Origin of the sequence: Corynebacterium sp. J010B-136, assembly GCF_002967075.1 — a bacterium.
Classification (GTDB): Bacteria; Actinomycetota; Actinomycetes; order Mycobacteriales; family Mycobacteriaceae; genus Corynebacterium.
The window spans coordinates 229,102-344,444 of the sequence record NZ_PUGE01000002.1; the positions used below are offsets into that span (position 1 = coordinate 229,102).

93 protein-coding genes and 1 tRNA gene (1 of these 94 running past the window's edge) are annotated in these 115,343 nt (G+C 54.9%); 56 read left to right on the forward strand and 38 right to left on the reverse strand.

Annotation, left to right across the window (positions count from 1 at the left end; genetic code table 11):
* Positions 1-422, forward strand: the 3' portion of a protein-coding gene (locus tag C5Y44_RS04465; RefSeq protein WP_105323847.1) for a GtrA family protein. 133 nt of this gene lie to the left of the window's left edge; only the last 422 of its 555 coding nucleotides appear in the window; its start codon lies off the left edge, out of view; its stop codon occupies positions 420-422.
* Here C5Y44_RS04465 and C5Y44_RS04470 read toward each other — a convergent pair.
* The 3 genes from C5Y44_RS04470 to C5Y44_RS04480 all read right to left on the reverse strand — a co-directional run bounded on the left by C5Y44_RS04470 (position 415) and on the right by C5Y44_RS04480 (position 4,358).
* Positions 415-1,365, reverse strand: a complete 951-nt coding sequence (locus C5Y44_RS04470; protein ID WP_105323848.1) for an endonuclease domain-containing protein — start codon at positions 1,363-1,365, stop codon at positions 415-417. The genes C5Y44_RS04465 and C5Y44_RS04470 overlap by 8 nt on opposite strands.
* A gap of 635 nt (positions 1,366-2,000) precedes the next feature.
* Positions 2,001-2,972 carry a 2,3,4,5-tetrahydropyridine-2,6-dicarboxylate N-succinyltransferase gene (dapD, locus tag C5Y44_RS04475; RefSeq protein WP_105323849.1) on the reverse strand — a complete coding sequence of 324 codons (972 nt, stop codon included), beginning with the start codon at positions 2,970-2,972 and terminating at the stop codon, positions 2,001-2,003.
* A 57-nt stretch (positions 2,973-3,029) separates the two neighbouring features.
* Entirely contained in the window at positions 3,030-4,358 is a 1,329-nt protein-coding gene (locus tag C5Y44_RS04480; protein WP_105323850.1) for an amino acid permease, read from the reverse strand.
* 96 nt (positions 4,359-4,454) lie between these two features.
* On the opposite strand from C5Y44_RS04480, the gene dapE reads away from it, so the two are divergent.
* The 7 genes from dapE to C5Y44_RS04515 all read left to right on the forward strand — a co-directional run bounded on the left by dapE (position 4,455) and on the right by C5Y44_RS04515 (position 9,657).
* Positions 4,455-5,588 carry a succinyl-diaminopimelate desuccinylase gene (dapE, locus tag C5Y44_RS04485; protein ID WP_105323851.1) on the forward strand — a complete coding sequence of 378 codons (1,134 nt, stop codon included), beginning with the start codon at positions 4,455-4,457 and terminating at the stop codon, positions 5,586-5,588.
* Between the two features lie 115 nt (positions 5,589-5,703).
* Positions 5,704-6,441 (forward strand): TIGR00730 family Rossman fold protein, encoded by a 738-nt coding sequence (locus C5Y44_RS04490; RefSeq protein ID WP_369831072.1) that lies wholly within the window; start codon positions 5,704-5,706, stop codon positions 6,439-6,441.
* On the forward strand, positions 6,407-7,270 hold the full coding sequence (folP, locus tag C5Y44_RS04495) for a dihydropteroate synthase (protein ID WP_233189829.1): 864 nt from the start codon (positions 6,407-6,409) through the stop codon (positions 7,268-7,270). The genes C5Y44_RS04490 and folP overlap by 35 nt, the downstream gene beginning before the upstream one ends.
* Positions 7,267-8,043 carry a glucosyl-3-phosphoglycerate synthase gene (locus C5Y44_RS04500; RefSeq protein ID WP_105323852.1) on the forward strand — a complete coding sequence of 259 codons (777 nt, stop codon included), beginning with the start codon at positions 7,267-7,269 and terminating at the stop codon, positions 8,041-8,043. Before folP ends, C5Y44_RS04500 begins: the two co-directional genes overlap by 4 nt.
* The gene (locus C5Y44_RS04505; RefSeq protein WP_105323853.1) at positions 8,040-8,372 is read left to right on the forward strand and encodes a DivIVA domain-containing protein; all 333 of its coding nucleotides are present in this window, start codon (positions 8,040-8,042) and stop codon (positions 8,370-8,372) included. The genes C5Y44_RS04500 and C5Y44_RS04505 overlap by 4 nt, the downstream gene beginning before the upstream one ends.
* Positions 8,373-8,573: 201 nt before the next feature.
* A complete protein-coding gene (locus C5Y44_RS04510) occupies positions 8,574-8,741 on the forward strand; it encodes a DUF3117 domain-containing protein (protein WP_066837332.1) in 168 nt (55 codons plus the stop codon).
* 46 nt (positions 8,742-8,787) lie between these two features.
* Entirely contained in the window at positions 8,788-9,657 is an 870-nt protein-coding gene (locus C5Y44_RS04515) for a methyltransferase domain-containing protein (protein ID WP_105323854.1), read from the forward strand.
* A gap of 503 nt (positions 9,658-10,160) precedes the next feature.
* Here the strand turns inward: C5Y44_RS04515 and C5Y44_RS04525 are convergent.
* Together C5Y44_RS04525 and glgA are read right to left on the reverse strand one after the other, a co-directional pair.
* Entirely contained in the window at positions 10,161-11,561 is a 1,401-nt protein-coding gene (locus C5Y44_RS04525; RefSeq protein ID WP_105324074.1) for a GH32 C-terminal domain-containing protein, read from the reverse strand.
* Positions 11,562-11,603: 42 nt separating this feature from the next.
* Entirely contained in the window at positions 11,604-12,758 is a 1,155-nt protein-coding gene (glgA, locus tag C5Y44_RS04530; RefSeq protein ID WP_105323856.1) for a glycogen synthase, read from the reverse strand.
* Between the two features lie 109 nt (positions 12,759-12,867).
* Here glgA and glgC point away from each other — a divergent pair, with 109 nt between their 5' ends.
* Positions 12,868-14,085 carry a glucose-1-phosphate adenylyltransferase gene (gene glgC / locus C5Y44_RS04535; protein ID WP_105323857.1) on the forward strand — a complete coding sequence of 406 codons (1,218 nt, stop codon included), beginning with the start codon at positions 12,868-12,870 and terminating at the stop codon, positions 14,083-14,085.
* Between the two features lie 1,247 nt (positions 14,086-15,332).
* On the opposite strand, the gene C5Y44_RS04540 is transcribed toward glgC, so the two are convergent.
* On the reverse strand, positions 15,333-15,974 hold the full coding sequence (locus tag C5Y44_RS04540) for an O-methyltransferase (protein ID WP_105323858.1): 642 nt from the start codon (positions 15,972-15,974) through the stop codon (positions 15,333-15,335).
* A gap of 121 nt (positions 15,975-16,095) precedes the next feature.
* Here C5Y44_RS04540 and sigE point away from each other — a divergent pair, with 121 nt between their 5' ends.
* The 3 genes from sigE to C5Y44_RS04555 are packed head-to-tail and all read left to right on the forward strand — an operon-like array spanning position 16,096 to position 17,664.
* A complete protein-coding gene (gene sigE / locus C5Y44_RS04545) occupies positions 16,096-16,683 on the forward strand; it encodes an RNA polymerase sigma factor SigE (protein WP_066794869.1) in 588 nt (195 codons plus the stop codon).
* A 6-nt stretch (positions 16,684-16,689) separates the two neighbouring features.
* A complete protein-coding gene (locus C5Y44_RS04550) occupies positions 16,690-17,127 on the forward strand; it encodes a hypothetical protein (RefSeq protein WP_105323859.1) in 438 nt (145 codons plus the stop codon).
* A gap of 9 nt (positions 17,128-17,136) precedes the next feature.
* Positions 17,137-17,664: a Sec-independent protein translocase TatB gene (locus C5Y44_RS04555; protein WP_105323860.1), complete on the forward strand. Its 528-nt coding sequence runs from the start codon at positions 17,137-17,139 to the stop codon at positions 17,662-17,664.
* 10 nt (positions 17,665-17,674) lie between these two features.
* Here the strand turns inward: C5Y44_RS04555 and C5Y44_RS04560 are convergent, their stop codons facing one another.
* Positions 17,675-18,811 carry an Mrp/NBP35 family ATP-binding protein gene (locus C5Y44_RS04560; RefSeq protein WP_105323861.1) on the reverse strand — a complete coding sequence of 379 codons (1,137 nt, stop codon included), beginning with the start codon at positions 18,809-18,811 and terminating at the stop codon, positions 17,675-17,677.
* Positions 18,812-18,894: 83 nt separating this feature from the next.
* On the opposite strand from C5Y44_RS04560, the gene C5Y44_RS04565 reads away from it, so the two are divergent.
* The 3 genes from C5Y44_RS04565 (at position 18,895) to C5Y44_RS04575 (ending at position 22,194) form a co-directional block, all read left to right on the forward strand.
* Complete coding sequence (locus C5Y44_RS04565; RefSeq protein ID WP_233189830.1) at positions 18,895-19,560, forward strand: hypothetical protein; 666 nt, start codon at positions 18,895-18,897, stop codon at positions 19,558-19,560.
* A gap of 125 nt (positions 19,561-19,685) precedes the next feature.
* A complete protein-coding gene (locus C5Y44_RS04570) occupies positions 19,686-20,423 on the forward strand; it encodes a DUF3558 family protein (RefSeq protein ID WP_105323863.1) in 738 nt (245 codons plus the stop codon).
* A 244-nt stretch (positions 20,424-20,667) separates the two neighbouring features.
* Positions 20,668-22,194 carry a hypothetical protein gene (locus C5Y44_RS04575; protein ID WP_233189831.1) on the forward strand — a complete coding sequence of 509 codons (1,527 nt, stop codon included), beginning with the start codon at positions 20,668-20,670 and terminating at the stop codon, positions 22,192-22,194.
* A 74-nt stretch (positions 22,195-22,268) separates the two neighbouring features.
* Here the strand turns inward: C5Y44_RS04575 and C5Y44_RS04580 are convergent, their stop codons facing one another.
* Together C5Y44_RS04580 and C5Y44_RS04585 are read right to left on the reverse strand one after the other, a co-directional pair.
* Positions 22,269-26,042, reverse strand: coding sequence for a multifunctional oxoglutarate decarboxylase/oxoglutarate dehydrogenase thiamine pyrophosphate-binding subunit/dihydrolipoyllysine-residue succinyltransferase subunit (locus C5Y44_RS04580; RefSeq protein ID WP_105323865.1), 3,774 nt, complete (start codon positions 26,040-26,042; stop codon positions 22,269-22,271).
* 202 nt (positions 26,043-26,244) lie between these two features.
* The gene (locus C5Y44_RS04585) at positions 26,245-27,036 is read right to left on the reverse strand and encodes a hypothetical protein (protein WP_105323866.1); all 792 of its coding nucleotides are present in this window, start codon (positions 27,034-27,036) and stop codon (positions 26,245-26,247) included.
* 194 nt (positions 27,037-27,230) lie between these two features.
* Between C5Y44_RS04585 and C5Y44_RS04590 the strand changes: the two genes are divergently transcribed.
* Both C5Y44_RS04590 and C5Y44_RS04595 read left to right on the forward strand, forming a co-directional pair.
* Positions 27,231-28,991, forward strand: coding sequence for a carboxylesterase/lipase family protein (locus C5Y44_RS04590; protein WP_105323867.1), 1,761 nt, complete (start codon positions 27,231-27,233; stop codon positions 28,989-28,991).
* A 173-nt stretch (positions 28,992-29,164) separates the two neighbouring features.
* Complete coding sequence (locus C5Y44_RS04595) at positions 29,165-30,127, forward strand: DNA primase (RefSeq protein WP_105324075.1); 963 nt, start codon at positions 29,165-29,167, stop codon at positions 30,125-30,127.
* A gap of 104 nt (positions 30,128-30,231) precedes the next feature.
* Here C5Y44_RS04595 and C5Y44_RS04600 read toward each other — a convergent pair whose 3' ends face one another.
* Positions 30,232-30,783 (reverse strand): hypothetical protein, encoded by a 552-nt coding sequence (locus C5Y44_RS04600; RefSeq protein WP_105323868.1) that lies wholly within the window; start codon positions 30,781-30,783, stop codon positions 30,232-30,234.
* Positions 30,784-30,916: 133 nt separating this feature from the next.
* Here C5Y44_RS04600 and C5Y44_RS04605 point away from each other — a divergent pair, with 133 nt between their 5' ends.
* Both C5Y44_RS04605 and C5Y44_RS04610 read left to right on the forward strand, forming a co-directional pair.
* Complete coding sequence (locus C5Y44_RS04605; RefSeq protein WP_105323869.1) at positions 30,917-32,170, forward strand: MFS transporter; 1,254 nt, start codon at positions 30,917-30,919, stop codon at positions 32,168-32,170.
* A gap of 221 nt (positions 32,171-32,391) precedes the next feature.
* On the forward strand, positions 32,392-33,765 hold the full coding sequence (locus C5Y44_RS04610) for a YjiH family protein (protein ID WP_105323870.1): 1,374 nt from the start codon (positions 32,392-32,394) through the stop codon (positions 33,763-33,765).
* A gap of 20 nt (positions 33,766-33,785) precedes the next feature.
* On the opposite strand, the gene hutG is transcribed toward C5Y44_RS04610, so the two are convergent.
* On the reverse strand, positions 33,786-34,745 hold the full coding sequence (gene hutG / locus C5Y44_RS04615) for a formimidoylglutamase (RefSeq protein ID WP_105323871.1): 960 nt from the start codon (positions 34,743-34,745) through the stop codon (positions 33,786-33,788).
* A 52-nt stretch (positions 34,746-34,797) separates the two neighbouring features.
* On the opposite strand from hutG, the gene C5Y44_RS04620 reads away from it, so the two are divergent.
* The 5 genes from C5Y44_RS04620 (at position 34,798) to hutI (ending at position 41,141) form a co-directional block, all read left to right on the forward strand.
* Entirely contained in the window at positions 34,798-35,556 is a 759-nt protein-coding gene (locus tag C5Y44_RS04620; protein ID WP_105324076.1) for an IclR family transcriptional regulator, read from the forward strand.
* Positions 35,557-35,566: 10 nt separating this feature from the next.
* On the forward strand, positions 35,567-36,232 hold the full coding sequence (locus C5Y44_RS04625) for a GntR family transcriptional regulator (protein ID WP_105323872.1): 666 nt from the start codon (positions 35,567-35,569) through the stop codon (positions 36,230-36,232).
* Between the two features lie 145 nt (positions 36,233-36,377).
* Positions 36,378-37,943 carry a histidine ammonia-lyase gene (hutH, locus tag C5Y44_RS04630; protein ID WP_105323873.1) on the forward strand — a complete coding sequence of 522 codons (1,566 nt, stop codon included), beginning with the start codon at positions 36,378-36,380 and terminating at the stop codon, positions 37,941-37,943.
* A gap of 258 nt (positions 37,944-38,201) precedes the next feature.
* Positions 38,202-39,881: a urocanate hydratase gene (locus C5Y44_RS04635; protein WP_105323874.1), complete on the forward strand. Its 1,680-nt coding sequence runs from the start codon at positions 38,202-38,204 to the stop codon at positions 39,879-39,881.
* Positions 39,882-39,929: 48 nt separating this feature from the next.
* Positions 39,930-41,141 carry an imidazolonepropionase gene (hutI, locus tag C5Y44_RS04640; protein ID WP_105323875.1) on the forward strand — a complete coding sequence of 404 codons (1,212 nt, stop codon included), beginning with the start codon at positions 39,930-39,932 and terminating at the stop codon, positions 41,139-41,141.
* On the opposite strand, the gene C5Y44_RS04645 is transcribed toward hutI, so the two are convergent.
* The 3 genes from C5Y44_RS04645 to C5Y44_RS13300 are packed head-to-tail and all read right to left on the reverse strand — an operon-like array spanning position 41,126 to position 43,742.
* A complete protein-coding gene (locus C5Y44_RS04645) occupies positions 41,126-41,812 on the reverse strand; it encodes a response regulator transcription factor (protein ID WP_105323876.1) in 687 nt (228 codons plus the stop codon). The two genes, hutI and C5Y44_RS04645, sit on opposite strands and share 16 nt — an antisense overlap.
* Complete coding sequence (locus tag C5Y44_RS04650; RefSeq protein ID WP_105323877.1) at positions 41,809-43,251, reverse strand: HAMP domain-containing sensor histidine kinase; 1,443 nt, start codon at positions 43,249-43,251, stop codon at positions 41,809-41,811. The genes C5Y44_RS04645 and C5Y44_RS04650 overlap by 4 nt, the downstream gene beginning before the upstream one ends.
* A 35-nt stretch (positions 43,252-43,286) precedes the next feature.
* Positions 43,287-43,742 (reverse strand): hypothetical protein, encoded by a 456-nt coding sequence (locus C5Y44_RS13300; protein WP_158255470.1) that lies wholly within the window; start codon positions 43,740-43,742, stop codon positions 43,287-43,289.
* Positions 43,743-44,068: 326 nt separating this feature from the next.
* On the opposite strand from C5Y44_RS13300, the gene C5Y44_RS04660 reads away from it, so the two are divergent.
* Positions 44,069-46,069 carry a DEAD/DEAH box helicase gene (locus tag C5Y44_RS04660; RefSeq protein ID WP_105323878.1) on the forward strand — a complete coding sequence of 667 codons (2,001 nt, stop codon included), beginning with the start codon at positions 44,069-44,071 and terminating at the stop codon, positions 46,067-46,069.
* A gap of 651 nt (positions 46,070-46,720) precedes the next feature.
* Here the strand turns inward: C5Y44_RS04660 and C5Y44_RS04665 are convergent.
* The 3 genes from C5Y44_RS04665 to putP all read right to left on the reverse strand — a co-directional run bounded on the left by C5Y44_RS04665 (position 46,721) and on the right by putP (position 49,843).
* Positions 46,721-47,167, reverse strand: coding sequence for a DUF2269 domain-containing protein (locus C5Y44_RS04665; RefSeq protein ID WP_075723050.1), 447 nt, complete (start codon positions 47,165-47,167; stop codon positions 46,721-46,723).
* Positions 47,168-47,240: 73 nt separating this feature from the next.
* Positions 47,241-48,047: an HNH endonuclease family protein gene (locus tag C5Y44_RS04670; RefSeq protein ID WP_105323879.1), complete on the reverse strand. Its 807-nt coding sequence runs from the start codon at positions 48,045-48,047 to the stop codon at positions 47,241-47,243.
* Between the two features lie 239 nt (positions 48,048-48,286).
* Positions 48,287-49,843, reverse strand: coding sequence for a sodium/proline symporter PutP (putP, locus tag C5Y44_RS04675; RefSeq protein ID WP_105323880.1), 1,557 nt, complete (start codon positions 49,841-49,843; stop codon positions 48,287-48,289).
* Between the two features lie 399 nt (positions 49,844-50,242).
* On the opposite strand from putP, the gene C5Y44_RS04680 reads away from it, so the two are divergent.
* From C5Y44_RS04680 to C5Y44_RS13350, 8 genes are all read left to right on the forward strand, one after another.
* Positions 50,243-53,353, forward strand: coding sequence for a DEAD/DEAH box helicase (locus C5Y44_RS04680; protein ID WP_105323881.1), 3,111 nt, complete (start codon positions 50,243-50,245; stop codon positions 53,351-53,353).
* Between the two features lie 3 nt (positions 53,354-53,356).
* Positions 53,357-54,517: an SWIM zinc finger family protein gene (locus C5Y44_RS04685; RefSeq protein ID WP_105323882.1), complete on the forward strand. Its 1,161-nt coding sequence runs from the start codon at positions 53,357-53,359 to the stop codon at positions 54,515-54,517.
* A 47-nt stretch (positions 54,518-54,564) separates the two neighbouring features.
* Positions 54,565-55,728 (forward strand): metallophosphoesterase, encoded by a 1,164-nt coding sequence (locus C5Y44_RS04690; RefSeq protein ID WP_105323883.1) that lies wholly within the window; start codon positions 54,565-54,567, stop codon positions 55,726-55,728.
* Between the two features lie 2 nt (positions 55,729-55,730).
* Positions 55,731-58,400, forward strand: coding sequence for an AAA family ATPase (locus C5Y44_RS04695; protein ID WP_105323884.1), 2,670 nt, complete (start codon positions 55,731-55,733; stop codon positions 58,398-58,400).
* 155 nt (positions 58,401-58,555) lie between these two features.
* Positions 58,556-59,032 (forward strand): MarR family winged helix-turn-helix transcriptional regulator, encoded by a 477-nt coding sequence (locus C5Y44_RS04700; RefSeq protein WP_105323885.1) that lies wholly within the window; start codon positions 58,556-58,558, stop codon positions 59,030-59,032.
* A gap of 165 nt (positions 59,033-59,197) precedes the next feature.
* Positions 59,198-59,422: a PspC domain-containing protein gene (locus C5Y44_RS04705; protein WP_105323886.1), complete on the forward strand. Its 225-nt coding sequence runs from the start codon at positions 59,198-59,200 to the stop codon at positions 59,420-59,422.
* Between the two features lie 72 nt (positions 59,423-59,494).
* Positions 59,495-59,809: a molecular chaperone GrpE gene (locus C5Y44_RS04710; RefSeq protein WP_105323887.1), complete on the forward strand. Its 315-nt coding sequence runs from the start codon at positions 59,495-59,497 to the stop codon at positions 59,807-59,809.
* 114 nt (positions 59,810-59,923) lie between these two features.
* The gene (locus tag C5Y44_RS13350; protein ID WP_168970021.1) at positions 59,924-60,091 is read left to right on the forward strand and encodes a hypothetical protein; all 168 of its coding nucleotides are present in this window, start codon (positions 59,924-59,926) and stop codon (positions 60,089-60,091) included.
* Positions 60,092-60,283: 192 nt separating this feature from the next.
* Here the strand turns inward: C5Y44_RS13350 and C5Y44_RS04715 are convergent.
* From C5Y44_RS04715 to C5Y44_RS04740, 6 genes are all read right to left on the reverse strand, one after another.
* Positions 60,284-60,357, reverse strand: a tRNA-Arg gene (locus tag C5Y44_RS04715).
* 81 nt (positions 60,358-60,438) lie between these two features.
* A complete protein-coding gene (locus tag C5Y44_RS04720; protein WP_105324077.1) occupies positions 60,439-61,956 on the reverse strand; it encodes an alpha/beta hydrolase in 1,518 nt (505 codons plus the stop codon).
* A 184-nt stretch (positions 61,957-62,140) separates the two neighbouring features.
* Complete coding sequence (locus tag C5Y44_RS04725; RefSeq protein WP_105323888.1) at positions 62,141-62,770, reverse strand: LUD domain-containing protein; 630 nt, start codon at positions 62,768-62,770, stop codon at positions 62,141-62,143.
* A gap of 2 nt (positions 62,771-62,772) precedes the next feature.
* Positions 62,773-64,305, reverse strand: a complete 1,533-nt coding sequence (locus tag C5Y44_RS04730; RefSeq protein WP_105323889.1) for a lactate utilization protein B — start codon at positions 64,303-64,305, stop codon at positions 62,773-62,775.
* Positions 64,305-65,090 (reverse strand): (Fe-S)-binding protein, encoded by a 786-nt coding sequence (locus C5Y44_RS04735; RefSeq protein ID WP_105323890.1) that lies wholly within the window; start codon positions 65,088-65,090, stop codon positions 64,305-64,307. The genes C5Y44_RS04730 and C5Y44_RS04735 overlap by 1 nt, the downstream gene beginning before the upstream one ends.
* Before the next feature lie 195 nt (positions 65,091-65,285).
* The gene (locus tag C5Y44_RS04740) at positions 65,286-66,956 is read right to left on the reverse strand and encodes an L-lactate permease (RefSeq protein ID WP_105323891.1); all 1,671 of its coding nucleotides are present in this window, start codon (positions 66,954-66,956) and stop codon (positions 65,286-65,288) included.
* 319 nt (positions 66,957-67,275) lie between these two features.
* On the opposite strand from C5Y44_RS04740, the gene argS reads away from it, so the two are divergent.
* From argS to thrB, 4 genes are all read left to right on the forward strand, one after another.
* A complete protein-coding gene (gene argS / locus C5Y44_RS04745) occupies positions 67,276-68,928 on the forward strand; it encodes an arginine--tRNA ligase (RefSeq protein WP_105323892.1) in 1,653 nt (550 codons plus the stop codon).
* 5 nt (positions 68,929-68,933) lie between these two features.
* Entirely contained in the window at positions 68,934-70,271 is a 1,338-nt protein-coding gene (gene lysA / locus C5Y44_RS04750) for a diaminopimelate decarboxylase (protein WP_105323893.1), read from the forward strand.
* Positions 70,272-70,597: 326 nt separating this feature from the next.
* Positions 70,598-71,932, forward strand: coding sequence for a homoserine dehydrogenase (locus C5Y44_RS04755; RefSeq protein WP_105323894.1), 1,335 nt, complete (start codon positions 70,598-70,600; stop codon positions 71,930-71,932).
* Between the two features lie 30 nt (positions 71,933-71,962).
* The gene (thrB, locus tag C5Y44_RS04760; RefSeq protein ID WP_105323895.1) at positions 71,963-72,892 is read left to right on the forward strand and encodes a homoserine kinase; all 930 of its coding nucleotides are present in this window, start codon (positions 71,963-71,965) and stop codon (positions 72,890-72,892) included.
* Between the two features lie 179 nt (positions 72,893-73,071).
* Here thrB and C5Y44_RS04765 read toward each other — a convergent pair whose 3' ends face one another.
* The 3 genes from C5Y44_RS04765 to modA form a co-directional block, all read right to left on the reverse strand.
* Positions 73,072-74,229 carry an HNH endonuclease signature motif containing protein gene (locus C5Y44_RS04765; protein WP_105323896.1) on the reverse strand — a complete coding sequence of 386 codons (1,158 nt, stop codon included), beginning with the start codon at positions 74,227-74,229 and terminating at the stop codon, positions 73,072-73,074.
* Positions 74,230-74,356: 127 nt separating this feature from the next.
* Positions 74,357-76,288: an ATP-binding cassette domain-containing protein gene (locus C5Y44_RS04770; protein ID WP_105323897.1), complete on the reverse strand. Its 1,932-nt coding sequence runs from the start codon at positions 76,286-76,288 to the stop codon at positions 74,357-74,359.
* 6 nt (positions 76,289-76,294) lie between these two features.
* Positions 76,295-77,071: a molybdate ABC transporter substrate-binding protein gene (gene modA / locus C5Y44_RS04775; protein ID WP_105323898.1), complete on the reverse strand. Its 777-nt coding sequence runs from the start codon at positions 77,069-77,071 to the stop codon at positions 76,295-76,297.
* A 206-nt stretch (positions 77,072-77,277) separates the two neighbouring features.
* Between modA and C5Y44_RS04780 the strand changes: the two genes are divergently transcribed.
* Positions 77,278-80,139 carry an FAD-binding and (Fe-S)-binding domain-containing protein gene (locus tag C5Y44_RS04780; protein ID WP_105323899.1) on the forward strand — a complete coding sequence of 954 codons (2,862 nt, stop codon included), beginning with the start codon at positions 77,278-77,280 and terminating at the stop codon, positions 80,137-80,139.
* Between the two features lie 84 nt (positions 80,140-80,223).
* Here C5Y44_RS04780 and C5Y44_RS04785 read toward each other — a convergent pair whose 3' ends face one another.
* From C5Y44_RS04785 to C5Y44_RS04810, 6 genes are all read right to left on the reverse strand, one after another.
* Complete coding sequence (locus tag C5Y44_RS04785; protein ID WP_105323900.1) at positions 80,224-80,484, reverse strand: DUF2249 domain-containing protein; 261 nt, start codon at positions 80,482-80,484, stop codon at positions 80,224-80,226.
* A gap of 109 nt (positions 80,485-80,593) precedes the next feature.
* A complete protein-coding gene (locus tag C5Y44_RS04790) occupies positions 80,594-81,214 on the reverse strand; it encodes a molybdenum cofactor guanylyltransferase (RefSeq protein WP_105323901.1) in 621 nt (206 codons plus the stop codon).
* On the reverse strand, positions 81,211-81,687 hold the full coding sequence (moaC, locus tag C5Y44_RS04795) for a cyclic pyranopterin monophosphate synthase MoaC (protein ID WP_105323902.1): 477 nt from the start codon (positions 81,685-81,687) through the stop codon (positions 81,211-81,213). Before moaC ends, C5Y44_RS04790 begins: the two co-directional genes overlap by 4 nt.
* A gap of 18 nt (positions 81,688-81,705) precedes the next feature.
* Entirely contained in the window at positions 81,706-83,052 is a 1,347-nt protein-coding gene (locus C5Y44_RS04800) for a molybdopterin molybdotransferase MoeA (RefSeq protein ID WP_105323903.1), read from the reverse strand.
* 11 nt (positions 83,053-83,063) lie between these two features.
* Positions 83,064-84,152: a GTP 3',8-cyclase MoaA gene (moaA, locus tag C5Y44_RS04805; protein ID WP_233189854.1), complete on the reverse strand. Its 1,089-nt coding sequence runs from the start codon at positions 84,150-84,152 to the stop codon at positions 83,064-83,066.
* Between the two features lie 149 nt (positions 84,153-84,301).
* The gene (locus C5Y44_RS04810) at positions 84,302-85,078 is read right to left on the reverse strand and encodes a metalloregulator ArsR/SmtB family transcription factor (RefSeq protein ID WP_105323905.1); all 777 of its coding nucleotides are present in this window, start codon (positions 85,076-85,078) and stop codon (positions 84,302-84,304) included.
* A 245-nt stretch (positions 85,079-85,323) separates the two neighbouring features.
* On the opposite strand from C5Y44_RS04810, the gene C5Y44_RS04815 reads away from it, so the two are divergent.
* From C5Y44_RS04815 to C5Y44_RS04825, 3 genes are read left to right on the forward strand one after another with little or no spacing between them, the layout of a single operon-like run.
* A complete protein-coding gene (locus C5Y44_RS04815; protein WP_105323906.1) occupies positions 85,324-86,433 on the forward strand; it encodes a hypothetical protein in 1,110 nt (369 codons plus the stop codon).
* Positions 86,414-87,691 carry a beta-carotene 15,15'-monooxygenase gene (locus tag C5Y44_RS04820; RefSeq protein ID WP_233189833.1) on the forward strand — a complete coding sequence of 426 codons (1,278 nt, stop codon included), beginning with the start codon at positions 86,414-86,416 and terminating at the stop codon, positions 87,689-87,691. The genes C5Y44_RS04815 and C5Y44_RS04820 overlap by 20 nt, the downstream gene beginning before the upstream one ends.
* An 11-nt stretch (positions 87,692-87,702) precedes the next feature.
* On the forward strand, positions 87,703-89,166 hold the full coding sequence (locus C5Y44_RS04825; protein ID WP_105323907.1) for a multicopper oxidase domain-containing protein: 1,464 nt from the start codon (positions 87,703-87,705) through the stop codon (positions 89,164-89,166).
* 30 nt (positions 89,167-89,196) lie between these two features.
* Here C5Y44_RS04825 and narI read toward each other — a convergent pair whose 3' ends face one another.
* Genes narI through C5Y44_RS04850 form a run of 5 tightly spaced genes read right to left on the reverse strand, consistent with a single transcriptional unit; the run spans position 89,197 to position 97,726 of the window.
* Entirely contained in the window at positions 89,197-90,012 is an 816-nt protein-coding gene (gene narI, locus C5Y44_RS04830; RefSeq protein ID WP_105323908.1) for a respiratory nitrate reductase subunit gamma, read from the reverse strand.
* Between the two features lie 13 nt (positions 90,013-90,025).
* Positions 90,026-90,922, reverse strand: coding sequence for a nitrate reductase molybdenum cofactor assembly chaperone (gene narJ / locus C5Y44_RS04835; protein ID WP_105323909.1), 897 nt, complete (start codon positions 90,920-90,922; stop codon positions 90,026-90,028).
* Between the two features lie 5 nt (positions 90,923-90,927).
* Positions 90,928-92,535, reverse strand: coding sequence for a nitrate reductase subunit beta (gene narH / locus C5Y44_RS04840; RefSeq protein WP_105323910.1), 1,608 nt, complete (start codon positions 92,533-92,535; stop codon positions 90,928-90,930).
* Positions 92,535-96,317 carry a nitrate reductase subunit alpha gene (locus C5Y44_RS04845; protein WP_105323911.1) on the reverse strand — a complete coding sequence of 1,261 codons (3,783 nt, stop codon included), beginning with the start codon at positions 96,315-96,317 and terminating at the stop codon, positions 92,535-92,537. The genes narH and C5Y44_RS04845 overlap by 1 nt, the downstream gene beginning before the upstream one ends.
* A gap of 50 nt (positions 96,318-96,367) precedes the next feature.
* Positions 96,368-97,726, reverse strand: a complete 1,359-nt coding sequence (locus tag C5Y44_RS04850; protein ID WP_105323912.1) for an MFS transporter — start codon at positions 97,724-97,726, stop codon at positions 96,368-96,370.
* Positions 97,727-97,967: 241 nt separating this feature from the next.
* Between C5Y44_RS04850 and C5Y44_RS04855 the strand changes: the two genes are divergently transcribed.
* Positions 97,968-98,456, forward strand: coding sequence for a molybdopterin-binding protein (locus C5Y44_RS04855; protein ID WP_105323913.1), 489 nt, complete (start codon positions 97,968-97,970; stop codon positions 98,454-98,456).
* Between the two features lie 34 nt (positions 98,457-98,490).
* Here C5Y44_RS04855 and C5Y44_RS04860 read toward each other — a convergent pair whose 3' ends face one another.
* Entirely contained in the window at positions 98,491-100,281 is a 1,791-nt protein-coding gene (locus tag C5Y44_RS04860) for a long-chain fatty-acid--CoA ligase (protein ID WP_105323914.1), read from the reverse strand.
* A 316-nt stretch (positions 100,282-100,597) separates the two neighbouring features.
* Here C5Y44_RS04860 and rho point away from each other — a divergent pair, with 316 nt between their 5' ends.
* The 14 genes from rho (at position 100,598) to C5Y44_RS04930 (ending at position 115,064) form a co-directional block, all read left to right on the forward strand.
* Positions 100,598-102,787 (forward strand): transcription termination factor Rho, encoded by a 2,190-nt coding sequence (gene rho / locus C5Y44_RS04865; protein ID WP_105323915.1) that lies wholly within the window; start codon positions 100,598-100,600, stop codon positions 102,785-102,787.
* On the forward strand, positions 102,787-103,863 hold the full coding sequence (gene prfA, locus C5Y44_RS04870) for a peptide chain release factor 1 (RefSeq protein WP_075723028.1): 1,077 nt from the start codon (positions 102,787-102,789) through the stop codon (positions 103,861-103,863). Before rho ends, prfA begins: the two co-directional genes overlap by 1 nt.
* Positions 103,864-103,869: 6 nt before the next feature.
* Entirely contained in the window at positions 103,870-104,742 is an 873-nt protein-coding gene (prmC, locus tag C5Y44_RS04875) for a peptide chain release factor N(5)-glutamine methyltransferase (RefSeq protein WP_105323916.1), read from the forward strand.
* Positions 104,743-104,863: 121 nt separating this feature from the next.
* Complete coding sequence (locus tag C5Y44_RS04880; protein WP_066837155.1) at positions 104,864-105,535, forward strand: L-threonylcarbamoyladenylate synthase; 672 nt, start codon at positions 104,864-104,866, stop codon at positions 105,533-105,535.
* A 3-nt stretch (positions 105,536-105,538) separates the two neighbouring features.
* Entirely contained in the window at positions 105,539-106,684 is a 1,146-nt protein-coding gene (locus C5Y44_RS04885) for a glycosyltransferase family 4 protein (protein ID WP_105323917.1), read from the forward strand.
* Between the two features lie 65 nt (positions 106,685-106,749).
* On the forward strand, positions 106,750-107,214 hold the full coding sequence (locus C5Y44_RS04890; RefSeq protein ID WP_199185981.1) for a hypothetical protein: 465 nt from the start codon (positions 106,750-106,752) through the stop codon (positions 107,212-107,214).
* A 690-nt stretch (positions 107,215-107,904) separates the two neighbouring features.
* Complete coding sequence (gene atpB / locus C5Y44_RS04895) at positions 107,905-108,702, forward strand: F0F1 ATP synthase subunit A (RefSeq protein ID WP_066837152.1); 798 nt, start codon at positions 107,905-107,907, stop codon at positions 108,700-108,702.
* A 101-nt stretch (positions 108,703-108,803) separates the two neighbouring features.
* Positions 108,804-109,043, forward strand: a complete 240-nt coding sequence (locus C5Y44_RS04900; protein ID WP_066794699.1) for an ATP synthase F0 subunit C — start codon at positions 108,804-108,806, stop codon at positions 109,041-109,043.
* 47 nt (positions 109,044-109,090) lie between these two features.
* Entirely contained in the window at positions 109,091-109,660 is a 570-nt protein-coding gene (locus C5Y44_RS04905) for a F0F1 ATP synthase subunit B (RefSeq protein ID WP_066837150.1), read from the forward strand.
* Between the two features lie 6 nt (positions 109,661-109,666).
* Positions 109,667-110,482, forward strand: a complete 816-nt coding sequence (locus tag C5Y44_RS04910) for a F0F1 ATP synthase subunit delta (protein WP_066837148.1) — start codon at positions 109,667-109,669, stop codon at positions 110,480-110,482.
* A gap of 64 nt (positions 110,483-110,546) precedes the next feature.
* Positions 110,547-112,187 carry a F0F1 ATP synthase subunit alpha gene (gene atpA, locus C5Y44_RS04915; protein ID WP_066794690.1) on the forward strand — a complete coding sequence of 547 codons (1,641 nt, stop codon included), beginning with the start codon at positions 110,547-110,549 and terminating at the stop codon, positions 112,185-112,187.
* A gap of 62 nt (positions 112,188-112,249) precedes the next feature.
* A complete protein-coding gene (locus tag C5Y44_RS04920) occupies positions 112,250-113,233 on the forward strand; it encodes a F0F1 ATP synthase subunit gamma (protein WP_105323919.1) in 984 nt (327 codons plus the stop codon).
* A 3-nt stretch (positions 113,234-113,236) separates the two neighbouring features.
* Positions 113,237-114,682 carry a F0F1 ATP synthase subunit beta gene (gene atpD, locus C5Y44_RS04925; RefSeq protein ID WP_105323920.1) on the forward strand — a complete coding sequence of 482 codons (1,446 nt, stop codon included), beginning with the start codon at positions 113,237-113,239 and terminating at the stop codon, positions 114,680-114,682.
* A gap of 10 nt (positions 114,683-114,692) precedes the next feature.
* Positions 114,693-115,064, forward strand: a complete 372-nt coding sequence (locus C5Y44_RS04930; RefSeq protein ID WP_105323921.1) for a F0F1 ATP synthase subunit epsilon — start codon at positions 114,693-114,695, stop codon at positions 115,062-115,064.
* Positions 115,065-115,343: the final 279 nt, after the last annotated feature.

Below are 115,343 nucleotides of genomic sequence, written 5' to 3' on the forward strand. Positions count from 1 at the left end.
CCGAGCATGATGGCTTTATCAACCTATTTGGTACCCAATTTAATATCCGCTGGTACCACGTGTTTATGGCGATTGCGTTTTTGCTCGCCAATACCTGGAACTATCAGCTCAACCGCATGTGGACTTTCAAAGAAGCCCAGCGTATCTCATGGTTACGCGGCTTTTTCCCATTCTTACTGGCAGGCCTCGGCGCCTTCTTAGTCAGCCAGGTCATCGCCACGTTATTGATGAATGTGAATTCGCCGATTGCGCTGTCGCCAGAAATCTTCGATGATTCCACCGGCTTCCGCACCAAGTTCTACTGGGCATCAGCAATTTCAATTATCGTAGCTATGCCGATTAACTTCGTGATTAATAAGCTGTGGACCTTCCGCTCCCGGCCGAAAAGCCCTGTCTTCGTACAGGACGCAGCTCCTAGCTAAACGTGCTGCGCACGCATTCGTGCCAGTTGAACACCGGGTTGCCTTGTATACCCACTTCATCGCGCCTTGGTCGACCTTGTCGAATCCACTGCGCGATTTCTTTTACCTTCGCCACCACCTGTTTTAAGTGATAATGCACGCAATCAGCACTAAACCTTAAGACCACGCACCCAAGGCTTGCGCCATCATTCGATTTCCAGCGGTCTTTCACAAAGCTTTTGGCATCGCTGTGCACCTCATAGCCGTCGACTTCGATTAAAATCCCCAGCTTCTGCAGCCACAGATCGTAACGGTAACCCGCAAAAAGTACATTGTGTTGCACCTGAAACCCGACCCGACGCAGCTCCGTCGCGAGCTTCTTCTCCGCAATGCTATCCGCTCCGATGCAACAGCGTTTCAATACGCTGCGTAGTTGCATCGTCAAGCGCTTCATGCGCCCTACGTCGCGCTTCAGCTTGTCGATGCCGCTGCGACCCCTATAACACTGCTCCAACAGCCACTCCTGCTCGTAGGGGCTGCGTCTTGCGGCCCACAGCGGTTCAACCAGTTTGATGCCGTCTTTGACTTGCGTGGTCTGCCTGCGAGTATGCCGTACCGTGAAATTTTCGCCCCGAATGGTGCGCGGGCCTTCCAATTCCAGCGGGAATGTCAACGTATGCCCCAGGTGCAGCTGCGTCGCGGAGTGTCCGGTAAGCGCGACATCGGCAAGCGACTGCGTGAGCGCCCTGGCGACATTGCGCGCGCTAACCCTGCCGCTGATGTAGATGCCGCGATGCACGCGATGCAGCGTGCCGTCTGCGACCATGCACGCTTGTTTGCGCCTGCCGATGCCCCTTTTCCGCAACTCCTGCGTAGTCCATATGCTTCCGATCTGGGTATTCGTGCCCTTGGTGTCCGTAACCTTGGTGTTTATGCTTTTGGTATTCATACTCTTGGTATTCATACACCTGACGCTATTGCTCGCACGCTACCGCAATCTAGGCTGACCTGCGGCTGCTGTGGATAACTTGCCCCTTCCCGCCATATTTATTGACGTGTCACCTAAAATCTGTGGATAATTACCTCTGCCCTCGCGCTTCCGTGCTTTACTCACCACGCGTATTTGCACACCGAACCCTTCGCGCTCACCCAGAGCAAGCGTCTAACCATGCGATGGCTTGCTGTGAGCGCGAAAGGGCATCGACAAGCTTTTGCGCCTGTGCGCCTCGCGCTCACCAGCTGTGGCCAAGTCTCGAGAGCGCCTGCCGCTGTGAGCGGGAAGCGATCATCGCGTGCGCCGACTTCGACTGTGCCCGTCTGAAAGTGCAACGCTGGCTGATGCCTTCGCTTGTCGATGCCGGCGTGTGCTTCGCGCTCACAGCGAAGCTGTTGATGTCGAGGAGCTGTTATATGGTGAGCGCGAAGGGGACAGGGGGCTGAGGACCGGGTACTGATGCGAGGGGGTTGGGGACGGGGAGCTGGTGCGAGGGCTGAGGACGGGGTGCTGATGGGTTGGCGTTGAGATCGCAAAAGCGCCTTGCCGATAGTTGTTTGGCAAGGCGCTAGTCGCGCGCTGGATGGGCGCGTGAAATGAGCGGATTAGTTCTTGTGCAGTTCCTCGTTGAGGGCGACTGCTTCTGCCTTCCACTCGGTAGCTTCGATAGAACCGGTAACAGAGTTGCGGCGCAGCAGCATGCCGGATGCGCCGGAAAGCTTCGCAGCCTTCACGGAGGTGCCTTCGTCAACGCCGGCGACTTCAGCGACGCGGCCGAAGACGGAAACCTTAGAGCCAGAGGTGACGTACAGGCCGGCTTCGACAACACAGTCATCGCCAAGCGAAATGCCCACGCCCGAGTTGGCGCCGAGCAGGCAGCGCTCACCGATGGAAATGGTCTCCTTGCCGCCACCGGACAGGGTACCCATGATGGATGCGCCGCCGCCGATATCGGAGCCGTCGCCAACGACGACACCTGCGGAGATACGGCCTTCAACCATGGAAGCACCCAGGGTACCGGCGTTGAAGTTGACGAAGCCTTCGTGCATAACGGTGGTGCCTTCTGCCAAGTGTGCGCCCAAGCGCACGCGGTCTGCGTCACCGATGCGAACTCCGGAAGGAACGACGTAGTCCACCATGCGTGGGAACTTGTCCACGGAAAACACAGTGACTGGGCCGCGGGATGCCAGGCGGCTGCGCACCATCTGGAAATCAGCGACAGCGCAGGGGCCGTAGTTGGTCCAGACAACGTTTGCGAGGTGGCCAAAGATGCCGTCCATGTTCAAACCGTGTGGCTTAACCGCACGGTGGGAGAGAAGGTGCAGACGCAGGTAAGCGTCATATGCGTCGATTGGCGCAGCGTCGAGGTCCGCAATGGAAGTCTCAACTGCGACGCGAGCTACACCGCGCTCTTCGTCAGGGCCAACGAGGGCTGCAAATTGCTGTGGAGTCTCCTCCAAGCGTTCAGTGCCAGCAGCAGAAACAGGAGTATCCAGCGAAACTGCTGGAAACCAAACATCCAACACTGTTCCGTCGTGGGTGATCGTTGCCAAACCGCGGGCAGATGCAGAAGTCATTGAATATTCAAGCCTTAGAGGAGTCGGGGATAGATACCTTAGAAAGTATAGGTAACCCTATACTTTTGTGCGAGAATTGGGCATCAACAGTGACACAATCGTCAGTCCGCCGGCGATGACGGCAACGGCGATTAGCTGACCGCGCGCCGAAGGGTCGAAGAGCATGAGCAGGACGATGAGCAGCAGTCCGAGTATCACTGCATAAGGAATCCACGGGAAACCTGGCACGCGAATTTCGGTGGATTCGAGGCTCGGCTTGAGCTTGATATAAGAGGTTACGATGAAGAACCAAATGACCAATAGGCAGCCGCCGACGGCGTTGAACAAGAAGGCCAAGAGTCCGGGAGGATTCCAGTACTGAAGGCCGACGGAAGCGAAAGCGAAGATCATCGACAAGATCACGGCATATAGCGGCGAGCCTGTCTTCGAGGTGTACTTAAACGCGCCTGGGGCATTGCCATCGCGGGCCATGTCAAAGACCAAGCGTGAGGTTGCGTAAATCTGCGCGTTGAACGCTGAAAGCAGCGCAACCACGATGACGAGCTCCATGAAGGTCGCGGCATAAGGAATCTCTGCAACGCGCAAGACCTCAGTGAAAGGGGACTGCGCTGCAACGTCTGCATCTTGAATCCTAGAAAATGGCAGCAGCAAGGTAATAACTGCAACTGCGCCCAGGTAGAAGACAATGATGCGGAAAATAATCGCGCGCACTGCTGTGGCGACATTGTGTGCTGGGTCTTCAGATTCAGCCGCAGCAATGGTGACTAGCTCGATACCGCCGAAAGCAAAGGCCACCGCCAGCAACCCGGCTGCCAAACCTGGCACGCCATTGGGCGCGAAGTTCTCAACGAAACTGCTGGTTTGAGTCTCAGCTGGGCCAAAAATGAGCCATGCGCCGAGCACCAAGAAAGCAACGATGACCGCGACTTTGATGATGGCGAACCAAAACTCGAATTCACCGAATCCGCGTACCGCCCCGAAATTGACCACGGCGAAAAATACCACGGCAACTAGTGCAGGGATCCATGGATCTACCCCGAACCAACCGCCAAGAATAGCGGCCGCACCAGTAATTTCGGCGCCCATCACCATAATCAGCATGAACCAGTACAGCCAGCCCATCGTAAAGCGTGCCCAGTTGCCAAACGCTTGACCCGCATACGTGGAAAAGGAACCCAGAGAAGGGCGCGCAGAGGCCATCTCGCCGAGCATGTACATGATTAAAGTTACCAGAACACCGGCAACCAGGTACGCAATCAAAATAGAGGTACCGGCAATTTGGATGCCCACGCCAACGCCGAGGAATAGTCCGGCGCCGATGGCTGAGCCAAGCCCCATCATCGTCAAGTGTCTGGTTTTTAACTTATTTGACTCTGAATTACTCATCGCCCACTTTTCTTTCATCCTGGTATTGGCCGTTAGAAATGTTACACGCCTCATCTGCCCTGATCAGCAGCGGGTTTCACGCTACGATGGCGGATTGTGACTATTTTCCATCTTGATCTGACCCAGGACCCCATTGAGCTGACGAAGGCGCTGGTTGATATCCCTAGCCCTTCGCATCATGAAAAGGCTATTGCCGATGCCATCGAGCAGGCCTTGAAACCGTTGGTTGATTCCGCCGAAGTGGAGCTTGCACGCTTTGGAAACACCGTGTGCGCGCGTACCAATCGCGGCTTGGGTTCCCGCGTTGTTTTAGCTGGACACGTGGATACCGTGCCAATTGCGGACAACGTCCCACACCACATGGAAGATAACATTATGTTTGGCTGTGGCACGGTGGATATGAAGTCCGGGTTGGCGGTCTACCTGCATACCTTTGCCCAGCTGGCAGCGGATAAAGACCTTAGCCACGACTTGACGCTGATTGCCTATGAGGGCGAAGAGGTTGCGACGGAGTTCAACGGTTTGGGGCATTTGCAGCGGGATAATCCTCAGTGGTTGCAGGGGGATTTGGCATTGCTGGGAGAGCCGTCGGGCGCGATGATTGAGGCAGGTTGTCAGGGCACTATCCGCCTGCGGGTAACAGCGCATGGCACCCGCGCGCACTCGGCGCGGGCTTGGCTGGGTTCGAACGCGGCACACACCCTAACGCCGGTGATGACCAAGATTGCAGAGTACTCACCGCGTGATGTCACCATTGATGGGTGTACCTACCGCGAGGGGCTCAACATCGTGCACCTTGAAGCTGGGGTGGCCACCAATACTTTGCCGGATCACGCGTGGATGTTTGTGAATTTCCGTTTCGCGCCGGACCGCAGCTCCGAAGAGGCGATGGAGCACTTGCTCGATGTCTTGGGCTTGGCAAAAGAGCAAGAGATGCCTGCCGATGCCACCTTGGATTCACCTGGTATCAGCTTTGAAGTTGATGATGTCGCAGGTGCAGCGCTTCCGGGATTGGGGCAGCCGTCTGCCGCAGCGCTTATCGATGCAGTCGGTGGCAATGTTCGTGCCAAGTACGGCTGGACGGATGTGGCGCGCTTTTCTGAAATGGGCACGCCAGCGGTCAACTTTGGCCCTGGTGACCCCGGATTTGCGCATAAGCGAGACGAGCAATGTCCGGTGGAACAGATAACGTCAGTGGCACAAGCACTTCACACATACCTCACGGCTTAGAAAACCCTTAGTAGAAAGAAAAACAATGGCTCCTTTGCGTAGTAATAAAGACGGTAAACCGCGTGTTCTGCGCACTACAGAAAGCGCGGAGACTAACCGCATGCTGCGTGGTCCCATGCTGTTACGTACCGACGGCAATCAAACCTCTACCTATGACCAGCGTTTATTGGAATCTGGTGCAGACCACGCGTGGAAGCATGCAGATCCGTGGCGTGTACTGCGTATCCAGGGTGAATTTGTCGCGGGATTTGATGCACTGAGCGATTTGCCAAAGGCCGTGACCGTATACGGTTCGGCACGCACGAAGGAAGATGCGCTGGAGTATGCACAGGGCATCGACTTGGGCGCAAAGCTGGTGGAGCACGATTATGCCGTGGTGACCGGCGGTGGCCCAGGAATTATGGAAGCTGCCAACCGGGGCGCTTATGAAGCTGGTGGGCTTTCCGTGGGCTTGGGCATTGAACTGCCCTTTGAGCAGGGGCTTAATAAGTACGTCGACCTTGGCATTAACTTCCGGTACTTCTTTGCGCGCAAGACCATGTTTTTGAAGTACTCGCAGGCTTTTGTCTGTCTGCCAGGTGGCATGGGTACGATGGATGAGCTTTTTGAAATGCTCTGCATGGTGCAAACCGGCAAGGTAACCAACTACCCAATCGTGCTGATCGGTACCGAATACTGGTCGGGTCTGGTTGAGTGGATGGCAAATACCTTGGTGGCTGAAGGATATATCAACCCCCAGGATATGGACCTTTTCTTGCTTACTGATTCGGTTGATGAAGCCGTGGAGCACATCGTTGCTGCGCACAAGGAGATGACCGATGAGCGAGTCAGCCGACTCAACCACGACGCTTAAACCTTTAGCCCAGGTGATGGCGATTGTAAATCGCACACCTGACTCCTTTTATGACAAAGGAGCAACCTGGGGGATGGACAGTGCTTTGGCACGCTGTGAGGAAGTCGTCGCCCAGGGCGCAAGCATCGTCGATATCGGCGGAGTGAAGGCTGGTCCCGGTGAGGCAGTGGATGCGGCTGCTGAAATTGATCGCGTAGTGCCGCTTATCGCAGAAATTGCTGCGCGATACCCGGAGGTAATTATCAGTGTTGATACCTGGCGTGCATCGGTAGCTGAGCAAGCTATTGCTGCCGGCGCGCGGCTCATCAACGACACGTGGGCAGGTTGGGACCCGCAACTTATAGAAGTCGCAGGTGCCCACGGAGTGGGCTACGTATGCTCGCATACCGGCGGGGTTACACCGCGCACTCGGCCGCACCGCGTGCATTTCGACGACGTTGTCGCTGACGTGATTGCCGAGACCACAGCTTTGGCTGAGCGCGCCGTCGCGCTTGGCTGCCCACCCGAGCTGACCTTTATCGATCCCACACACGACTTTGGCAAAAATACTTTCCATGGCCTGGAACTTCTGCGCCGCATCGATGAGCTAGTAGCTACCGGCTGGCCGGTGCTCATGGCGTTGTCTAATAAAGACTTCGTCGGGGAAACCTTAGGCAGGGAAGTCGGCGACCGGGTGGCGGGAACCTTGGCGGCTACGGCCTGGGCTGCATCGAAAGGCGTGGCGGCATTTCGCGTCCATGAAGTAAAAGAGACTGTCGATGCCATCCGCATGACTGCTGCTATTCAGGGAATTGCTGCGCCTTTGGCTACCACGAGGGGACTCGCATGAGTGTTTCTGTAGTTATTCCGGCGTTGAACGAGGAACCAACTATCGCTCGTGTGGTGCAAGCTTGCCTGGCTGATAATCCTTTAGAAGTCCTTGTCATCGATGCTGATTCTTCCGATGCCACCGCCGCTGTAGCAACCGCAGCTGGCGCGCGGGTGATTAATTGGCGCGAGGTTTTGCCGCATGTGCCAGTGCGCGTGGGCAAAGGCGAATCCCTGTGGCGCGGCGTGGAGGCAGCGCGTGGCGACATCGTGGTCTTTGTCGACGCTGATCTGGAATCAGCAGCACCTGGCCTGGTCACAGCACTTGCTGCGCCTTTTGCCGACCCTTCAATCCACCTGGTGAAGCCTGTCTATAGCCGTACCTTCGGCGATCAGCCCACCGGAGGCGGTCGCGTCACGGAATTGACCGCCAAGCCTTTGCTGAGCATGTTTTTCCCAGACCTTTCTCATATCGCGCAGCCACTCGGCGGTGAGTACGCCATTCGGCGCTCCGTCGCTCGCGAACTGCCATTTGTCGATGGCTATGGCGTCGAAGCCGGGCTAATGATTGATGTGGCACACTTTTTCGGCGCCGATGCAATCGCTCAGGTTAAATTGCCGCCGCGCGTGCACCGCAATCGTCCTCTGTCCCAGCTCGCTCCGATGGCCAAAGTGGTCGCAGAGACCATCCTGGACCGTGCACACTTATACGGGACTTCTGCGCAGGCCACTCGGAGTGTCTTAAGTCAACGTCCTGCACTTGAACATCTGGAATCTCGGGAGACAATCTCATGAATGTAGTGCTAACGATTATCATCGTGGCGGCTTTGATCGCACTCTTTGCCATCGTGGCAACGTGGGTGCTGTCGCACTTTGTTGGCAAAGGCCCCGTTATGGCGGATTTGCCTGCCGACGAAAAACAGGCCACGCTGCAAGGCAACCGCGCCTTCGCTTTGCATGGTGAGTATGACAAAGTCGGATTTAGCACCGTGAAATTTGGCTATTCGCCTGCGCAAGTCGATGATCTTTTAGATGTTCTCACCCACGAATTACAGCGAACCAAAGAAGAATTGGCGGCGCAAAAGCGCAGCTTAAGTACCGACGAAGCTTCGGAATCTGAGTAATTCCTTTCCCGCGATAAACCTGTGGCCTGCGTAAATGCTGCTTGGCGAGCCAACTGCGCAGGTGCTTTGTGCGAAAAAAGATTATAATGGGTGTGAAGCACTGAGTTTTTCCTCACAGCTATGCCAAAGGTGAAGTAATTTCCTTTCGGCGCAGCGTGGAGAAGCAGTGGATTTTTAATTTTTTAAGGGAGCAGAATTCACATGGCAGCAATGAAGCCTCGCACTACTGGTGGACCAATGGAAGCTGTAATCGAATCGCGCAAAATCGTCATGCGTATTCCCTCTGACGGTGGCGGCCGAATCGTTGTGGAGATGACTAAAGAAGAAGCCGCTGAGCTCGGTGAGCTTCTAACTGAAGTCGCACAATAGCCCACCGCAATATCGCTTTCTAGATGAGATGATCTAATCTAGGTTTATGCTTTCGCACATTATTGATGTTCTGGCGGATCCTGCCGATGGAAGCGCGCTTTCAGGCGTGGATGACTTTACCCGGTTGGGATCTGAATCCGGTCACTCTTATGATGTCGCCAAGCAGGGGTATGTCACCCTTGCATCCGGCGCAGGTCTTAAACATAAAGGCGACGACGCCGATATGGTCACTGCCCGCGAAACATATCTTTCTAAAGGCCACTTCGCGCCGTTTGTGGAAGCTGTCACCGGCGCTATCCAAAACGCCTTAGACAATGCGATTAGCCAGGAAGACGTGCCTGAGCCCACGCTTCTCGAGGTCGGCGCCGGCACCGGCTACTATCTCTCACATACTCTTGACTCCATCGACGGTTCGCGTGGAGTTGGCCTAGACATCTCCCCACACGCAGCGCGGCACCTGGCAAAATGCCACCCGCGCGTTGGTGCTGTGATTGCGGACGTGTGGCAAACTCTGCCGATTCGTGATGAATCTATCAACGCGATCTCAGTTGTCTTCGCCCCGCGCAACCCCGCGGAATTTCAGCGCATTCTGGCGCCAGGCGGACAGGTCATTGTCTTGACTCCGCAGGCCGGACACCTCGATGAATTGCGCGAGCCACTTGGCATTCTGGGCGTCGAAGAGGGCAAGGTTGAGCGCATGTATGACCAAGCGGAGGGCTTTTTGGAGCAGGCCGCTGATCCGGTTAACCTCGCGTTTCCAATTCAGCTGGATAAGGAGTCCATTGCAGCACAGGTAGCGATGAGCCCGTCAGCCCGGCACATTTCTGCAGAAGAACTGGCAGCTCGCATGGAAGCATTGCCACAGACTATGTCTGTAACTGCACACGCCCGCCTCGATCGTCTGCGTTCAGTTTAAGCTCCACCCCCAAATTTCGAGTCCCGAGCATTCTTTATCGCTCGGGACTCTTGCGTCTTTTCAGCTTCCGACGTTTCCAGTCACACAGGGCTCCTTCGCGCTCACCAAGCGCGAGGTCCTGGGTAGTAAAGCAGTTTCGGTGAGCGCGAAGCGTACAAATGCTTGGGTGAAGGAGCGGCGCGGCGCAATTTCTTCGGCGCTGGCCAGTCGACGCCAGTGCTGAAGCTCAACGCTTCCGATGCTGGCCTGTGCCAATAGTGGCATCCGCGTTGCTGGACAGTCACGCCCCTTCGCGCTCACCGCAAGAAATTGCCTGGCGAGTAACGGCTTTCTGGTGAGCGCGAAGGGGACACGGTGGGCCAGAGGTGGGCTGATGCGGTTAGTCGCAGGCGGGAGCAGGCTTGGCGTGAGCGGGCGTCGTGCAGGCCCCCGGTAGGAGAGTTTGCCCTGGACGAGCGCTGGCCCGAGGGAGGTTGGCGTGGGCGGGCGCTGGGTGAGGGGGATTAAGGGTGGCTGATGTACCAGTCGCGGAGGACCTGTGCGTCGCCGTCGGTGGTTGCGGTTATAGAGGAACAGCCGCCTTCGAAATAAACGCGTGAAGCCATGGCGACTTGGCCGCCATCGGCGAAGACCTCGACAGTTGAGCCGTCGACGATGACGGTAAGGGAGTCGGAGTCGCCCTCGGCAAGCGGGGCGATAGCGGTTTCTGACTCAAAGGATGCAGAACGATCAAGTTCAAGCGAGGAACCGCGGTGGTGGATGGTGGCGGCGGGGTTTCCGGAGGCATCGCTAAGCGAAAGCGTCACGGTGGAGCCTTCTGGAACTTCCAGCAACCCGATCCACGAGCTGGCACGGGTGGCATTATTGATAGCCTCCGGCAAACCCTTAGGAGGTGTTTGGAAAATCGTTCCGCCTTGAAGAGTTACGACCCTGGGCAAAGAAATGACATTGGCCCACTTACCTTCTTGCCACGACTTGTGCTGGCTGGGGTCATCGAGGCGACCAGTGCCGTTGAGCAGGCCAAATAGAATTCCCTCGTCGTAGAGAGTGGATTCATCAACGCTGCCAGGGGTGTAGTTAGTGATGCGGGGACGGGTGAAATCGTGGCCATAGTCTAGGCGCTGGAAAGGCTGCGCGACCTTGAACTTAGTGCCTGTGAGGCGGCCGACGACATATCCGGCGTGCTCACTGCCATTTTCTTCAATCGTGACCATGAGCACGTCGTAAATTTTGCTATCGACTTCATCGCGCAAGCGAATAATGCGTGGGGAGACAACAACGCGGCCAGGCTGAAGCTCTGCTCCTGGATCGCCGTCGAATTCCAAAGGCCCGGAAAAAGTCCACTGCTTGGCATCGTCGCTGCGGAAAATCATGAGCTGCGGGGCTGTGGCATCACCAGCCACGGTGAGCATTAACCAGCCCTTATGACCTTCGCTGCGTGAATTAGGATCTACCCAGTCAGCGACAACCACCGGAGAGCGAAAGCGCCGGACATCGTCCTGGTCGGAGACTGCGGTGCCTAGGCGCGTGACACGTGTGTCCAGCGCAGAAGGATCGTCTGAAATCTCGCAGACATCATCAAATAAGTCATAGCGGGCGACTTCGATGCTGGTGGAATCTTCTTTGACGGAGGTGAAGTACAGGTGCACATCGCCTTCAGTAGCTGTGACAGAACCTGCGCGTAGCCCCGTTTCATCGTCTTGGGGCGCAAGCGGGTCATCGCATTCTAGCCAGTCAAAGGGAGATTCTTCCGAGAACGTGTGCCCCCAACGCGAAGGTGAACCGGGATCTGCTCGGTGCTGGAAAAACAGGTGCCAAGTGTTGCCGTCGAGTAGCGCGCCTGCGGGTGCCTCGACGATTCCGGACTCTGGTGCAAAATGTAGCTCAGGACGATGAACAGTCATGACACCCATTTGTACACAAATTCCGGCTACCTCGTGGAAGCCCTAAATTAGACTCCGGTAGATATCGACTGTTTGTGCAGCAATGGATGCCCAAGAGAAGGACTCGACAGCGCGCGCACGCCCCGCCAGTCCGTAGGACTTGGACTTTTCCGGATTAAGCGCGAGTGCATTGACAGCGGTGGCGATGTCAGCTTCGAAGGTGGCCTCATCAGCTTCGTCATAGTGCACGAGCGTGCCGGTGACACCATCTTGTACAACCTCTGGAATGCCACCAACATCAGAAGCGACCACAGCAGTTTCACATGCCATGGCCTCAAGGTTGACGATACCTAGCGGCTCATAGATTGATGGACAGACAAAGACATCGGCAGCTGTGTAGACCTCTTGCACCTTCTCACGCGGGAGCATTTCTTCGACCCAGAAAATCCCATCGCGTTCTGCGCGTAAAGTAGCAACCAATTCTTGAGTCTGCTGTGCGATCTCAGGAGTATCCGGAGCACCGGCGCACAAAATCAGCTGAATGGAAGGATCGAATTGCGCGACGGCTTTGAGCAAGTGTGGAACGCCTTTTTGCCGGGTGATGCGACCGACGAAAGCAGCAATCGGTCGGTTTCGGTCCACACCAAGTTCTTCCAGGAGACCCTCGTCGCGGGGTTGCCATTGCTGCGTATCGATGCCATTGAGCACCACATGCACCTTCTCCGGAGCAATCCGCGGATAGGCATCCAAGATCGCATCTTTCATCCCAGACGACACAGCGATGACAGCGTCGGCATATTCCATCGCATTTTTTTCAGACCACGAAGAGATTTCATAGCCCCCGCCAAGCTGCTCCCGCTTCCAAGGGCGATGCGGCTCCAAAGAGTGCGCGGTGACCACATGCGGAATGCCATAAAGACGCGCCGCAAGATGCCCTCCCAAACCGGAGTACCACGTGTGCGAATGCGCCACATCGATGCCGCCAGCGGCATGAGCCATACGCAGCCCAGTGGATAGAGTCTGCAAAGCGGGGTTAGCCTGGGCTAACTCCGGATCCACGCCGTGGACATAGACGCCCGCTTCGTCGCGGGGACCGCCCATGCAGTGCACGTCGACATCGATAAGCTCGCGCATAAATCGCGTGAGCTCTGCGACATGTACTCCTGCGCCGCCATAAATCTCTGGCGGATACTCTTTAGAAAAGATGCCTGCTTTCATATTTGCCACATTAGCGGCTGGCCTACCTGCCTGCTTGCTAATCGAGCGGGGGTAGTGAGAAAAGTACGTTTCCCTGCGAAAGTGATTATTAACTTATACCCTGGCAAGTGTGAGAAGCCAGCCTAATGTCTTAGCAATTGTCCTCGCGGGCGGGGAGGGGAAGCGGTTATTTCCGCTGACTGAAGACCGCGCCAAGCCTGCCGTTCCCTTCGGCGGTTCCTACCGCTTAATTGATTTTGTGTTGTCAAATTTAGTCAATGCAGGATTTTTGAAGATCGCAGTGCTGACGCAGTATAAGTCGCATTCCCTCGACCGACATATCTCCCAAGCGTGGAGTTTATCGGGGCCCACGCCGCAATATGTCACTTCGGTTCCTGCCCAGCAACGTCGCGGAAAGCGCTGGTACAGCGGTTCTGCCGACGCCATTGTGCAGTCGCTGAACCTCATTAACGATGAGAAACCTGATTACGTAATCGTCTTCGGCGCCGACCACGTGTACCGCATGGATCCTTCGCAGATGGTCGATGAGCACATCGCAACCGGCATGGATTGCTCGGTCGCGGGTATTCGTGTTCCGCGGGAAGAAGCAAGCGCGTTCGGCTGCATCCAGGCGGATGGGATGGGTTCGATTACGGAGTTCATCGAAAAGCCTGCGAATCCGCCATCGACTCCGGACGACCCGAACATGACTTACGCGTCGATGGGCAATTATGTATTTACAACTCAAGCGCTCATTGATGCCTTGCTTGCCGACGAAAAAGACGACACCTCCGCGCACGACATGGGTGGCAATATCATCCCTTATTTCGTGGAAAAAGGGCAGGCACACGTTTATGACTTTATGGCGAATGAAGTCCCAGGCGCTACCGATCGCGACCGCGGTTATTGGCGCGATGTGGGAACAATTGACTCCTACTACGACGCGCATATGGACCTAATTTCCGTGCACCCGATTTTCAATTTATACAACGGAAAATGGCCGATTCACTCGACGGAAACGCAGAACTTCCCGCCTGCGAAATTCGTGCAAAATGGCATTGCCCAAGGTTCTATGGTTGCTCCTGGCTGCATTGTGTCGGGTGGTACGGTGCGTAATTCGATTCTGTCTTCTGACGTGCACATTGCCGATGGCGCAACGGTTGAAGGTTCAGTTCTTCTGCCTGGCGTGAGGGTTGGTAAAGGCGCGGTCGTGCGCAAGGCGATTATTGATAAGAACGCGGTGATCACCGACGGCGCCATCGTCGGTGTTGACCGTGAGCGCGATAAGCAGCGCTTTAAGATTTCTGACGCTGGCGTAGTGGTGGTTGGCAAAAACGCCGTCGTTTAGAACCTCACGCTTCCCAGACCTCTCGCTGCCCGCTGTGCGAGAGGTCTTCTTCTTTCTGCCAGTTTGTCTCAGTTGGGTGTCTCCAGCCGCTCCGAGAGCCTCCATCTGCCTCCGATATCGACCACTGTGTCCTTCGCGCTCACGGGGCGCGTGCTTCTACCGATTTGGGGCTTGGCCGTGAGCGCGAAAGGTACGCTACGCCATTGCTTGTCGATGCACACCCTCGCCTTCGCTTTATACTGCAGTCTTGGCGCGAGGCTCCCTGTGCGTCTTTGATGCCTCCACGCGGTCTATGGCGCTTCTTTGTGCTGGAATCCTGCGTGAGTGTGCGCTTCGCGCTCACCGGGCGCGTGCGTCTGCCGACCTGCACTCGTGCCGTGAGCGCGAAGAGTACGCCGGGGCATTGTTTGTCGAGGCCGTCGGTGCTCAGTTGCCTGCGTCCGTTTACGGGCGTCCCGTGGTCTGTGGTGCTCGCCCGTTGCAGTGCCTTGCACGAGTGCGCTTCGCGCTCACCAGGCGCGTGCTTCTGCGGACTTGTGTCTTTCTCGTGAGCGCGAAGGGGACGTCGCGCGAGAGTGGGGACAATTCTGAGCGAGGGACAGGAGACGAGTGGCTGGAGATGAGAAGCCGGAGATGAACGGCGAAAGGTTAGGCAAAGGGGAGGGGAAGCGGAACAAAGAGGGGCTTTTTGGGTGTAGAAAATTGTGAATGATGTGGGCGCCTGAAGAATTATATTCAGCTTTTTGACAGGTAAAGCCCAGGTTAATTGGAGTGTGGTTTTAGCAGCTAGATGTGTTTTCCGAGGTTAAATGCAGGTGACTTGGGCAGGCTATCCTAAGTTTGTGAAATTTCTATCTGTTGCTAGGGGTCGGAAGCTGTGCAATTCTATAGGTGCAACACAGGGAAAGAGCTTCTAGAGAAACCTCAAAGGTAGCGATGGAAGCTAGTTCGAAAGTGACGCAAGGTCGGAAGTTTCTGCGTGTCGGGGGGAGGCAGAAGCCTCCGATCTGAAAGACCTAGGAGAGCTTGTGAGGCTCCTGGGAAAATAGAATATAAACCGGCTATTGGGCGAAAGCTTAGAGGGGCCGGGCTCTTTCGCGAAACCTGGGGGGGTAGTCACAACTCGTGTGTGACGAGTGGCGCGGTCAAAAAGAGTTAAGAGAGTGTGGGGCGTTTGGCGGGGGCCGAGCGTCCCACACCTCTTTTTTGGGGGACGGGTTCGGGACCTAAGGTTCAGGACCTGAGGGTTACCGCTTGGTGGCGAGGATGAGGCCCGAACCGAGTGGTAGGCGGGTGACGTGCGCATCCTCGAGGGAGCGAACGTATTCGTCGGCTTCGCGGGCGGCGACGGTGACGCGGTCGGTGCGGGAAGGGTCGGCGATGGTGGCATCGAGAAGCGCATCTGGCAAAACCAATGTTCCGCGGCGCGCGATGAGCGGCCAGGCGGTTTTGATGAGCGCGGGAAGATCCAGCGTTGGCACGTCAGCGTAAATAACGTGGTAGGCCTCGGTCGCGAGACGGCTCATGACGTCAAGCGGGCGCGATGGCAAAAAGCGCACGCGGCTTGGCGGGTAGCCAGCATCGCGGAATGTGCTCTTGGCGTGAGACTGGTGCTCAACTTCTGGGTCGATGCAGGTTACGATTCCGCTGTCTGAAAGACCCTCGAAAAGGTAGAGGCCGACCACGGAAGAAGCTGGAGTAATGGCGATGGTCTGCACTTTGTCGCCTTCAGCTGCGGCCGCCAAAGTGGTAAGCAGCTGGCCCATGGAAGGATCTGGGGTGCGAAGACTGAATTCTTCAGCGTGCGCGCGGGCACTCGCCAGAGCTTCTGACTCGTAGCTGGTGGAGTCAATGTAGGTTCGAAGGGCATCATAAGCTTGTACAGTCACGCCCTACAGTTTAGGGATAATCTCGCATGTAAACGTGAAGAAACACCGTAGTTAATGTCTATCAGCAAATTATCAGGCTGATAGCTGGTGTTTGCTAGTTCGATATAGCACAATAGTAGCTATGACATCACAGGATCTTTCAGGTACCGCCGCATTTGATGCGGGCGAAGCGACCATGCCAACCTGGGGTGAATTAGTCGAAGAACATGCAGATAACGTGTATCGGCTAGCGTACCGTTTGTCCGGTAATCAGCATGACGCAGAAGATTTGACGCAGGAGACCTTTATGCGTGTCTTCCGCTCTTTGAATAAGTATCAAGCTGGCACTTTTGAGGGCTGGCTGCACCGTATTACCACCAACCTCTTTTTGGATATGGTGCGTCACCGTTCCAAGATTCGTATGGAAGCACTGCCGGAAGACTATGAGCGGGTTCCAGGTACGGATATGACTCCAGAACAGTCTTATGATGTAGCCAATTTGGATCCCGCGCTGCAGGCTGCTCTCGATGACCTTTCGCCAGATTTCCGTGTGGCTGTCGTTCTGTGTGATGTCGTGGGTATGACTTATGACGAAATTGCAGAAACCCTCGGTGTGAAGATGGGCACCGTGCGTTCTCGTATTCACCGCGGGCGGTCACAGCTTAAGAGCTCTTTGGAAAAGGCAGCTCGCACCAATGACGAAGCTCGAGTACTGCTGCGCACGAGGTAAGTCAGTATGTCTCAGTTTGCACATCTATCGGAGCTGTCTGCGGAAAAGCGTCAGAAGATTCGTGCGCGCGGAAAATCAAAGGCACGTCGGGCTGATACCACTGGGCATCTAGGTCCAGAAGCAGTTGTAGCTTTCGTTGACGATGAGATGGACTTGAAAGCTAAACATCGCGCGCGTGTTCATTTAGTTCACTGCCATGAATGCCGCGATGAGATCTATACTCAACGCGGTACCTCGGAGTGGGTGCGGCAGTGCAATATTGAATCTCAGGTGCGGGCACCGCGGGATTTACTGCGCAAGTTGGCAAGTATCGGCAGCCAAGATATGCGCGCGCACCGTTTCCGCGACGAAGATGAGTGTAAGCCGGCTTCGCGTCAGGATTTCTTCGACAAACTAGAAATGGTTGTTCGGGCTATTAAGCATAACCAGCGGGGAAGCGAGTAGACTGAATCCGTGTTTTCGTCTATTGGCTGGGTTGAGATATTTTTCATCGGGTTATTGGCGCTCATCATCATTGGTCCTGAGCGCCTGCCCAATGTAATTCAGGATGTGCGTGCCGCGATCTTTGCCGCGCGTAAGGCGATTAATAATGCGAAGAAGGAACTCAACGGTGACTTCGAGGGCTTAGGTAAAGAGTTTGATGCCATCCGGGAGCCATTGTCACAGGCCGCAGAGTGGGGCCGGTTGGGTCCTCGTGCAGCGTTGACTAAAGCTCTTTTCGATGGCGATGATTCCGCCTGGGATGACTTCAATCCGAAGAAATTGTTGGAAGAACCTACCCCTCAAGCTCCGGAAAATACCGCGCAGCCGCAGATGCCGCCAGCTAATCAATCTCCGGCGAATCAGCCTTCGGCCAACCAGCCGGAGCAGCAATCACAGCAGCCGCAATACCCGGGTAATCAAAATAATCCGCCCCAGAACCCTAATAACAATAATCAGGGTTATGCTGGCGGCGGATTCTCGTGGGCGGATATTACCTAGCGCTAATTTATTAGTGCGAGGTAACACCTAGACCCAAAGGTTTTCCAGCGAGCGAGATGCGACGCTTGGCAACCTTGGAAGCTACATCGGTGATAGCTTTCGATGCGGCGGATTCTGGATGGGCGATGACAGTCGGGGTGCCCGCGTCGCCATCGACACGCAATCCTGGCTCCAATGGAACCTGGCCGAGCTGCTCAACCTCGTAGCCCAACAACGTCGTGAGACGATCGGCGACGACTTGACCGCCACCGGAGCCGAAGACATCGACGGTGGTTCCATCAGGCATAACCATGGCCGACATATTTTCAATTACGCCAGCTACGCGTTGGTGCGTTTGCTGGGCGATGGAGCCTGCACGCTCTGCTACCTCGGCAGCTGCACCCTGCGGGGTAGTAACAACTAGTAGCTCCGCATTCGGAATAAGCTGGGCGACGGACAGTGCAACGTCACCAGTTCCTGGCGGTAGATCCAGCAAGAGGAAGTCTAAATCGCCCCAGAAAACATCAGTGAGGAATTGCTGCAATGCACGGTGCAGCATTGGCCCACGCCATACGATAGGCGCATTGCCCTGCACGAATTGTCCAATCGAGATATGCTTGATGCCGTGCGCGATAGGGGGCAACAGCATTTCATCGTCAAGCACTGTGGGACCTGCCGTGCTGCCGAGTTGGCCTGGTACGGAGTGGCCGTAGATATCGGCGTCGACAACGCCGACCTTGTAGCCCTGCGCGTGCAATGCCGCAGCGAGGTTCACGGTCATCGATGACTTGCCCACACCGCCTTTACCGGAAGCTACAGCAAAGACACGCGTGGTGGAATCCGGCTTGGAAAATGGAATCTCCGGATCTTGCGCGCTGCCACGGAGCTGCTTCTTCAGCTCTAAACGCTGCTCATCGGTCATCGCGCCGAGGGTAACGTTGACCTGGCCGACATTCTCAATGTCTTCAATGGCGGCACGGACATTCGTTTCGATCGTGTTTTTCATCGGACAGCCAGCGATGGTCAACAAAATCTCAACGGAAACATCCTGGCCATTCACCTCGACGGTGTTGACCATGTTGAGTTCTGTAATCGGCTTGCCGATCTCAGGATCCTCTACGCGGGAAAGCGCGCTGCGGACAGCGGATTCGGTTAATGCGGTAGTCATAGCACAACCCAGTCTAGTCCCGTCGCGCACAATTTCGAAAGGCCGTGGCTGCTAGGCTGCTAGGGGTGAAGAAGTTTGGTGCAATGAGTCTGATTTTATCTACCGCGATGCTTTCTGCCTGCAGTTTTGCGGAGGTTTCTCCGGAGGCTGAAGGGCTGCAATCGGAACCGGTGCGAATTGAAGTCGGCTCCGATAACCCGGAAGAAGTAGTTTTGGGCGAAATTTATCGGGGTTCTTTAGAAATTCAAGACCGTGACGCTGAAATTGTGCCTTCGGACGAGGGCAATTTCCGGATTGGCTGCACTGGCAAAATTTTGTGGGAAAACGACCCTCAGCGTGCCCAAGAACTTGAAAAGGCATTCGCGGCCGAGGAAGATTTTGATGGCCGTGACTACAACGCCATCACCCATGAAGAGATGATGGGCTCGATGCCGACCGATTGGACCACCAATGACCCCTCGGGCGCGACGTGGTGCGATGACTTCGACGAGGTCGACATTCCTATGAATATTGTCCCCATTTACCAGAAGAATCTGTTGGGCCGCAGCGACCGTTATGAGGTCAATAGCGTGACCAAGTACATCACAAACACCGATTTGCAAGAGCTTGTCGATGCCTCCCGCACCACCCCTGTCCGCGACGTAGTCGAGCAGTGGATCCTGACCTCAGTTGCCGGCGGCGGCAACCTTGATACCGGCGATGCCGTCTCCGACGATTCGGATTCTGGCTCCGATAAGGAATCCAATTAATTAGCTTGGCCGGGGATCATCTCGGGATGATCCCGTCCGCGATGAACACTTCAGTGTTCTTATCCATGGACAACCCCGACCCAATGGTGCATGCTGAAAGCACAACTTGGGTTTGGGGGAACTAAATGAACTTTCACGGCACTACACCCGTGTCTTTTGATCTGTCCGCGTTTAAGCAAAAAACTCTACGCAAGCTTTATCTCGCACTCGCATTAATTAGCGCTGCAATTATCCAAACTGCCTGCTCCGCGACAATCTCGGCCAGCGAATCAGCCAGTGCATCATCACCCGACGCAGCGAACGATGCAGCGCCTGTCGATGCCGCTACCGAGGCACCGCCGCTAGCAACAACTGCGCCCACTGACCATGCCACCGACGGCACCACAGATGAATTCGGCTCGGTAATCCCACCACTGGGTACCTTCGACCGCCGCGATCCAGATTTCATCAGATATCAGCCGTGCCTAGAGATGCCTGACGAATTTCTCGCAGAAGCTGACCTCCACGGTAAGGAGATGTTGGAGGGCGTAGGAGAAGTCGACGGTATCTGTAGTTTTGAATCGACGGATAACTTGGGAACTAGCTTCTTTAATCTTCACGGGAGTTCGCATAGCTTCGATACCTATTTAACGATATCCGGTGAGTTTGACTGGGATCAAACCAGTGATGGATTCCCTATCCTCATGCATAGATCGAATTCTAGTCCTGATCGTGACTGCCTGGCAGGAATCGAGACAGAAAGTGGAACCTTAGCTATCTCATTTCAGTCATTTAATTTTGGGCAAGGTGTTGGTGATCCTTGCGATATTGCCCTGAACAAACTCAAGACTGTTTTGGAACTGGACGGAAAACATGAAAATTGAAATTGACTCACTGCTAGAAGTCTCCCGAATCCTCACTACAGCGGAAAGAGAGATCGATGTTATTAGAAGTCAAGTTAAAAGCAATCTTGGCCATCACTTTTCAGCAATTGTAGGCCTTAATGAAACAGGAGTGATTCACGGGCGTGCAATAAAACAGGATCCCGCTTCTGCGCAAGAAATGCTGCTGGACTACTCCAAACAGGTTGGCTGGGCAGGTGAACTACTATCCGCTGAAATAAATGCATTGAGTTCACAAGAAAACTCCAACACTCATGGGTTGGAACTTGCTGATGTAGGTGGCGAAATCGGGGAGGGCAGCGTTAACCTCCCACCACAGCCGAGCAACCGAAATGTGCCGCTGTCCTTCGCACCGCCAGTGGTAATGCCGGGGACATCCTTGCTTCAATTAGCGAACAATTTCAATGCCACGAAGTTTAATGAGCTGGGACAAGCTGCTTCTGACTGGAGCACGATGGGGCGAAACATCAGCCAAGTGGTGGCGCAGCTCAACAGTGCGGCGTCACAGATTGAGAGTGAAAACGATAGTGATTTCACGCGCAGTGCTGCGAGTAAGATTCGTGAGCTTGCGTCGACAGGTGAGCAGTTTGCGGCTAATGCGACGTTGATGAATCAGCGGGCATTTGGGCTCCTGTCCAAGGCTCCGATGGGGTACGTGGAAATTCCGGCGGATTTGCAAGCGTTGTCATTGGTGCCGGATCCAGTCCTCAAAAAGTCAATGGAGGCTGCGCTGTTGGTTAAGTGGCAGGCGAAGCTGCAGGAGATGGTCACAAGCTCATTGCCCAATCAGCAAAGTTTGGCGGAGGCACCGGCGGCATCCGGCGGGGGCGACAATCTCAACGTGGGGTTGGGCAGCATTGCTGGAACGGGAACCCGTTACAACACCGATGAGGTTGCGTGGCCGCAGGAAATTCAAGATGCGATTGCGAGCGGTGAGATTGGACCAGGCTCGTTTGGGGTTGCAGATGGTGAACTGGTTGCGCTGGAGAATATCGACCAGGGGTTAGTGGACCAGGTGCGCGAGGCAGTCAACCAGCGTAATGAGGCCCTGTATGGAGGAGGGCGGCTTCAAGAGTTCATTAACGGTGGGATGACCAGCTTGGCAGACACGAATACTCAGACAGCTGGGATAGGTATGCCAAGTGGTACTGCCGTCAACGGTGGCGTGAATCATTCGTTGGGATATGCGGGCGCGGCTAATAACAGCACAGGCTTCGGCGGTACGGGCAACGGAATGGCAGCTTCTGGTCTGGGGCCGCTAGGAGTGCTCGGAAGTCCCGGTGGCTTCGCAGGGTCGGGAACCGGTGCGGGCGCCGGTGCTGGCGATGGCTCGGTGGGAGCAGGCATTCGTAACGGGGTGCCAGGTGCAGGGCTTGGTGGACTACGCGGAGGTGGCGCAATCGCGGGTGGTCGAGGATTTGGTATCTCTGGAGGCGAAGGTGGCGCACGCCTGTTGGGCGGCGGGGATAGTTCTGCGCGAGCGGGTTCCGCAGTCGGCGGAAGCTCAGGAACGAATGGTGCAGGTGCAGCGGCACACGGAACCGGTTCATCGGGACAACATGGCCGGGGAATGGGGCCGATGATGGCACCGGCTGCCGCAGCGGGGCGGAATCAAGATAAGAACAAGAGCTCGGCGATGATTAAGGCTGTGACATCACGGGTTGAAGCTAATAAGAACCGACGCGACCTTTTAGGAGAGCCACCAGCAGCGCTGCCAGGACCCATTGGTGATTGGGCGCGGCAGGAAGTTTAGAAACAGCGTAGGAAACGAAAAGTGGCTCACTCCGGAAAATGGAGTGAGCCACTTTAGGCTTTTAAAGGCTTGGACTAGATGTCGAAGGCCTCATCCAGCAGGTTCTTTTGCTCAAGCTGGTGAACCTTGGAAATACCAGTTGCAGTCGAGGACTGCGCACGACGGGACACGCGAACCATTTCCGGCATGTTCGGAATGAGGTTACGCAAGTGCTCGTTGTAGAACGGCCATGGACCCTGGTTAGCTGGCTCATCCTGAACGAAACGGACCTGGGTTGCATTCGGGAAGGACTCGAATGCGTCACGCAGACGGTTGAACGGAATTGGGTGCAGCATCTCAATACGAACAATGGCGATGTCGTCGCGGCCGTCGGCAGCGCGCTTCTTCTCCAAGTCGTAGTAGATCTTGCCGGAGCACAGCATGATGGTCTTAACCTTGTCAGCATCACCGATGACGTTGCCGTCACGGTCGACCAAGTTTGGATCGTTGATGACTGAGGTAAAGGACTTCACATCGGTGAATTCCTCGACAGACGAAGCTGCAGCCTTGTTACGCAGCATCGACTTCGGGGTGAATACAACCAGTGGACGCTTCATCTCGCCGAGAGCTTGACGACGCAGCAAGTGGAAGTGGTTGGCAGGGGTCGTTGGCTGAGCAACGGTCATGGAACCTTCAGCACACAGCTGCAGGAAGCGCTCGATACGAGCAGAGGAGTGGTCAGGGCCCTGGCCTTCGTAGCCGTGTGGCAGAAGAAGAATCAGGGAAGAGGTCTGACCCCACTTGGCTTCACCGGAAGAGACGTACTCATCGATGATGGTCTGAGCACCATTGGCGAAGTCACCGAACTGTGCTTCCCATGCAACAACTGCATCCTGGTTGCCCAAGGAGTAGCCGTATTCAAAGCCCATACCTGCGTACTCGGTCAACGCGGAGTTATAAGGCAGGAACTTACCGCCGTTGCCACGCTCGGCGGCAAGGTTGTTGAGTGGGTTGAACTCGTCGCCGCTGTTTGGATCGAAAGCAATTGCGTGACGTTGGGTGAAGGTACCACGACGGGAATCTTCACCAGCCAGACGAACTAGCTTGCCTTCGTTAGCAAGAGAACCGAAGGCGATAAGCTCGCCCCAGCCCCAGTCGATGTTGCCCTCGATGGAGGACTTGGCACGGTCCTGAGCAACCTTGCCCACGCGCTTGTGGTACTCAAAGCCTTCTGGAGTATCCAAGTAAGCCTGGCCGATTGCGCGGATTTCATCGGCAGTAATCGAGGTGTCAAGGCCGCGGGTAAGGGACTGGGAACCGGTAATGCCTTCCTGCTCCTGTGGGCCCTTCTTCTCAGCTTCCTTAACTTCAGCGAAGACAGATTCCATCTGGTCGCGGAAGTCTCGTGCGGCTGCTTCTGCGTCTTCTGCAGACAGGTCGCCACGGCCGATGAGGTCTTCGGTGTAAGACTCACGAACACCGCGGTGGTCTTGGATCTGGTCGTAGAGGATTGGCTGGGTCATCGATGGGTCATCGGATTCGTTGTGACCGCGCAGGCGGTAGCAAATCAGGTCGATGAAGACGTCCTTGCCGAAGCGACGACGGTATTCGGTAGCCAACTGGCCTACCCAGACAACTGCTTCTGGGTCGTCACCGTTGACGTGGAAGACAGGGCAATCAAAGCCCTTGGCAAGGTCGGTGGAGTAGTAGGTCGAACGTGAAGAATCAGGAGTGGTGGTGAAACCAATCTGGTTGTTGACAACTACGTGCACGGTACCGCCGGTGGTGTAACCACGCAGCTGGGACAGGTTGATGGTCTCCTGGATAATGCCCAGGCCAGCAAAGGAAGCATCGCCGTGCAGCATCAGTGGGACAACGGAGTAGCCGTCTTGGCCCTGATCCAGGATGTCCTGCTTAGCGCGAGCCATACCAACCAGAACTGGGTCAACAGCTTCCAAGTGGGATGGGTTAGCGGTCAAGGTGACCTTGATTTCGCCGTCGCCGAACATCTGCAGGTGCTCGCCCTCAGCACCCAGGTGGTACTTCACGTCGCCGGAGCCGCCAGCCTGGCCACCCTTGAAGTTGCCATCGAACTCAGCAAAGAGTTCAGCCAATGGCTTACCGACGATGTTAAACAGAACGTTTAGACGACCACGGTGAGGCATACCGATGACAACTTCATCGAGGCCCTGACCAGCGGCGGTGTCGATGACAGAGTCCATCAAAGGAATCAGTGCTTCAGCGCCTTCGAGGGAGAAGCGCTTTTGGCCGACGTACTTGGTCTGCAGGAAGTTCTCGAATGCTTCAGCAGCGTTGACCTTCTGCAGGATGTACTTCTGCTCTGCGTTGGTTGGCTTTGGCATGCCAGCCTCGAGGCGGTCGCGCAACCACTCACGCTCGTCGCGGTCGAGGATGTGCGCGTACTCGGTACCAACCTTAAGCGTGTAGGCAGAACGCAGGCGAGAGAGAACCTCGCGCAGCGACATGGACTCCTTGCCGCCGAAACCGCCAACGTTAAAGGTACGGTCCAGATCCCAAATGGTCAGGCCGTGAGTTTCCATGTCCAGGTCGCGGTGATCTGGAATTGGAAGGCCAGGCTGTGCCCAGCCGAGCGGGTTAACATCGGCAAGCAAGTGGCCGCGGGAGCGGTAGGACTCAATGAGGGACATGACACGGGTGTTCTTATCGATGCCCGTGTTTGGCACATCCTGAGCCCAGCGGAATGGCTGGTATGGAACAGCCATTTCCTTGAAGATTTCATCCCAGAACTTGTTGTCAATGATGAGCTGGGAAATGGTGCGCAGGAATTCACCGGACTCTGCACCCTGAATGACGCGGTGGTCATAGGTGGAGGTCAAGGTAACCAGGCGGCCAACGCCGAGGTCTGCTAGACGGTCGGTGGATGCGCCAGCGAATTCTGCTGGGTAGTCCATGGAGCCAACACCAATGATGGAGCCGGAACCCTTGGTCAAACGAGCAATGGAGTGACGGGTACCAATACCACCTGGGTTGGTGAGGTTGATGGAAACGCCGGAGAAGTCATCCATCGTCAGCTTGTTCTTGCGGGAACGCGCGACGATGTCTTCGTAAGCTGCTACGAATTCAGTAAAGGACTTGTTTTCGCACTCTTTAATAGCTGCAACGACAAGCGCACGGGAGCCATCCTTCTGCGGCAAGTCAATTGCAAGGCCTAAGTTAATATGCTCTGGCTGAACAGCGGTTGGCTTGCCATCCTGAACCTCGTAACGGATGTTCATGTCCGGGTGAACCTGAACAGCCTTGACAATCGCCCAGCCAAGAATGTGGGTAAAGGAGATCTTGCCACCACGAGTGCGCTTGAGGTGGTCATTGATCATCGCGCGGTTTTCCCACATCAACTTCACCGGCATATCGCGCACGGTGGTTGCGGTTGGGATTTCTAGCGATTGATCCATGTTCTTAGCAATTGCCTTGAACATGCCCTTCAAAGGCTTCTCAGAAAACTCTGGGTAAGGCTCAATACGATCTAGAGGAGATGCAGGAGCCTTCTTAGCAGGTGGGCCGGCAGGGCTCGGAGCCTTCTGTACGCCCTTGGCTGCTTCAGCGCCAGATTCTACAACGGTCTTGCGGGCAGCTTGCTTAGCTTCAGTAGGCTTGCCCTCCGTTGCCTTAGCCTTCGACTGTGGAGCGGAGTCCTTCTTGACGCTGGCCGAGGATGCGGACTGTGCCGCTTCAGCCTGCTTCTTTGGGGCACCGTTCTTCTCAAAGAACTCTCGCCACTCCTTATCTACGGAGTTGGGATCCTTGGAATACTGCTGGAACTGTTCGTCAATCAGCCACGCATTGGGGCCATAGATGCTCGAGTTGCTCACGGCAGGTGCTCGCCTCATTTCGTTGAGTTTATGTGTAGGTCTTTTATCGACTTTAGTTGTGCTTTCAGTGCTTAGCCACTATACGCGGACAAAGTACTGTTGACAGCTCGCTCCTTATGATACGGCGGAATCAAGTAGGAACCATAAGCACCCATCATTATGGTGGTGAACGCGCCGTTCGACCTGCGAAAACACCCTAGAATAGAGGGGTAGCGTGGTGTTAGTTCACCAACGCTGGAATCTGCGTGTGAGTGTGCTTGATCATCTGCTGTCCCAACTTCCGGTTGGCGATTGCCCCCAACGCGGCGCCGATGCCAAAAGGAATTAATTTCGACACCCACATCCACCGCAAGCGCTTGCTCATATTCTTAATGAACATATTCAGCAAGCGGCCATTGAGACCGGAGAGAGACGGTGCAGAAAACCGCGTGAGCGCACTAGCCGTAGGAAGGCCCTTGCCTTTGCCTACCTCCTGGACCAAGGCATCGACAAGCGCTGAGCCTTGAGCACCATTTAGAACCAGTAGCACGACGGCAAGCCGTTGTTCTTTAGTGCTGAGATCGATGCCCCGGTTATGTGCGGAAGCCAAAAAGTACCACGCAGCAGCTTCAACAAAGACTAAAGATTCAGCACCAATGGCCGCAGCGCCGGTGAAGAAACCGACGCCGGGGATAGCCGAGGCCGCACCCGCGCCGGCGCCAGTGCCCTGGACGAAGCGCATGAAATGCTTGTCCAAAATCTTCTGGATTTCCTCAGGAGAAGAGTTGGGGTTTCGTTTGCGTACGGAATTGACGTATTTAGCAACCGTTGAAGATTGCACGTGGACGGCCTTTTGCAGTCCGGACATGAGCATCGACGCAAATTTGTCATCGTCGTCGAATAATTCTTGAGCCTCGCGGCTTGGAGATTCCTCAACGAGCTCGCCTTCTAAGATTTCATCCTCGCCCAGACCACCGAAGTTATCGCGGTCTTCGCGGGAGTTTTTCTTATTTAGAATTTGTGGAAGTTTCATCGCTAGATTCCTCTTCAATTTAATAGCGGTACATAATTACTGCGATAGCATGAGGATACAGGGCCAACCAGGCACGCTGCAGGTACTCACACAGTGATCAACCACAGTAACTAGCGGCGTAATTCCCGAAACAGGGTTATTGTTATGAATATGAGTTCTTATTCGCTCCCTAGTCGAATGCGTGGTCAGACGGCATGAGTAATGGTGATGAGGATTCAACCGGTGGCCAACCACAATCACATGGAGATTACTCCTCGGACCAGGTTGAACGCGAGATGTCAGTGGCTGCAGCGAAAGCAGCAGCAGAAAGAGCGCGTCGACGTGCGCATGAAGCCATGGTGGCAGCAGCCGAGCAGTCGCGCGGTGAAAAGCTCACCATCAAAACCGCCACGGGCTGGGTCCATGGCCGCATGGAAGAGACCGAAGGCAAGCTAGTTCGCTCCTGGCGCGGGATTCCTTTCGGCGCTGATACTTCAGGCGATAATCGTTTCCGCGCGCCTCGGCCTGCGCCGGCGTGGGAGGGGATTCGGTATTGCAGCGAGTTTGGCCCGGTAGCGCCGCAGCCGACGTATTCTTGGCAGGACCGCATCGTGGGCAGCGAAGACTGTCTACATCTGGATGTCGTGCGCCCGGATACGGATGAAAAGTTGCCGGTGGTTGTCTATTTCCATGGCGGATCTTTTATCGTGGGCTCCTCACACATGCTTATGCTGCGCGGGTTTCAGCTCACTGAGGCGATGAATGTTGTCTATGTGTCCATTAACTTTCGGCTCGGAGCTTTGGGCTATCTGGATTTGCGGTCGCTTTCCGATGACTGCGTGGCCAATCCCGCAGTTATGGACCAGCTTTTGGCCTTGCAGTGGGTACAGGAAAATATCTCCGCATTTGGCGGCGACCCTGATTGCGTCACCGCCATGGGCGAATCCGCGGGCGGTGCCGCAGTATTGACGTTGATGGCAAGTCCTGCCGCGAAAGGGCTTTTTCACCGCGCGATTGCGCAGTCTTCGCCGGTGGGGATGATCCACTCGCGTACACAGTCGACGTTTTGGGCTCGCGAGCTAGTAAAGCGCATGGCCTTGCCGCGCGGCACGACGGTGGGTGCGCTGCGTGAGGCTGCTAGTGATGACATCGTTCGCGCAGGCCAGTCGATGATGTGGCGCAACGGCGAGCTATTGCACCTGAATTCTTCTTATGCGCCCACAGTCGATGGGGATTTGATTCCGGATCATCCTTTGGAGGTCTTTGCCCGCGGCCAGCAGCTTGATATTCCGTTGCTGATTGGCACCAACAGTGATGAAGCAAGCTTTTCAAAGTTTATGTTTCAGCGTGAGCATATTCGCCAACGCGCAGCCGTTCGCTTGCTGGCGTCTTTTGATGAAGAAAACGCCCGCGGAGTAGTCGATGCCTATGACGGGGCGACTAATCGTAATGACTTTGCAGAGCTGCTTGCCGATGCCCTCTTTTGGGCGCCGTCGATTCGCATTGCACAGTCGCATGCCTTGAAAAATTCCACGTGGATGTATCGCTTTTCCTATGCCTCGAAAGCCTTGCGCGCATTGGGTCTGGGCGCGATGCATTCGATGGAGCTGTCTAATGTCTTCGGCGATATGAACGCCTCTCGGGCATCGTTGCTGTTACGCATGGGCAGTGCGGAGGAAATGAATGAGCTTACCGCGCTTATGCAGCGACATTGGGCGAACTTTATCCACTTTGGGCGCCCCGGTAATGATTGGCCGCAGTACACCACCTCAGCCTCGCAAGCGAAGTCGGAGAGCCCAGGGGCTGCTCCTGCGCACCGGGCAACGATGATGTTTGATGTCCCGCACCGCCTTGATTTTGATCCACGACGTGAGCGACGCAAGGCCTGGAATGACTACAACATGCTGGAATGGGGATTGGGGCGTCCTGATATTTTGGCAGAAATTGAGTTCTTGCTCGAAGGGTTTAGACCGTAGTGGCCAGCGGGTTTCTTGTCATTGATTCCGCTTGTAGAGAACACGTCAAGAAACTGCTGGGATCGGCTGCCTAAGATTGTGGGATCGCGGTAGGCTTGTGCGGCAACGGCTTTTCTAGATAACCGTTGTCGCATGGCCCACGCTTTATTATCAACAAGGACGGAATGCCAGATATGAGCTTTTTCGAGAACATTGCAGCGGCCTTGGATGCCGAGGGTATTGAGTCTCGCGTCAATGATGACATTATGTTTGTGCCGATTACCGCGGACTTGGAGATTCAGTTCGTGGAAATCGATCAACTGCTTCCCGCAGCGAATGTCTACATTGCAGCAGCTGATGTCGACGAAGACGACGAAGACTTTGAAGCAGTACTAGTGTCAGTGGCTTTTTCCGTTGAAGATGCAGTAGAAGCGGTGGCTCGCCACATCGCAACCGACCAAGTGGTCACCGTCTTGCGCGATTTGCTGGAAGGCACTGATGAGCGCATTGCAGAGTTGGAATTTGTGCAAGATGAATTCAACCCGAACTTGGTCGTAGCAGAAGTAGCGAATGATTCAGAGCTGCGCGTGCTCGTTGAAACAGTCGACGGCGTGCCGTCGGCTATCGTGCGCTTTTTGTCTTTTGCCTACACCGAAGATGAATTTGATGATGCCGAAGATTCCTCGCAGATCGATGACTACGATGATGCAACCATCCAGGAACTGTGGGATGTGGATGCAGAAGAAGGCGTCGATTCTGAGGAGCCATTGAGCGACGATGAATACCAGCTGCTGTTGCAGTCTTCGCTTTTCGACGGAGCAGAACCGGTCATTGAGATTCCCGCAGAAACCCTCGAGCTGGGAACCTACATTGACTTCGACCGTCTTTTTGACGTTCTTGGCCTAGTCTCTGAACAAGCTTTGGATTGGGAGTCACAGTTGGTGCCTTTCGATTCTGACGAATTTGATGAGCCAGATGTCTATGACATCTACGGTGAAGACACTTTGGATGAAGAACTCGAAAGTGAGCTTGAAGGATACGAAGACGGCTTCGATGATGAAGATGACGAGGATGATGACCTCGAAATCCACGAACTATCGGGCTCGCGTACAGGTGCTGATTCTGAAGACTCAGATGATGCCGAACGCGATAACTAGCAACTAGTTAGTCGCGGCCAGCTTTAGGCGCTGCGTCAGAGGCCCGCGGTGCATAGTCGGTGAAAGCCAATTGTGCACCGCGGGCTTCGTGCTGCGCGGATTGCTTACGCCGCTTGGTTGAGGCCGGCGAACATTGAACTCGGGGAGCGCAGTGGCTGGTAATCCCGGTCCACCATCCATACAAAAGTTGTGGCTTGTCCAGAAGAGATCTCATGCACCGCAGTAGCGGTATGTGGTGGGATAAGGGCACGCACCCAGCCTTCGGCAATTTCAGGCCGCACTTCAAGTCCCGCAGGATCGGTGATGCGAAGGCGAATGAGATAGGCCGGCTTGCGGCGTTCGCCGTAGCCGTGAATGCGTGAAATCGCGCGTGGGCCTACGCGGAAGCGGGAGATGCTTGCGGTCAAGTCCCCGTGGTCGATTACTCCTGGAAGTTGTTTTATCGGCGGGCGCCAATTGGCTATATCTCGGTTGAGGGAGCGCGGATGACGCATGATGGAATTTAGGGCATCGACCGTATCTGAGTGAGCAAACAGTACTTCATTAGCTACCGTGGCAGCATCGACAAGCGGGGCGCGCTTGGCCTGCGCTGCTTGACGTGCCTGCGAAATGGAGCGTGGGTTCATGGACGTGGGAATGTTTTTGTGCTTTTTCATGTTTAACACTCTAGGACCACCTTCGGACATCCGTTCTAAAGTTTCAAAAACTATTAGAACATAAATTCGATAACTTTGGGGTCTTGATGTTGAAAAGACTTTATTGAGTATTAGGGCTAGAGTTAACCGAGCTATGAAAAATATTGAATCCACCTCCCTAGATGCGGATCTCGACGCGAGCAAAGTGCAGCCGAAAGTTCCACGGGAAATCTGGGTCTTAGTCGTTGCTGCGTTTATTATCGCCTTGGGCTATGGGTTGATTGCCCCGCTGCTGCCGCAATTCATTGTCTCTTTCGATGTGTCAATGGCAGCCGCAGGCCTTGTAGTTTCAATCTTTTCAGTAACCCGGCTGATTATGGCGCCGGGCGCGGGCGTGCTCGTCGATAAACTGGGAACCCGCGCGGTGTATATCACCGGTCTATTTATTGTCGCTGTGACCACCGGTTTGGTTGCAGGTGCTATGGAATATTGGCACATTATTGTCCTGCGCGCGCTGGCCGGAATTGGCTCGACCATGTTTACGGTCTCGGCCATGGGGCTCATTGTAAAGATGGCGCCGCCAACGATTCGCGGTAAGTGCTCGGCGATTTATGGCACCTCATTTCTGATCGGCAATATCATCGGCCCGATCATGGGCGCGGCCCTGTCCTTTTTGGGATTCCGGTGGCCATTTTTTATCTATGGTGTTGGCGTAGCGCTAGCGGCATTAGTGGTGTGGATCTTGATGCCCAAGGTGGATCATGCTGAGGAGGCATCCACCGCGAAACCGCCGATGAAGCTGAAAGAAGCGTGGGGCGATACTGCTTTTCGCGCGGCATTGACCTCGAACTTTGCGCATGGTTGGGCAAATATGGGCGTGCGTGTTTCAGTCGTGCCGCTATTTGCTGCAGCGATGTTTCATAATGGCTCGGCGGTGGCTGGCTTCGCTTTGGCAGCCTATGCCTTGGGGACTGCAATTGTGTTGCAGGTATCTGGGCGGATGGCAGATAGCATTGGTAGGCGACCACTGATTATTGCCGGGCTGACGGGCACGGCGATCTTCGTCGGTGTCTTCGGTGTTGCCGGCTCAGCGCCGGTGCTGATTGTATTGTCTGCTTTGGCAGGTGCTGCTGGTGGATTTACCAACCCAGCGCAGCAAGCTGTGATTGCAGATGTTATTGGCAATGAACGCTCCGGCGGGCAGGTGCTGTCATCGTTTCAGATGGCAATGGATCTGGGCTCCATTGGCGGGCCAATTATCGTGGGCCTGTTGGCGGATATCTTCGGATTCAAGATTGCGTTCGCGGTGTGCGGCGTGCTGTCGCTCATTGGTGTTGTGGCCTGGATTTTTGCACGTGAGACTTTAGAAAACCCGAAGCCCAAAATTCGGCGCTTGCCCAAGGTCTAAAGCTTTATCCTCGGGGGTAATGGGGGTGTTTTTGGGGCGCCGGAGTGGTGACTTTGTGGCGCACGGCACTTAATATGTATCTCAACTCGCGTCAGGCTGTCGCGCGGGCATGTATTTAACTCGTCGCACTATTTATCGTATTGCCACTTAGAAATGCATGCCTTTATGCGCATGCCCTGTGGCAATGGGTAGATATCAAAGCCCATAGTCAGGAGTTCGTCATGACGACGCCCGAAGCGAAGCCCGAAGCAACGGTGAATTCCAATCACAGCAATTCACCGGATGATAATGACACCGCCATTCCACATGTCAAAGGAAAATGGCGCCTTGTTGTCTACAGCGCGATTGGCGCCTTCGTATTCTTCTTTCCCATGCAGTACCAGGGAAAGAGCTCAATTCCCCTGGACCACATGGTTACCATCGTTCGGGAAGCAATACCCAGCATTGTTCCGTGGTTGATTCTGGCTCTGGCTGCATTCGGAACGTATCGCGGAATTGCCACCAAATCCTGGCAGCGCGGCTGGGTGCACGGCGTATTCGCAATATTGAACTTCGTGGGCCTGCTGGTTTCTTTCTTGCACATCATTGGCCAATTGCCGTGGGTGCTTGGCGATGAAAACCTGGTTCCATTTTTGTGGAATGCCATTGCAATCCCCGTGGGATTGATCGTGCCGATTGGCGGCGCGTTCTTGGGCCTGCTCATTGGCTACGGCCTTTTGGAATTTGTTGGTGTGTTCATGCAGCCGGTCATGCGCCCGCTGTTTAAAACGCCAGGCCGCAGTGCTATTGATGCGGTGGCATCATTTGTTGGTTCCTACTCGCTGGGCATTTTGATTACGGACCGCGTGTACCAGCAAGGTGGCTACACCGGACGCGAAGCAGCGATTGTAGCGACCGGGTTTTCCACTGTTTCTGCAGCGTTTATGGTGATTGTGGCCAAGTCTTTGGACCTGATGCACATGTGGACCACGTTCTTCTTCGCAACCTTGGTGATCACCTTTACGGTGACAGCAATTACCGTGCATATCCCGCCGCTACGAACCATCCCGGATGAGTACTTTGAAGGCTCCACGCCCTCGCCAGAACAAAAGGTAACCGGCAACCGCTTTAAAGCAGCAGTGCGTGAAGGTTTGCTAACTTTGGATGCCGCGCCAAGCTTGGGCAAATCCATTTGGATCAATTTCCGCGACGGGCTGCGTCTGGCGGGCGCGATTGTGCCATCGATCATGTCTGTTGGCTTGATTGGCCTGCTGCTGCAGCGTTTTACCCCGATCTTCGAGTGGATTGGCTACCTTTTCTACCCATTCGCATGGCTGGTGCGCCTGCCTGAACCACAGCTGGCCAGTGAAGCAGCAGCGCTGGGTATTGCTGAGATGTTCTTGCCGGCCACCGCAGTTGCCGGCAGCGATGACCTAGTGCTGAAGTTTGTTATCGGCGTGGTGTCAATCTCCGCAATTATCTTCTTCTCCGCGCTGGTGCCATGCATCATGGCAACCCGGATTCCAGTTTCTATCCCGAAGATGCTGGTTATCTGGTTTGAGCGTGTGGCGCTGACCATTGTCATCGCCACACCAGTTGCTTACCTTCTGCTGTGAGCTATTCCCTGAGCGATTTTTTAAGTTGCTGACGTCGAAAGAACGTGAGCGACCGCAATATCGTTGATCAACCGCGCACCCAATTTGGCTGTGCGGTTGTCTTGATCAAAGCGGGGATTAATCTCCACGATATCTACCAACGCCAGTTTTCCGGTAGCAGCGATTGCGACGGCAATGGCGCGGATGCGGTCAAAGCTCACGCCCAAAGCTGCAGGAGCAGAAACCCCCGGTGCTTGGTCGGCGGGCAAAACATCCATGTCGATGGAAAGGTGCACGCGCTCATGCGGGGAGTTTTGAACCAGCACGCGCGCTAATTGCGCAGCATCTTTTACGCTCATCTCCGCAAGGTCTTCATCCAACGTGATGTGAACGCCAAGCTCATTTGCAGTCTCAAAAAGCGTGGCGGTGTTATTCGGCTGGGAGATGCCCAAAACGCTGTAATCAAAATCCTTTTCACCTACAAGCTGGGATATCTGTAAAAAGGGCGTGCCGGAAGTTGGGCGGGTCTCCGAGCGCAAGTCGAAGTGCGCGTCCAGATTAATAATCTGCGCAGGGCCTAAGGATCGAAACAGCCCGCGGTGGGAGCCAAAAGCAGTCTCATGCCCGCCGCCTAGGATGATGGTTAAATGTCCGGCATCGATAAGCGTGGCTGCTCGCGAAGAAAGCTCCTCATGTGCTCCCTCCAGGTCAGTTTCTTGGGTGGTGATGGTGCCGGCATCGAAAAGCGCAAGCTCATCGTGTACTGCTAAACCACCCAGTGCTTCGCGCAAAGCTGCTGGTCCTGCCGCAGCACCTTGCCGTCCGCCGTTGCGCTCAACGCCTTCATCGGAAGCAAAGCCCAACAAGGCAACACCCGCGGGCGAATCTTGTGCAATGGGTTCAATGACGCTGTGCCACCGGGCATGTTCCGGTCCGGGGCCGTCGTTGCGGCCAGACCAATCGGGGGCAGGGGAGTACAAAGGCGCGGTCTCAGTGTTCATGTACCCGATAATAAAGCAGAAAATTGTCCGATTCGTGTTCTATGGTGAATTGGTGAGCAAAATTCAGGTTCCCGCGGCGCGCAATACCTTGCGCATTTTGTCTTTGCTGTCGAGCATTGATGTGCCAATTTCTGCTGCGCGTATCCGCACGGAGCTGGATTTGCCGCGTTCAACGACCTACCATTTGCTGGCTGAGCTGGAGACTTCCGGCTTTGTGGTGCACCTTCCGGAAAATCAAACCTATGGTTTGGGCCTGGCGGCTTATTCGATGGCTTCGGCTTATACAACGCAGCAACCTTTGGTGCGCATGGCACAAAAGCCTCTGTTGGAAGCAGCTTCGCTTGTCGATGGCTCCGGGCACCTCGCGCGTTTATCCGGCTCAGAGATTTTATATTTGAGCGAAGTTCGTTCTGAACAAGCCGTGAGTTTGATTACGGAAGTCGGCGTGCGCTTATCGGCGGCGCGTACGGCCTCGGGGCGGATTATGCTGGCGCATCTACCGCAGGCAGAAGCCAAAGCGGCGCTGAGTACAAGTGGGCTGCACAAATCGTGGCGAGAGATTAAAGAGCGCCTGGAGCTTTTTCACCGCCGTGGATGGGCTGAGGAAATTGAAGAAGTCTCACGGGGACAGCGTTCAATCGCCGTGGCGATTGTGGATCATTTGCAGCGCCCTGCGGCTTCTTTGGCAGTGACCTATCGCGTTGATGTGGCAGAAAATGAGCAAGCAGTCGACGCCGCAATCGCTGTGTTGATGAAATCAGCCAAGTCTATTTCGCAGCGCATGTACGGCACGGGCGCGAAAGCGCAGTAGGGTAGCGGGTATGGCTTTAGGAAAACTGGGTGGACAAGCACGCGTTAGTGACCGCGCTTTTGATGCGCTATATACGGCGATTATTCACGGCGACTTAGAAGCTGGAAGCCGATTGCAGGTGCGTGATTTGGCAGAGTCTTTAGGGACATCGATGATGCCCGTGCGCGAGGCTTTAAACCGACTAGAGGAATTTGGTCTAGTCGAGACCTTGCCATATCGCGGCGCGGTGGTGAAGACATTTTCCCAAGGCGAGTTGCTGGAGATTTACTCAGTTCGCACGCTATTGGAGTCGCAAGCTGTGAAACTAGGCATCGGGCAGTGCGATGGCGTCTGCGTTAAAGAGCTGGAAGAAAAGCTTCAGCAGATTCAACAGGCCCTAGAAGCGCAAGACCCAGCGGGCTTTCTGGATGCCGAAGAAGCCATGTTGACCTGTGTATTTGAACGCGCCGGTAATCAGACTTTGATGAACTTCATCCACACCTTGTGGGCGCGCTCGCGCTACTACAAGATGGTCGGTGTTAAGGATCTCTTTGAAACCGGCAATGTCGCATTGCTTTACGATGAAGCCGCGCAATTTGTCGCCGGCGCTACCGCCCAAGATGAGGACATGGCGTTGGACGCGCTGTTCACTGCGCTCAAGCGTGCCGAGGATGGCATCCGCGCCGAACTCGGATAGGCAGGATGAGCGAAACGTTCATCTCGGATACGAGGCTCGTATCTGAGACAACCGGGCGATTAGTGGTGTGTCTCACGGCGGGTAAGTTCTGTAGGTTTAATCTCAAAACCAGGGGTTTTATCCAAAGAACTAAAAAGGAGCTTGCATGTCGCGTCATCATCAAGACACGGTCACCGTGGGAGTCGGTGCGCTTTCGATTGAAGAAGTTGTTGCTGTTGCCCGGTTTGGCGCGCAGGTAGAAATCTCTGCTGAAGCGCTGGCGGAGATTTCTGCTACGCGGGAGCGTATCGAAGAGCTGGCGAAAGACCCGACTCCGGTCTATGGCATCTCCACTGGTTTTGGGGCACTGGCCAGGCGGCATATTCCTGAAGAAATGCGTGCGCAACTGCAGTTATCACTGGTGCGCTCACACGCGGCGGGGTCAGGGCCAGAAGTAGAAACCGAAGTTATCCGCGCGCTGATGCTCCTGCGCTTGTCCACCCTGTGCACCGGGCGTACCGGGGTGCGTCCGGTGGTTGCGCAAACCTATGCCGCAGCACTCAATGCGAAGATTCATCCGGTAGTCCACGAATACGGTTCCTTGGGCTGCTCTGGCGATTTGGCACCACTCGCGCACTGCGCGCTCGCACTGCTCGGGGAGGGACCAGTTCGCGTGGATGGTAGTGATATTCAAGATGCTGGCGATGCACTATCGGCAGCCGGGATTGAGCCGCTAGTGCTGCGCGAGAAGGAAGGGCTTGCGCTTATCAACGGTACCGATGGCATGTTGGGCATGCTGTGTCTGGCGATTACCGATCTTCGCGAAGCCGCCAAGGTTGCTGATATCGCCACCGCCATGACCGTCGAAGGGCTTTTGGGAACCCTTGCGGTATTTGCCGATGACTTGCAGCAGCTGCGCCCGCACCCAGGGCAGGCGGCATCGGCAGCCAATATTCGCGCCATTGCTGAGGGCTCCAAGATTTTGGAGGCTGCTTTTGAAGATTTCAAAAAGACCCAAGTCCAAGACGCCTATTCTGTACGCTGTGCACCGCAGGTCGCCGGAGGTTTCCGCGACACGATCGAACACACCGCGCTCGTTGCGCAGCGCGAATTAGCATCCGCGGTAGATAATCCCGTGGTTGCCTTGGATGGTCGGGTAACCTCGAATGGCAATTTCCACGGTGCGCCCGTGGCTTATGCTTTAGATTTCTTGTCTATTGTTGCAGCTGATTTGGCATCGATTTCCGAGCGCCGTTCTGACCGCTTCTTAGATGTCGCACGCAACCGTGGACTCAACGCTTTTCTTGCCGATGACCCCGGTGTGGACTCGGGCCACATGATTGCCCAATACACCCAAGCTGGCATTGTCTCTGAGCTCAAGCGCTTGGCCACACCGGCTTCTGCCGATTCCATTCCATCGTCGGCGATGCAAGAAGACCACGTGTCCATGGGCTGGGCTGCTGGGCGCAAGCTGTGTAAATCAGTCGATGGCCTGCAGCGCGTGCTGGCAATTGAGGTCCTTACTGCTGCGCGGGCCATTGATCAGCGCACCGAAGGTGATACTGCGCAGGCTGCCGCAGGAACCGCCGCGGCAATTAATACGCTGCGCAAAGTCACTCCTGGGCCTGGCCCGGACCGCTTCTTAGCGCCGGAAATTGAAGAAGCCGTAAAACTAGTTCAGTCTGGTGTATTGATTGAGGAGGTTGAAGGCAGCATCGGCAAGCTGCTCTAACAACCTGAAACTTTTACCGCTCTTAGCTTTGGTACAACCTGGCGAGGGGCGGGTTTTTCATGCTTTCCACTGCGAAGTCTGGTATTTCAGACACCTAGCCCCTCTGTGGCCTGTTGCACATGCGTGTTTCCTTTTAAGTTAATTAATAAGCGCATAACAGCTAAGGGGACAGCCCCGGAAAACCGACCTTGTTGGACTTTCGGCCCTTTCACGTTAGCTCTAAACAACCTTCTGAAAATGTCTTTGAAAGGAACCACAGTGTCTCAACCACGCGAAGTCCGCGCCCCTCGCGGCACCGAACTCAACGCCAAGAGCTGGCAGACCGAAGCGCCTTTGCGCATGCTGATGAATAACCTCGACCCTGAGGTTGCTGAGCGCCCTGAGGACTTGGTGGTCTACGGCGGCACCGGCAAAGCAGCGCGCAACTGGGAATCTTTCGACGCGATTGTGGAAACCCTTAAAGACCTCGAATCCGATGAAACCTTGTTGGTGCAATCCGGCAAGCCAGTCGGTGTGTGGAAGACCAATGAGTGGGCACCGCGCGTGCTGCTGGCTAACTCCAACCTGGTTGGCGACTGGGCGAACTGGGAGCACTTCCGCAAGCTCGAAGACGAGGGCCTGATGATGTACGGCCAGATGACCGCTGGTTCCTGGATTTACATCGCAACCCAAGGCATTTTGCAAGGCACCTATGAAACCTTCGGTGCGATTGCTCGCAAGCGTTTCAACAACACCCTGGCTGGCACGCTGACCTTGACCGGTGGCTGCGGCGGCATGGGTGGTGCCCAGCCTTTGGCAGTCACCTTAAACGGCGGTGCAGTTTTGATTGTGGATGTGGATGAAACTCGTCTTAAGCGCCGTCAGTCCAAGCGCTACCTGGATGAAGTCACCACCGATATTGACGAAGCATTGAAGCTTGCATTGCAGGCCAAGGAAGAAAAGCGCGCCCTTTCGGTTGGCCTTGTCGGCAATGCGGCCGAAGTCTTCCCGGAGATTCTCCGCCGCCATAAGGCAGGGGAATTTACCGTCGATATTGTCACCGACCAGACCTCCGCACACGATCCGTTGAGCTACCTGCCTACCGAAATCAGCGTCGAAGACTGGCACGCTGAGGCCAAGGCAGATCCTGAGACCTTCACCAAGAAGGCTCGCGAATCCATGGCGGCGCAGGTGCAAGCCATGGTGGAATTCCAAGACACCGGCGCCGAGGTCTTCGACTACGGCAACTCCATTCGCGATGAAGCACGCCACGCAGGCTACACCCGCGCATTCGAATTCCCGGGCTTCGTCCCTGCCTACATTCGCCCGCTATTCTGCGAGGGCCTGGGGCCATTCCGCTGGGCTGCACTTTCTGGCGACCCAGAAGACATCAAGGTCACCGATGCCGCGCTCAAGGAACTCTTCCCTGACAATGAGCACCTGCACAAGTGGCTCGACGCTGCTGAAGAATACGTCGAATTCGAAGGCTTGCCAGCGCGTATTTGCTGGCTCGGCTACGACGAGCGCCACAAGGCCGGCCTGCTCTTTAATGACCTAGTGCGCGAAGGCAAGATTTCTGCGCCGATCGTCATTGGCCGCGACCACCTTGACTCCGGCTCCGTGGCATCTCCTTACCGCGAGACCGAAGCCATGCTCGATGGCACTGACGCGGTTGCCGACTGGCCGCTGCTCAACGCCATGACCGCAGTTTCTTCCGGTGCTACCTGGGTATCCATCCACCACGGTGGTGGCGTAGGCATGGGCCGTTCCATCCACGCTGGCCAGGTCTCCGTTGCCGATGGCACCGACCTGGCTGCGGCGAAACTACGCGCTGTGCTGACCAACGATCCTGGCATGGGCGTCATCCGCCACGTCGATGCCGGCTACAACCGCGCCAAGGAAGTCGCCGATGAGCGTGGCGTGCGCATCCCGATGGAATTTCACTCGCGAGAAGACTAAATCTCGCGAAAGAAAAAACGGGAGACATAAAACTGGGAGGATAGAGATATGAAACTGTTCAAGAATATCTCAGAACTGCGCACCGTCTCTGATGCTGGCACCATCAAAGACGCCGCGCTCGTAGAAGAAGACGGCATCATCCGCTGGGTCGGCACAGCCACGGACGTGCCTGCTGAATTCGCAGAAGCCGAGACTATCGACTGCGGCAACCGCGCAGTACTTCCTGGCTGGGTGGATTCGCATACGCACATGATTTTCGACGGCAACCGCGCCGAAGAATTCGAAGCACGAATGGCCGGTGCCGACTACGCTGCCGGGGGCATTGCCGTGACTATGGAAGCGACTCGGTCTGCCGGTGCGCAGCGCTTGGAGAAGCTCCTGGTAGAGCGCATCCAAGCAGGTCACGCCGGTGGCACCACCACTTTTGAAACCAAGACCGGTTACGGGCTCAATACCGAATCGGAGCTGGAGGCAGCACAGGTTGCCGCCGCGCATGCCGATGACGTGACCTTCTTAGGCGCGCACTTGGTTCCCCCCGGGGCAGATGCGGAAGAATACGTCGATCAAGTCGTCGGCCCCATGTTGGAGCAGGTCGCACCGCATGTGGACTGGATTGATGTCTTTTGCGAACGCGGCGCTTTCAACGAGGCCCAGTCGCGCCGGGTCTTAGAGGCCGGTAAGAAAGCTGGCTTGGGACTTCGCGTTCATGGCAATCAGCTTGGCGATGGCCCCGGTGTCCAACTCGCTGTCGAACTCGGCGCCGCATCTGTTGATCACGTCAACTATCTCACGGATGAGGACGTTTCGGCACTCGCTGGCTCTGACACGGTAGCGACCATGCTCCCGGCATGTGATCTGTCGACGCGGCAGCCGCTTGTCGATGCCCGCCGGCTTCTCGATGCCGGCGCCACCGTCGCGATTGCCTCGAATCTCAATCCAGGCACAAGTTTCACCTCGTCGATGAATTACTGCGTTACCACTGCGGTGCTGCAGCAATACATGAGCTTGGACGAAGCTATCGAAGCAGCCACCTTAGGCGGTGCGAAAGCGCTGCGCCGCAGCGCAGTATCGACCGGTGGCGGCAGTGGCAGCGGACTTGACGCAAAGGGCCGTCCTGCCAAAGGCCAGCTGGTTGTTGGCGCGGCATGCGACCTGCATATCCTCGATGCTGCCAACGCGATTAATCTGGCATACCGCCCCGGCATGCCCGCGACCTACCAGACGTGGCTGGCAGGGAAGAAGGTCTACAGCAGCCGATAACCGGCCCCGCGGATGGTTTCAAGACGCTGCGCACCAATCTTTTTGCGCAGCGTCGCAATATACACATCCACCACGTTAGAACCGGGGTCGAAATCCAGTCCCCACACTTGGCTCAGCAGCTGCGCGCGAGATAACACCATGCGCGGGTGGCGCATAAAAGTCTCCAACAGGCCAAGCTCGCGACGCGAGAGGTCCTTCCATTTGCCATCGATAAGCACCCGATGCTCGCGAATATCCAAGGTGAGCTCCCCATGGTTTAAGGTGGCGAATTCATTCGCCCCGGTGGCACCCGTAGGCTCCGCTGCCGGCGCCGAGTCTTGCAGGCGCAGCCGCACGCGCGCGAGCAACTCCGCGAACTGGAAAGGCTTCGGCATATAGTCATTCGCCCCGCCTTCGAGTGCGCGCACCCGATCTTTTAACGCCGTGCGGGCAGTCAGCACAATAACCGGGACATCGACGCCGGCGGCGCGCAGCTTGGTGAGCACATCGGTGCCATCGAGAAGCGGAAGCGATAGGTCCAAAACGACCAGCTGATACGAATTTGACTGCGCCAATCCCAGCGCCAACGCGCCATTATCCGCGATATCGCACGCATAGCCTTCGGCTTCTAGCCCGCGTTTGATAAAGCTTGCGATGTCTTGGTCATCTTCAACAATTAAAATCCGGCTCATCGTGTCACTGTGCTTTCAATAGGAATTTCAATACCAAACGTCGCTCCCTGCGACTTATGCTCTTTTTCTGCTGGGGAGCTGATTATTACCCGGCCACCATGTGCTTGGGCAATGGCTTGAACGATGGAAAGGCCAAGCCCTGCCCCCTTGCTCCCGGAACCGGGCACGCTGTTAACACCTGGCGACTGCTCTTTCTTCTCCAATGGTCCGCGGTGAAAACGCTGGAAAAGCGCCTCCTGCTGCGATTTTTCGACCCCGGGGCCAAAATCTGTCACGCTAAACCGTGCATGCGTACCCTCAATGCTGCTGGTGATATGAATCGGTGAATCCTGCGGGCTGTACTTTGCGGCATTGCGCACGAATTCCAAGACCGCCTCGGTAATGCGCGCCGAGTCGCACGCTATAGTGCCCTCACCGATTCCGACGACCTCCGAGCGTCCATCGGTCAACATATGCGCCTTGTCATCGATATCGATGGTCAGCTGCGATAGATCTACTTCCTCAATATTCAAGAAATCGGAATCCGCCGATTCCGCAATCGCTAGCGTCAATAAGTCGTTGACCATGCGCGTCATGCGGTCCAGTTCTGAAATGCACAACTCCAAAGACCGTTCGCGTTCTTCAGGCGTTGCCGTATCGAGTAGTTCTAGATTGCCGCGCACAATTGTAATTGGGGTGCGCAACTCATGCCCCGCATCATCAATAAACTGCCGCTGTGCGCGATAGGCCTCATCGATGCGGTCCATCATGTGGTTAAACGTGCGCGCTAGCTGCGCGACTTCGTCATCGCCATGCACCGGCACCCGGGTAGTCAGATTCGACTGCGAGATCCGCTCCGCAACATGCGCGACTTGGCGCACCGGGGCGATAATACGAGAAGAAATAACCCACGCGATTGCCGCGGCCAGGCTCAGACTAATCAGTCCCAGCCCTGCAAAAATGAGTGTTTGCCGATTAAGGTCGGCATAAACCTGCTCGGTGGACACCAAGACCACAACGTAGTCCAAGCCGCTTTCCGATGGCACCGTAATCTTGCCCCAGTGAATTCCCTCAGTAATACCTGAACTTTCATCACCTATGACAATGGAACGCACCATGGGGCTAAAAGCACGCGCGTCAACATCCGGGCGCGTCAGCGAATCTAGCTGCTGGAACACCAAGCGATCATCGATAACGCCAACCAGGACCTCATTGGCCTCCGGTACTTCGTGGCTCAGATAAGTCTCAATCAGCTGCGCGCTTGATGCATGCCCTCCCGCAAGGCGTGAATGTGCTTCGACTTCGACAGCTGTCTTTTCGACAGCCTCATTAGCAATATCGTGCACGTCGGCACGGCGCAAGGAGTCGGTGAAGTAAATCATCGACGCCAGCGCGGCGAACACCACCATGATGATCCACACCATGATGGAGAATCGGAGGGAGACAAAAAGCCTTTTCATGTTAGGTAGGGGACAACTCTCAGCGTTATGCCGACTTAATCGTCATCGTCGTCATCATCCCAGTCGTCATCCCAATCATCATCGTCCCAATCGTCATCATCCCAGTCATCATCCCAGTCGTCGTCATCGTCGTCCCAGTCTTGATAGGTCAACGGCACTTGCGGGGTGATGTATGCGGGCTCTTGCTGGATGTCATCAGATACATCGTCGACATCGTCGCTATCATCATCGCGTTCCGAGCTAGGAGTAACTGGTGTGGACGGGCCCTGGTTGTCGGAGTGCTCTTTGCTTATCGATGGCTCAACCGTCACCGCGGAAGGATCAATCTCCGGAGCAGTGCGTGTATTAGCAATGGCAGAGCCTGCGACAACAATGGTGCCCATCAAGGCGACAATGCCGGCCAGGGGAGCAAAGCGCTTGACTGGGGAAGCCTTGGACTCTTTCTCAGGCTCGAAAGCGGAAGTGTTCGGGGTGTGTGGTGCCTCGGACATGAAAAAACCTTCTTTCAAAAGTCTGGGTCAAAAAGTATCACGTTTAAACTCCCAGCGGAGGAAGTAAATTCACCATGCTCGATGGTCGAACACTTATAAGTATGGAAAGCGCATGTGAAAGACCGATGAGGCAAACATTAGAATTTCTTAATGTTGGTTTAGGCGTGCAAGTGCGCGACTGCATCGTTAGCAATGAAAACGCAGCGGCCTGCTGAAAGGTGAGCGCTGCGCTGAAAGTGAGGGGGATGTGTTTGCCAACACCATCGACAGTTTTGGGGCAATAATAATAGTATTTCTGCTTCGCCTAGCGTAAGGTTAAGCGAGCAATGAGCATTACCGATAACGCCACCGGCGGCGAAATGGAGCCGGAAGATAACTTTAACCAGTCGGAATCTCAGGATAAAACGCAAGGTGATGCAGTAGATACTGCACAGGTCACCGGGGCTGCGGATACTTCTGAGGACACCGGCGCTGAGGATAAGAACTCAGCCAACGATAATCCCCAGGGGTTCGCCAATTTAGGTCTTCCTGACAACGTTCAGGACGCCGTAGCCAAGGTTGGATACACAACCCCTTCACCAATTCAAGCTGAAACCATCCCAATTTTGATGGAAGGCCGCGACGTAGTCGGCCTCGCACAAACTGGTACTGGTAAGACGGCCGCTTTCGCGCTGCCAGTCTTGTCCCAAATCGATACCAATGCCCGCCATCCGCAGGCATTGGTGCTTGCTCCAACCCGTGAGCTTGCGCTGCAGGTCGCAGATTCATTCCAGTCATTTGCAAGCCATTTGGGACGCATCGATGTGCTGCCGATTTACGGTGGACAGGCCTACGGCATTCAGCTTTCGGGCCTTCGCCGTGGCGCACAAGTCATCGTGGGTACACCAGGTCGTGTCATTGACCACCTGGAAAAGGGTTCTCTGGATATTTCCCAGCTGCGTTTCCTGGTACTCGACGAAGCAGACGAGATGTTGAACATGGGCTTCCAGGAAGATGTTGAGCGAATCCTCGCTGACACTCCGGAAGAAAAGCAGGTCGCACTGTTCTCGGCAACCATGCCAAACAGTATTCGTCGCCTGTCGAAGAAGTACTTGAACAATCCTGCAGAGGTCACTGTCAAGACTGAACGGCGCACGAATGACAACATTAAGCAGCGCTTCTTGTTGACCCCGCACCGCGCAAAGCTCGATGCTTTCACTCGCATCTTGGAAGTAACAGACTACGACGCAATGATCGTCTTCTGTCGCACCAAGCATGAGACTGAAGAAGTTGCAGAAAAGCTTCGCGATGCAGGCTACAACGCCGCTGCCATCAACGGCGATATCGCGCAGAACCAGCGTGAGCGCACCGTTGACCAGCTCAAGGATGGCCGTTTGGACATCCTGGTTGCTACCGACGTCGCAGCACGTGGTCTCGACGTTGACCGTATTACGCACGTGGTCAACTTCGATATTCCAAACGACACCGAGTCTTATGTTCACCGCATCGGCCGTACTGGCCGTGCTGGACGTACCGGTGAAGCGATTTTGTTCGTTACTCCTCGTGAGCGCCGCATGCTGCGTTCCATCGAGCGTGTTACTAATGCACGTTTGGAAGAGATGGAGTTGCCAACCGTTGACGAAGTCAACGCAAAGCGTAAGGAAAACTTCGCTAACCAAATCACCGAGGTTCTCGGCGATGGCCAGATGGAACTCTTCCGTGGCCTGGTTCGCAAGTACTCCGAGACCAACAACGTTGCGATGGACGATATCGCTGCTGCATTAGCAGTCAAGCTCCAAGGTGGCGCAGACTTCCTAGTCAAGGACATGCCTGCTCCTAAGCGCGACCGTCGTGACCGAGACCGCTTTGATCGTGATGACCGTGGCGATCGCGGTGGACGCGGACGTGACCGCGACCGTGGTGGACGTGGCCGTGACCGTTTCGACCGCGACGATCGTGGTGGACGCCACGAGCGCCGCAACGATGGCGACTTTGAGACTTACCGTCTTGACGTTGGTAAGCGCCAAAATGTTCGTCCAGGTGCAATTGTTGGCGCTATCGCCAATGAGGGTGGCCTGTCCGCTAAGGACTTCGGCCGCATCACCATTGCAGTTGGCCACACTTTGGTGGATCTGCCAAAGAAGATGGACCCATCTGTCTTGGACCGTCTGAGCGATACTCGCATCTCCGGTCAGTTGATTAATATCAAGAAGGATACTGGTCGCCCACCTCGCGACCGCGACTTCGATGACCGCGGTGGTCGTGGTGGACGCGGCGGCCGTGACTTCCGAGGCGGTGACCGTGGCGGTCGTGGTGACCGTGGCGGACGCGGACGCTGGCGCGACTAAAATCGCAGCCTAGCTTTTAATAGCTAAACCGAGAGCTTCGCTCCAGTTTCAAACTGGAGCGAAGCTCTTCTTTTTGTTTTGCTCTTTCGACAGCCCCCGATTCCCAGTCGGCTCCCTCTCGCACCCTTCACCAACACCTGTACTCTTCACCAAAACCCGTACTTCTCAAAGCCCGTACTCTTCGCGCTCACGGAAACTTGCCACCTTCCGACTTCGCTGTTTCTGGTGAGCGCGAAGCGCACATGGGAGGGATGGCAAGCAAAGGGAGTCAAGGGATGGGGATGAACGCCTGTAACAATTCGGCGCAAGCTATGGGTGCGTACCCTTCGCGCTCACCGAAACTTACCTGCTTCCGACTTCGCTGTTTCTGGTGAGCGCGAAGTGTACATAGGCGGTGTGGGATGCACGGGATGCATGGTCGGCAGCGCTTGCCTACCTCAAAACCCAGGTGATGAATCAGATGCCTACGGAACCGTTGCAATTTTGTGCGAGTTTGGCAGGTCGTACCCTTCGCGCTCACCGAAACGCGTGGCCTCGCGAGGGGCGCCAAGATGGTGAGCGCGAAGGGGACACCGGCAAGAAAACCGCGTGAGACAATGAAAAATCCTCGCAGCCTAAGACTGCGAGGAGTAAATGATGCGGTGTCGGAGATTAGACAAACATCAACAGCGCGGTGATGATCCACAAAAGGTTGAAGATTCCGCCGAACATCGACAGCTGCTTCTTCGCCTTAGTGAAATCGACAGCGTTGCTGCCAGATTCCAGAGCTTCCAGAGTCTTCTTCTGACGTGGAATGATTACGGCGATGAGCAGAACCCACGCGATAACCGACAGAAGAATCGAGATGTGGAAACGACCCTGGGTACCGAAAACGCTCAGGTTGGTGAGGAAGATTGCGATACCTGCAACGGGAACAATTGCGGAGATCGGGCCGTACTGGCTGGTGAGACGGTGCAAAGTGGTTGCAGCGCCGAGTGCTTTGGTGTCACCGTCTTTGGCCTTCATCATTTGGCCCTGGTATGCCGACACAGTAATCATTACTGGGCCCATCAACAGGACTGCAGCCAAAACGTGAATTGCGATAAGTAGTGAAGTCATGGGGGAACTTCGCTGCCTTTCTATTGTTTTATGTACGCCGCCCATTTCGGCCGCGCTCAGTAAAATAGCCTAGTCACCACGGGATTGGAATGCCCAACTGGCATTGCCTTTTCATGGTGCTCATTGATGCTTCCGATAGTGAAAGAGAATATGCAGCAGCTATCGCAGCGAGGCGTTCGGAATACCAGCATCGGGCAGCAGGGTGGGGCGGGAGCCATTCGTCGGGCAAGCTGTCAGACTTCGACTGATTCAGCGAGCGAGAAGTTGCGACTAAATTGAGTGGGTCGTTGGCGAAGTTCTTGCGGGTTTCATCGTCCCAGGCATAGGCCCCGTGGTCCCATGCCGCAGAGAGCGGAAAGACGTGGTCAACCTCAATGTCTGAGGTGGGGATGTGGGTTTGGCTGTAGGGGTCGAATAGCTCAGCGCTTTCCGATGCACAGTCGGTGGCAGCCGCAGACTGGCTAAAGATAACGTGCTGCCGGGTATTGCATGTGCTTCCGGGCGGGATAGCCCAGTCATTGCCGAACTTGGCGCGGCTATAGCCCAGAACCTTGTTCCGCATGGCGACGGTTTCAACCTGTTGCAGTGAGTGTTTGAGTTGGGGAAGTCCTTCCTGATTAAAGCCGTGAAGGCGGGGGAGGAACATTGACAGCGCAAAGAGCAGCGTTGCGATGGACAAGATGATAAGGAATGTATTTCTTAAAAGAGCGACGAATGCTGCTTTGCGGGCGAGTGCAGCTGCGTCTTCAAAGGTGCTGGGTGTGTCTGAGGTGGAGATTTTGCGGGCACGGCTGGTGGGGGTTGTAAAGACGGTGACGCGGTAGGGCTGGGAATTAGGAATGGATGTTGGAGCATGCGGACTGTTCCTAGGTTTTCCCATGACAATTTAGACTGTTAGGCCCCGTTTGAGGTTCCGTCAGACGCCTGCGAAGCTGCGGTGTACTCTTCGCGCTCACGAAAAGTAGGCTTGTAGCCAGGAGCTCAATTGTGGTGAGCGCGAAGGGGACAGGGTGGGCCTTCTCCGGAAACAAGCCGGTATGAACGTGTGAAAACTAATAAAGCCTTCCGCCGCACCGTAAGGCGCGAGGGAAGGCTTGAAGATAAGCAGGGAACTAGAGGTTAGATCTTGTCAGCTGCTTTTTCGAAGTCGAGGTCTTCGTCTTTAGCCGCCATATGTGCAAGCTTAGCTGCGCGGTCGAATTCTTCTTTGACCTCGGCTGCAGGTTCCTTGGTCATCAGGGTGACAATAACTGCAACGATGACGTGGGCAAGGAAGCCAGGAACGATTTCGTACATGAGGTCCGAGGTAGCTGGAACCATGCCCCACACCATGCAGACAACTGCACCGGTAATCATGCCGGCGATGGCGCCGTAGGAGTTGAGGCGCTTCCAGAACAATGCCATGAGAACCAGTGGACCGAAGGCAGAGCCGAAGCCAGCCCATGCGAAGCCAACCAGGCCCAGAATGGAGTCAGATGGGTTAACTGCGAGGACACCAGCGATAATTGCGATGATCAACACGGCAACGCGGGACATCATGATGAGAGTCTTTTCAGGCAGTTCCTTCTTGGTCAGCATCTTCCACAGGTCCTCAATGAGGGAGGAAGAAACAATCAGAAGCTGGGAAGACATGGTGGACATGATTGCTGCCAGAACAGCAGTGAGGACCAGACCCGCAATCAGTGGGTGGAATAGAATCTGAGCCATGTCTAAGAAGATGGTTTCGTAGGACTCCTGGTCAGTGATGCTGTAGCCGGTTTCGGTGAAGAAGACGGTACCGATAATTGCGGTGAAGATTGCACCGACAACAGAGATGAACATCCAGGAAACGCCGTAGAAGCGGCCGGACTTGGCATCGGAAGGCTTTCGCATCGCCATGAAGCGAACGATGATGTGCGGCTGGCCAAAGTAACCCAAGCCCCAGGCCACGTTACCGATGATGACGGCAGCGGAAACACCAGCGACCAAGTTGAAATAGTCAGGGTTCTCGATGCCCAAAGTACCGTAGGGGTTTTCAGAGGCGAAGCTAAAGATTTCGCCTGGGTTATCCAAAGAAATCAATGCCATGATGGGCACGATGATGAGTGCGGAGAACATCATCAGACCTTGGACCACGTCGGTATAAGACACCGCGAGGAAGCCGCCGACGAAGGTGTAGATAACGGTCACGATGGACACAACCAGCATGCCGGTCATGTAGCTGCCGTCGAAGGTGGACTCGAAGTAGCGGCCGCCAGCAACCATGCCGGAAGAGACATAGAAGGTGAAGAAGAAGATAATGATGATGGCGGCAATTACGCGCAGTGCACGGGAATTATCGCGCAGGCGGTTTTCAAAGAAGGACGGAAGCGTAATGGAGTTTCCGGCCACCTCTGAGTAAGAGCGCAGGCGTGGGGCAACCCAGGTCCAGTTCGCCCAAGCACCAACGACAAGGCCGATGACAATCCAAACTTCGGACATACCGGTAAGAAACAGTGCGCCGGGCAGGCCCATGAGCAACCAGCCGGACATGTCAGATGCGCCGGCGGACAGTGCAGCGACGAATGGGTGAAGGTCGCGACCACCCAGGACGTAATCATCATATTTCTTGGTGCGCCAGTAGCTCCAGAAGCCAATGGCAAGCATGATCGCTAGATATATGACAATGGCAATCACGTACCACGTTGATTGATCCATAAGGGTCTCCTTAGACCGATTGAGTAGGTGGTTTAAACCAGTTTTAGAAAATATAAGTTAAATCCGCAGGTCACCGCATAGCGCGGTTCACGGAACAGGGTTACCTTAACGGGCAAATATGTTGTACCCAACTTTTTTCATGACATTTCACAGTGAAAATCCAGCGGTGATTTGCCATAACCTCACAACTTACTGCAGTTATAACGGGAGGGTAACGATTGTCTGAAAAGTGCGAATAAAAGTAATCCTATCCAAGCAAAGCGAATAAAGGTGACTTGTAACACAAGTTAACCACAGTGGATTTGAGAAAACGTACTTACCGGCGAAAATGTCGCCGAAAAGATATGTGTCAAGAATCCAAGGCTGAGTAAAACTGCCAACTGCTCTATACTGGCGCTTATGGCTTCTTACCTTATTCACGGACTTTGGCTGCCCGTTTCAGGCTTGAGTTTGTGGATTGAACAGGTAGATGGGCACAAGATTGTCACACCCCAGGCGGTGCCGGAGGGGACTTTCCCGGAGGCCATCGACAAGCTGCTGGAGAAGAAATCATTTCGCACCCGCTCTCGGGTTTATCTGCGAACACCTAAAGGTAAAAATGTTGAGCTGATGGCTCCAATGGCACGCTTTGGGCCTGCCGATGCAGTCCTCGCACTTTCGCAACTGGCGTACCTGGATGATGAAGAACAGCGTGGGGTAGTACCGACGGAACAACGCGCGGCGATTGCCCCGGACCTGCTGTGGATTATCCGCGCTTATAGGGGACTCAACCGCTTTGCGCGGGCGGGACGTGTGACCATTCGATTGAGCTATCAAGCTGGCGAATGGTACCCCATGTGGCAATTAGCTAATGGTTTGGGTGAGCGCGGATGGTTGGCCGAGATGGTTGCTGCGGCGCCGGGAATACTGACTATTAATAACCGTTCGTTGTCGGAGGATCTTGCAGATGATCTGACCCACTGGATTGTGTATACACAGTTGGCTGATTTGATGCAGGCACCCAGGCCTTATGCGTGGCACGAGTTTGCCAAGTCTTTGTTACAGACCACACCTATTGCGCGTGGCCGTGCGCAGCTGTTGCGTGGGTTAAATGAATGGAAAGACTCTATTAATGCCGTCGATTTGGGCATGGTCTTTATCGTTGAAGAACCTTTTGAGACAGAGACGGAAGTAGATGATTCTCCGTCGGCGCCGAAGTCATCGGAAAGCGCGCTATGGCCTGTGCGCGTGTGCGTGCGTTCTGGCGCGGATTCACCGCGGCCGGTTAAAGAAGGCCGCATTGACCGCAGCAGCATGGAGAAGATTAAAGAATCCCGCCGCCGAGCGATTAGCATTAGTCCGCGCTTGGACCCGAGTAGTTCACGCACCCCAGCGTATTTTGATGAGGGCGCGGGTGATTGGGACGTCTATCTCGACACGACGGCTTTGGTGGAATTCGTTAGCGAGGACGCAGCGGCGCTGAAGGCCGCTGGATACACGGTCATGTTGCCGAAGGCATGGACGCAGATGGCTGCCTCGGCCAAATTGGTGACCAAGGAAATCAGCGGGGATTCCCCACTGCAAAAGAAGCTCGGCATGGACCAGTTGGTCGAGTATGACTGGAAGCTTTCCGTCGGTGACATGGAGCTGTCCGACGAGGAGATGCAGCATCTGGTCAATTCGAAGACCGGGCTGATTCGCCTGCGTGGCGAGTGGGTGATGGCTGACCGCACGGCGCTGGGCAAAATCACCGAATATATGGAGCAGCTCGCTGCGAATTCGAAGACCCGGATGCGCAAGGAGCTAGATGCGCTGGCGCGCGAAGCAGAACGCATGCGCATGCTGGAAGAGCCAGGCTGGCAGGACAAGGTCGCCGAAGTTGAGCGCAAGCTTGAAGAATTCAACAGCGCGTTGGAGGAAGACGACGCCGATTTTGGTGTGGCCACCATGGCGGAGCTGCGTGAGCTCGCTTTGGAAGCCATGGCTCAAGAACCCATTGAGTTTACTGGCTCGCAGTGGCATTCCTCGATGCTCGGTGGCATGGAAACGCCAGCGCCAACGCGGGTGGATATCCCGGATACTGTGCATGCTGAGCTGCGCGAATATCAGCGCCGCGGCGTGGACTGGCTGTACTGGATGTCGAAAAATAACGTCGGAGCAGTGCTTGCCGATGACATGGGCTTGGGCAAAACCTTGCAGCTTCTAGCGTTGCTCGCGGTAGAAAGAGCTCGCGGTGAGGCCAAAGGTCCGACCTTGGTCGTAGCGCCCACGTCAGTCGTGGGAAACTGGGCGCGCGAAGCGCATCGATTCGTACCTGATTTAAAGGTCATGGTTCACCACGGCGCAAACCGCGCGAAAGACCGCGAGCTTATTGAGCAAGCAGAAAAACATGACCTGGTGGTAACAAGCTATGGCACGATAAGCCGGGATTTTAAAGTTCTCGGCATGGTGGAATGGGATCGCGTGGTGCTAGATGAGGCGCAGGCGATTAAGAATGCATCGACACGCTCATCGAAAGCCGTGCGAAGCCTGGCCTCGCGCCATCGCATTGCGCTGACCGGTACGCCCGTGGAAAACCGCTTGTCCGAAATGCGATCCATTTTGGATTTCTGCAACCCTGGGGTGCTTGGTTCAGCGGCCTTTTTCCGCAACCACTTTGCCTCGGCGATTGAGAAATACCAGGACGAGGATATGGCCGAGCGCCTGCGCAAGCTGACCGCGCCATTTATCTTGCGCAGACTCAAGACCGATACGGCGATTATCGACGACTTGCCAGAAAAGACCGAAGAAATCCTCACGGTCACGATGACTTCTGAACAGGCAGCGTTATATAAGGCCTTGGTGGATGATATCCAGTTGCGGATGGAGACTGCGCCGAAAGGAATGGCACTTCGTGGGCTCGTGCTTGCTTCGCTTACCCGCATCAAGCAGATTTGTAATCACCCGGCTCATTACTTGGGCGATGGTTCTTCGGTGACCTCGAAGGGCAAACATCGCTCGGGCAAGGTGGAAAAACTCATGGAGATTTTGGATTCTGCCGTCACCCATGATGAGCGCGTGCTGATTTTTACTCAGTACAAGGCTTTTGGCGATATTTTGCAGCCGTATCTTTCAGCGCAATTGGGCTCGAAGATTCCATTCTTGCACGGTGGAGTTTCCAAGAATCGCCGCGATGATATGGTCACGGAATTTCAAGCTGCCGATGGTCCACCAGCGATGATTTTATCGCTCAAGGCTGGCGGCACGGGTTTGAACCTCACTGCCGCCAATGTCGTGGTGCACATGGACCGGTGGTGGAACCCCGCGGTAGAAAACCAAGCAACGGACCGCGCTTTCCGTATCGGCCAGAGCAAAAATGTGCAGGTGTATAAGATGATTACAGCCGGTACGCTAGAAGAATCCATTCAGGATATTTTGGATGGCAAGACCCAATTAGCTGGCGCTGTCGTCGGTGAAGGCGAAGGCTGGATTACGGAATTGGCCCCAGAGCAGTTGGCACAGTTGATGAGTTATCGAGAGAGGGAGAGCTAAGCCATGTCACCTCGAGATACTCCTGACAAAGGCAAGGGCAAGGGGCCGAAAGAGCGCGCCAAAGGTGTACCAGGCCGCGGGGAAGACGATAACGTCACTTACGTCAACTTTGGCAAGCGCCGCAGGGTAGACACGGAAGAAGAAACGCTGCGTGACGATGCCCATCCGTCGCAGCTCGCACGCCCCGCGCAGCCTGAGTCACAGGACCCAGACCCAGAATTTAGTCCTGAAAGCTTCCGCGAGGCTATTGAAAAGACTGCGGTTGAATACCACAACCGTCAGCAAACACGCTGGTCTAAGCGCATTACATCGGATAAGCCGCGCGATAGCATTTTTAACCCGGCTGCTGAGCGCGTCATGAAATTTGTGACCACCACAACCGACTCAGGCCGGTTGGCACGCGGGCGGAAGTATGCGCGCGCCGGGCATGTGGTTGACTTGGATTTGCGCGTGGGCGCGGTCCATGGCCAAGTGGCTGGCTCACAGAACCAGCCTTTCTCCGTGCTTATTCAACTTCCATATCGCGACAAGGATGATATTGAGAAAGTCACGGGCATGCTTGCCCGTAGTGCTAACTCCATTCGTCGCGCAATCCGTGGTGATGTGGATCCGGAAGTGCTGGATATCTTGCTTGCTCCCTCGGCTGATGATGTGAAAATGAGCTGTGATTGCCCAGATTATGGGCACGTGTGTAAGCATGTGGTTGCAGTGGCAGACCGTCTTGCCGCGCGTATCGATGCCGATCCGCTGCAGCTATTTGCCCTGCGCGGGCTAAATATTCACGCTCTAGAAACCATGGTGATGGAGTCCGCGCAGAAAGTAGCGCGAGAGTCTGCTGCAGAGCTTAGCGATGACTTAGGCGATGAAGACACGACTCAAATGCCAGGGACATCGACATCTGATGGCAGTGCTGATGGCTCCAATAAGGCCGAGGGATCATCGACAGCCGCGAGCAAAGCTCGTGCCGTTAGCAATGAGCTATTTTGGAATGGCCGCAGCTTGCCCGATATGCCGGAGCCGAAAGTTGCACCGGCTATCGATGACTCCGATCCCGAGCTATTGCGTAAAGCGATGCGTGCGGTGTCCCACACCAATGTGGACTTGCTGCGTGCCGTGAGCGATGTGGAAGACCTCTACCATTTCCTAACCGAGAAGAATAACTAAAGCTGCTGCTCACGCGCTATGTCTGGGCGGCATGCTAGAACAGTGACATGACGAAAACGACGTTTATTCATACTTCAGATTTCCAACTTGGAATGCAGCGCTGGTTTTTAACTGGTGAAGCACAAGCACGCTTTGATGACGCGCGGCTGGAATCAATCAAGCGCCTTGGTGAGTTGGCGATTAGAAGTGGTGCAGAATTTATCGTCGTTGCCGGAGACGTTTTTGAACGTAACTCTTTATCCAGCCAAGTCACTGGGCGCGCACGGGAGGCATTAGAAAACCTTCCCGTGCCCGTTTTTCTGCTGCCAGGAAACCATGATCCACTCATCGCTGACTCGGTATTTTTCACTGCGCTAAACAAGGAAACTGCGCCAGACGTTCACGTCATCTCCGACACAGAGCCCTTCCTACTGCGCGAAGGGGTGGAGATTGTTGGTGCGCCTTTTAAAGCGCGTACTGCAGCTTATGATCTAGTCGCCGATATGCTCGCGCCTTTAGAACCGACAGAAAATATCCGCGTAGCTATTGGACATGGACAAATCCACGGTTGGGGTGATGCGGAAAAGCTGGATGCTATTGATCTCAAAAATGTCGAAGACAATATCAATAATGGCGTCATCGACTACCTAGCTTTAGGCGATACCCACTCCACCATGGAGCTGGGAAGTACCGGGGCGGTGTGGTTTTCTGGTTCACCGGAAACAACAGATTTTAAGCACCTGCCAGATGGCGGCGGCGAGTCTGACTCCGGAAATGCTTTAGTAGTAACTATCGAAAAGAACTCAGCCACCGATGTTGAGGTAAGCGTGGTCAAGGAAGCAATTGGGCAGTGGGTCTTTGAATCTATTTCCATGGATATCAACAGCGAAGAAGACGTCGAACGCTTTGTCCAACAGCTTCAGAATTATCCCGATAAACACCGCACCGTAATCAAATACGGCCTGCGTGGAACCATCAACTTGGCGGCGCAGGAGAAGTTAGATTCTGCGATTGCACAACTAGAGCCAGTGTTTGCCTCCCTCAAACCTCGCCAGCGCGTGATGGACTTGCACCTGGCTCCAGAAGACGACGAGCTAGCAAGCCTGTCTTTAACGGGCTTTGCTGCCAGCGCACTTAATGAGCTGATGGAAGACATCCATAGCGACCCGAAATCTGTCTCCCGCGACGCCGCAAACCTACTTTTCCGTTTGACTCGAAAGGATGCTTCTTAAAAATGCGAATTCATTCCATCGAGCTGAAGAACTTCCGCGGGATTGAGCAGCTGAAGATTGAAGAAATCTCAGACTCTGGTGTCACGGTTATTCACGGACGCAATGAGGCAGGCAAGACCACAATCCTGAAAGCCATCGAGGCTTTATTCAACTATAAATTCAGCAGTAAAGCCGCCGGCGTTAAATCATTGCAAACCGTCAACGCTGACGTCAGCCCAGAAGCGGCAATGGAATTTAGCGTTGGGCCGTATCACCTGAAGTTGTCCAAGCAATGGCTACGGCAAGCCTCAGCACTTTTGGAGGTGCTGTCTCCAGGGCACGAGACCTATAAGGGGGAAGAGGCAGAAATTCAGCTCAATGAGATCTTGAACCGACACCTGGATCGTAATCTCTTTGATGCGATGTTTTTGAACCAAGATGACCTGCATGAAGGCATTAAGGCAGCGGGTATCTCCAGCGTTGCGGGAGTATTGAGCAATCAAACCGGCGAAGAAGCTGCTCACGGTGAGGACGCCGAAGCAGCAACCGAATTGATGAAGCAAGTAGATAGCACTTACGAGCGCTATTTTTCCTTAAAGACTGGTGCGGAAGCGAAAGAACTACGCGCAGCGCGCACTGAGTACGCTGAGGCTGAACAAGAACTGCACGAGGCAACGCAAGCACTTAAGGCTTTGGCGGAATTCGTGGAGCGCTATGAACAAGCGCAGCATAAAGAACGCGAGGCCGAAGAGAACCTACCTGCTGCGCGAAAAGAAGTAGAAGAACACCAGCAAGAGATCAAAGCGATTGAAGGCTTGCAGCAGGCCGTCGATGCGCGCGTTACGGAAGAAAAACTCGCGCGCGCAAGTTTGGACCAGGCGCGCATAAAGCTCGAAGAACGTCAGAAAATCCGTGAGGAGCTCGCCGCCGCATTAAAAAATGTGGAAGATACCAACGCCAGCGTCGAATTAGCGAAGCAGAAAGCAGAGACCGAAAAGCAGGAAGTCACAAAGTTTTCTGAAGCACGCGATAATGCGCAGCAACACTACGATCAAGCACGGGAGCGGACTAAAGCCTCTCGTGCCAAGCTAGATAATCTCCAGCAGCAATTGAAGGTGCATCAGCTGCGCTTGAAATCTGCGTCTGTGGAAGAGCACGCCGAAAGGCTCACCGGGATCAGTACTGACCTGGAGAAATTTGGGCTAGCTGTTTCTGACGCTGATTTAAAAGAGATTGAGAAACTAGAACAAGACCTTGAACTTGAACGTCGGCTGCGGGAAGCGGCAGTTGCCAAGTTGGTTTTGAGCGCGCAAAGCCCACAACACATTGTCGTCAATGGCGATGAGTTGGAAGTATCCGATGCCGGTCGCAGCGTTGAACTAACCGAAGGTTTAACGCTGCAAATCGGTGAAGTCAACGCGGTCTATGAACCTGGTGCGGGCGCTAGCTCAGGTCAAGAGCTAGATAGCAAGATCGATAAGCTCACAGAGCAACTGCGTAGCGAACTAGAAAAGTTCGGTTGTGAGAATACCGACGAGCTTCGCGAACAGCGGGATCGATATAAAGATCTGCTTTCCCAACGTCAGCAGCTAGAAGTAGAACTTGAAAGACTGCTTGATGGTGAAGCGCTAGAACAGCTGCGGGTGCGTGTGGCAGCGCTAGGAGAGACCAGGGAATCTCAAGATGCAGAAGTCCCTGATGCCGATGCCATCGACAAAGCACAAGCGGAGATTGACCTTGCGGTTGAAGCTGAAGAAAAGGCAGACCGTGATCTTTCTTCTGCCCGGGCAACGTTGCAACCGTGGGAGGAGCAACCAGCACGTTTGGCGTTAATTAAGGTACAGACTGAAGCCGAACAGGCGCTTAAACAACATGAGCGACTGGACAATGAGGCGAAGAAGATTGCCGAAGAATTATCTGATGCAGCCCTCGAGGAGCAATTCCAGAAAGCCGAAGCACAGTTAGAACAATGCACGGGTGAAGTACAGGCTGCGCGCGAAGCACTAGATGCAGCTAACCCGGAGCTCGCAAAGAGTTTGGCAGAAGGTGCGCAAGCAAAGCTTCAGAATCTGGAAACGCAACTACGTGACGCACAGGATGCGCAAAAGTCTTTGAGTGGGCATATCCAGATGCAAACTGGCGTGGCAGAACGCGTTGAAAAGGCAGAAGCCGCAGAAGAGCTTGCGCGCAATATTTTGCAGTCGGTGGAACACCGTGCCCAGGCTGTCAAACATTTGCGAGAAGTGTTGCTTCGTCATCAACGCCAAGCACGTGAGCGCTACGCTGCCCCTTTTGCACAACAGCTGGGTCAACTTGCCGGCCGCGTTTTCAACGGGCAGGTGCAATTCCACCTCAACGATGACCTAGTCGTCGAAAAGCGCACTCTGGATGGGGTGACCGTCGGACTGCAAGAACTCTCCGGCGGGGCGAAAGAACAAATGGCCATCCTGACGCGCTTCGCTATTGCACAACTATTGTCCAAAGGCGGTGAGCAAGGCGCACCGGTGGTAGTCGATGATGCATTGGGCAGCACGGATGCCCATCGCATCCAGCTGATGGCAACCCTGTTTGCAGAAGTGGCCAAACAATCGCAGGTCATTGTCTTTACCTGTGAGCCTTCGCGCTATGACCGCGTTCCGAATAGCACCTTGTTAGATATCGACCAACTTAAGGCTTCTACGCCCATAGGATAAAGTATTAGGTCTGAAAGCAGTCCCTATCAATTCCGCATCAGTTCCGTAAGTTTCTGTTAAACCGCTTATGTGCGGCCACGTTGGACAAGGTGCATTGGGGCTTCAAATAGTCATACATATCAACCTTTCGATTAGATTAAGGTAAGTTATTTCCTATGAATGAACAGCCGCGGTGGTTAGAAGACGACGAGCAAGAGCTTTGGCAGTTAATCCTGGCCGCGACTCGAAAGCTAGATCGAGGTATGGAAAACACCCTGCAAGCCGGCGGAGAACTTTCGATGCCAGAGTTTGCAGTGTTGGCGACGTTATCGGATGCACAAGACAACCAAATGCGCCTGCGCGAGCTATGCAACTATCTAGAGTGGGACCGCTCGAGGACTTCACACCAGGTCACCCGCATGGAGCGTCGCGGCTTGGTCACTAAGTGCAAAAGCGAAGGTGACGCGCGAGGTGTTATGGTGAAATTAACCGATGAGGGCGCACGACGCCTGGAAGCTTCCGCGCCTGATCACGTGGAATCAGTACGCCGGTTGGTCTTTGACCACCTAAAACCAGAAGATATTCCATCTTTGCGTCGTTTCCTGCAAGGCATCGTGGACGTAAATAACGTCCCTGGCTATGGAGAATGCTAAAGCCCTAGCTTTAGCGGCGGCGCTCACTGCTTAAAATCTCGGGGTATGGGTGCAGGAAATATCGGTGGAATCTCAGGGTAGATCCCTGATGTATTTACTGCGCCGGCTGCGTTTAATGATGGGTGTAGAGAAAAACACATACCCCATCAGGAGAAGGGAACTTCCATGTCGAACCAATACAACCAGTACTCTGAGCAGCCAGCCTACCGTCGCGGTCTGCACCGCTCGGCAACCAATAAGTACGTCGGCGGTGTCCTCGGCGGTATTGCAGAAACCTACAATATCGACGCCACCTTGGTCCGCGTTATCTACTTGCTGTCTTTCTTCCTGCCAGGTCCGCAGCTGCTGCTGTATTTGGTCTTGTGGGTGGTAATTCCTCCGGCTAAGTAAGTCCGGTTAAATAAGGCCTTAGCGTTTACCTCAACCCGAAGTTTGTGAAGGGCGCAAGGTAGAATCGCACCCATGATGAGCCAAGAGCTATTTGAACGCCCGGAAAAGCAATACGAAAAGTACTCCATTGTTGCTTTTCCGAAGCAGTCGAAAATTATCGGCGACCCTGAATCTTTTGAAAACGCTGAACCTACGCCTGAACAAGAAGCGGCGATGGAATCGATTCTTGATGCGCACCCAGAATCCGCGCTGACTTTCGATGAAACCACTGGACTGTGGATTGCCGGCGAAGAAGATAATATCGAAGCGATGTTTAGTGCCCGAGATGCATTTGTAGATGCTTTGGAGTCAGATGATGCTTCTGTGCGTGTGACTGAATCCGATTAGGTAATTCGGGCTACACGTTAATGGGGGAGTATCGATTATAAAAGTTAGATTTTAGCCCAGACCTGTTATGATGGTTGAAGTTAAATAGCGCTCAGGTGAGTCGGAGGATTAAGAATGTCTGAAATTACACGTCACGATACCGATGTGGAAGAAGCAAAGGCTCGTGATGCCCAGGACGGTATTGTCCGTGAAGTTCTCGCATGGGTTCCAGCAGTAGTGGCAATGACCGTGGGTATCTTCGGTTTGCTCTACGGCATGTGGTGGCTCGAGACTTCCTACTAATACGCTTTCAGCGCCTTTTCTTATTATCCCAGTGCATATGGCACTGGGATTTTTTGGATCCTCGGCGCCTTCGGTTTGTGCGTCGTGGCGCGTTGTGTCGGGGGAAGATTGTAGCTCGCGCTTGGGCTCTGTAGAGAATGGAAAAAGCTAACTACCTGCTGAAACAGTAAGTAGTTAGCTTAAGAAATTTTGTGTCCCCGACAGGGATCGAACCTGCGACCTTCGGTACCGGAAACCGATGCTCTAATCCGCTGAGCTACGGAGACAAAGACACCGTTGCCTGAAATCAAGCAACGGTGCAATTCTATCCTATTGGCTTCACGCTTTGGAAACCGACCCTCTATTAACTAGTGCAGGCCCGGAGCAGAGTTCGCAGAAGTGGTACCGGTGCGCAGGTAGTCGACGACAATGTCATCGACAACCTCGTTGCCGGCAGCAACGTGGCCGTGGCCAGGACCGTGCACGGTAACCACGTGGGAGTTCATCTGACGTGCCATCTCACCGTGGTAGCGGTATGGCGTCTGCGGGTCGCCGGTGGCGTTAATCTGCAGCGGGCGAACATCCAGACCGGAACCATTCAAGGTTGGGTTCTTGGTGATTGGCCCGCGGCCGTTGCAGGCTGCACCCGAGGCAAACATTGCTGGTGGGGCAGTGAAGACATCGCCAACGACGTAGTTGGACCACACATAGGCTGGCAGCGCAGCGTAGTCGGCAGGCACGGTGTTTTCATTACAGATAACCAAGTTCTGGAAAGACTGACCTTGCAGCAATTGTGCCTGCTGTTGCTGAATTTCTTCAGTGGAAAGCTCAGCTGCAGCTTCATCAAGGCGCTCGGTGCCGTTGATGTGCTTTGCCAAGGCATCCCATTCGGTAGCCATTGGAATCAGACCGCGAGTTAAGCTCAAGGTCACGGAGAAGGTTTGGTTAGCACCTGGGTTAAGTGCAGAATCGCGCAAGTTCTCTGCCTGCACGCGCAGCGGACCGGTGGCAGTCATGATGTCTGCACCTGGCTGGCCTGCGAATTCAAGCCCTGGAGGCAAGTCACCAATCTTGGCTTTAGGCGGCAGGGCGGTTGGGCGCACGCCAGCTTCGCGGGCAACAACGCGTGACCAGCGCTCATAGACTGCCAGTGGGGTGGTACCCATCTTGTAGGTGGCGTTATTGTCTGCGACCCAGCCAAAGAAGTCATGCAGGGCATTGTGGTAGCCAGCTTCCTGGGAAGCCAGGATGCCATTCCACGCAGCCGATGGCTTCATCGCAGAGTCCAAGACCACGCGGTCAGTGTGCTCTGGGTACAAGGTAGCGTACGTCGAGCCCAAGAAGGTTCCGTAGCTTAGTCCCATGACAGAGAGCTTTTCTTCGCCGAGAGCTTGGCGCACCATTTCCCAGTCACGGGCGGTGTTCTCAGTGGTCAAAGAATTGGTGTAGCCAGGGGTAGACTTCTCGCAAGAATTGCGGATATAAGCACCCATATTCACCATGGCATCAAACATATTTCCACCAGGCGCGGTACATTCTACCGGCGTTGAGCCAGGTAAACCGCGAGGTTGCACGCCGACAAAGTCCCACTCTTGGCGGATTTCTTCTGGCCACGCAAATGCTTGATCGTTAGCAGCATAGAGGTAGGCGTCGCCGCCTGGGCCGCCAGGATTGCCGAAGAGAACTCCACGCTTAGCGGATTGGTCAAGTGCCTTGACGCGAACGAATCCGACGCTGATATTTCCAGCAGACGGATTCGAATAGTAGGTAGGCACGTCGATGCGGCCACATTCGGCGTTATCGAGGTTGACCTGTGCAGGACATTCTTCCCATGTAATAGCAGGGGATGAGTCTTGGGCTTGGGCCGCAACAGGCGGCGCGAGCATCGCGACCGCCGCGGTAGCGGCTGCGATAACTAAGCGTGGGGCTTTCACGAAAAGGTCTCCTCAATACTTTTAAGTCTCGCTTAACAACGTATAAATATTTCCGTTGCAAAGCCTAGCAGCAACCTGATTGCCGTGTCGGGATTTGTTAAGGTTGCTGCGAAGGAAGACCCACGCTAAAAGCGCATTACTTTACGATGACCACGATCAAATCCCGGGGACCGTGAACGCCCTCGACGCGTGAGAGCTCAATATCGGAGGTTGCCGAAGGACCAGAAACCAACGTCGCTGGACGCTCCGGATTAATACGGCTGACCATCTCTGGAACGCCGTAGACAATATCTTCGCTGCGAACGATGCAGATATGGCGGTCCGGCACCAAAGTAAGCGCACGCCGGCCATCGGTTGCTCCAGATTCGAGAACAATGGTGCCGGTTTGAGCACAAGACACCGTCGATTCAGTAACCACAGCGTCAATGGCATCGAGTTCACGCGGATCAACAGATTCATCATCGGCCGCTGCCTCGCCGGAAAAATCAGCAAAGAGCTGGTCGTCCATGCCGGGGGCGTAACGGATGGTGTGACACGAACGCTCATCCAAAATCCCTAGAATCGTCGCTGCTATCTCTGATTCTTCACAGAGGTGAACGTCCGCCTTGTAGTCCTCCAGCCGGTCGATGAGCACTTCACGCAGCTCTTCTGGGTCGGTAGTACCGCTGACCAGGTAGTTGCGCGGAGGGTTGACAAACTCCGGAAGCTTTGCGGATTTCTGAGCCGAGCGAATGCGGGCCAGAATCTCAGTCTTGGCAGAAGCCATGGCTATTTTCCTTCCTTGGCAAGGTTGTTGCGGGGAATACCCTCAGCGCGTGCAGCCGCCAACAAGGCTTGCGCATCATCGGTATCAAACCATTGACGGAAAGACTTCTTCGGCGGAATTGCAGTATTGCGACCTTCTGACCAGCCGCTCATAAACAACGGCAGGGATTCAATAACCCCATTAAAGCCACCCAAAATGCGTCCTGCAAAGACCATGCGCGTGATTTGATTCCACAAGAAAGGATGCTTCCAGGCTTGTTCGACTACCTTGAATAGCTTGGATTCCACCGGCGGGGTTGCATGGGTGACCTTTTGGTAGCGGTTTTCCAAAATCACATCGGACAGCGGGATTTTCACCGGGCAGACTTCATCACAGCGGCCACACAAAGAACAGGCATAAGGCAGGCTTGCCGATGGATCGTGATGATCTTTCATGCCCGTCAGCTGCGGGGTCAGCGCAATACCAATCGGACCTGGATAGACCGAACCATAAGCATGGCCACCCGCGCGTTCATAGACAGGACAGACATTCAAGCACGCAGAACAACGAATACACTTCAGCGCCTGCGAGCCAATCTCACTCGACAGCGCCGCGGTACGGCCATTATCCAACAACACGATGTGGAAATTTTGCGGACCATCGCCTTCTGTGACACCGGACCAGATCGAGGTATAAGGGTTCATGCGCTCAGCTGTCGACGAGCGGGGCAGTAGTTGCAAAAAGACTTCCAGGTCTTGGAAGGTCGGGAGCAGCTTTTCGATGCCCATGAGCGTAATTAACGTCTCTGGCATCGTTAAGCACATGCGCCCGTTACCTTCTGACTCCACGACCGAGACATTGCCAGTCTCAGCGATGCCAAAGTTCGCGCCAGAGATAGCCACCTTGGCCTTCATGAATTTCTCGCGCAAGAAAAGACGTGCCGCTTCTGCTAGTTCTGGCGGATTCGTGGAGAGTGACTCATCGGTATTGGGCATCTTGTTGACGAAGATATCCCGAATCTCTGCACGGTTGCGGTGAATGGCGGGCACCAAGATGTGCGAGGGCATATCATCGCCAAGCTGCACAATAAGCTCTGCCAAGTCAGTTTCCTGGGCATGAATGCCGACCTCTTCGAGGTGTTCATTCAACGCAGTTTCCTGCGTGGCCATGGACTTAACCTTCACGACTTCGGTTTCACCGGTTTCGCGAATCAAATCAGCGATGATTTCATTGGCCTCTTTGGCATCGCGTGCCCAGTGCACAATGCCGCCGCGTGCGGTCACTGACTTCTCAAACTGTTCCAAAAGCTCAGGCAAACGAGCCGCAACATCTTCCTTAATGCCGGAGCCGGCATCGCGGAGATCTTGCCAATCATCAATTTCATCAACCGCATGCTGGCGCTTGTTGCGAATGGTTGTGGTTGCATGCAGCAGGTTGCGCCGCTGCGTGGCGTTGTTCAGACCTTCGTGTGCGGCCGGCACGAAGCTTTTCTTGCCGCGGAGGTTGCCATAACCTTCTGGCGCGCGGGGTGGAGTGGTGTCAAGAAAAGTAGCCATTAGAGCATCTTCTCCCTCGAGTAAATGGCAGAAGTTGGCGTCCATGGATGTTCTTTGGTGGACGCGAGGATTTCAGCCATGTGGATAGCGCGAACACCGGCTTGTTGGCGTGACAGTGAGCCACCGATATTCATCAAGCAGGAAGAGTCACCACCGGTGACATATTCTGCACCGGTTTCTTTCACGTGGCGGACTTTATCCGAGACCATCGCTTGGGAGGTCTCAGCGTTTTTGATAGCAAAGGTGCCACCGAATCCGCAGCATTCTTCGGAATTGGCGAGTTCGACCAGGTCGATGCCTTCCACTTCCCGCAGGAGCTGATAAGGCCGGTCGGCCAATTTAAGAAAACGCAGGCCGTGGCATGAGGAGTGGTAGGTGACTTTGTGCGGGAAGAATGCTCCGACGTTGGTAACGCCTGCGACATCGACAAGAAATTCTGGCAGGTCCAAGGTCTTCTGCGAGGCTTTTTTGGAACCGTCGACATCGGCAGCCGAGCCAAACCGATCCGCAAGACGTACGTGCTGCTCGCGCACTGCGCCGACGCATGAACCTGAGGCAGCGACGACATAGTCAATGGAAGGATCCGCAAAGGCGTCGTTATAGGTGCGAATCATGCCCAGGGCTGCTTTTTGGTAGCCGGTATTGATGTGCATCTGCCCGCAACATGTTTGTTCTTCGGGGAAGACGACTTCGTGTCCTAAACGCGCGAGGATAACCGCGGTTGCTTTGTGTGCATCCGGAAACAAGGAGTCTCCGATACACGTTGAGAAAAGTGCGATACGCAATGTGTTGCTCCTTTAGTCCCTCACTCGTGCGCGCGGCATGGGGTCCCGCGTACGTGCGATAAAACGAGTTTCTTTCGAAGGATCGTGCCTTTCATGCTACTCGCAATTCCGGCACAATGGGCGAGTTTAATTGAAAGTAAACTTGCCCTGGCCTGCGGTTATTCCGCAAGGCTAGTGTTGCGTAATTCTGTTTGTCTATCCGACCACCGGAGCCATAAAGCTTAGGACGTTGGACTGGAGGAATACCAGGATGCACAAAAGGATGAGGAAGAAAATGGAGTAGCCGACAACGGCCTTGAAAATCTTCGACTCTTCGCCTTCCATCTCTACTGCCGTGGCGGCAATCGCCAGCGACTGTGGGGAAATCATCTTGCCTGTGACACCACCCACGGTGTTTGCCGCTAGCAGCAAGTCGGGGTTGATGCCGATGTTATTAGCGGCGGTGACCTGCAGCTTAGAAAAGAGCGCGTTGGCGGACGTATCCGAACCAGTGACCGCGGTGCCGATCCAGCCCAGCAGCGGTGCCAGGATAGCGAACACGCCACCGAGAGCAGCAAGGTATTCACCCATGGCGACGGTTTGGCCGGAGTAGTTCATGACATAGGCCAAAGCCAGCACCAAAACGATGGTCAGTGCTGCCCAGCGCATGCGGTATGCGGTATCGGTAAACGCACCCCAGACTTGCTTCGCCTTGAGCGGGTAAGCGCCGTTGTCATTGAAGACGCTGTAGATGATGGCGACCACAAGGCCAGCGATGAGCAGCAGGGAACCGGGGTTACTGATAACAGCAATGGAATAGCGAGTACCAATTACTTCTCCATCAGTATCTGCCATCGTTCCGGTGAGCAGCGGCCAGTCGAAAGCGACCGTGACCTTTGCCAACAGCCCTGGCAGCCAGGAACCTAAGTTGGCCAGACCGAAGATAATCGTCACAACAGCATAAGGCATCAGAGCCATCCAAATGCGGCGACCTGGAAGCTCATCATTAGCTTCCTGCGGACCAACATTCATGCGCTCGCGCAGTTCGGGAACTCCCTTGGGGTTCCACACACGCAGGAACAAGAATGCGGCGCCGAGCGAGGCAATACATGCGATGACATCGGTGAGCTGGTACGCGAAGAAGTTCGATGCTGCCCACTGCGCGATAGCGAAGGACAAACCGATGACAAAAGCTGCAGGAGCAGCTTCTTTCACGCCGCGCATCCCGTCCAAGACGAACAAGATGATAAAAGGCACGATGAATGCCAGAAACGGTGCTTGGTGGCCAACGATGGCAGCGATATTTTCTGTCTGCTCAACGGTTCGCCCGCCCACTTCACCAGCAGTGGTAATTGGAATCGCGACCGCACCGAAGGCAACAGGTGCCGTGTTGGCAATCAGCACGGCAGTTGCCGCACGCAGAGGCGGTACACCCAGGGCCAAAATCATGGTCGCGGTAATCGCGACCGGAGCACCGAAACCTGCCAAAGCTTCCAACAGACCACCGAAACAGAAAGCAATCAAAATGGTTTGGATGCGGATATCGCCTTCACCGAGGATGTCGAAAGTACGGCGGAGATCTTCAAAGCGTCCCGAAGCCACAGTGATTTCATAGAACCAAATCGCCATGACAATCACGAACACAATTGGCAAGAAGCCAAAGAGTGCACCGCGGCCAGCGGATGAAAGCGCCAGATCGATTGGCATGCCCATGCCGAACAGTGCAACGAGAATCGATGCTAAAAGCGCCACTGCACCAGAGGTGTGCGCGCGGGCTTTAACACCCAGCAGCATCACGAAAAAGGTTAAAAGGGGAATGGTTGATACCAAGGCAGTTAGACCTAGGCTGCCACCGATGGCAGCGGTATCGATTGCGAATCTCTCCATTGTGTTTTCCTTAAGTCAGGAGGACGAAAGCCATAATCACATGTGATCGTCTACACTTTATCGCTTTTGCAGGGGCAATATTTAGATTTTGAAGCAAAGATTCCCTTTTCTCTTCGCGGTATATTCACACGCTGCCGAAGCGTCCCCGCGTTTAACACATTGTTATCTTTTCCTACCCAATCAGGAGTGCATGACCCCTGGTATTTCCCCTAAACCAGTAGCGGTGCCGACATTGGGACCAATTGGTTAAATCCCGTGCGCGGGTCTTCGGGGAACTTACTTGAGTAGTCCGGCGGGTGGTGCGATAAACTACGGTGCTATGACACCAGCTGATTTATCCCTTTTGCTCAAAGAGACTGCCGTGCAGGTCTTTGAAAGCCACGATTTAGATACCTCCGTATTGCCGGAAGCCGTAACGGTTGAACGCCCGCGTAACCCTGAGCATGGCGACTACGCCACCAACGTTGCTTTGCAGGTCGCGAAAAAGGCTGGAGTAAACCCTCGTGAGCTAGCAGAATGGTTGGCTGAAGCTCTAGCGAAATCAGATGCTATCGACGTCGCTGAGATCGCAGGCCCTGGATTTTTGAATATTCGCCTGGCTGCAGCAGCACAGGGTGAAATTGTTTCCCAGATTGCAGCGGCGGGTAGCGCTTATGGCAATGGCGATGCCATGGCCGATGTCAAGGTTAACTTAGAATTCGTCTCCGCGAACCCAACCGGACCTATCCACCTGGGCGGCACGCGCTGGGCAGCAGTGGGCGACTCACTAGGGCGCATTTTTGAAGCGGCCGGTGCAACTGTCACCCGCGAGTACTACTTCAATGATCACGGCGGACAGATTGACCGCTTCGCGCGTTCGTTGGTGGCTGCAGCCAAGGGCGAGCCCACGCCAGAAGATGGCTACGGCGGCCAGTACATCCATGACATTGCCGCAGCTATCGTGGAACAAAAACCAGGCGCGCTCGATGGCGCAGCAGAAGAAGTTCAAGAAAACTTCCGTTCCCTTGGCGTGGAGATGATGTTCGCGCAGATTAAGCAAGACTTGCACGATTTCGGCGTGGACTTCGACGTCTACTTCCACGAGAACTCGCTCTTTGAATCGGGTGCCGTCGACAAGGCCCTGGAGCAGCTGAAGTCTTCGGGTCAGATGTATGAAACCGAAGGCGCGTGGTGGCTCAAGTCCACCGATTACGGTGACTCCAAAGACCGCGTGGTCATCAAATCTGACGGTAATGCTGCCTATATCGCCGGCGATATCGCCTACGTGGCTGATAAATTCGACCGCGGCCACAATCTCAATATTTACATGCTGGGCGCAGACCACCACGGTTATGTGCCACGTCTGAAGGCTGCGGCTGCGGCATTGGGCTACAACGCTGAAGCCGTTGAAGTACTTATTGGCCAGATGGTCAATCTCCTGCGCGATGGTAAGGCTGTCAAGATGTCTAAGCGTGCCGGCACTGTTATCACCATGAATGACCTTGTGGAGGCCATCGGTGTTGATGGCGCGCGCTACTCCTTGGTTCGTTCTTCTGTGGATCAATCCATTGACATCGACCTTGGCCTGTGGGCTGCACAGTCTTCGGAAAACCCCGTCTACTACGTGCAGTACGGACACGCTCGTTTGTGCTCTATCCAGCGCAAGGCTGAAGAAATCGGCGTGACCTCTGAAGCTGCTGACCTCGCTTTGCTGACTCATGAGCGCGAGGGCGATTTGATTCGCACCCTGGGTGAATTCCCAGCTGTTGTCGCAGAAGCTGCAGAGCTGCGCGAGCCACACCGTGTGGCTCGTTATGCTGAAGACTTGGCTTCTGTATTCCACAAGTTCTATGACCAGTGCCAGATTTTGCCTAAGGCAGGCGATGCGGCAGAACCAATCCACGCGGCTCGTCTGGCGCTTGCGCAGGCTACTCGCCAAGTACTCGCTAATGCTTTGGGCATGGTGGGCGTCTCAGCACCGGAGAAGATGTAAATTTTATGGCTGATTTCAATGAACTACCAGCACACGTATGGCCACGTAACGCCCAGCGCCAAGAAGATGGGGAAGTAACCATCGCCGGGGTCCCGCTTTCAGAAATCGCTGAAGAGTTTGGCACCCCAGTCATGGTCTTTGATGAGGACGACTTCCGTTCGCGCTGCCGCGACATGGCAGATGCTTTCGGCGGTGCAGACCGCGTGCACTATGCATCTAAGGCATTTTTGTCCAAGCGGATCGCCCGTTGGGTCAATGAAGAAGGACTTGCGCTGGATGTTGCATCGTTAGGCGAGCTCCAGATCGCCTTAGCTGCAGAATTCCCAGCTGATCGCATTACCGTCCACGGCAATAATAAGTCCGCGCGCTTTTTACAGGCTTGCGTCGATGCCAAGGTCGGCCACGTCGTGATCGACTCAGCCGACGAACTTCAGCTCCTCGACCTCGTGGCAGCCAAGGCGCAGCACGTGCAGCCAGTGCTGATTCGCGTGACCCCGGGCGTTGATGCCCATACGCATGAGTTCATTGCTACCAGCCATGAAGATCAGAAATTCGGTATCTCCCTAGCTACCGGCGATGCCTTCGAAGCAGCTAAAGCCTGCTTGCGCGCTGAGAACCTCACGCTGGTCGGTCTTCACTGCCACGTTGGCTCCCAGGTATTTGATGCCGAAGGCTTCAAACTTGCCGCCGAGCGCGTCATGGGGCTGTACAGCCAAATCCACAATGAGCTGGGCTACACGCTGCAAGAAATCGATCTCGGCGGCGGCTACGGCATTCCTTATACCGCCTATGAATCTCCATTGGATATCAAAGCTGTATCGCAAGACTTGCTGTCGGCAGTAGCACGCACCGCGGAAGAACTAGGCATTACTCCACCCACCGTGTTGGTTGAACCAGGCCGCGCATTGGTTGGTGCAGCAGCAGTAACCGTCTACGAAGTAGGTGTTATTAAAGACGTCACCACTGGCGATGCAGAAACCCCGCAGCGCCGCTACGTGGCTGTCGATGGCGGCATGAGCGATAACATCCGCCCCGCGCTCTACGGTGCCGAATATGATGCGCGGATTATCAACCGCTTCACCGATGGTGAGGAAATCCCCACGCGCATCGTGGGCTCGCACTGCGAATCGGGCGACATCCTCATCGATAACGTCCAACTGCCTAACGATGTCAAGGCAGGAGACTTCCTCGCCACCGCAGCAACGGGCGCTTATAGCTATTCGATGGGCTCGCGGTACAACGCAGCTGTTCGCCCAGCAGTAGTTGCCGTGCGCGCTGGCATGATTAAGCCAATGCTTCGCCGCGAGACTCTAGATGACTTGCTCTCCTTGGAAGTGGAGTAGGAATCTTCTCCACCTCATGACGATCGCCTGATGATCGATACCCCGCAGCATTACCCAAGCTGCGGGGTATTTTATTCAGTTTTTCACGTCGAAAAAGCACATAAGCAATTCTAAAGCAGCTTTAGCTGGACTTATATTCTCTTCATTTCGCGGTGGGCTCGGGTGCTGCTGGGCCTATTAATACTGGTGGCGCCACTGTGGGGTGAAGTTACTCGGGTCTACATGCGCCTTTAGTCCAGTCCAAGGGCTGAAATAGACCGCTCGTTCTGTATGATGGCCATGGAATGAAATATAAAACCCACTACACGTAATTTTGGAGAGTACGCATGTCTTCGACCGTCCAAGAACTTAACCGCACCGGCAAAGGTGAAGGGCAGCCAGTAGGCGTTGCACTGTTGGGCTTCGGCACCGTTGGCGCGGAAGTCTTTCGTCTCCTGACCGAGCATGCCGATGATTACACGCACCGTATCGGTGGACCGGTTGAGGTACGCGGCATCGCTGTGTCGGATCTTGCAAAGCAACGCCCTGGCGTTCCTGAAGAGCTGATCACGGATGATGCGCGCGCCCTGATCGCCCGTGATGATGTTGACTTGGTTGTTGAGGTTATCGGCGGTATCGATTACCCGCGTGAGTTGGTACTTGCTGCGCTCAACGCCGGCAAGTCTGTCGTCACGGCTAATAAGGCATTGGTGGCTGCACACGCGGATAGCTTGGCTCAAGCAGCCAGCCAAGCTGGGGTAGACCTGTACTACGAAGCAGCAGTAGCTGCGGCAATCCCTGTGGTGGGTATGTTGCGCCGTTCCCTGGCGGGCGATCACATCCAGCGCATCTCTGGCATCGTCAACGGCACCACCAACTTCATCTTGGATGCGATGGAGTCCACTGGCGCCAGCTACGATGACGCTTTGGCTGAAGCTACCCGTTTGGGCTACGCCGAAGCCGACCCAACTGCTGACGTGGAAGGCCACGACGCTGCATCCAAGGCAGCAATTATGGCATCGCTGGGCTTTTACACCCGCGTGAACTTCGAAGACGTCTACTGCGAGGGCATCTCTAATGTCACCTCGGAAGATATCGCGGCGGCAAACCAAGCTGGTTACACCATCAAGCTTTTGGCTATCTGTGAGCGTTTGACCCGTGAAGACGGTACCGAAGCGGTCAATGCTCGCGTGCACCCTACTTTGGTACCTAAGGAACACCCATTGGCTACTGTCTCTGAGTCTTATAACGCTATTTTCGTCGAGGCTGAAGCAGCAGGTTCTTTGATGTTCTACGGCAATGGTGCTGGTGGCTACCCAACTGCATCGGCAGTGGTGGGCGATATTGTTGGCGCTGGCCGCAACATTGTCTTCGGTGGCCGTGCTCCTGAAGAAAATACTTACGCTAATTTGCCGCTTGCCGATGCAGGAGAGGCCCTGACCTGCTACCACATCGATATGCAGGTCGATGAGCGCACCGGTGTGCTCGCAGCTATTTCCTCTGAATTTGCTAAGCAAGGCGTTTCCCTGCGCACCGTGCGCCAGGAAGGCTCTGAAGAAGATGCACGTCTTATCGTGGTTACCCACACCGCGCGTGAATCTGCGCTGCGCGAGATCGTCGATACCTTGACTTCCCTCGATGTAGTCAAGGAAGTTAACTCTGTCCTACGTCTTGACAGCTAGTGCGGCAAGCACAGCTAAGATAGTGCAATTATGAGTACTGAATTAGAAGTAGGCACCAAGGTAGTAGTCTCCGTCCCGGGTTCTTCCGCGAACCTGGGGCCAGGCTATGACACCTTAGGCATGGCAGTATCTATCTATGACACTGTCGAAGTAGAGATCATCCCGTCAGGTCTTGAGGTAGAGATCTTCGGCGAGGGCGAAGAAGACCTGCCACGTGATGGCTCGCACCTGGTGGTCAAGGCGATTCGCTCCGGTCTGAATGCGGCGAACGTCGATGCGCCAGGTCTGCGCATTGTCTCCACGAATAACATTCCACAATCTCGTGGTTTGGGCTCTTCGGCTTCTGCGGCAGTTGCCGGGGTAGTAGCCGCCAATGCTTTGGCTGGCTTCCCACTCGATACGGACCAGATCGTGCAGCTGTCTTCGGCCTTCGAGGGCCACCCAGACAACGCGGCGGCATCTGTTCTGGGCCAGGCAGTTGTCTCGTGGACGACTATCCCAGTCGACGGCCGGTCCCAACCGCAATACAAGGCTGCGCAGATTAAGGTGCACGAAGATATTCACGCCACCGCGTTGGTGCCGAATTTCCACGCCTCGACCCAAGCTGTGCGTCGCGTGCTGCCTTCGCACGTCACCCATGGTGATGCAGCGTTTAACGTCTCGCGAACTGCAGTGCAGGTAGCGGCTTTGCAAAGCTACCCAGAATTGCTGTGGGAAGGTACCCGCGACCGCTTGCACCAGCCGTACCGCTCCGATGTACTGCCCGTTACTGCAGAGTGGGTTAACCGCCTGCGCAACCGCGGTTACGCAGCGTATCTTTCCGGTGCAGGTCCGACTGTGATGGTTTTACACACCGAGCCTATCGATGCCGAAATTCTCGACGAAGCCCGTGCCCAAGGCCTACGCGTTATCGAACTCGATGTCGCCGGTCCGGTTACCGTTGAGGTAACGCAAGCTTAATCGCGAGCTACCCACGCGGCACAACATAGACAAAGCTCCCGTTCTTCAGATTATTAATCGTTGAAGAAGGGGAGCTTTCCTGCTTTTCCAGAAACTAAAAAAGGGATCGCCAATTTGCCCAACCAGACCGCATATCTCGTCGGGGTGTGCGTGATTGCCGCTTTTCGGCGAGGAGGCAGTTAGATGAGGTCCATCGCTCCCATGCTGCTCAAGTCATGCGTGTTGCCCACAAGCTTCCCGCCTGGGGTGTGCAGGCGGACTTTGCCGCGGTGTCGTCGCATCCTGCCGCGCTTGGGTTTACCCGGACTCGGCTTCCCTTTTTCTCGCTTGTTATTTCTTTTCTGTGACCCGGGTTTACCCGGGTCACCGTCGTCGTTGACGCCGTTGTGATATTTGCACAACATGGTCAAGTTTGAGGGTTTCGTATGCCCGCCGTTCTTGTGGGCATCGATGTGGTGCACCTGGCACCTATCGGCGGGCACATTGCAGTCCGGCCATGGACAGACTAGGTTCTCTGCCATGGCGAGGGTGCGGAGCTTGTCGGACGCGAAGCGTGCCTCGTAGAGATTGACGGGTCCGGCGGTGGGGTGGAAAAGCCCGACGTAGAGCTTGTCGCCCAAAGCGCCTTCCATCGCAGCGTTGATAAATTCTGCGCCGGTCATGGTGGTGCCGTCGGATAATCCGATGATGACCTCGTCGCCTTTACCGCAGGAGACTTTCGCGAAGTCATCGAGACCGATAGCAATAACGGTGCGGTATTCAGGTTTGATAAGGCCGGTGCCGTTGCCCTCGACGAGGTCCCAGAATGGCTCGAGTAAAGCTTCGGAGCGGGGCTGGTCCTCATCGTGCTTGATGCCAGCATCAAGCGTCTTTTCTAAGTCAGTAATACGGCGTTGGGTATCGGTAATGCTAATGGTGCGTAGACCGTCTATAGCTCGACCTACGCGCACCCCGCGTTGTTTGGGTTTGTCGCCGCCTTCTTGAGTGACGCGTAGTTTGCCGAATTCATTAACTTCGTCCAGGGTGCCTTCATGCGCGATGAGTTCGGCACGCAGTTTCCACGCGGCGCCGCGGGATGTGAGCTTCTTCGCGTGTTTGTTGACCATTTCTAAGTACTCAACGCTTAACTGTCTCGCCTCAGCAAGAGCGACTGCGTCGCGCTGCACCTTGGGAGAATCAGCGGGGCCAAAGAATACTGTGGCTAGGCGGGTGTATTTTCGCGCGGTGCTGAGCGACATTACGGCACCGGCTAAGTCATGCGGGGAACAGTCATGAACGTCGCGGAGGATGGTTACTCCGCTGGTGGTGAAGAGGTTTAATATTCGTTGTCCTTTCATAACTTCGACACTAAAAGGCGAACGCAAGTCCGCGCTAGTGCAAGCTCAAAAACCTGTGGATAACTACGTTGATGCGTCACGCAACTGCCAAAGTTATCCACAGGCGAGGCCCAGAGGACGTGTACTCTTAGTGCTGATATACCCGAACCTTAGAGGCGTCAATAGTGCAATCGACTTCCTTTAAGGAATCTAGCGAGGCATGCAGGGCACTGGACGCCGTCACTGGCACGGTGATGAGCTCATTGCCTACGCGCACGCTCACGCGTAGCTGAGTAAGGGAGTCAGCCGTAACTGAGTAGATGGTGCCGCGAATTGTGCTTCCAGCAGCTCCCTGGTTTAAAGGCTCAAGGTGCAGCTGCACATCGTGTGGGGAAAATACGGCTGTGGCCTGAGTACCAGCGGCCTGAATGTCCGCGCCAGGGCTGATTTCCAAAACCCCGTGGATGTCTTGATTGTGGGAATTGATCACTGCGTGCCCGTTGGCATCGACGGATTGGATCGTGCCGTTGAGGCGGTTAAGTCCGGCAAGATCTGCGACAAAAGCAGTCGGTGGGACGCTGAGAATCTCACTGGTGGGGCCACATGCGATAACGCGCCCGCCTTCTAATACCACCATGTTGTGAGACAACCCAGCGATGTCCAGTGCGTTGTGGGTAATCATCAACGTGGTGCGGTCCGCGGAGGTTGCGTGCAAAAAGCGGCGCCAGCGTGCAGCGGAAGCGACATCGATAGCCGCTAGTGGCTCATCTAAAATCAACGCTTTCGGTTTAGCTGCCAGGGCACGCACCAAAGCGACTTGGGCAGCTTGACCACCGGAGAGCGTGGACACACGAACGTGACGCAAAGGCGCAAGACCCGCTGCTTGAAGAAGTTCATCAGTCACGGCGGAATTTTTGGTCACCATCGTGATCGCCTGGTGGACACTGACCATCTTCGGCAGCCCGGGATTTTGCGTTAGCAAGACCACTTCGGTGTGGTCATGCAGCTGAAAATTGCTTGAAGTCAATCGCCCGGCAATCAAACTCACCAGCGTAGTTTTACCAGAGCCATTCATCCCCACAATCGCGGTGGTTTTATTCGCCGGAAAGCTCGTGGTCGTGCCGTTGGACGTCACGGCAATTTCGGGGCTGTCGCCTACAGGACGCGTTAGAGTTCGCAGATTATCGATGTCCATGTCGTCCAAAACATGTGCGCGTTGGGAAGCGGGGCGGGTAAATAACATCGGTAAGCCTGCGACCACCAAGCTCAGCACCGCGATGCCGATGAGAATCGCAGACAGCGCATACGCATTCTCAGCACTGACCTCGCGCTCTAAGTAAATCCCCAAAGGCAGAGTGCGGGTGACCCCCGGCATGGACCCTGCGAAAGTAATGGTGGTGCCGAATTCCCCGAGTGAACGAGCGAAAGCTAAGCCCAAGCCAGTGATGATAGCCGGCAAGATTGTCGGTAGCGTGATGCGGCCTAAAATGGTCCACTGGCCAATCCCGACACCACGCGCAGACGCCGTGATTTCAGAATCAATCTGCCGCAAAGCTGAATCGACCGCGACCACCACAAAGGGCAAAGTCACAAACACATGCGCGGCAACGACCCCAGGAAAAGCGAAAGCGAACTCCCACCCAAAGAAATTCAGCACCGGCGCGAGCAGGCCACGACGGCCGATAAAAGCCGTCAAAGCCAGACCAGAAACCACCGGTGGCATAGCCAGCGGCAAATAGACCAAAAGGCGCACGGCCGCCGCACCCCGGCGCAGCTGCGACAACCACAGGGCGAGGGCGGTTCCTAAGAGAGTGGCTATTGCTGTGGACCAAGCTGCTGCAGATAACGTCGTCTTGAGCAGCTCGATGGTGCTGGGGTCTTGAGCTATAGCTGTGAAATCCTCCCAGGGCACCCGCAGCGCCAAAGCAATAACCGGAAAGACGATATATGCAATGGCGATGATTCCAATCGCTATGAAAAGCGCCGGTACTTTGTGCGTAACGGCCTTAAGCTGTGAAGAAATCGGGGCGGATGTTTCCACGCCCGCGGATGAAGCCGGGCCAGGCAGGGAGGAAGTCATGAGATATTAATCTTCTGGAGTAAAGCCGTATTCTTTCCAGACCTTATCGAAGTCATCAGCCAACAGGTCCAGCAACTGCTGTGCGGATTCTGGATTCTCAGACTCAGAGACAACCGCGCCGAAAATACCGTTGGTAAATTCCTCTGCGCCTTCAATCTCAATGACCTCAACGGTGTCACCAGCAGCTGCCGCGTCTGTGGCGTAGACCCAACCGGCATCTGCTTCACCGGAGGTAACCTTGCCCAACACGTCTGCTACCTGGTGCTCAAGGGAGTCAGCGGTGACATCCAGACCCTTAGATTCAATGATCGACTCAGAGACAGTGCCACATGGTACCTGTGGGTCACAGAGCACAAAGGTGCTTTCATCGGTGATGTTTTCGATCGAGTTGATGTTGCCAGGGTTGCCAGAAGGCACCACCATGACCATGACATTTGATGCCAGCTGAACAGGATTGTTGACAACGCCAGCTCCCTGCGCATCATTCATGTTCTTTTCGTCGGCGGTGATCAATACGTCGCCCGGTGCGCCATCGACAAGCTGCTGAACGAGTGTGGAAGAACCTGCATTGTTGATGAACAACCCAACTGGTGGCTCAAGCTCTGCGGCCTGCTTTTTCAGGTCATCATTGAAGACACGAGTGGATGATGCCGCGAGCAGATTCAGCTCCACGCGATTTTCCAGGGCTTCTGTGGTGCTTGCGTTATCCGAGGAATCTGAACAGGCGACCAGCGCTGCGGTCAGCGACAAGAGGGCGAGTCCGGATAGCACGCGGCTTTTCATCGTTTATCTCCAATTTGAACGGGATTATTCGTGTTTAGAAACAAGACCAGATTAGCACGTTCACCCCTGGCTAAATGGGCAGATAGCCTGCTTAGTTAGGTCAACCTTGATTGTCAGTAGGCCAGGACTGAGTAATATTGATCATAGTCTTGTGCTGGTGGTTTTCAGCATTCGGCGACATCGGCATTTACTTGAAGAAGGACCCCATGACTACTGCTTTTTCAAACCCGGCCCATGCCCACGATGGCACTTGCTCACATGGAGAGGTTCCCAACCAGGCGCTGCAAAACCTGCGCGCTGAAATCGCAGGCGATGATGTGCGCACGCGTTTGATTGACCGCCTGGCCTATGCCAGTGATGCTTCGCATTATTACCACGTGCCCAAAGCAGTTATCGTTGCTTCGGATGTTGCCAAGGTAGCGCATGCTTTCCGCATCGCGGCAGAGAATAATTTGCCCATTACTTTTCGCTCGGGAGGCACCTCGTTGTCGGGACAAGCAAGCGGAGAGGGCTTGCTTGTCGATGTCCGCCGCGGCTTTCGCACCATGACGGTCGAAGACAAGGGACGGATTATTCGGGTGGGGCCTGGGCTCACTGTCTCCCAGGTCAACGCGCGGCTGTCGCTGTATGGGCGCAAGCTAGGCCCGGATCCGGCGAGTGAATCGGCTGCGACCATCGGCGGGGTAGTCAACAATAACTCTTCCGGCATGGCGTGCGGTACGGAATTTAACACCTATCAAACCCTGCGCGGACTGACTTTAGTGCTGGCCTCTGGGACGATTATTGATACCGGCGCCGATGATGCCGATGCGCAGCTCTATGCCAAGGAACCGCAGCTAGCCGAAAGGCTGATGCAGCTCCAACGCCGCGTGAAAGAGAATCCAGAATCCGTGGCGATTATTCGCCGCCACTTCGCTATTAAAAACACCATGGGCTACGGGCTAAATTCCTTTCTGGATTTTGAAGGCCCCGCAAAGATTTTGGAACACCTCGTTGTGGGTTCTGAAGGCACGCTGGCTTTTGTCGCAGAAGCAGTCTTTGAAACTATTCCGGTGGCAAAGCTCGCGACTACGACAGTGGCGGTGTTTTCTGATCTCAACAGCGCGACCTCGGCGCTGCCACAGCTCGTAAATACCGGTGCTGCCACCTTGGAGCTGATGGACGCGGCATCTATCAAAGTTGGCCAGGGTTTTGATGATGCGCCAGCGTCGATCCGCGGCTTCGAGGTGGATGCTCAAGCAGCCCTGCTGATTGAGTACCACGCGCACACCGCGGAAGAGCTCGCAGAGCGTGAACACACGGGGCAGAAGCTGCTGCGTGAGCTAGAGATGTTTAAACCTTCGGCATTTTCTACTGCCGCAGCCGATCGCAATAGCGCGTGGCAGTTTCGCAAAGGCCTCTACGCCAAGGTGGCCAAAGCACGTCCCAGCGGCACAACTGCCTTATTAGAAGACGTCGCCGTCCCAGTGGAGCGTCTGGCTTCTACCTGTGCTGGTTTGCAGGAGCTTTTCGCTGCCAACGGCTACGCCGACGCAGTCATTTTCGGCCACGCAAAAGACGGCAATATCCACTTCCTGCTCACCGACCGCTTCGAAGGCGAAGACAGCCTCGGGCGCTATAACAACTTCACCGATGACATGGTGGATCTCATCTTGGGTGCTGAAGGAAACCTCAAAGCTGAGCATGGCACCGGCCGCGCGATGGCACCTTTTGTCCGCCGCCAATACGGCGATGAGCTCTATGAAGTCATGCAGGAGCTGAAAAAGGCCATCGACCCGCGCGGGATTCTAAACCCCGGTGTCATCCTGGATGAAGACCCCACTGCGCATATTAGCAATATCAAGCTTAACCCCAGCGTGGAAGAAGAAATCGATACCTGCGTCGAGTGCGGCTACTGCGAACCTGTGTGTCCGTCGAGGGACTTGACGCTGACGCCACGCCAGCGCATCGTGGTGCGACGCGCGCGGGCCCAAGCGGAGCACCAGGGTGACTTCATCACGGTCACCGAGCTGGATAAAGACTATGAGTACATGGGGAAGCAAACCTGTGCCGTGGACTCGATGTGCCTGAGAGCGTGTCCTGTGGGCATTGACACCGGCAAATTTATCAAGCGTTTGCGCCGCGAGGACGCCAACAAGGTTGAGCAAACCGCCTGGAAAGGCGCAGCACAGGGCTGGTCCGCGGTGAATCGGGGCGCATCCATTGCTTTGAGCGGAGCACACCGTTTGCCCACGTCGCTGGTTCAGGCAGTAACAGACGTAGGCCGGAAACTCGTCGGTACAGAAACCATGCCGCAGTACCAGCCAGAATTGCCCGGCGGTGGTCATCGACGCTCGAAACTCGGCGGCATAGTGGGTGATAAGAACGCCGAAGTTCAGGCCATTTATGTTCCGGCTTGTGTCAACGCGATGTTCGGTCCGCAAAAAGGCGGGATGGGTGTCACGCAGGCTTTCATCGCGCTGCTTAAGCGCGCCGGGGTGGCGGTAGCAATTCCGGAGGCCATCGACTCATTGTGCTGTGGAACGCCGTGGACATCGAAAGGCATGGCAAAAGGCCATGAGGTTATGCAGCAGCGGGTTCGCACAGTGCTTGTCGATGCCACCGGCGGCGGCAAACTACCCGTCATCATCGACGCATCAAGTTGTACTGAAGGATTTATCGCGATGCTCGAAGATACTGGTATAACCGTGCTGGACTCGATTGCTTTTACTGCTTCACATCTGGCGAAGCAGCTCACCGTGGCTCATCCGGTGGATTCGGTGACTATTCACCCGACCTGTTCCTCGCAGCATTTAGCTCTCATGCCAGCGATAGAAAAAGTGGCTAACTTAGCGGCTGAGGAGGTAGTCATTCCGTATAGCTGGGGTTGCTGTGGTTATGCCGGCGACCGCGGCATGCTGCACCCAGAGCTCACCGCGAGTGCCACCGCGCGGGAAGCGGCTGAAGTGGCAGGGATTGATTCGGAATATCACGTGTCTTCAAACCGCACGTGTGAGCTGGGGATGACGCGGGCAACGGGCAAGCCTTATCGCCACGTGCTAGAACTTCTGGAAATAGCTACGCGGTAGGAAGGGCGCCAAACGCGCCCTTCTTGCCTAGTGGTTCTAGCAGTCCTAGCAGTCCTAGCGGTCTTCTCGGGTTTTCCGAGAAGATTAGGAAACCCGGGTGAACTTGATGTGGTATTCGCGTGGTTCTTCCTTGAGGTATTCCAATTCGAACTTCTCCTCGCGGGCTTCGACTTCGCGCAGCAAAGGCACTGGATTGTGCGGAGCAACCAGGATTAAAGATTCTCCGACCTGGCGGGTGCTCAATGCGCCGTGAATAGCGCCGTGGCGAATGGCATGTGGGATGAGGTTTGCCTGCAGGGTGGGGATTTCCTTGACCTTGTTGGCTTCAGTGAGGTTAAGTTCCATGAGCGTGGCCTTTTCTACTCGTTCTGCTCGGGGTATTTTTTACCTCATCCATCCTAGAACGAGCATTAAACACGGATCCACTAGTAAATAATCTGCCCCTCAATCGGGGTTAATGCTCAAGCTTGGCGCGGCGGACGTTCTCTGAGGCCGAGGAGATATAGGCATCCGCTTCTTGGCGAGTGTCGTAGTCTTGTTCTTCGCCGGTGCCTTCTGCCTCGATGATCCGTCCCGCTTGGGCTAGAAGGCGACGCACGGACTGGTTCCGGGGGCTGCCTAACTGGTGGAAGGCGGTTTTGAGCGCGGAGGTGCGCCAGATTCCGCAGAGATTTTGCAAGCTGCCATCTTGGCTGCGGATAAGCGCTACGCCAGCGCTTGAATCAGCGGTGATGGCGGCAAAAAGGCGGGGGAGAATCTGCGGGGAATCCGGGGCATCAACCGGTAGCGTGGCGATGAATTCTAAGTCGGGATGGCGGTGAAGAAGATATTCAAAACCCGCGTGGATTCCTGCGACGGGCCCGCCAAAAGGCGGTTGCTCACACGTTAAAGGCAGTCCCAACTCACGCGGGGAGACCACCACATAATCAGTTGCAGAGGGCAGCTGGGCGATGAGACGGTCGACAAGCCGTACCCCGTGTACTTTAACGCTGGCCTTGTCCACGCCACCCATTCGTGTGCCTTGACCACCGGCAACCACAATGGTCGCTAAGCGTGGCTGTGCAGTCTGGTTCATTGGGGAAGCTCCCGTGACCAATCGCCAGAGCGGCCACCAGATTTCGCGACAATGCCGCAACGGCGGATAAATGCGCTGCGGTCTACGCCTTTGACCATGTCAATAATTGCGAGCGCCGCCACGTTGACTGCCGTGAGCGCCTCCATCTCCACGCCGGTGCGGTCAGCGGTACGCACGGTGGCTTCGATAAAGACGTGGTCCTCTAAGATTTCTACATCTACCTTGGCCCCGTGCACGCCAATCGTGTGCGCAAGGGGCAGCAATTCCGGCACCTTCTTCGCGGCGGCAATGCCAGCGATACGCGCGACAGCTAAGACATCGCCCTTCGGAACAGTGCCTTCGCGCAGGGCTTGAAGAACCTTAGGAGAACACGCTACTTCTCCTTGCGCAGTTGCTGCCCGCACCGTCGGCGTCTTTTCGGTGACATCGACCATGTAAGCATCGCCGGCATTATCAAGGTGGGTAAATTTCATGGACAACCTTAAATCTTTCTAAATATGGTTCGAGGTGGGCAGCAAGATGGCTTCCACCATATCGCCTTCCCGGTATTCGGGATCCCCGCTGACGAGATGCAGCACGCTATTTACTCCGACCAGGGCACTAATCATGTGTGAGCCCACATGGCGGCCATTAAATGGGGTTACCGTCGTCGGGGTAGCTGTGAAATCCACGATGGCTGGGACAAATATGTCGCGGTCAGCTACTTTGGGGAGCTCGCCACAGAGCTTGCCTTCGACTGTCGCTGGCGAAGCTTTGGCAGGCAGACCCATGGCAGGGGAAGCCGTGCCAGGCGGAGCCAGAACCGGTTTTCCGGCAATCCTATCCAGCAGGGGCTGCACATACAGAACAAAGGAGATAAACGCAGCAACTGGATTTCCCGGCAAAGAAACCACGGGGATACGACGGCCAGCGTCGTTAGTCCAGCACGATGCGCCTTGGTGGGAACCAGGTTTATGTTTTACCCGGCCGAACCAGGAGTGGTTGCTATAAGTGAGCAAGACTTCGCGCACCACGTCGTAGACTCCCACGGCCACACCACCAGTGGAGATGATGACATCATGATTAGCGGCGAGTTGCTCAAAAAGAGTGCGCAGCTTTTCTGGTTCATCGTCGCAATGGGCAATCGTGGTCTGTGCCGGGCCCCAGGTGTGCACAAGGCCTGCGACCATGGGGCTATTAGAATCGGGAATCTTGCCGGGAGCGAGCGCCTCACCGGTAGGGCGTAATTCTTTGCCGGTAGAAATCACGGCCACTCGCGGTGCAGCATAGACTTCAACTTCGGCGATACCGGCAGAAATTAGCGTGGACAGCAGACCAATATCAATACCTTGACCTGCGTGTGCGCAGTTCGTGCCTGCCTGTAAGGATTCTCCTTTACGCCGGATGTGCAACTTAGCTGCATCAAAACTTTCCACGTGGACTTCCACAGGTAGCGGCTGCGGACCGGCAGGGATATCGGTGTATTCAACGGGCACGATGACTAGGTCCGCGGTCGAAGTATCCACCGGCGCCCCGGTCATGATCCGCACTGCAGCGCCAGCAGGTGGAGTAAGGGGAGCATCGCCCGCGGCGACATCACCGACAACGTCCAGCGTGGCGCTGCCCGTGAAGTCGAGGTCAGCGCGGTGGAGAAGAAATCCATCCATCGCCGAGTTGTCAAAAGGCGGGATAGCGTTTATAACCTGCTGATCCGCGGCGAGTATGCGCGATAAGGCGTTGACATCTACCGGAATGGTTTCGGTCTTCGGCGCTGGCGCCAGCGATAAAATTACTGCGCGATGCTGCTCCATCGTGCGCACATCAAAAGCAGGTGGGGTAGAAGGATCCGCAGGGCTCATAAAAGCCGATCTTAGCCACCGATGGCAGACATCGGGCGGTCTGGCTGCAAGAAGCCTTCATCATCCATTCCGTGCCCTGGCTTCTTCCGCCACATCTCCCCGGCCCACGCGGCAAGCAGTTCCTCATCGCTAGCGCCAGCGCGCATCAAATCACGCAGGGAAGTCTCCGAGTTGCCAAAGAGACAGTTGCGCACCGCGCCATCAGTGGTCAAACGCGTGCGGTCACAATCGCCGCAAAATGGTCGGGTGACAGAAGCGATAACGCCGATATTGCCCGCATAAATATTTTTATCTAAGGACACCTCCGCGTTCCATAGTTGGGCTGGAGCAGAACCGCGTGGTTCCTCGGCGGGGCTAAGCGAAATCTCTTCGCTAAGCCTGCGCAAAATATCATCAGCAGTGACCATATCCGAGCGTTTCCACTGCTCACGAGGCCCCAGCGGCATTTGCTCAATAAAACGCAGCTGGGCGCCTTTGCGCAGCGCGAATTTCGCCAGCGGCACGATGTCATCTTCATTGATCCCTGGCATCACCACGGCGTTAATCTTGACTGGATTAAGACCAGCTTCGATGGCGGCATCGATAGCTTTGAACACGCCATTGAGCCGGTCGCGCCGAGTTAGCTGCGCATAGCGCTGCTTGTCGATGGTGTCGAGCGAGATATTGACGCGATCCAGCCCAGCCTCCTTGAGCTTTTGTACGCGGCGCTCCAGCCCCAGACCGTTAGTGGTCAGCGCAATTGAGGGTGCCAGGCCCTCATCGGTGCGTAATTTCTTGGTCTCGGCGATGATATATTCCAAAGACTTCCGCAACAGTGGCTCGCCACCAGTAAAACGAATCTGGCGGATACCCAATTTGGTCACGCTCAAGGTGATAAGGCGGATCACTTCATCATCGTCAAGCGTGTGCTCCGTGGCCATCCATTCCAGACCTTCTGCTGGCATGCAGTAAGTACAGCGCAGGTTACAACGGTCGGTCAAAGAAACCCGCAAGTCACGCGCCACGCGACCATACTTATCAAGCAGCTTGCGGGAGCCATCAGCCTTGGCTGCTGGTAAATCCTTCGGGAGCGAAGTACTCGAGGCGTGCGAAAGACCCATCTGGGGAAGGCCAAGAGACACTGAATGGTTCTCAGCTGCTTGCCCTTCATGGGGATTGAGGGAAGAAATCTGAGTAGTCATGTTCTTTCCATTCTAGGCTTTAAACACCGAAAAACCCAGTTTGAAAAGCCTGCCTGGACCATGCCTGTTTAGTCTTCTGTAGTCGGCCCGGATGCGTGGCCACGATGCGTGCTGAGGTTAATGGAACACACGCCAGGACGTGACAATGGGTGTAGTTCAAGGCGCAGGCGCGGATCGACGTCGGCATCGGTGAGATGTCCCAAGAAACCTTCGTGCACAGCGCACACGAAAGGATGCGGACGCGTGCCGTTAACCGTCAGTGGACAGGCGTGCAAATCCAGGTCGGAACCTTGCGCGGAATCTAAATCGCCTGCCGGTGGTGATGGGTCGAAGCCGAGGTCGCGAAGCTTGGCAAATAGGGATTCTAAGGCGTCCTTTTCTGTACTAACTCCGACAGGAGCTGCGCCCTTGGGATCCTTTTTCTCCATGGTCTGGGCCCACTGGCGACCAACGTTGAGTGCTTGCGCATAGGCTTCCGGGGTCAAGTTTTCTTGATCCACCAGCATGCTGGTGAGCACGCCGATGAGAGAGACATACTCTTCGGCGATAGTTTCAGTCTTTGGTGCACGAACGTGGAACACAAACGACGGGCGGCCGCGGCCCTGGGCTGGCGCGGGCATGACCTGGACTGCGTCTCTGGCGATGAGTTCATCAAGGTGACTGCGCACAGTGTTGACGTGCGAGTCCAGCATTTCGGCGATCTCTGAAATCTTCGCGCCTTGGGGGAATTCGTGCAGCGCGTCTAAGACTTTGCGCTGTTTGGGAGATAGTCCCAAAGACTCGGGGAACAGTTCAGAGCTGGAGCGGGGGACGCGCGAGGAAGAAGTCGCAGCACTGCTGGTCATCTGAATCAGCGTCCTTTCTTGAAGGTAAAAATTTGGAGGTTTCTTCTCCGATAAATCGTGCAGTGTTAGCACGATGAGAATGAATAGATACTACCGTGACAATCGGTGAATTAAATAACCAACACTTTTCTATGGTCGATACTTCTATAAGGGAAAGAACCAGTATATGCCCTAATTTTTAACTCCCGCTGTGATCTTTATACGAAAATTTCAAAGCTTCTAAAAGAATAAGTACTATAAAAACCGTGGAAAAGAAATGGGTTGCTCATCGTGCCTTCTTTTTGGCATTCGCCGGCATATCTTTAATTATTGGCCTTGGCGCTGGACTAGCTCTCCTAGGATTCACAGTTCCGCGGCCTTTTGACGCCAAAGCGATTGAGCATGGCCCGTTGATGATTTTCGGTTTTATCGCAGGTGCCATTGTTATGGAGCGCACTGTAGCGACCAAGACCTGGTGGGCGTGGGCCGCACCTGCCTTTCATACCTTGGGCGTTGTTCTCCTTATTAGTGGTGCCCCACGACAGCTAACAGCGGTGGCGTTCTGCTTGTCTTTTGCTACGCTTAGCGCCTGCTACGTCCTTATCTATCACCGGCAATCGACGCTGGAAGTAGTTATCCAAGCCGCCGGAACTATTGGAATCTTAAGCTCTGTTGTTCAGTGGGCTATAGCCGGTGACTTTGAACCTGCCATGCCTTTGGCTGCGGTATTTGTCGTAGCCACCATCATTGGGGAGCGGGTTGAATTAGCGCGGCTGAAGATTGCGCAGTCATCGGCGGATGTTTTATTAACTGCGCTGTGCCTGGCGCTGGTGGCTGCCAGCTTGGTGTTCATCTTTGCGCCAGAGCTTGGGCTTGTCGTGATGGGAGCACTCTTTCTCATCATCGCGCTAGCGGCAGTGCGTGTCGATGTCGCTATCAACCTTGTTCGCTCACGGGGCCTCCCGCGCTTTTCGGCGGCGTGCATGCTCGCTGCATATGGGTGGCTGGCTGTTACTGGAATTTTGTGGATGAGTTCGCAGTATCTACCTGGGGAGCTGGTTTATGACGCGGCGGTTCACGCTGTATTCATCGGGTTTACCTTGTCGATGATTTTTGCGCATGCTCCCGTGATTCTTCCAGCCGTGGTGCATCGTGCGCTGCCGTATCACTCAGTACTTTATGTGCCCGTTGCCGCTGTGCACCTGGGACTGATTGTCCGCATTATTTCCGATACTCAAAACTTTGTCCCCGGACATCAGCTCGGTGGGGTTATCAATGTGGTCGGGGTGCTGGGATTTTTCCTCACCGCAGTCGTATTAGCGGTTCGGGCGGCGTGGAAGAAAAGGAGCAAGCAACGTGCACATAGCAATGCCTAATTCAGGGATGCCGCAGCAAGGAAAAAGTCTTCATGCAGGACCCGATGGTGTAACCGATGTGTCTTTGAAAGCACGCGGGCGTTGGCACACCATTGTCTTTGGCCTGATTTCCGTGTGGTTGGTGTGCGGAATTGGCTTGGTGATAGCCAGTAATTTTGGCGCAATAATTGCGTGGTGGGCCATTGTCCATTCCTTCACATTGGGAGTGGTGACCACAGCGATTTTGACCTATTCGCTGCACTTTGCCGAAGCGCTCACGCGGCAGCCTACCTCTTCTTACCGGCCGATCATGGTGCGCATTAGCCTGGTGCAAGTAGGGCTTATTGTGCTTTTGCTCGACACCACTACTGGAACGTGGTCGATGCTTTCTGACATTGGTGCCAGCCTTGTCACCATTGTCGTGGGGTGGCATCTGTGGGTTATCTTTCGCATGCTGCGGACGTCACTGTCGACGAATTTTGCTGCCACGGTGCCGTTTTATCTCGCTGCCTTAGCGTTTCTGATCTCCGCGGTAGTGGTGGCAGTTGTGGCGAGTCATGGCGTGGGCGATTACACCCGCATGATCGCAATTCATTCCCGCTTAACCATTTGGGGATTTGCGTGGCTGACGGTCCTGGGCACGATCATGACCTTGTTGCCGACGCTGACTTCGACGAAGATTCCGCCGCAAGTGATGAAGCGCTGTACGTTTGCGCTCGCATTGCACAGCGGCGGGCTTATTGCGGCGTGCGGCTTTTATGCTGCTAGCTGGAATACCTGGGCGGGCATCTCGCAGCTTTTCATGGTGGTTGCTGCAGTACTTATCATGCAACCACTGCTGGCCGGAATCTTTGCGAAGAATCAAAGACTGCGCGCCGCTGCGATATCTGTTATGGCAGGTGTCATTTGGCTGGTTGCGCTGTGTGCTGCCGATGCCATCTGTGTTGGTCTGGGGCAAGAAACCAGAGAAATTACGCGTGCCCTAGCCCCAGCTTTTCTTGGTGCAGGTTTGCTGCAATTGGTCACCGGGGTATTGCTCCATCTATTACCTACCTTGCGCGGGGGCGGAAATCATGTGGTGACAGCAGCACGCCAATATGCCGATTTAGGCGGCTGGGCGCGGCTGGGGCTTATCAACTTCGGCGCGATGCTGACGCTGTTAGCCCCATCGCAGGTTCCGGCATCGACAGCCTTGCAGGCAGGACTCATTCTCATCGCATTAGGGATTGCGGGACATATAGGCGTCCTGCTCAGCGCGTTAATTAGAGCTCATCATTAAAGGAAGACATCATGACACAAAACCTTATTGCTAATTCTTCACCAAACAGGCCGAATCAGCCTGACGCAGGTGGTAGCAACAATCGCGCTGAATGGGCGGCGTGGTTAGTCATCGCTCTTGCAATGGCTGCTGTGGTCATTTTGATTGTCACCACCATGACGCCTTCCTCAGATAGAGATGCCGGCCTGCCCAGAGAGGGACAGGCCCAGCAACAAAACGATCGGTCTGTTGTACCCACCGGTGAGGTTGTAGAACTCGACGTTGAGGTCGAAGGCATGGCTTTTGTGCCTAATTCAGTAGAGATAGCAGCTGGAGATAGCCTCAAAATCACCTTCACCAATACCGGTGACCAGGTCCATGATCTGAAGATTGGCAACGATGAAACTGGGCGCGTAAACCCCGGCGATACGGTAGTGCTAGAAACTGCGCCTCTTGGGGAAAGCATCCAAGGTTATTGCACAATTGTCGGTCATCACTCCCAAGGCATGGTCTTCGATGTCACTGTCACAGGCACAGCCACAGGAGATGCCGCAGGCGAACACAATCATGAGGTGGTGGCGGGGGATAACCCACACGTGACGGTGCCAAGTATGGCGGAGTTGGGAACACAACGCGAAGGCTTTAAAGCTTTCGACGCCAGCTTAAAACCAGCGCCGAGTACAACCATGCACGAATACACCTGGGTGGCTACAGAAGAAAAGCGCGAAGTTGCACCAGGGATTGAACAGGTGCAGTGGCTTTTCAACGGCCAAGCCCCAGGACCTACCTTGCGCGGCACGGTAGGAGATACATTCCGCATCACCCTGCGTAACGAAGGAACGATGGGGCACTCCCTGGACTTTCACGCCGGTGAAATCAGCCCAGATCAGGCAATGGCGACGATCCAACCCGGCGAAGAAGTAGTTTATGAATTCACGGCGCGCCGGGCTGGCATCTGGATGTATCACTGCGCCACGATGCCGATGAGCTTGCACATCGCCAACGGCATGGCCGGGGCAGTCATTATTGACCCGCCGGCAGATTCAGAACTTGCGCTGGCGGATGTTGATGCGGAATACGCATTGATTGCTTCAGAGATCTTCTTAGGAGAATCTGAAGTCGGCGCAAATCCACAGCGCGTTGCGAATGGCGAATTCGACCTCATGGCCTTTAACTACTATCCATCGCAATACGCGTTGGAGCCATTGCAAGCGAAAGTGGGAGACACGATCCGAATGTGGATTATGAATGTTGGTCCCGATGAGCCGTTGAGTTTCCATGTGGTGGGCGAGGTCTTTGACACCGTATTTACCGAAGGCGCGTACACGGTGCGTGATGCAGCAGAGACCGGATCCCAAGCCCTGTCGCTGCTGCCAGCCCAGGGCGGTTTTGTGGAAATGACCTTCGACGAACCCGGAACCTACACCTTTGTTAATCACGTAATGACCCGCGCTGAAAAAGGTCAGAGCGGGTCAATCGTGGTTGTAGATTCCTAAAAGAAGGAATCTACGAATCTGGAATTGTGGCTAGGAAGAGCGCGGTGGGCGGCTGCGGTCGGAGTTGCCGCGGCGCTCGGAGTTGCGGTCAAGCTGTGAAGCCGGAGACTGCACTGGCTCCCACGCAACGTGGGAACGCATATCAGTGGTGCGGGTATCACGCGAGCGGTAGACCACATAAGGACGCGTGACATAACCAACTGGTGCTGAGAATGCGTGGACCAGGCGAGTAAATGGCCACACCGCCATCAAGGTAAAGCCAGCCAGGACATGGACCTTAAACTGCCACGGGACATCCGACATGAGCTCAGGCTGGATGTTGAAAATCAACAGGTTACGCAGCCACGGCGAAATGGTTTCGCGGTAGTCATAGCCGTTGGTGCCCAAAGTATCGAAAAGCTGTAAGGAGAATGTAGCAATCGTGCCCGATAAGATAGCTCCACCCAAAAAGATGTACATAACTTTGTCTGAGCGAGACGTGGCCAAAAATACCGAACGATTAACCACGCGACGATAGATCAAACCGACCAGGCCTAGAACCGTGGCAATCGCGGCCAGCGCGCCGGGATAAGTGGCAATCAAATGGTAAAAGTGGTCCGAAATCCCTACCGAACGAGTCCAGGACTTCGGAATGGCCAGGCCCATTAGGTGTCCGACGATAACGAAGACCATGCCCCAGTGAAACAGTGGCGAAGACATGCGCAGCAGTTTGGATTCATAGATTTGCGAAGAGTGCGTTGTCCAGCCGAACTGGTCAGTGCGCCAACGCCAAAAGATACCGACGAAGAATGCGACGATGGCCAGCCATGGGAACGCGCCCCAGAGGAAATTTTCAAAGTATTCCATGGTGATAGTCCTTTTATAGATCGTCTGGTTGGACGGTCGGGAATGGAAGATCGGCAATACCCACAACCTCTGCGGGCGGGCCGGTACGGATTAGGTCGACGTATTTCTGGGCGATCTCTGCATCGACACGCGGCAATGCGCGGCACACAGCAATGATGAGGGAGACATAAGGCGAATCCGTGTGCTCTAAGGCAGCACGCAGGACTTCTAGTCCGTCCCGGTAGCTGGCCACAAACTCCACGGCCTGCTCATGCGATGAACCTTCCGAAAGCCCGAGGGCCTCGAGCACCACGCAGAGGTGGTCCGGCAGTTCATCATTTTCATCAAAGTCGAAGCCCAGCGAACGCAGCTGCTCGCCGAAAGCCAAAATGGCCATTCCGCGCTGGCGAGTATCGCCAACTGCGTAATAGGAAAGAAACAGCGAACAACGACGGCGCTGGTCAAAGGTTTCCACGTAGTGCTCTTCGACATCGCGCAAACTAGCGGAATACGCCCGGCTGAAGAACTCGCGGAAATCCTCGGCGATCGCCTGAGGCAGATCCTCTACGTGCTGTTCAACCGCTGCGACGGTGTCATGGAAATTCTCGTCCGGGTACTGCAGCAGCACAGACACTGCCATGGCGACGGTGCGGCGCTGGTGTTCAGTTACCGCAACTGGTGTGATCAGCTCGGCCGGAATCCGTCCGGTGTGGGTACGCCTGGGATCGGCAGCGCCTACTTGTGCACTGATGGTGGCGCGGCTGGTGCGCTCGACATCTTTGGCGCCGCCAGACGCACCCATGCCAGCGGGTGTGCCGTAGCCTGCCAAAGTGTCGTGGTCTAGGGGAGGTAGGTGTGAGTGATGATGCGGGGAAGAGCTCGTGAATTTTCCTGCACCAGGCAGGAGCTTGAGCTTGTCGAAAATACCCATGGTGATTAGCTTTCTTCCTCACGCCGTGGCGGGAACATGCCATCAGGGCGGTCACCGGTCCAGGACAATAGCGATACCTTGCCGGATTCGCCGCCACCGTGGCTGGAACATGCTTCAGGTGCGCCCATGCCCAAATCAGCAAAGGCCTTGTCCATCGCGCGGGTCGGATCAGTGTCACCGAAGGGATCCAGGTCAGCAATGCCGCGCGGAGTTTCAGGCGAAGCAGTAGGGATGACGTAGCGGTCGTCGTACTTGGCAATAGCCAGCAGACGATACATTTCCTGAATCTGCTTACCGGTCATACCAACTGCTTCGGCGATTTCTTCCTGCGGCTCATTGCCGAGATTGATATCGCGCATATAGGAACGCATGGCGACGAGACGACGCAGGGATTTCTCCACCGGGACGGTATCGCCGGCGCTGAAAAGTCCTGCCAGATAATCCAGCGGGATGCGCATATTCGCCAACGTTGAAAACAGCAGCTTATGGTCTTCGCCGTCATAGCCGGCGGCGGTGATTTCATCGACTACTGGAGACAGAGGCGGAACGTACCAAACCATAGGCAAGGTGCGGTACTCGGGGTGCAAGGGAAGCGCGACCTCGTATTTGAAGATCATGTCGTAGATAGGAGACTGCTGTGCTGCATCAATCCAGGAGTGCGGGATGCCCTCACGCTTGGCGCCCTCGATGACCTCAGGGTCATTGGGGTCTAACAAGATGGACTTTTGAGCTTCCAACAGGTCCTTCTCATCGGGTACAGACGCTGCTTCTGCAACGCGGTCGGCATCGTAGAAGATAACACCTAGGTAGCGCAGACGGCCGACGCAGGTTTCCGAACACACAGTAGGCTGGCCAACTTCCAAGCGCGGGTAGCACAAGGTACATTTTTCAGCCTTACCAGTCTTGTGGTTGAAGTAAACCTTCTTATAAGGACAACCGGAGACACACATGCGCCAACCGCGGCACTGGTCCTGGTCTACAAGAACAATGCCGTCTTCAGCACGCTTGTACATCGCACCCGAAGGACAGGAGGAAACACACGTCGGGTTGATGCAGTGTTCACAAATACGCGGCAGATAGAACATGAAGGAGTCTTCAATCTGCTTTTTGACCGCGATATTCATCTTGGTGAGCACCGGGTCACTATCCATGGTGGCGGTGGAGCCACCGAGGTTGTCGTCCCAGTTAGAGGACCATTCAATCTTGTTGATTTCGCGGCCATCAATTTGGGAGACGGGCTTCGCCGTGGGCTGGGTTTTCTGCCCCGCCTTAGCACCCATCAAATCTTCATACTGATAGGTCCATGGCTCGTAGTAGTCATGGATGGTGGGCAAGTTCGGGTTGTGGAACAAGGTGAGCAGCTTCTTGATGCGGCCACCGGCCTTGGGCTTGAGCTTGCCGCTGCCGGTTAAGCTCCAGCCACCTTGCCACTTTTCCTGATCTTCCCAGGTGCGTGGGTAGCCCACACCAGGGCGGGTTTCAACGTTGTTGAACCAGATGTATTCAGTGCCTTCGCGGTTGGTCCACGCCTGCTTACATGTCACCGAACAAGTGTGGCAACCAATGCACTTGTCCAGGTTCATGATCATGGCGATTTGTGCCATTACCTTCATTAGTACTGCACCTCCTTGGAGCGGCGACGAACACGGGTAACTTCGTCGCGGTTGTTACCGGTTGGACCGATGTAGTTGAAGTGATAGGTCAGCTGGCCATAGCCGCCAGCGATATGCACAGGCTTGATGAGAATGCGCGTCAAAGAGTTGTGCGTGCCGCCGCGGCGGCCGGTGTGCTCATTGAGCGGGGTGCCCACGGTGCGTTCCTGGGCGTGGTTCATGATCATCGTGCCTTCGGGAATGCGGTGGGAGACAATTGCACGAGCACTGACTACACCGTTGCGGTTGTAGACTTCGACCCATTCGTTGTCCGCGACACCAATCTTCTCGGCATCCTTATTCGACATCCACACGACCTGGCCACCACGGGAAATGGACAGGACATGCAGGTTGTCAAAGTATTGCGAGTGGATAGACCACTTGTTGTGGGTGGTCAGATAGCGCAGTGAAATTTCCACTTCGCCGTTGTTGTTGAAGGTTTCCCCTGGGTTGAATTCACCGTGCAGGTGCAGGTGATCCAGCGGCGGACGGAAGACCGGAAGTGATTCACCGTAATCCATAAACCAGTCGTGGTCGATGTAGTAGTGCATGCGACCGGTCAAGGTGTGCCATGGCTTATCGAATTCCACGTTGATGGAAAAGGCGGTGTACCGGCGGTTGTTGCGCTTATCTGCCGTCCACTCCGGCGACGTGATGATCTGGGTCGGGCGTTCTTTAATCGTGTCCCAAGAAATGCGGACGTCCTTATCGGATGCGGCCAAAGGCGAGAGATCTTTGCCGGTACGTGAGGACAGGTAGTCAAAGCCGTTGGCAGCAACCTCACCGTTGGAGACACCCGATAAGTGCAAGATGGCGTCGATGACCTTCGTATCCCTCGACAAATCAACAAGTTCACCCATGGAGGTCTCTGAGGTTCCACATATGAGCTCAAGTTCTTTGACCTGCTTGCTGACATCGAACTTGGTGCCGTGAACGGCAGTTCCTGCCTTGGCGGTTAGTGGGCCAAGGTGAGTCCACTTTTCATAAATCTTGGTGTAGTCGCGTTCCACCACAGCAAGCTTCGGCATGGTGACACCTGGAATATAGCCTTGCTTTTCGACGTCAGGTACCACGCCATTGGGCATGCCCAATTCATCCGGGCTGTCATGGTGGCTTGGTTGGGTCACCACGTCACGTTGGGTGCCCAGCCAGCGCACGGACATCGCCGATAGTGCTGCTGAGAGGTCACGGAAGACTTCAAAGTCGGTGCGAGCTTCCCACGGCGGGTTGATAGCGGCGTTAAAAGAGTGCAGATAAGGGTGCATGTCTGTCGATGACATGTCGTGCTTTTCGTACCATGTTGCAGCCGGCAACACGATGTCGGAGACCAAGGTGGTGGAGGTATTGCGGAAGTCCGTGGTCAGCATCAAATCGAGCTTTCCTTGCGGCGCTTTCTCATGCCATTTGATGGTCTCTGGACGCTCGCCCTCCGCTAACTCTTGTGCGGTGGCATCAGAGTCCACTCCGAGTAAGTGACGCAGGAAGTATTCCGTACCCTTTGCGGAAGAACCCATGAGGTTGGTGCGCCAGTTGAGCAAGATGCGTGGCCAGTTTTCTTCGGCCGAGGGGTCATCGTAAGCAAAGCCGAGCTCACCCGATTGCAGTTGCTGTGGGATGTATTCCTTGACATCCATGCCTGCCTTCTCGGCTTCATCGGCAAGCAAAAGCGAATTGCGGTTGAACTGTGGATACGCCGGCATCCAACCACGACGCATGGATTCGGCCATCGTGTCCGAGACCATCTTCGAACCAATCGAACCACGCTGTTGAAGCGGCGAGCCCAAGTGCGATGCCTGGGTGTTGTCATAGCGCCATTGCTCAGTGCCGAAGTAATAGAACGCCGTGGTCACCATGTGGCGCGGTGGGCGCTGCCAGTCGGTGGCCATCGCCCATTGCTGCCAACCATTCATCGGGCGCAGCTTCTCCTGACCGACGTAGTGCGCCCAGCCGCCACCGTTGACACCTTGGGTGCCACACATCGAGGTCAATGCCAAGAATGTGCGGTAGATGGTATCCGCGTGGAAGTAGTGATTAACGCCAGCGCCCATGATGATTTGGGAGCGTCCTTGCGAATCCGCGGCATTTTGCGCAAACTCGCGGCCGATACGGATAGCGGCATTCGCTGGCACACCGGTTAGGGTTTCCTGCCACGCTGGGGTACCGACCTCGGTGGCGTCGTGGAAGTCCACTGGCCAGCTACCCGGAAGGTTCAGCTCAGGGCGGTTAACACCGTAGTGCGCGAGCATGATGTCAAAGACCGTGGTGTATTTAACGCCGTTGATCTCACGGTAGGGAACACCGCGGTGCACAACGCCGGCGCCAATGGGGCGGCCGGTGCCGACTTCTTCTGGCTTGGCATCAAGATCAAAGCGCGGGAAGAGGACCTCTACGGTGCCGAAGCTATCAGTCTCCGCAATAGACATGACTGGGTCGACGCCTTCGAGTGAGAGGTTCCAGCGGGATGTGGATTCATCCCAGCGGTCGGCAACGGTGCCGCCGGGATCGACAATCTTGCCGTCGGTTTCCATCATCAAGGTGCGGTGGGTTGCATTCGCCGATTCGCGCAGCTCGGCGTACTCATCACCTTCCAATTGGCTGGCGGTGAGGAATTTGCCAGGGGTGTAGGTTGCTTCGCCGGAAGCACTGGCGTGAGCTTCATCGGTGTTTTCTTCCAAAGCGACCAGGAACGCGGAGTCCGTGAACTTGCGCATGTAGTTGAGGAAGTATGGTTCCTGGCGGTCGACGTGGAAAGTCTTCAAGATGACATGACCCATGGAAAAGGCGAGCGCTGCATCTGTGCCTGGGTTAATACGTGCCCACTCATCAGCGTGCACTGTGTTATCGGCAAAGTCAGGGGAGACCACAACGACCTTGGTGCCGCGGTAACGGGCCTCGACCATGAAGTGCGCATCTGGGGTACGGGTAACCGGGATATTGGAGCCCCACATCATCAGATAAGAGGAGTTGTACCAGTCGCCAGATTCCGGAACGTCAGTCTGGTCACCGAAGGTCTGCGGGGATGCCGGTGGCAAGTCGGCGTACCAGTCGTAGAAGGAGAGAGCCACGCCGCCAATCATCTCCAAAAAGCGTGTGCCCGCGCCGTAAGAAACCTGGGACATTGCGGGAATAACGGTAAAGCCATTGATGCGGTCGGGGCCGTATTCACGGATGGTGTAGACGTGTGCTGCCGCCGCCATTTCGATGGCTTCTTCGTAGTTAATACGAATGAGTCCACCCTTGCCGCGCTGGCTGATATAAGCATTGCGCTTTTCTGGGTCTTGCTGGATTTCCCGCCACGCCAGCACCGGATCCTTGAGGCGTTCTTTGGCCTCGCGGTACATATCCACCAGCACGCCGCGGGCATAAGGGTAGCGAATACGCGTTGGCGAGTAGGTGTACCAAGAAAAGGATGCGCCACGAGGACAGCCGCGGGGTTCATATTCGGGCATGTCATTACCATTGGTGGGGTAGTCAACCGCCTGTGATTCCCACGTGATGACGCCGTCTTTGACATAAACCTTCCAGGAGCAAGAGCCGGTGCAGTTCACGCCGTGGGTGGAGCGAACCATCTTGTCGAAAGCCCAGCGGTTGCGGTAGAAGACATCAGCTTGGCGGCCGCCTTGTAAAAATAGCTGTTGTCCGCCGGAGCCGGAGGTTCCCTTGCGCAGGTGGGAACCCATCTCAAACAGTGAGTTTGTGGAGCTACGTGAAGTTCTGGAAGAACTTGTGGTTGCTTTAGTCATGAGGGGAAATCCTTTGGGTTAATGGAAATTGGACAATCTGCACGAAGTATTTATCCGGGGTAAGGAGCCTTCGGGCGGGCGTAGAAAATCCATGTGAGCACGGTGCAGATGGCGAAGAAGGCCACACAGCCCCAGAAGAAAGCCTGGATGGGCATCAGCGAGAGCAAGATACCGACGACAAAGGGGCCGAATGCACCAATCGCGGAGGTCCAGCCGATGACGCCACCGGCCTGGTGCTTAGGGAAAATCATGGGCATTTGTTTAAAGGTGCCGGCGTTGCCAAGACCTGTGAAGAAGAACATCAAGAGCATCGCGCCGAGGAACCACCAGAATTGGTCTGGATCGGTGGGGTTTAAAAATAGTGCGGCAACAGCGGTAAAGATGGTCATGCCGATACCGCCGACAAACGTCCAGATGGCACCACCGAACTTGTCACACAACGGACCCCATGCGGCGCGAACACCAGCACCAATGAGTGGGCCTAAGAAGGCATAGGCTGCACCACGAGGCAGATTTTCAACGCCAATGGTTTCAGCAAAAGAGGAACCAGAACCATAGATTTGGTTGATGATGAGCGCGAATTGTGCGGCAAAGCCTGCAAAAGCACCGAAGGTCATCAGATAGACCACGGTCATCACCCAGGTGTTGACGTTGCCAAAGATTGAAAGCTGTTGACGGAAATTAGCTTTGACCGGGACATCTTTAAGGTAGGTCCATGCCAAGAGTGCACAGACGATTGCCCACGGTGCCATGAAAATAGCTGGATTGTGAACGAAGACATTCGAGCCATCTGGAAGGCGTTGTGGGGCGACGAAACCAATGCCCAAGAGCGTAAAGCCCATCAGCCAGGGTGCGACCAGTTGAATGAAAGAAATACCGAAGTTACCGATACCAGCTTGCAAGCCCAAGGCGGTGCCTTGCAGGCGCTTAGGGAAGAAGTAGCCCGTCGAAGGCATAAAGCCTGCGAATACACCGCCGCCGAAACCAGATGCAAAGGAAATGGCGAGCAATTCCCAAAATGGCGTGTTTTCTGGACGTTGGACTACTGAGAACCAGCCCAGCATGGGCAGTAAGAACAAAAGTGCTGAAAATGTAACCAGCTTCCGGGTGCCTAGCACTGGGGGAAGGAACATGAAGACCAGGCGGAACAGTCCGGCAGAAAGTCCCGAAATGGCGGTGAGCGCATAAAGCTGGCTATCGGTTAGGTCGAAACCGATTTGATTCAGCAGCGGGGCGATAGCGGAAACCAAGTACCAGGCGCTGAAACCCACTGCCATCGTGGCGGTGGTAATGGTCAAAGTGCGCCAGGCAATAGCCTTGTCCCACTTCTCCGGATCTTCAGGATCCCAGCCATGAAGAATTCTTCCGGAGCTATCTAGTTGAGTACCGGGGGAACTGAGTTTAGACATTTATCCTCGCTTGAAAAAGAAAGGGAACCAATGGGATACCTGATTAATAGGATAGCTTGCTAAGCTCAATAAATAGTTGTTTAAACCGGTAAAACCCGTTTAATTACACAACACTAATATTGCCTAATTGACCTGCAGAAACTGTCGATGCAGGCAGACTAGTTTTTGGGCTAAAACAGTATTTGCGTACTGTTTAATGTTATTTTCATCACCATGGTAAAAACGTGAAAAAAGGAACTTTATGTACCCCACAACAACACCCCTGAAGGCAGCTGTGATTGTGGTTTCAGACCGAATTTCCAGTGGCCTCAAACCGAACTATGCGGCTGATATAGCCGTGGAAATGTTGCAGGGCGCGGATGTAGAAATTTCACACCGGGAAATCGTGCGGGAAGATGAGGCCGCTTTTACTATCGCGCTGCAATCGCGGCTGCAGGCAGGCGATGACATTATTGTCACGCTTGGCGGCACAGGAACGCGTGTCGGCAACGTTGTCCCCGAAGTAACGGGCCGACAAATCTGCGCGCGCCTGCATGGGCTGGAGACGCAAGTGTTGCTCAAAGGCTTAGAATCTTCACCCAAAGCGGGACTTAGCCGCGGGGTTATCGGCGTGACCAAGTATGGTCATCCCACTACCTTGATCGTGAATTCTGCCGGCTCCCGCGGCGCGGTGACTGATACTCTAAGCGTTGTTTTACCGCGCGTCGACGATATTCTGCGTGAGTGCTAGTGGCCAAGACTATAAATCTTGGCCAGGGGATCGTTTAGTCCTGGTGGGCCTCGACGTCCCTAATCGCCTCTGGGTCCTCAGGATTGCTAGAACCGGGGCCCTCAAGCTGGATGATGTTGTAATCGCCTTCTGCGAGATGTGAGCGCATATCCTTCTTGTCGAATTTGCCGACCGAGGTTTTATCCAAGGACTTCACGAAGGTCCAATATTCCGGAAGCATCCATTTCGGTAGTTCCTTGCGCAGCGCTTCGCGCAGGCGTTCAGCTGTCTCAATAGTGGGTGAGATACCTGGGCTCAAAACGGTGATAGCCAAAGGTCGTTCGACCCACTTCTTGTCGGGATAGCCGATAACGGCGGCTTCAACGACTTCCGGATTGTTCATGATGAGGTTTTCCAGCTGTACGGAATAAATCCACTCACCGCCCGAGCGAATAACATCACGTGCACGGTCAGAGACATTGAGGAAACCGTCTTCATTGACGTAGCCCACATCGCCGGTGCGCAACCAACCATCGGCAGTAAATTTATTGGTGGCGGTATCTGTTGCCTTGCCGCGAAATTCCGATGCAGACCCGTCATCGTGTTCAGCAGGGGAGTCGTAGTACTCCTTGGTTACAAGGTTGCCGCGGACCTGGATTTCACCGGCGTTGCGGTCGGTGGTGGCGACAACTTGGCCGTCGTTGACAACCCGGTATTCCAATGAGGCAGGGAACCTGCCTTGAGAAACCCGATATGCCCAGCGCGCATCGCCCGAAGCTCCTGAAGGAGGACGAGCAACTGTACCCACGGTGGAAACTTCAACCATGCCCCAGACGTGGATAACATCGACACCATACTTTTCTTCCCACACGCGGATTAACTGTTCCGGTGCGGGGGAGCCGCCGGCGTAAATTTCAACGAGAGACATGCGCTCTGGTGGATTGTTGAGGTAGTGCACCATCAATTGGATCCACAACGTTGGAACGCCATGCGCCACGCGCGGGTGGGTGGTGGCGATGATTTTTGCCAGCGTCGGCGCAGAAACGTTGGAATCCGGCAAGATAAGTGGAGTGCCTGTCATCCATGCGGCAAAAGGGACACCCCAGGACAGCACGTGATAAATCGGGATGCAGCACAAGAAAGACTCACCGTGGGTAATGGCTAAGCTATCGGTGGTGCGAAGCAGCATTGCTTCTAAATAGATCGAGCGATGTGAGTAGACCACGCCTTTGGGCGCTCCCGTTGTACCCGTGGAGTAGCACAGAGCTGCAGCGGTATTTTCATTCAGCGTTGGCCAGTCATAAACCGAGGACTTACCGTCTAGTAATGATTCATAGGAATAGACTTCAACATTTCTGCCAAAGTGATGAGCAAAGTGACGCGGGTTCTGCGTTCCGGTAAAGACCACGGCGCGCACGGTGTCTGCGCCGGCGAGAACCTTGCCTAGCTGTTCCGCCAGGCGCGGATCGGCAACGACCACTTCAATCTCTGCGTGATTGACGATATGACGGATCTGGTCATTCATCAGCTGCTTGTTCAATGGGGTAAATACAGCCCCTTTGCAGGAGGAGGCGAACATGACTTCTAGGTGCTCCGCACAATTCCACAACAGCGTGCCCACTCGTTCATCGCCGGTGATCCCTAGGTCATCGTGAAGCGCATGGGCAAAGGCGGCAGCGCGGGCGGCAATGTCAGCGAAAGTAGTTTCTTCTGCTGGGCTGTCGCTTGCGTCTTCGCCTGCTCGTTCGCCGTGCCAGGTGGTGACTTTAGTGTTGGCGTGAACGGTAGAGCCGTACGTCAATATCCGTGAAATTGAAAGGGGGATATCCATCATGGTCGAAAGCATGTGTCCCACTTTAGCGGTGCTGGTGGTGATGCGTTATACTAATAGCTGACTGATTGACTGCTCGCTATTTAGTCGAGTGTGCAACATATCTACCAGCGCTGATGAAGCGTAGAAAACAGTCACATCACCTGATGATTGGTCCCTGACTTGTACTGTCACTTTTTGGGCCTCACATGGGGAATGAAGAAACTTTCGCCGTAAGATTATTGTTTCAGGCGAGAATATAAATAGCTTAAAGTACCGTAACGGCCTGCTTGAAAATGGCGCAGTTCAGCGAAGCTGTACACATACTGTCGCAGGCTATGAAAGGACATCCGTGAGCGATACGGACATCAACTCCGCACAGGATTTGGCCTCCCTAAAGCTAACTGAGCTGCGCACAATTGCTGCTCAGAAGGGTTTGCGTGGAGTTTCAGGTTTGCGTAAAGGTGACTTGATTACCGCAATTGTTTCCGGCCAAGTGCCGGGCAAGGCAGAGCCTGCTGCCAAGAAGACATCGGCTAAGGCTGCACCTCAAGCTGATGCACCAGCTGCAAAGAACGAGGACAGCGCTGCGGACAAGAAGCAGTCTGCCCCTAGCGACGCTGCTGGGGAAGACAAGCCAAAGTCGGGCGCCCGTCGTGCACGTCGCGTCGTGCGTTCGAATAGTTCAGCACGTGCTGAAGATGGTGCACAGGATTCTGCACAGGCTGAGAAGGTTGCAGCTTCTGCATCAAGCGCTAGCGAAGATGCCGACAAGGCCGATACTTCTGTTTCCAATGAGGGGGAAGACAGCGAAGAACACCGCTATGAATCCCGCTCCCAGGCTCGTCGAGCACGTCGTCACCGCGCCCGTCGCAATGATCAATCCGGTTCAGATGAGAACCAGGCATCGACAAGCGTTAGCGCATCTGATGACCGGCCAGATTCTGGCTCCGAGCGCAACGACAACCGCCGTAATGCACGCGATAACAACGAAGAGAGCGACTCTTCGCAGGATAATCGTGGCGATAATTCCAATAACCGCCAGCGCGGGGGCCGCAACAATAACCGCCGCAATGACCGCAACGACAACCGTGCTGATAATCGCGGCGAAAACCGCGGTGGCGACAACCGCGGTAGCGATAACCGCAACGGCAATGGCGACCATGATGGCGATAATCGCGGTGACAACCGCAATGGTGATAGCCGTGGCAACGACAACCGCGATAACAATCGTGGTGGTCGCAATAGCAACCAGGATGATGACAACGGACGTCGTGGACGTCGCGGTCGTCGCAACCGTCGCAACCGCGGGGGCAATGACAGCCATGGTGGCCAAAACAGCAATGACATGCAGGTTCGTGATGGTGACGAGCTGCAGGCTGTTGGCGGCATCCTAGAGGTTGTAGACCACAACGTTGCTTTCCTTCGTACCACCGGTTACCGCGCGATGAGCAGCGACGTCTTTGTTAACAGCAACCTGGTGCGCCGTTTGGGTCTGCGCTCCGGTGATGCTGTGACTGGCCAGGTCAAGGTTGGCGGTGCGACCCACTCGCATGGCAACGGCCGCAACCGCCGTAAGTACAACCAGTTGGTTCGCGTTGACACGGTCAATGGTCTCGAGCCAGAGCAGGCGAAGAGCCGCCCGCAGTTTTCTAAGCTCACCCCGCTGTACCCGAACCAGCGTTTGCGCTTGGAAACCACGCCAAATGTGTTGACCACTCGTGTTATCGACTTGATCATGCCTATTGGTAAGGGTCAGCGTGCGCTGATTGTTTCGCCTCCTAAGGCTGGTAAGACCACCATTTTGCAAAATATTGCAAATGCTATCGCTACCAACAACCCAGAGTGCTACTTGATGGTTGTGTTGGTTGATGAGCGACCTGAGGAAGTCACCGATATGCAGCGTTCGGTCAAGGGAGAAGTTATTGCTTCGACCTTCGACCGTCCACCATCAGAGCACACCGCTGTGGCGGAGCTGGCGATTGAGCGCGCAAAGCGCCTGGTAGAGCAGGGCAAGGATGTTGTGGTTCTGCTGGACTCGATTACTCGTTTGGGTCGTGCCTACAACAACTCTTCACCAGCATCGGGACGTATTTTGTCCGGTGGTGTGGACTCGAATGCGCTGTACCCACCAAAGCGTTTCTTGGGTGCAGCACGCAACATCGAAGATGGCGGTTCTTTGACCATTATTGCCACCGCGATGGTGGAAACCGGTTCTACCGGTGACAATGTCATCTTCGAAGAATTCAAGGGCACCGGCAACGCGGAGCTGAAGCTGGATCGCTCTATTTCTGAGCGTCGCGTCTTCCCAGCGGTTGACGTCAACCCATCGGGTACCCGTAAAGACGAGCTTCTGCTGGTTCCAGATGAACTGCGCATCATGACTAAGCTGCGTCGTATCCTGTCTGGTTTGGATTCCCACCAGGCTATTGACCTGCTGATTAAGCAGCTCAAGAAGACCAAGTCCAACGCTGAGTTCCTCATGGGTATTGCAACTTCTGCTCCTATGACGGCAAGCCTTGAAGAGGAGGATTACTCCTAATGGCCAATGAAGTTTCACTGGTAGATGACATCGTCTCTGAATACCAAGGTATTGAGATGCAGATGGCAGACCCAGAGGTTGCCTCTGATCAGACGCAGTTTCGTAAGCTGTCGAAGCGTTATGCCGAATTGCGCCCCATCATCGTGGTGCACACTGAGCTGTCGCAGGCGAAAGACGATCTCGCAGATGCCAAAGAAATGGCGTATGAAGATCATGACTTCCAGGAAGAGGCACAGCGTCTAGAAGGCGTTGTTCTCGAGCTGGAGGAGCAGCTTGCAGACTTGCTGGCTCCACGTGATGAGCATGATTCCGAAGACATCATCATGGAAATTAAAGCGGGTGCCGGCGGCGAGGAAGCAGCGCTGTTCGCGGCTGACCTTGCGCGCATGTATGAACGTTATGCAGACAAGTCTGGCTTTAGCTGGGAAGTTATCGGCATTAACGAATCTGATCTCGGTGGCGTTAAGGACATGACCATTACGTTCAAGTCCAAGACCCCATCGCGCGATGGTGCGTGGTCTGTGTTCAAGTTTGAAGGCGGCGTGCACCGCGTTCAGCGCGTGCCAGTCACCGAGTCGCAGGGACGTATTCAGACCTCAGCAGCAGGTGTGCTGGTCTACCCAGAACCAGATGAGGTCGCAGAAGTCCACATCGATGAAAAAGATATTCGCGTCGATGTGTACCGCTCTTCCGGTAAGGGTGGGCAGGGCGTTAACACCACGGACTCCGCGGTGCGTCTAACCCACTTGCCAACAGGTCTGGTTGTGACTTGTCAGCGTGAGCGTTCACAGATTCAGAACAAGGCTCGTGCAATGCAGGTTCTGCAGGCTCGTCTTGAGCAGATGGAACGTGAACAGCGTGAGGCAGAAGCTGGTGAGCAGCGTGCTTCGCAGGTGCGCACCATGGACCGCTCTGAGCGAATCCGCACCTATAACTGGCCAGAAAACCGTATTACCGATCACCGCATTGGGTACAAGGCAAATAACTTGGACTCCGTCCTTGACGGCGATATGGGTAGCTTGATTGAGGCTTTGCAGGCGCAAGAGCGTGCTGAGCGCATGGAATCTGAAGGCTAGTTGTCAATGAGCCAGAAGGCTACGTATGAAAAGGCGCTTCGCATTGCCGCGGAGCGCCTTCGCGCTTCGGGAATAGATTCCGTAATGTGGGACGCCCGCATGTTGCTTGCGCACGTGCTGAAGGTCGGTCACATGGATATTCCTTTGCAGAAGGAAACCGGTGATTTGGAAGAGTTTGACGCTCTTATTGCCCGTCGTGCGCAGCGTGAACCTTTGCAGCACATAATAGGTACAGCGCCTTTCGGGCCCTTGGACCTAGAGGTTGGTGAGGGCGTGTTCATCCCACGGCCGGAGACAGAAATGCTGGCTGATTGGGCAGTGAACCATTTACGCCGGCATCATCGACGCGGAGTGCAGCCTGCACCAGTTGTAGTGGATTTGTGCACGGGTTCGGGGGCTTTGGCAGCTTATATCGCGCACTATCGCCCGGATGCGCGCATTGTCGCAGTAGAGCTTTCCGATGCAACCCTGCCCTTTACCTCACGTAATCTCGTGGGCACTTCCGTGGAGATCAAACAAGCAGATGTCACAAGCGAAAAGCTTGTAGAGGTCCTTTCTGATCTGGTGGGCAAAGTCGATCTTCTAGTGTCTAATCCGCCTTATGTTCCTGAAGATCCGAACCTTGCCCCGGAAGTGTATTTTGATCCCCATGATGCGGTTTTTTCCGGCGATGATGGCATGGACACGATTAAGGCGATGCTGCCAAACGTTCTGGCGTTACTCAAGCCCGGTGGGGTAGTGGGTATTGAACATGATGATTCCACTTCCAACGCTGTGCAAGAGGCAGCGCGTGAGGTGGGCCTAGTCAATGTTTCACCCTTGAAGGACTTAGGCGGGACCGCGCGTTTTGTGTTGGCCCAGGCACCGGGTGGAGGATAGCGGAACAAGACTCGGCACAAGAGCCTGCGCCAATATATGGCAGTAGTACTATGAGAAGCCTAAATACCCCTTAGACCATCGATACACTAAGCAACACTTTTCAAAAGTGGGGAGCAAACACATGCAAGGAAAGATTTACGATTGCTCAGACGAGCAGCAACGCGCTGAAGGGATTGCGCTGGCAGCACGAGCCGCGAAGTCTGGCCAGCTGATCGTCACCCCAACCGATACTGTTTATGGGCTTGGCTGCGATGCTTTCGACAATAACGCTGTTGCCAATCTCTTAGCAGCGAAGCACCGTGGGCCTGATATGCCAGTGCCAGTCTTGATTGGTTCCTGGGACACAGCCAAAGGGTTAGTACAGACTTTTACTGACCAGATGCAGCTCATCACCGAAGCATTCTGGCCAGGAGGATTGTCCATCGTCGTTCCGCAGGCGCCTTCATTGCCATGGAATTTGGGAGATACCCGCGGCACCGTGATGTTGCGTATGCCATTGCATCCCATTGCTATTGAACTGCTTCGCGAGGTCGGCCCGATGGCTGTTTCTTCGGCGAATATTTCCGGCCAGGCACCGGCTACGACAGCAATTGCTGCTAAGCAACAATTAGGCAAGAGTGTCTCGGTGTACCTTGATGGCGGGGAAGCACCAATTGGTGAACCTTCCACCATTATCGATCTTTCCGGCCCATGGCCATATCTTCTGCGCGAAGGCGCGCTGTCAGCTGAACGCATCGGCGAGGTTATTGGTGTGGATGCGCAGCGCTTGCGCACCCGACCTGGAGCGCAGTAATTCATGACTGGTTCTGGCGTGCCGTTGCGGGAACTAGGACTGGTGATCCTAGTTGCCGCAGTGCTGACTTTTCTTGTGACCGGAATCGTTCGTTCCGTCCTCGTGCGCACTGGCAAAGTCGCTGAGATTCGTTTGCGCGATAGCCACTCGCAGCCCACACCGCAGCTCGGTGGCGTCGCGATGTTCGTGGGCTTTATGGCGGCCATCTTCCTAGCCTCGCAATTGCCTGCGCTCACACGCGGGTTTATGCCTGTGACTCCGGAAATATCTGCCGTTATCTGGAGTGCTGTAGCGATTGTCATCGTCGGAGTCATAGACGATCTCTATGAGCTCAGCGCGTGGATAAAGCTGGTTGGCCAGATTGTCGCAGCGGCACTATTGAGCATTTTGGGATTGTCTTGGACTATCCTCTTTATTCCTTTTGACGGTGGAACCACCGTCTTATTGGACCAATTCCAGTCTTCAATCTTGACTACATTCGTCACGGTGCTGCTCATCAACGCTATCAACTTCGTTGATGGACTCGATGGCCTAGCAGCGGGTCTGGGACTTATCGCCGGTGGTGCCATCTTAATCTTCTCGCTCACGGTTCTCTATGACCAGGGTGGGGCAGTATCGGCGTATCCACCGGCCATTATCTCCGCAGCACTAGTGGGCATGTGTATTGGCTTTTTGCCACATAACTTTGAACCTTCGCGCATCTTCATGGGCGACTCAGGCGCGATGCTCATCGGACTGCTTCTGGCCGCCGCCTCGACCTCGGCTTCGGGCAAGATTACGCAGTCGCTGTATGGAACCGCAGACGTTGTGGCTTTGGTCAGCCCCTTCATCGTTGTCTGTGCAGCTGTCTTCGTCCCTGTCCTAGATCTCGTATGGGCAGTAGTTCGCCGTGTCTCCCAAGGTAAATCTCCCTTTGCTGCAGATAAGGCGCACATCCACCACCGGCTGTTGTCTTTAGGCCATACGCACCGCCGCACAGTATTGGTGCTCTATTTGTGGGTCTCGGCTGTTGCCTTTGGCGCAGTTAGTTACTCGATTGTTCCGCCGCTAATCGCAACTATCGCAACAATTTTGGCGCTGGTGGTTGCAAGTGGCGTGACACTAATTCCGTTGCGTCGCGGGAAAATTGACTTCCCAGCCAAGCGTTGACGCACACAAGCTTTTCGATGATAACCCGCGCCACAAGCGCTACTTCAAGGGTTCAGATTTTCCTTATGTCTGTAGTAGAGTGTCCCAGCGTGAGTGATTCTTTAAATGGCGATGGCGCCAGCACCAGTAGTTTTGATGACCCGCGCGTGCCACTGCAGCGCGCCCTGCGGCTGGGCTCCATTGCGCTAGCCATAATCACCGTTTTATCCCTGGCCATCTGGGGTGGAGTTCGTGGTCTACCTGGAATCTGGGGAGTAGTCATTGGCGCTGCTATTGGCGGTGGCTTCGTTCTGATTACGGCAGCACTTGTGCTGTTTACTGCAAAGTCTGCGCCGTCTACCACCATGGCTGTCGTCCTCGGTGGATGGCTACTCAAGGTTGTACTCTTGATTGTGGTCCTGATGATCATTCGGGACCTGGAATTTTATGACACCATGGCTATGTTCATCACGGTTGTCTTGGCGATGATTGCGGTACTCGGTACCGAGGTCTGGGGAATCATCACCTCCCGCGTGACTTATATTTCTTAATTGCTAGTAGCGACACAATGCTCGCCGGGGCGTCGTAGGTTGCGAAAAAAGGGGAGTGCATCTTTAGGGATGTGCTCCCTTTTGTGATTGCTAAACGGGTGGAGTGATGGGGTGTAGGGAAATAGGCAAAACAGAATTTTGATTTCTTTGAATTCCCTGGTCGAGACATGGCGTGTGACATAAAGCATAGAACGGCAAAGGGGTGACGTATAGCGAAAAAATGCCTTTAACGTGCACCTAAGGGCAATTGCAAGGGGTGAAAGTAGGTAATGTTATCGGGGGTAACTCAAGGGGGTAAAAGGCTGTGAAACGGCTAGCCAAAAAATAACTGTGATCAACCTTACTAATGCCTGTAAACCGGGGTTGGGCTGGGAATATAGGCTAATCTAGGGGGAGCAATCGCAGGGTTGACTCAAACCTCGGAAGTTCGGATGACTGCAGATCGAAATAAGCCGCAAGGAGCTGATATTATTTCCTCCGGGTTACCGCGGAAGCGGCATTAGTAAGATTCGTGTCCTGCGAAAAATTTATGCCGTATCCCATTTACGGTGATTCCCTGTTACAGCTTCGCTGATGTGCGACGGAGTCCGTAGCTGTGACAGAGAGTTTGAGACGTCCATCGCACCGTACGACGCCGACAATCGTACGGCCCGAACACGGGAGAGAACGCTGAGCGTTACAACATTGGCCATGAAGGGTAGCTTCCACGCGCCCGAACTGGACCCAGAATTTTTCCCGGGGCAATATTACGGCGACATCCTGTTCGACGATGTGTTGGGCGGATGGTTCGCACTTGATCGCATCATGCTGGTTCGTCTGTTGATGACCGCCATCTTGGTGCTTTTATTTATTGCAGCATTTAGGAACCCAAAGCTGGTTCCTAAGGGACTACAGAACGTCGCAGAATACGCGTTAGATTTCGTCCGAATTCACATTGCTGAGGACATCCTGGGCAAGAAGGAGGGTCGTCGCTTCCTACCGTTGCTGGCGGCTATCTTCTTCGGCACCCTTTTCTGGAACGTCTCCACGATTATTCCGGCACTGAATATCTCCGCAAACGCTCGTATTGGCATGCCTATTGTCTTGGCTGGCGCAGCGTATATCGCAATGATTTACGCAGGCACCAAGCGCTATGGCTTCGGTAAGTACGTCAAGTCGTCGTTGGTTATTCCTAACCTTCCACCGGCTTTGCACTTGCTAGTTGTTCCAATTGAGTTTTTCTCGACCTTCATCTTGCGTCCCGTCACTCTGGCAATTCGTCTTATGGCGAACTTCCTTGCCGGCCACATCATTTTGGTTTTGCTGTACTCTGCCACGAACTTCTTCTTCTGGCAGCTCAACGGCTGGACCGCGATGTCCGGTGTGACCCTGCTCGCAGCGGTTCTGTTTACGGTCTACGAGATCATCATCATCTTCCTGCAGGCATACATCTTTGCTCTGCTGACGGCGGTGTACATCGAGTTGTCACTTCACGCAGACTCGCACTAAGGCGCGAACTAAACGGCCTTGTAATAACCCCACTTTAAGACCAACTCCAACTTCGCTGGAATAAACGAAAAGCGAAGATTTTTCGAAAGGGAACGACTTTCATGAACGACATCATCTTGGCTCAGGCAACCGAGACCTCCTTCGATGGCCTTCAGTCCATCGGCTACGGCCTTGCAACCATCGGCCCTGGCTTGGGTATTGGTATCCTCGTCGGCAAGACCGTTGAGGGCATGGCACGTCAGCCTGAGATGGCTGGCCAGCTGCGTACCACCATGTTCCTGGGTATCGCCTTCGTTGAGGCTCTTGCACTTATTGGCCTGGTTGCAGGCTTCCTGTTCTAAAAAGCGCGCGTTTAAAACCAAACCACCGTTTTTAAGACTGGAGACTTATGAACAACGTCTTTTACTATCTTGCAGCGGAAGGAGAGTCCCTCCCACTGGAAGGCGGCAACTCTCTTCTGCTTCCCAAGAGCTATGACATCGTCTGGTCTCTGATCCCGTTCTTAATCATCCTTATTGTCTTCGCGATGTTTGTCATTCCGAAGTTCCAGGAACTGTTGCAAGAGCGTGAAGACCGGATTGAGGGCGGCATCAAGCGCGCTGAAGCCCAACAGGCAGAAGCAAAGGCCGCACTTGAGAAGTACAACGCACAGCTAGCTGACGCTCGCGCAGAAGCAGCTGAAATCCGTGAGCAGGCGCGTGAGCGCGGCAAGCAGATTGAAGCAGAAGCAAAGACCCAGGCAGAGGAAGAAGCACGCCGTATCGTCGCAGGTGGCGAAAAGCAGCTTGAAGCTTCCCGCGCACAGGTAGTTGCTGAACTGCGTTCCGATATCGGACAGAACTCCATCAACTTGGCTGAGAAGCTGCTCGGCGGTGAACTCTCTGAGTCCACCAAGCAGTCTTCAACCATTGATAACTTCCTGTCCGAGCTCGACTCTGTGGCATCGGCCGGAAAGTAGGCAACTATGAAGGCAGCTAGCCGCGAATCGCTCGCATCCGCTACCGAGTCGCTGGATTCTAATCTGGCAGCTCAAGCAGGTGTAGCAGTGTCCACCATGACCGGCATGGAACTGTTCGAGGTTTCCCAGGTACTGGGTGATGACCGCGAACTCCGTGGAGCAATCATTGATGAATCTGCTTCCACTGAATCCCGCAAGAAGCTCGTTAATGATCTCTTCGGTGCGAAAGTTTCTCCTGCTACCTTGCAGGTTCTGGAACAGATTGCATCGTCTAAGTGGTCGAGCGCCCGCGAGATGGTTTCCGGACTGGTCGCTCTTTCACGTCGTGCTTTGATGCGCGGCGCAGAAAGTGAAGGACAACTAGGACAGGTCGAAGATGAACTCTTCCGTTTGTCCCGGATCCTGGACCGCGAAGGCGAACTCACCCAGCTGCTTTCTGACCGAGCTGCAGAACCTGCGCGCAAGCGCAAGTTGCTGGCAGATGTGCTTTACGGAAAGGTCACCAAATTCACTGAGGCGCTTGCGCTGCAGGTGATTGACCGCCCTGAGCACAATCCCATTGATGACATTGCGAATCTGGCGGCTGAAGCAGCACAGCTTCAGGGACGCACTGTTGCGCACGTTGTTAGTGCGGGTGAACTCAATGAAGGCCAGCAGGCAGTACTCGCCGAGAAGCTGGGCAAGATTTATGGTCGTGCGATGTCCATCCACTCTGAGGTTGACACCAGCCTCCTCGGTGGTATGACAATCCGCGTAGGCGATGAAGTTATTGACGGTTCTACCGCAGGCAAGATTGAGCGCCTGCGTACCGCTTTGAAGTAGTCAACTACAACGACAGAATTGATTTAAGTAAGTGCTGGACGAATCTACCGAGAGTAGGAAGAACATGGCGGAGCTGACGATCTCCTCCGATGAGATCCGTAGCGCGATAGCGAACTACACCTCGAGCTACTCCGCGGAGGCCTCCCGTGAGGAGGTCGGCGTGGTCATTTCGGCAGCTGACGGTATTGCACAGGTTTCTGGGCTACCTTCAGTTATGGCGAATGAGCTGCTCGAGTTCCCTGGCGGCGTAATCGGCGTCGCACAAAACCTTGAAACCAACTCCATTGGCGTTGTTATTCTTGGTAACTACGAGTCCCTTAAAGAAGGCGACCAAGTTAAGCGAACTGGCGAAGTTCTCTCCATCCCAGTGGGTGAAGAGTTCCTCGGCCGCGTAATTAACCCATTGGGTCAGGCAATTGACGGCCTGGGCCCAATCGCTGGCGAAGAGGACCGCGTCCTCGAGCTGCAGGCACCTTCCGTGCTGCAGCGTCAGCCAGTTGAAGAGCCAATGCAGACCGGCATCAAGGCTATTGATGCTATGACCCCAATCGGTCGCGGTCAGCGTCAGCTCATCATTGGTGACCGTAAGACTGGTAAGACCGCAGTCTGCATCGACACCATCCTTAACCAGAAGGCTAACTGGGAATCCGGCGACAAGAACAAGCAAGTTCGTTGTATCTACGTCGCTATTGGTCAGAAGGGCTCCACCATCGCTGGTGTCCGCAAGACCCTCGAAGAGCAGGGCGCTCTGGAGTACACCACCATCGTGGCAGCTCCTGCTTCTGACTCCGCAGGCTTCAAGTGGTTGGCACCATTCTCCGGTGCTGCTCTTGGTCAGCACTGGATGTACCAGGGCAACCACGTCCTGGTCATCTACGATGACTTGACCAAGCAGGCTGAGGCTTACCGTGCGATTTCCCTGTTGCTGCGTCGCCCACCGGGCCGCGAAGCTTACCCAGGTGACGTCTTCTACTTGCACTCCCGTCTGCTGGAGCGTGCTGCGAAGCTCTCCGACGATTTGGGTGCAGGTTCCTTGACCGCACTGCCAATCATTGAAACCAAGGCGAATGACGTTTCTGCGTTCATTCCAACTAACGTTATTTCCATTACCGACGGCCAGGTCTTCCTGGAGTCCGACCTGTTCAACCAGGGCGTCCGTCCGGCAATTAACGTCGGTGTCTCGGTTTCCCGTGTTGGTGGCGCTGCTCAGACCAAGGGTATGAAGAAGGTTGCAGGTAACCTGCGTCTTGACCTCGCTTCCTACCGTGATCTGCAGGGCTTTGCTGCGTTTGCTTCTGACTTGGACCCAGTGTCCAAGGCTCAGCTTGAGCGCGGTGAGCGTCTGGTTGAGATCCTGAAGCAGTCTGAGTCTTCTCCTCAGGCAGTCGAGTACCAGATGGTTTCCATCTTCTTGGCTGAAGAAGGCGTCTTCGACGTCGTTCCTGTTGAAGATGTTCGTCGCTTTGAGGCTGATGTTCAGGAATACCTGCAGCAGAACACCCCAGAGGTTTACGAGCAGATTGCCGGCGGTAAGGCATTTACCGACGAGTCCAAGGAAGCCCTGTTGGCTGCAGCTAAGGACTTCACTCCTTCCTTCCGCACCACCGAAGGCCACAACTTGGGCACTGAAGCTCCAGTTGATCCTTTGGCTGAAGAAGAAGTCAAGAAGACTGAAGTCACCGTCTCCCGTAAGTCGGCTAAGTAAAGACCTCCGGGTACTTACTCACACTGACTGAATAGAAATTTAGAAGGGAGGAGCGAAACAACATGGCAAATCTTCGCGAATTGCGCGACCGTATCCGGTCCGTAAACTCGACTAAGAAGATCACCAAGGCGCAGGAGCTGATTGCAACTTCTCGCATTACCAAGGCGCAAGCCAAGGTTGATGCAGCAGCACCGTATGCACACGAGATGTCGAACATGATGGACCGTCTTGCATCGGCTAGCTCGTTGGAGCACCCAATGCTGCGCCACCGTGAAAACGGCAAAGTTGCAGCCGTACTCGTGGTCTCTTCTGACCGCGGTATGTGTGGTGGCTACAACAACAACGTCTTTAAGAAGGCTGCTGAGCTCGAAGGACTCCTTCGCGGTCAAGGCTTTGACGTTGTCCGCTACGTAACCGGTAGCAAGGGCGTCGGCTACTACAACTTCCGTGAAAAGGAAGTTGTGGGCGCGTGGACTGGCTTTTCTCAGGATCCGTCCTGGGAAAGCACTCACGACGTTCGTCACCACTTGGTTGACGGCTTCATTGCTGGCTCCGAAGGTACAACTCCAGCCCGTCAGGGCGTGAACACTGAAGACCAAACGGTACGTGGTTTCGACCAGGTACACGTTGTCTACACCGAGTTTGAATCCATGCTGGTTCAGACTCCACGTGCTCACCAGTTGTTGCCGATTGAACCGGTAATTAAAGAAGAGGAACTTCACCTGGGCGACTCGGCGCTAGAAGACACCCCTGATGCTCAGGGTCTGTCTGCTGACTACGAGTTCGAGCCGGATGCAGATACTTTGCTCTCGGCACTTCTGCCGCAGTACGTATCACGTATCCTTTTCTCGATGTTCTTGGAGGCTTCGGCTTCTGAGTCCGCAGCTCGTCGAACTGCAATGAAGGCTGCTACTGACAATGCTAATGACTTGGTAACCGACTTGTCTCGTGTTGCTAACCAGGCTCGTCAGGCGCAGATTACCCAGGAAATCACAGAAATCGTCGGTGGCGCTGGCGCGCTCGCCGAAAGCGCAGAAAGTGACTAGATTATGACTACAGCTCTGCATGAGCAGAACACACAGGAGTCGGCAATTGCCGGCCGTGTGGTGCGTGTCATCGGTCCGGTCGTCGACGTGGAGTTCCCGCGTGGCGGACTACCGGCACTGTATAATGCACTGACCGTCGAGATTAACCTCGAGTCTGTTGCACGCACCATTACCCTTGAGGTTGCACAGCACCTCGGCGACAACCTGGTTCGTACCGTTTCGATGGCACCTACCGATGGTCTTGTTCGCGGTGCGGCAGTAACCGATACCAAGGCACCAATCTCCGTGCCAGTTGGCGATGTTGTTAAGGGCCACGTCTTTAACGCATTGGGCGACTGCTTGGATGAGCCAGGTCTGGGCCGCGATGGCGAGCAGTGGGGCATCCACCGCGAGCCACCAGCATTCGACCAGCTCGAAGGCAAGACCGAGATCCTCGAAACCGGCATTAAGGTCATCGATCTTTTGACCCCATACGTCAAGGGCGGCAAGATTGGCCTCTTCGGCGGTGCGGGTGTTGGTAAGACCGTTTTGATTCAGGAAATGATTACTCGTATCGCACGCGAGTTCTCTGGTACCTCCGTGTTCGCTGGTGTTGGCGAGCGTACCCGTGAGGGCACCGACCTGTTCTTGGAAATGGAAGAAATGGGCGTGCTGCAGGACACCGCCCTCGTGTTCGGCCAGATGGACGAACCACCAGGAGTTCGTATGCGCGTAGCTCTGTCCGGTCTGACCATGGCGGAGTACTTCCGCGATGTTCAGAACCAGGACGTGCTGCTGTTCATCGATAACATCTTCCGTTTCACCCAGGCTGGTTCTGAGGTTTCGACCCTTCTGGGCCGTATGCCTTCCGCTGTGGGCTACCAGCCAACCTTGGCTGATGAGATGGGTGTTCTCCAGGAGCGCATTACCTCTACTAAGGGTAAGTCGATTACCTCTCTGCAGGCCGTTTACGTTCCTGCCGATGACTACACCGACCCAGCTCCAGCGACCACCTTCGCTCACTTGGATGCAACCACCGAGCTTGACCGTGCAATTGCTTCCAAGGGTATCTACCCAGCAGTGAACCCACTGTCGTCGACTTCTCGTATTCTCGAGCCAAGCATCGTCGGTGAGCGTCACTACGCTGTTGCTCAGCGCGTGATCAACATTTTGCAGAAGAACAAGGAACTGCAGGATATTATCGCGATTCTGGGTATGGACGAGCTGTCCGAAGAGGACAAGATCACCGTTCAGCGCGCACGTCGCATTGAGCGTTTCTTGGGCCAGAACTTCTTCGTCGCAGAGAAGTTCACCGGCCTGCCAGGCTCTTACGTCCCACTGGTAGATACCATCGATGCTTTCGAGCGCATTTGCAACGGCGAATTCGACCACTACCCTGAGCAGGCCTTCAACGGCTTGGGTGGCTTGGACGATGTCGAAGCAGCGTACAAGAAGCTGACTGAGAAGTAGGGAGAGGCACATGGCTGACATCACCGTGGAACTGATTTCTGTCGAGCGCATGCTGTGGTCTGGAAAGGCCACCATCATTTCCGCAGAAACCACCGAGGGTGAGATCGGCGTGCTTCCGGGTCACGAACCATTGCTTGGCCAACTGGCTGAAAATGGTGTCGTCACCTTCCGTCCTGTCGACGGTGACCGCAAGGTCGCCGCTGTACAGGGTGGCTTCCTCTCCGTATCCACCGAGAAGATCACCGTCTTGGCGGACTGGGCAGTTTGGGCAGATGAGGTTAATGAATCTCAGGCTCAAGAAGATGCCTTGTCTTCCGATGAATTGGTTTCTTCTCGTGGACAGGCAGCGCTTCGCGCCTTGGCTCGTTCCCGCGAAAGCTAATCCTTTTAAAGACTCGTTCTTTCTAAAGGTTGCTTAAGCACCGAGGATTCGGAGATTTAGGGCAGCAATGACCGCCCTTCCTCTCTCATAAAGAACCCGCAGTAATAATTGCTGCGGGTTCTTTTTTGCCGTTTTAACCAGCTTGTGTGCGACGACTATCGCTGTAGCCCGAGCCGGAACTACAGCAGGGGTCTGGGGGAGGTAGTCAACCAAACGATTTATTGTGACTCTATGCAGGCACTCTGTAGACTATTCAACAACTTGAGATTGATTGAACCG

Excerpts from the sequence above, each read along its gene's own strand:
- C5Y44_RS04470 (WP_105323848.1), bottom strand. The coding sequence starts at position 1,365 with ATGAATACCAAGAGTATGAATACCAAAAGCATAAACACCAAGGTTACG.
- dapD (WP_105323849.1), bottom strand. The coding sequence starts at position 2,972 with ATGACTTCTGCATCTGCCCGCGGTTTGGCAACGATCACCCACGACGGA.
- C5Y44_RS04480 (WP_105323850.1), bottom strand. The coding sequence starts at position 4,358 with ATGAGTAATTCAGAGTCAAATAAGTTAAAAACCAGACACTTGACGATG.
- C5Y44_RS04490 (WP_369831072.1), top strand. The coding sequence starts at position 5,704 with ATGCTGTTACGTACCGACGGCAATCAAACCTCTACCTATGACCAGCGT.
- folP (WP_233189829.1), top strand. The coding sequence starts at position 6,407 with ATGAGCGAGTCAGCCGACTCAACCACGACGCTTAAACCTTTAGCCCAG.
- C5Y44_RS04500 (WP_105323852.1), top strand. The coding sequence starts at position 7,267 with ATGAGTGTTTCTGTAGTTATTCCGGCGTTGAACGAGGAACCAACTATC.
- C5Y44_RS04505 (WP_105323853.1), top strand. The coding sequence starts at position 8,040 with ATGAATGTAGTGCTAACGATTATCATCGTGGCGGCTTTGATCGCACTC.
- C5Y44_RS04510 (WP_066837332.1), top strand. The coding sequence starts at position 8,574 with ATGGCAGCAATGAAGCCTCGCACTACTGGTGGACCAATGGAAGCTGTA.
- C5Y44_RS04515 (WP_105323854.1), top strand. The coding sequence starts at position 8,788 with ATGCTTTCGCACATTATTGATGTTCTGGCGGATCCTGCCGATGGAAGC.
- C5Y44_RS04525 (WP_105324074.1), bottom strand. The coding sequence starts at position 11,561 with ATGACTGTTCATCGTCCTGAGCTACATTTTGCACCAGAGTCCGGAATC.
- glgA (WP_105323856.1), bottom strand. The coding sequence starts at position 12,758 with ATGAAAGCAGGCATCTTTTCTAAAGAGTATCCGCCAGAGATTTATGGC.
- sigE (WP_066794869.1), top strand. The coding sequence starts at position 16,096 with ATGACATCACAGGATCTTTCAGGTACCGCCGCATTTGATGCGGGCGAA.
- C5Y44_RS04550 (WP_105323859.1), top strand. The coding sequence starts at position 16,690 with ATGTCTCAGTTTGCACATCTATCGGAGCTGTCTGCGGAAAAGCGTCAG.
- C5Y44_RS04560 (WP_105323861.1), bottom strand. The coding sequence starts at position 18,811 with ATGACTACCGCATTAACCGAATCCGCTGTCCGCAGCGCGCTTTCCCGC.
- C5Y44_RS04565 (WP_233189830.1), top strand. The coding sequence starts at position 18,895 with ATGAGTCTGATTTTATCTACCGCGATGCTTTCTGCCTGCAGTTTTGCG.
- C5Y44_RS04570 (WP_105323863.1), top strand. The coding sequence starts at position 19,686 with ATGAACTTTCACGGCACTACACCCGTGTCTTTTGATCTGTCCGCGTTT.
- C5Y44_RS04580 (WP_105323865.1), bottom strand. The coding sequence starts at position 26,042 with ATGAGGCGAGCACCTGCCGTGAGCAACTCGAGCATCTATGGCCCCAAT.
- C5Y44_RS04585 (WP_105323866.1), bottom strand. The coding sequence starts at position 27,036 with ATGAAACTTCCACAAATTCTAAATAAGAAAAACTCCCGCGAAGACCGC.
- C5Y44_RS04590 (WP_105323867.1), top strand. The coding sequence starts at position 27,231 with ATGAGTAATGGTGATGAGGATTCAACCGGTGGCCAACCACAATCACAT.
- C5Y44_RS04595 (WP_105324075.1), top strand. The coding sequence starts at position 29,165 with ATGAGCTTTTTCGAGAACATTGCAGCGGCCTTGGATGCCGAGGGTATT.
- C5Y44_RS04600 (WP_105323868.1), bottom strand. The coding sequence starts at position 30,783 with ATGAAAAAGCACAAAAACATTCCCACGTCCATGAACCCACGCTCCATT.
- C5Y44_RS04605 (WP_105323869.1), top strand. The coding sequence starts at position 30,917 with ATGAAAAATATTGAATCCACCTCCCTAGATGCGGATCTCGACGCGAGC.
- C5Y44_RS04610 (WP_105323870.1), top strand. The coding sequence starts at position 32,392 with ATGACGACGCCCGAAGCGAAGCCCGAAGCAACGGTGAATTCCAATCAC.
- hutG (WP_105323871.1), bottom strand. The coding sequence starts at position 34,745 with ATGAACACTGAGACCGCGCCTTTGTACTCCCCTGCCCCCGATTGGTCT.
- C5Y44_RS04625 (WP_105323872.1), top strand. The coding sequence starts at position 35,567 with ATGGCTTTAGGAAAACTGGGTGGACAAGCACGCGTTAGTGACCGCGCT.
- hutH (WP_105323873.1), top strand. The coding sequence starts at position 36,378 with ATGTCGCGTCATCATCAAGACACGGTCACCGTGGGAGTCGGTGCGCTT.
- hutI (WP_105323875.1), top strand. The coding sequence starts at position 39,930 with ATGAAACTGTTCAAGAATATCTCAGAACTGCGCACCGTCTCTGATGCT.
- C5Y44_RS04645 (WP_105323876.1), bottom strand. The coding sequence starts at position 41,812 with ATGAGCCGGATTTTAATTGTTGAAGATGACCAAGACATCGCAAGCTTT.
- C5Y44_RS04650 (WP_105323877.1), bottom strand. The coding sequence starts at position 43,251 with ATGAAAAGGCTTTTTGTCTCCCTCCGATTCTCCATCATGGTGTGGATC.
- C5Y44_RS13300 (WP_158255470.1), bottom strand. The coding sequence starts at position 43,742 with ATGTCCGAGGCACCACACACCCCGAACACTTCCGCTTTCGAGCCTGAG.
- C5Y44_RS04660 (WP_105323878.1), top strand. The coding sequence starts at position 44,069 with ATGAGCATTACCGATAACGCCACCGGCGGCGAAATGGAGCCGGAAGAT.
- C5Y44_RS04665 (WP_075723050.1), bottom strand. The coding sequence starts at position 47,167 with ATGACTTCACTACTTATCGCAATTCACGTTTTGGCTGCAGTCCTGTTG.
- C5Y44_RS04670 (WP_105323879.1), bottom strand. The coding sequence starts at position 48,047 with ATGGGAAAACCTAGGAACAGTCCGCATGCTCCAACATCCATTCCTAAT.
- putP (WP_105323880.1), bottom strand. The coding sequence starts at position 49,843 with ATGGATCAATCAACGTGGTACGTGATTGCCATTGTCATATATCTAGCG.
- C5Y44_RS04680 (WP_105323881.1), top strand. The coding sequence starts at position 50,243 with ATGGCTTCTTACCTTATTCACGGACTTTGGCTGCCCGTTTCAGGCTTG.
- C5Y44_RS04685 (WP_105323882.1), top strand. The coding sequence starts at position 53,357 with ATGTCACCTCGAGATACTCCTGACAAAGGCAAGGGCAAGGGGCCGAAA.
- C5Y44_RS04690 (WP_105323883.1), top strand. The coding sequence starts at position 54,565 with ATGACGAAAACGACGTTTATTCATACTTCAGATTTCCAACTTGGAATG.
- C5Y44_RS04695 (WP_105323884.1), top strand. The coding sequence starts at position 55,731 with ATGCGAATTCATTCCATCGAGCTGAAGAACTTCCGCGGGATTGAGCAG.
- C5Y44_RS04700 (WP_105323885.1), top strand. The coding sequence starts at position 58,556 with ATGAATGAACAGCCGCGGTGGTTAGAAGACGACGAGCAAGAGCTTTGG.
- C5Y44_RS04705 (WP_105323886.1), top strand. The coding sequence starts at position 59,198 with ATGTCGAACCAATACAACCAGTACTCTGAGCAGCCAGCCTACCGTCGC.
- C5Y44_RS04710 (WP_105323887.1), top strand. The coding sequence starts at position 59,495 with ATGATGAGCCAAGAGCTATTTGAACGCCCGGAAAAGCAATACGAAAAG.
- C5Y44_RS13350 (WP_168970021.1), top strand. The coding sequence starts at position 59,924 with ATGTCTGAAATTACACGTCACGATACCGATGTGGAAGAAGCAAAGGCT.
- C5Y44_RS04720 (WP_105324077.1), bottom strand. The coding sequence starts at position 61,956 with ATGCTCGCGCCGCCTGTTGCGGCCCAAGCCCAAGACTCATCCCCTGCT.
- C5Y44_RS04725 (WP_105323888.1), bottom strand. The coding sequence starts at position 62,770 with ATGGCTTCTGCCAAGACTGAGATTCTGGCCCGCATTCGCTCGGCTCAG.
- C5Y44_RS04730 (WP_105323889.1), bottom strand. The coding sequence starts at position 64,305 with ATGGCTACTTTTCTTGACACCACTCCACCCCGCGCGCCAGAAGGTTAT.
- C5Y44_RS04740 (WP_105323891.1), bottom strand. The coding sequence starts at position 66,956 with ATGGAGAGATTCGCAATCGATACCGCTGCCATCGGTGGCAGCCTAGGT.
- argS (WP_105323892.1), top strand. The coding sequence starts at position 67,276 with ATGACACCAGCTGATTTATCCCTTTTGCTCAAAGAGACTGCCGTGCAG.
- lysA (WP_105323893.1), top strand. The coding sequence starts at position 68,934 with ATGGCTGATTTCAATGAACTACCAGCACACGTATGGCCACGTAACGCC.
- C5Y44_RS04755 (WP_105323894.1), top strand. The coding sequence starts at position 70,598 with ATGTCTTCGACCGTCCAAGAACTTAACCGCACCGGCAAAGGTGAAGGG.
- thrB (WP_105323895.1), top strand. The coding sequence starts at position 71,963 with ATGAGTACTGAATTAGAAGTAGGCACCAAGGTAGTAGTCTCCGTCCCG.
- C5Y44_RS04765 (WP_105323896.1), bottom strand. The coding sequence starts at position 74,229 with ATGAAAGGACAACGAATATTAAACCTCTTCACCACCAGCGGAGTAACC.
- C5Y44_RS04770 (WP_105323897.1), bottom strand. The coding sequence starts at position 76,288 with ATGACTTCCTCCCTGCCTGGCCCGGCTTCATCCGCGGGCGTGGAAACA.
- modA (WP_105323898.1), bottom strand. The coding sequence starts at position 77,071 with ATGAAAAGCCGCGTGCTATCCGGACTCGCCCTCTTGTCGCTGACCGCA.
- C5Y44_RS04780 (WP_105323899.1), top strand. The coding sequence starts at position 77,278 with ATGACTACTGCTTTTTCAAACCCGGCCCATGCCCACGATGGCACTTGC.
- C5Y44_RS04785 (WP_105323900.1), bottom strand. The coding sequence starts at position 80,484 with ATGGAACTTAACCTCACTGAAGCCAACAAGGTCAAGGAAATCCCCACC.
- C5Y44_RS04790 (WP_105323901.1), bottom strand. The coding sequence starts at position 81,214 with ATGAACCAGACTGCACAGCCACGCTTAGCGACCATTGTGGTTGCCGGT.
- moaC (WP_105323902.1), bottom strand. The coding sequence starts at position 81,687 with ATGAAATTTACCCACCTTGATAATGCCGGCGATGCTTACATGGTCGAT.
- C5Y44_RS04800 (WP_105323903.1), bottom strand. The coding sequence starts at position 83,052 with ATGAGCCCTGCGGATCCTTCTACCCCACCTGCTTTTGATGTGCGCACG.
- moaA (WP_233189854.1), bottom strand. The coding sequence starts at position 84,152 with ATGGGTCTTTCGCACGCCTCGAGTACTTCGCTCCCGAAGGATTTACCA.
- C5Y44_RS04810 (WP_105323905.1), bottom strand. The coding sequence starts at position 85,078 with ATGACCAGCAGTGCTGCGACTTCTTCCTCGCGCGTCCCCCGCTCCAGC.
- C5Y44_RS04825 (WP_105323907.1), top strand. The coding sequence starts at position 87,703 with ATGACACAAAACCTTATTGCTAATTCTTCACCAAACAGGCCGAATCAG.
- narI (WP_105323908.1), bottom strand. The coding sequence starts at position 90,012 with ATGGAATACTTTGAAAATTTCCTCTGGGGCGCGTTCCCATGGCTGGCC.
- narJ (WP_105323909.1), bottom strand. The coding sequence starts at position 90,922 with ATGGGTATTTTCGACAAGCTCAAGCTCCTGCCTGGTGCAGGAAAATTC.
- narH (WP_105323910.1), bottom strand. The coding sequence starts at position 92,535 with ATGAAGGTAATGGCACAAATCGCCATGATCATGAACCTGGACAAGTGC.
- C5Y44_RS04845 (WP_105323911.1), bottom strand. The coding sequence starts at position 96,317 with ATGACTAAAGCAACCACAAGTTCTTCCAGAACTTCACGTAGCTCCACA.
- C5Y44_RS04850 (WP_105323912.1), bottom strand. The coding sequence starts at position 97,726 with ATGTCTAAACTCAGTTCCCCCGGTACTCAACTAGATAGCTCCGGAAGA.
- C5Y44_RS04855 (WP_105323913.1), top strand. The coding sequence starts at position 97,968 with ATGTACCCCACAACAACACCCCTGAAGGCAGCTGTGATTGTGGTTTCA.
- C5Y44_RS04860 (WP_105323914.1), bottom strand. The coding sequence starts at position 100,281 with ATGCTTTCGACCATGATGGATATCCCCCTTTCAATTTCACGGATATTG.
- prfA (WP_075723028.1), top strand. The coding sequence starts at position 102,787 with ATGGCCAATGAAGTTTCACTGGTAGATGACATCGTCTCTGAATACCAA.
- prmC (WP_105323916.1), top strand. The coding sequence starts at position 103,870 with ATGAGCCAGAAGGCTACGTATGAAAAGGCGCTTCGCATTGCCGCGGAG.
- C5Y44_RS04880 (WP_066837155.1), top strand. The coding sequence starts at position 104,864 with ATGCAAGGAAAGATTTACGATTGCTCAGACGAGCAGCAACGCGCTGAA.
- C5Y44_RS04885 (WP_105323917.1), top strand. The coding sequence starts at position 105,539 with ATGACTGGTTCTGGCGTGCCGTTGCGGGAACTAGGACTGGTGATCCTA.
- C5Y44_RS04890 (WP_199185981.1), top strand. The coding sequence starts at position 106,750 with ATGTCTGTAGTAGAGTGTCCCAGCGTGAGTGATTCTTTAAATGGCGAT.
- atpB (WP_066837152.1), top strand. The coding sequence starts at position 107,905 with ATGAAGGGTAGCTTCCACGCGCCCGAACTGGACCCAGAATTTTTCCCG.
- C5Y44_RS04900 (WP_066794699.1), top strand. The coding sequence starts at position 108,804 with ATGAACGACATCATCTTGGCTCAGGCAACCGAGACCTCCTTCGATGGC.
- C5Y44_RS04905 (WP_066837150.1), top strand. The coding sequence starts at position 109,091 with ATGAACAACGTCTTTTACTATCTTGCAGCGGAAGGAGAGTCCCTCCCA.
- C5Y44_RS04910 (WP_066837148.1), top strand. The coding sequence starts at position 109,667 with ATGAAGGCAGCTAGCCGCGAATCGCTCGCATCCGCTACCGAGTCGCTG.
- atpA (WP_066794690.1), top strand. The coding sequence starts at position 110,547 with ATGGCGGAGCTGACGATCTCCTCCGATGAGATCCGTAGCGCGATAGCG.
- C5Y44_RS04920 (WP_105323919.1), top strand. The coding sequence starts at position 112,250 with ATGGCAAATCTTCGCGAATTGCGCGACCGTATCCGGTCCGTAAACTCG.
- atpD (WP_105323920.1), top strand. The coding sequence starts at position 113,237 with ATGACTACAGCTCTGCATGAGCAGAACACACAGGAGTCGGCAATTGCC.
- C5Y44_RS04930 (WP_105323921.1), top strand. The coding sequence starts at position 114,693 with ATGGCTGACATCACCGTGGAACTGATTTCTGTCGAGCGCATGCTGTGG.